Source organism: Micromonospora parva, from assembly GCF_040649675.1.
GTDB lineage: Bacteria > Actinomycetota > Actinomycetes > Mycobacteriales > Micromonosporaceae > Micromonospora > Micromonospora parva.
Window position 1 is genome coordinate 1 of the sequence record NZ_JBEZFX010000009.1, and the last position, 112,898, is coordinate 112,898.

Below are 112,898 nucleotides of genomic sequence, written 5' to 3' on the forward strand. Positions count from 1 at the left end.
CGCAAGCCCCACCCAAGTGGAACCCCAACCGGGGCATTTCCCGCTCTCACACCCGGCGCTTTCAGCACCAGGCACTTTTACTACGTTACCCGCTCATTTCCACCCTGTCAAACCGATATTTCGCGGTTCGCCATGCTTCAACAATATTGCGGATACTCTTACTGCTTCGAGTCCACGATGACGCGCGTCGTTTCCGACGTTCGTTTCTGTCGTGGGAAGCCGCAGACCGGCCGATCACCGCTTCGCGGCTCTCCGCCCGGCTCCTGCCGGCTTCAGAACTCTACCCGGTCGGCTTCGCGTTCGCAACCCCGTATCCGGAGTGTTCCGCACCGCCCGATCCTCAGTCTCGCTCGGCGTTCCCGCCACGAGCCTGGCGCCCGTTCTCGGCCGGTTTGTCCGGCCTCCCCCGTGCAGAGAGAAAGTTACGCGGACGGCCCGGAGAAGGCAAATCAGGGTTCATCACTGGTTCGGGCGAGGCGCGCGGCAGGCTCCTCGGTGCGGCCGAGGACGCGGACCGCCTCGACGTGCCAGAGTGTCAGTCATGGATGAGTCCGGGCACGGTGCCAGGGTGGTCGCCGAGGAGGCACTGCTCGGCCTCATCGGGCCGTTCTGGCAGGTGGTGATCGGTGCGGTCGTGCTGGTCGTACTCGTGCTCTCGGTGGGACGACTGGCCCGCCGGGGCCGGTCCCGGATGACCACGGCGCTGCTGGTCACCGCAGCGGCCATCGCCGGGTTCGCGGTGATCGGCGTCCTGCTGGAGGGCTGAGGCTCAGAGCCGGCGGTTGGCGAGGCTGGGCAGCTCGGCGCGGATCGCGTCGAGCCGGTCGAGGTCCAGGTCGACGACGGAAACGCCCGGTCCGTCCGGCACCTGGCTGATGACCGTCCCCCACGGGTCGACCACCATGCTGCGCCCGAAGCAGGTGCGACCCGGCTCGTGGTCGCCGGTCTGGCCGGCAGCCGCCACGAAACACTGGTTCTCGATCGCCCTGGCCCGCAGCAGAACCTCCCAGTGATCCCGGCCGGTGTGCATCATGAATGCGGCCGGAACCACCAGCAGCTGAGCGCCGCCCTCGGACGCGAGCCGCCGGTACAGCTCCGGGAAGCGCAGGTCGTAACAGATCGACAGGCCGACCCGCAGCCCTTCGACGTCGACCACCACCGGCTGGACCCCGGGCGCGACACTCGCCGACTCCCGGTACGAGACCCGACCGGGGATCTCCACGTCGTAGAGGTGGATCTTGCGGTAGCTCGCGGCCAGGCTGCCGGAACGGTCAAAGACCAGCGACGTGTTCCAGGTGTGCTCCGGGTCCGGGCCGGCCTCGTGGAACGAGCCGGCCACCACCCACATCCCGAGCCGCCGTGCGACCCCGGCGAAGAAGCTGCCCACCTCCCCGTCGACCGGCTCCGGTTCGGGCAGCCCCGCGGCGGGACCCAGGTAGTCGACATACTCCGGGAGGACAGCGAGGTCGGCGCCGCCGGCGGCAGCGCGCTCCAGCAGGGCCTCCGCGGCCGCCAGATTGGCCTTACGGTCGTCCCGGGCGTTCAGCTGGCAGACGGCGACACGCATGTGCAAAGGGTACGGCTGGAAGACCGCTCACGGACAGGGTCACGGCCCGGCCGGCGCGGGTGGTCAGCGGCCGGCGCCCGAACGCGATCACGCCGGCCGTCCCAGAACTCGACGACCGGCGTGATGCGGGGAGGATCAGGCGGACTTCTCTTCGCGATCGCGCCGGGCACGACGGCCGGTGAACTCACGCGGCACGATCGTCGGGTTGACGTTCTCCAGGACGACCTCGCGGGTGATCAGCACGCGGGCGGCGTCCGGGTTGCTCGGCACCTCGTACATCGCGGAGAGCAGGACCTCCTCGATGATCGCCCGCAGGCCACGGGCACCAGTGCCCCGCAGCATCGCCTGATCGGCGATGGCTTCCAGCGCCGGCTCGTCGAACTCCAGCTCGACGCCGTCCAGCTCGAACAGGCGCTGGTACTGCCGGACCAGGGCGTTGCGCGGCTCGGTGAGGATCCGTACGAGGGCGCTGCGGTCCAGGCTGCGAACGTTGGTGATCACCGGCAGCCGGCCGACGAACTCGGGGATCAGCCCGAACTTGAGCATGTCCTCCGGCATGACCTGGCTGAAGATGTCGTCGGTCGACCGCTCGGACACCGACCGGAGCCGGGCGCCGAAGCCCGTGCCACCCTGCCCGGTGCGGGACTCGATGATCTGGTCGAGGCCGGCGAACGCGCCACCGCAGATGAACAGCACGTTGGTGGTGTCGATCTGGATGAACTCCTGGTGCGGGTGCTTACGACCGCCCTGCGGCGGCACGTTGGCCACCGTGCCCTCAAGCATCTTGAGCAGGGCCTGCTGCACGCCCTCGCCGGAGACGTCCCGGGTGATCGAGGGATTTTCCGACTTCCGGGCGATCTTGTCGACCTCGTCGATGTAGATGATCCCGGTTTCGGCGCGCTTGATGTCGTAGTCGGCGGCCTGGATCAGCTTGAGGAGGATGTTCTCCACGTCCTCGCCGACGTAGCCCGCCTCGGTCAGCGCTGTGGCGTCGGCGATGGCGAACGGGACGTTCAACATCCGGGCCAGGGTCTGCGCCAGGTGGGTCTTGCCGCACCCCGTCGGACCGAGCAGCAGGATGTTGGACTTGGCCAGCTCGACGGCGTCACTGCCGGAGCCCGGCGCGCCAGCCGCCTCGGCCTGGATCCGCTTGTAGTGGTTGTAGACCGCGACGGCGAGTGCCTTCTTGGCCTGATCCTGACCCACGACGTAGGTGTCGAGGAACTGGCAGATCTCCATCGGCTTGGGAAGCTCTTCCCACTTCACCTCGCCGGACTCGGCCAGCTCCTCCTCGATGATCTCGTTACAGAGATCGATGCACTCGTCGCAGATGTAGACCCCTGGGCCCGCGATGAGCTTCTTGACCTGCTTCTGCGACTTGCCGCAGAAGGAGCATTTCAGTAGGTCGCCGCCGTCACCGATCCGTGCCACCTACGTTCTCCCTGCACTCATCGGCCGGAGACCCGGCCCTGACCTGCGGACGTTGCGCTCCGCCCGGCTTCGTTCGCGCCGCCGGCCCAACCGGCGAAGCGGTACGGACCCGACGTTACCCGCTGGCGGGGCATTCTCCGACCCCCAAAACGGGTGTGTCAGAGGTCGGCCGGGAACGAAGCCCCGGCCAACCTCTGACCCGGTACAGCTCAGCGAGCGGCGTTGGCCGCCAGCAGACCCTTCTTGCGACTGGTCAGGATCGTGTCGACCAGCCCGTACTCCTTGGACTCCTCGGCCGTCATGATCTTGTCACGGTCGATGTCCTTGCGAACCTGCTCGATCGGGCGGTTGCAGTGGCGGGACAGCATGTCCTCCAGCTGCGTACGCATCCGCAGGATCTCCCGGGCCTGGATCTCGATGTCCGAGCCCTGCCCGTAGCCGCCCTCGGTGGCCGGCTGGTGGATGATGATCCGCGAGTTCGGCAGGGCCATCCGCTTACCCGGAGTGCCCGCCGAGAGCAGCACCGCCGCCGCGCTCGCCGCCTGCCCGAGGCAGACCGTCGAGATGTCCGGACGGACGTACTGCATGGTGTCGTAGATCGCCGTCATGGCGGTGAACGACCCACCCGGCGAGTTGATGTACATGATGATGTCGCGGTCCGGGTCGGTGCCCTCGAGCGTCAGCAGCTGGGCCATCACGTCGTTGGCCGACGCGTCGTCCACCTGGACGCCGAGGAAGATGATCCGGTCCTCGAAGAGCTTGTTGTACGGGTTCGACTCCTTGACCCCGTACGACGTGCGCTCGACGAACGACGGCAGCACGTAGCGGTTGTGCACGGCCGCGAACTGGGGCGGCAGGCTCAGATCGGTCATCGTCAGCTCCTCAGCTCAGGGTCCCGGCGCCATCCGGAACCTGTGCGGCCCCGATGATCACCTTGTCGATGAAGCCGTAGTCCATGGCCTCCTGGGCGGTGAACCAACGGTCCCGGTCCGAGTCGGCCTCGATCTGCGACTGGCTCTGGCCGGTGTGGTGCGCGACCCGCTCCTGGAACATCCGCTTCGTGTAGAGCATCTGCTCCGCCTGGATGGCGATGTCGGACGCCGTGCCGCCCAGACCACCGGACGGCTGGTGCATCATGATCCGTGCGTGGGGCAGGGCGTACCGCTTGCCCTTGGTGCCCGCGCAGAGCAGCAGCTGGCCCATCGAGGCAGCCATGCCCATCGCCACGGTCGACACGTCGTTGTCGATGAACTGCATGGTGTCGTAGATCGCCATGCCGGAGTAGACCGAGCCACCCGGCGAGTTGATCCACAGGTTGATGTCGCGGTCCGGGTCCTCCGCGGCGAGCAGCAGCAGCTGCGCGCAGATGCGGTTGGCGACCTGGTCGGTCACCTCACTGCCCAGGAAGATGATGCGTTCCTTGAGCAACCGGTTGTAGACCGAGTCGTCGAGGTTGCCAATGGAGTCGCCACCGCGCGCGTCAATCGCCCGGAGCGACTTCTTGGGGATGTGCATGTCGGTCATGGCAGCCCTTCGCTCTCCGTACCGTCTTTCCCGACACTAACCGCTGTGCGGGGCGGCAGAGTCCCGGTCGGGGCAGTGTTCGCTCTCAGCGCAGCTGTGTCGGGCGTACCCGCGGCGCGGGCTTCCGGGCGTACCCGGCAGCGTTTGCTGCCCCGGCGCACCCGGCAGTGCTTGCTGCCCGGGCGTACCCGGGAAGGGAAACGGCCGCCGTCTGCCGCTGAGCGGCGGACGGCGGCCGCAACCCGACGATCAGTGTTCGTGGTTGTGCTCCGCCTCGTTGGCGGCGCGCAGCGCGTCGAGGGTGATCCCGTTGCCGGCCGAGTCCTTGATCGTGATCCGCTCCATGACAGCCGCGAGCGCCTTGCCCCGCCGCACGTCGCCGAAGACCGCGGCGGCCGCGCCGGAGCGCACCAGCTGGTCGTAGTACTGCTGCGGGGCCATCCCGGCACGCTGCGCCCGGTGCACGATCTCGTGCCCGAACTCGTCGTCGGAGACCTGCACGTCCTCCGCGTCGGCCAGCGTGTCCAGCAGGAGCTGGACCTTGACGCCCTCGGTCGCCGCCTCGGTCAGCTCGGCGTCGATCTGCTCCTCGGTCTTGTCCTCGGCCGCGAGGTACTCCTCCATCGAGGCGCCGATCCGCTCCAGCTGGTCGATCATCGCCTGCTTGCGGCTCGCGACCTCCTCGCGGACGACACCCTCCGGGGCCGGGATCTCGGCGGCCTCGACCAGCTGGGCCAGGGCCTTGTCCCGAGCGGCGTAGATCTGCTCGACCTGCTTGCCCTGGGTGACCCGCGCCCGCAGATCGCCGCGCAGCTCCTCGATCGTGTCGAACTCGCTGGCCATCTGGGCGAACTCGTCGTTCAGCTCGGGCAGCTCCTTCTCCTTGACCGTGCGCACGGTCACCGCCACGTCGGCGTCGCGACCGGCGAAGTCGCCGCCGACCAGCTGGGTGGTGAAGGTGGTGTCCTCGCCGGCGGCCAGGCCGACGACTGCCTCGTCCAGGCCCGGCAGGAGCTGCTTGCTGCCCACCTCGTGGGAGATGTTGCTCGCCTGACCGCCCGGCACGTCCTCGCCGTCGACGGTGGCGTTCAGGTCGATCTGGACGTAGTCACCCTCGGCGGCGGCCCGCTCGACGGTCTTGAGGGTCGCGAAACGCTCCCGCAGGTTCTTCACCTGCTCGTCGATCTCGCTCTCGTCGATCTGCAGCTCGTCGACGGTCACCTCGATGGTGCTCGCGTCCGGGATGGTGATCTCCGGACGGACGTCGACCTCGGCAGTGAAGTTCAGCGAGTCACCGTCGTTGAACTCGGTGATCTCGACCTCCGGGCGCCCCAGCGTCTTCAGGTCGTGCTCGCGCACCGCGGCGAGGATGTTCTCCGGGATGGCCTCCTGGACCGCCTCGTTGAGGACGGTGCCCCGGCCCACCCGCTGGTCGATCACCGCGGTCGGCACCTTGCCCCGGCGGAAGCCCGGAACCTGGACCTGCGAACCGATCTCCCGGTACGCCTTCTTGAGGCTCGGCTCGAGCTCGACGAACGGCACCTCGATGGCGAGCCGCACGCGCGTCGGGCTCAGAGTCTCGACGGTGCTCTTCACAGGCGTACTCCTTGACGGATCTCAGTTGAGTCTGGGCGTGATTCAGCCCATCGAGTGTAGGCGAGCCGGCCTGACGCTCCGGCATCGCCCGGGGACCGCACTGGGCGGCACCCGGGGCGGCCCGGCCGCGGACGACAGTCGGGGTGGCGGGATTTGAACCCACGGCCCCTCGCTCCCAAAGCGAGTGCGCTACCAAGCTGCGCCACACCCCGTGGCGACGTGCAGTCTATGCCGTCGCCACGCCTCAGGTGGTGCCGGGGCGTCCCCCACCCGGACACATCGCCCAAAAATCACCATTCCACCCACCCGGGTGCCACCAAGATCCGATGGACGATCCAAGATCCGCACAACATCACTGATGTAGTGGTCTCCTCGCACGGCGAGGCCACTACATCCCGGATGTTGTGCGGATCTTGGAGGCGTCATGCCGCGGCGTCGGGGACGACGCGGCACCGCGGGGCGGAGGCGCGGTTAGCCGTCGGGCTCCGGCATTGGGTACGCTAGGGGTGCGTCCTGCTTCGGCGGGATGCACGCGGGCGTAGCTCAATGGTAGAGCTTCAGTCTTCCAAACTGACTACGCGAGTTCGATTCTCGTCGCCCGCTCCGAGTGCGAAGGCCCAGGTGGACCGCATGATCGCGGCACCTGGGCCTTTCACATCTCCCCATCGTGGTGCGGCGCGGTTGGCCGAACCGGCGAACGAAATCCTGGGCGACTGTCCCGCCAAGCGGGACCAACTGCCCGCTGGGACGTTTCGGCATAGCTCCGAGTCGCCCGGCTGATCGACGCCGTGACACCGTCGGCGCGGGTGTGTCTACCGGCCCACTTGGCAAGTAATCCGCATCGCCCGTCGTCACGTTCGACGACGAGCGCGTCGCCCGCCGCCGAATACCGACGGAAGACGCGGCCCTTCCCCTGTTCGAAGCCGTACCCGGCCAGTTGCTCCGCCACGCCCCTGACGAAGTCGTTGAACAACGTTCCCAGGGACATTGAGATGGCCCCTCCAGCTGGCCGGGACGGCAACGAGCAGATCAGCCGCGCAGCTTCGACTGCTGCGCGCGGCCGACAGCGCCAGCCGGGGCGCCAGACGTTCGATGTTCGCCTATGCGGCGCCTGTGCAGACGATGGTGGACGGCCGAGACTATAGCGATGTCATCCGTTGGTGCGGGCGCCCCACGCAGGCAGGTCTTCACTGCCGCTCTGCTCATCGTCGTCGGTGTGCTGGTCCTCTTCGTCCCGGCCGGTGACGAGGGCAGCGTTCTCGTACCCATCAGCGAGGGTCACGGGCTGTCCGCCGTGGACGGGGTCGGCGCAGCGCTGCTGGCGGCCGGCGGCACCTGGCTGGAGGTGCTGGTGGTGCGACGCCTGCCGCACCTCGCCCTACCGCCACGGGTGTTGTTCGCACTTGGCCTGCTGGCCGGTCTCGGCGTGGGGCTCCTGGTCGCCTCGGTCTTCTCGGGGTTCTTCTGGTGGTGGGCCGTCGGCGCCACCATGCTCGGCCTCGCCCTGCTCGTCCTCGTCCCCCTTACGGCACGCCGCTGAGAAGGACGCGCAGGTCACCGGCGCGGCGGCCCTGAGACACAGCAGGGCCCAGGTGAACCGATGGATCTCGGCACCTGGACCCACTCGGCAAAACCGAGTTGCCGTGTCACTTCAGGTGGAACCTCTCGTCGACGGCGAGCGCCGCCAACTGCGGTACGGAGAACGGCAGCTCCGTCAACGCGGGCCGGCTCTCGTCAAGCCGTACGCCCTGCGCCACGAACACCACCACGCCGTCCGGATGCCGGTACGCCGACCACTGGTCCAGCCGGTCGTCGCTGCCCGGTCGGACCACCACGCCGACCCGCGCCGCGCCGACGGTCTCGACCTGGCACTCGCCCCGCATGCCCCAGAACGTCTGGGCCAGGTCGCACGGCTCGGTCGGCATCGGATTGCCGGCGTCGTACACCTCGACCACAACGCGCCCGGTGCTGCGGCCCTGCGCGACGGCCACCGAAGTGGAGTAGCTCCACACGTCGGCGCCGTCCACCCTGGCCTCGAACTGCGCCTGGTGGGTCCGCAGCGTCCGCTGCTCGGCGGACTGACCAGATGGGTCGTCGGGCGTGGTGAAACCGGCGGGTACGACAGCGACAGCCTCGCTGAGCAGGTGCGCTCCCTGGTCGTACTTGGAGCCGGCCCGCGCGGTCCGGTCCTCCTGCGGTTGCCCGTTCGGCCCGGTCGGCCACGGCTCCTTGGTGGCCGGAGCAACCAGCGGCCCACCGCCCGCCGGCTCGTAGACGTGACCGTCCGGAGTGGCGACGGCCGCGAAGCCACTGACCGCCAGCACGACGGCCGCCGAGCCGAGCGACGCCCACACCACGCGCCGGCGGACGTGCGCCCGTCGTGCCGCGCCGAGCGCGGCAGTCGTACTCAATGGTGGTGGCGGGGTGATGCCCGCCATCTCGCTACGCAGCCCCTCGCGGAACTGTTCCTCGTTCATCGCTCCCCCATCTCGATCCCGCTGTAGGTGGGTGCCAGGAGGCCGCGCAACGTGTCGAGCCCGCGTGCCGCCTGGCTCTTCACCGTCCCTGGAGAACACTCCAGCAGCGCCGCGACATCCTCGATCGACAGGTCCTCCCAGTACCGCAGGACCAGCACGGTCCGCTGCCGCGGTGCCACCCGGGCCAGCGCCTGGAGCAACACCAGCCGGCTCTCCGGCGAGTCGGACGGGGCCACCTGCTCGGTGTCCTCGCCGCCCACCCGTTCCCGAAGCCACCAACCGCGGCGGCGCTCGTCGAGGAAGGTCCGGACCAGGATCTGACGCACGTAGCTGTCGAGCACCTCGTGCCGGGAGATCCGGTTCCAGACCCGGTAGAGCTTGACGAACGTGGTCTGGACCAGGTCTTCGGCCCGGTGCCAGTCGCCGCATAGCAGGTACGCGGTGCCGCGCATGGCCCCGGACCGTGCCGCGAAGTACTCGGCGAACGCCTCGTCGCGGTCGCTCATTCAGGCCTCCGATCCCCGTTTCGAGTTAGTCACGCGGGGTCCGGCTCGGAGGGTTGCTCCGAAACTCGCGCAGTTGTCAACGGATCAACGGAGCACCGGACGGGGAGGATATCGACCGGCACGAGCCGGCCCAGCGTGCCGGAGCGACTCCCGCGGGCCGCGGCGAGGACGAGCCCACCGCGGCCCCAGGTTGAGCAGTCGCCGATCGAACTGGCCACGAAGACCGACGGTGGGGCTCGTTCACTACCCGGCCCTACGGCGCGCCAGTTCCGACTAGTCGAGGTAGCTCGGACTGTTCGGCGTGTACCAATCCTGACGTCGAAGCCACTTCAGATAGTTGTCGTAGATCTTCAACAGCCCGTCTGTCGATTCACGGGCGGCCAGAAACTGGTCCAGCTGATCAAAGAGAACCCTAGTGATCCGCCGCTCATCATCCGCGGACGGGCCCTCTGACCCGCCGCTGCCGCTCTCTCCGTTGGCGAGGCGCACTACCAACGCGCGCCAGGTGAGATTGGCGCCGTCGCCGACCTGGACCACCAGCCACTCCCGAAACCCCTGGAGAAGGCCGCCCTGCTGCCCGACGTTCACGCCTTCGAGAAACGCGGCGGTCTGCCCGAACGACCCGTCAACGCCAAGCATCCCGGGGCGCCTCCGAAGTAGCTCTAGAGTGCGTTGCAGTTCCACAGCCCGCACCTCAGAATCCGAACTGGATCGTGTCATTGTATTCCCACAAGCCCTTGTACTCATTGATCGGGACGCCATTTCTGCCGCTGAACGCGTCGAAGACTCGGCCGTCCTTGACAACTACGGTGTGGGTATACCATCCGGTATCCTGGCCCCGATACTTGCCGAGGAAAAAGTTTCCATGCCTGATGGTCACGATCTCACCACCGATCTTTTTCTGAACCTGCGCAGCGACGCGCTCGCAACCAGTGCTGCAGGGAATTTCGGTCTCGGGACGCGGCTTCCATTTCGGGCCGAGGTCCGGGGCGCAGCCAGTGTTGTGGACGAGCACCGGGGTTTTGCCGGCGAGCACATAGTACGTGTGAAGATCCGCGACGGTCAGGTTGTAGGCCTGGCCTCGTCCCACCCATTCGAGGGCCGGGCCGTCGACGGCCACGCCCTCGCCGGTAGCGGTGCGCAGAACGTCGCCACGGTCGAGCTCGGCGGCCGGCTGCCACTGCCTGTCGGTGGCGTTCCAGAACGGATGGTCCTCGGTCGTCGCCAGGACCTTGCCGTCGACCGACAGCGCCACCATGTCGTCCTCGTGGACCCACAGGTGACCAACCGTCCGCGGCCCCTGCTCACCGGTGACCGGGTCGGTCGCCAGCACCTCGTCACCGACCTTGATGTCCTTGATCGGCTTCGTGCTGCCGTCCGCCATCAGGACTTCGGTCGCGCCGGCGAAGCTGCACGGGCCGCCCTGCTGCCACACCGGCTTGAGGCCGGTCTGCGTCGGTAGCTGGGCACCGGGGGGCAGCGCCGCGCGTCCCAGGGCCGTCATGCCGACCGGCAGGGCGACTCCGTCGTCGTCGGGCAGGGGCATCATGGTCGCCCAGTAGCCAGGCCACAGGACGTCCTGAATCCACTTGTGGCATGCCTCGTCGTCGATCTCCCCGCAGACCTGCATCGCCAGTTGGAACTCCTGGTGCAGGACCTGACTCGGGTCCCAGCCGGCGGCCATGCCGAGCACTTCCGCCTGGGAGTCGGCCCAGAGCTCGGTGAACCGGTCCAGGTCGATGGTCGGCGGTACGAGGATGACGTGACCCAGGATGTTCGGGTTCTTCTGTTTCATGACGCTGCTGCACTTGATGGGCCAGCAGGTCTTCTTCTTGCTGTTCTTGCGATTGGCCTTCTCGTTGCCGACCTGGTAGTCGGGGCAGCCGCCCACGATCTCGGCACAGTCGGCGGGGATGAGGCCGCTGGGGTCGCTGAAGGTGGTGGGGTTGTTGTTGGAGTAGGCGTAGCCGTGCCACTGCTGCGGATCGCTCAGGTCCTGCAGCGGGTCGACGCTGACGAACCGTCCGATCGTGGGGTCGTACTCCCGTGCCCCGAGGTGGGTCAGGCCGGTGTTGTCGATGGTGCCGCCCACGAAGCCCTTGCTGTTGGGCCAGGCGACACCGGTGCCACGGTCCTTCCCGTACGGCAGTTGCCGCCGGATGCTCGCCTGCTGCGACGTGTCGTTGACGCTGACCTGGGCAGTCCCGTGGTTGTCATTGCTGAGCCAGCTCAGGCCGGCGGTGGTGCGGGAGGCGATGGTGGCGCCCGCGTGGGCGTAGTAGCGGGTGCACGCGGTGGAGGCGGTGCTCTTGGTGTAGCGGATCTCCTGACCCGGGAGGTAGAGAGTGCTACCGGTCGGGTCGCGGCGGATGAGCCGCTTGCCGTCCGCGTCGTAGACGAAGCTGGTCGCCCCGGTGCTGTCGGTGGAGGTCTGCAGGCGACCCTCGACGTCCCAGGTCAGGGTCTGCGTGCCCGAGGAGTCGGTGGGTCGGGTGAGGGTGTTGCCGCTCTTGTCGTACGTGTAGGAGCCGGTACGGGCGCCGGTGGTGCCGGAGAGGGCATGCGGTTGCGGACTGCGCGCCGCCGGGTAGGCGTAGTCGGTGGTCGCGTTCCCGGTACTGGTGTGCTCGGTGTGGGTACGCCGGTTGCCGACGTTGTCGAACGTCCAACTGTGCCAGTACTTCGCCGGGCCGCCCAGGCCGGCGACGGACGGCGCGGTGCCGCAGTCCCCACTGGCCGGGGTCCACGCCTCGGTGAGTCGGCGCAGCTGGTCGTAGCCGAAGCACTGCGTGTCATCGACCGGATCGGGCGTGACGTCCTGGGTCTTGACGATGTTGCCCGTGGGGTCGTACGTGTAGCGCACGTCGGCGACGATGTTCGGCGCCACCGTGTCGCGGTCGGTGCGGATCCCGGTCAGCCGACCGGTCTCCAGTTCGCGGGTGAACGCCTGCCAGACGCGTCCGCCGCTGCCGGTCCAGAAGCGGTACTGGTCCACCTGGCCGAGCGCGTTGTAGTCGGTGCCCTCGACGTACGACTGGTTGCTCGTTCCGTAGATCGTGTCGACTGTGGTGGGCAGCCCGAGGTCGTTGTAGCCGTACGTCAGGGTCTCCGCGGGGAGGCCGCTGTTGGTGGACGGGAAGGTGCTCGACGCCAACGAGCCGTCCCGGTTCCAGTTGCTGGCGAAGGTGTAGGTGCCGGCGATGCCGGTTTCCGAGGCGGGGATGACAACGGAGATGCCGGTGGGCTGGTAGGCGTCCGTGTAACCGGTCGTCTTGACCTGGTACGAGCTCGACCCCACGAACCGGGTGCTCTGGGTGAGCTGGCCCTTGGCGAGGGTGTCGTACACCCACTGGGCCCGCATGGTCCCACCGACCTGGTCGTCGTAGACGGCGCGCTTTCGGTTCAGCGGGTCGTACAGGTACGCGAGTTTCTTCCCTCGACCGTCGGTGGTGGTGGCGGTGCGACCGGCGTTGTCGTACGTGAGGCTGGTGACGCCCGCGTCGGGATCGTCCACCGTCTTCTGCCGGCCGCGGATGTCGTAGGTGTACGTCCAGTCGTTGCCCGCCGGGTCGGCGAAGCTCGTCAGCTGACCCTTGCGGTTGAAGGTGTAGGTGCTGGCGTCCCAACTGCCGGCGGTGCCCGGTGTCGGCACGGCCCCCCGGTACTGCCGCAACTGCACGGTGCGGCCCCGGGCGTCGGTGACGGTCGAGGTGGCGGTGCCGCCCGCCAGCGGGGTGACGTCGGTGCGGTCGCCGGCGTAGTAGGTGCTGGACCTCCACTTCTCGACGTCGTAGGGCTGGAAGACCGTCGCGGTGACCCGCCCGGCACCGTCGTACACGGTCAGGTCCTGGGTGGGGACGAAGGCCCGCTCGGTCGCCGTGACCAGGGTGGTGCCCGGCGCACCGGCTGCGTGGTACGGCGCGAAGGTCTTCACCTGTCGACCGGCGGTGTCGTAGAACACGTCGGTGAGCAGGCGACCGCCGGAGGGCGACGGCGCCTGGGTCTGCCGGTTGCGCAGCAGCCCGTCGTAGAAGGTGTACGCCGTGACGTAGTCGCCCTTCGCGTTCAGTTTCGAGGCGGAGACCACGGTGGCGGCGTCGTTACGGACGTGGTACCCGTAGGTCAGGTCGGCGGTGTCGGTGCCCTTCGTCCTACCCGGCAGCCACACGGCAGTGAGCCGGCCCAGACCGTCGTACGTCACGTCGGTGCGTTTGCCGTTCGCGTCCACCACCGACGTCGCCGTGCCCCAGGCCGGTTCGATCGTGGTGGTCAGCACGTGCTGGAGCGGATTGGTCACCGCGGTCGACGTCACCGGACCCCCGCTGGCCGGGGTGTAGGCGGTCTTCGTCTCGTAGCTCAGCGCGTCCCGTGACGAGGTCATCCGGCCCTGCGCGTCGTACCCGGCCTGGTTCACGGTGGTGAAGGTCGGCGCGCCCGCGTTCCAGGCCTCCATCTCCTCGGTGCGGGTGGTCAGGCCCCTGGTGGCCGCCTCCTCGAAGGCGTTGCCGTCGTACCAGGTCCGGGTCTCACCGATGACGTCGTCCTCGGTCAACGATCCGGGGGTGGCGGCGTCGGCGCACTTCACCGCGTAGCGCTGAACCCGGTGGACCCGGTCCATCAGCCAGTTCGTGGTGTTGCGCGGCGTGTAGTCCGTCTTGGTGCACTGCTCGTCTCCGGCGACCTTGTCGTCGCCGAAGTCATCGACGCTGACGGCCATCCCGTACGCGTCGTAGCTGGTGGTCGTCCGGGTGACCCGTTCACCACGGCCGGCGTCGAGCGTGGTGTACGCGCGGGTGGTGCCCACCCGGAGAATCCGGGCGCTGACGGTGTCCCCGTTGATCGTCCGGCTGGCGGTCGCCGCGGACGCCCACGGATCACTGGTCTGCCGGGACACCACCGGGCCGGTCGGCCCGTTGAACGTCCTGGTCTCCCGAGGCGTACCGGCGTACCAGTCCTCGTCGGCGATCCCGTCGATGGTGACCGACCTGGTGCCGCCGGTCGGCGCGGCGCGGTCGCCGTTCATGCCCCGGAAGTAGCGGGTCTCCGTGTACGACTGTTCGCCCGTGTCGCCGACGGTGACCCCGACCCGGCCGTAGCCACGGAAGTCGGACCAGGTCTTGTGCTTCGGGTCGACGAGCCCGTCGTCGTCGTTGTAGTGCCAGGCCGCGCCGTCGTAGTAGTCGTACTTGTAGGCGACGCGAGGGCTGCCCTGCGGCGGCGCCCCGCCGGTGTTGTCGTTCTCGTAGACGGTCGTCACCACGTACTTGTGGAACCAGTCGGTCACCGGTTTCTGGTAGCCCTCCGGCATCCAGATGACCGGGTAGCACCGTCGGGTGTTCGTGTGGGGTGTCGGCGTCTGACCGGCGACGCAGTCGGGTGCCGAGTAGGTGACGCTCGTGGTGCCGCCCGACTCGGTGCGGATCTTCGCGATCCGCATCCAGTTCATCGCCGCGGCGAAGTCGATCGTGTCCACCCGGTTGGAGAGTTGGACCGGGGTGAACTCGATGTCGGGCACGGTGCTGGTGGCACCGGCCAGACCGGTGTGGGAGATCTTGTCCAGCCACAGACCGGCCCGGGTGCCGTCACCGGGGTCCGGGAAGGTGTGGCCGAATGTCCACCGCTCCACGTTGCGGTAGCCGGTGCCGTTGCGCACCTGGGTGGTCACCGAGGCGAGCCGCTTGGTCGTCCAGAACGTCGGAGAGAAGGTGTCCTCGCAGGAGCTCCCGGTGCACTCGCTGTCCCAGGGGGTGTCCGGCCAGCGCACCTCGTCGTGGGTGGTGCAGCTGCTCAGGCAGCGGTCCGCCTCGGTGAGCTCGACCCGCAGTGGGGCCGGCGTGTTGAGCACCGACTCCACGCCGTCGTCGCGCCGGGTGCCGTAGTCGATCCGGTCCAGCCAGCCGCCCCGGTCGTAGCTGGCGGCGTCGTCGGCGTCCCGGTTGCGACCGTACTTGTTGGTCTCCTTCACGTACCAGTACGACATCGAGTTGCCGTGCAGGTCGACGACGTAGTCGAGGTTCCAGCGCCAGGCCTGCGTGCAGTCCGAATCGGCGTACCTGGTGGCGTGGCAGGGCTCCCCCGTCTCGTTGCCGAACACCGGCATCGTCCACGTCGAGTTGGTCACCGGGTTGCCGGACGTCCAGCCGGGCAGACGGTGGGCGCCGAACCAGTACTGCTTGCCGTCGGTGGTGGTGACCACCCAGTACTCGCCGTCGTTGTCGCCGTTGACCGCGCCGGTCTTGCGCTCGATCCGGGAGCCGTCGTCGTTGCGCAGGTGCCAACGGTCTTCCGACGAGTTGTAGATCAGCTCACCGGAATGGCCGCTGAGCGACAGCGTGGCGTTGTTGGTTTCCCAGCACTGGTCACCGGTCTCCAGCTCGTTGTTGGCGGTGCCGTCCATGTCCTCCGCGCAGGACCGGTAGCGCCGCTCGATGTAACCCCCGAACCCGGCCTCGAAGCCCTCGCCCACCCAGGACGGCTGGTTGTTGGACGCCGCGTGGCGACCGTCGACGGACTGGGACGAGTAGCTCAACTCCAACTGCGGGGCGGGCCCACCGGGGGCCGGCGGCACCCGCATCGGGTACGACCAGGTGAAGGCGCCCGAGTGTCCGCCAGCTGACCAGGTCGACGACGGCTGCAACGGGGTGGCCGAGTAGTCACCGGCGGGCCCGGACGCGGCTGCCGCCGCCGCGACCAGACTGGTGGCCGCGCTCACCTGAACCGTCGCGGTGACCGTCTTCGCGGCGGGATCGTTTCGGGAGGGCAGCGGCGTACCCGCGCACTGCTTCTTCGCTGGGGTACGCAGCGCGCACTCCGGCAGCGCCACCAGCCGCAGCCGGCTCGCCCAGTCGGCGCCGTACGCGCTCGCGAACGAGCGGTAGTCCACTGTGACGTCGACCGGGCCCGCTGCGGTCGCGCCGTCCGCCCGGTTGACCGAGAAGAGGGCACCGCGGACCCCGGCGCGGTCCGTGGTGGCCCGGTCATGGATCTCGACCCGTACCCTGCGCGGTCCCGCCGTCGCCGAGCGGTTCGTGGTGGCGGGGGCGGCCAGCCGTACCGATGAACCGCCGGCCCGGACCTTCTCCCCCGTCGCCGCGGTCGACAGGTCGACCACTGCCGCACCCGCCGCCGGCCAGACCGCCGCCGGCTTGGCGCTCGCCGGCGCCGGCTCGGCGGCCTTGCCGGCCGGGCGGGCCTGCACAGCGGTGACCGGAACCGTTGACACCGCCTTGGGCGCGGGTGGTCGGTGCGCCGCGGCCTGGGCGGCGGGCACCGGCGCGACCAGCAGGTTCGCCACCAGGGCGGTCACGACGACGGCCGCGATGCCCGAGCGGCGGCCGGCACGGCGGCGACTGGCCCGCTGGATGAGAGAGGCGAACGCGGCAACAGGCGCAGGCGAAAACCAACCAGGCATCAGCAACCCCCGTGATCAAGCCCGGATAGTGGGCCAGACATTAGAGATCGAGTAGCGGCACTGTAAAGAGCCGTCACAACTTGCGAGAACAAGCAGGACATCTGACCTAATTGATTGATCGCGACCACGTTCCGTGAGCTTCGCCCCGGCGGGTCCGCGCCACCCCGTCTCTTGACAGTTGTCGATCTGTGCACTGGTGTAAGGACCACGCACATCTACGTCCGTCACAGGAGGGCACATGATCGTCCGACGACGGTGGACAGCTGCCGCCACCACAGCGATCCTGATCAGCGCGGTGCTGTCCCATCCCGGTTCGGCAGCGGCGGCACCCGCTGCCCCGGCCAGCCCGATCACCCTGACCGCCACCGAGACCGCCCTGGTCCGGGTCCAGCTCCGCGATCAGGCCCAACTGGACCGGCTCGTCGCCGCCGGCGCGGACCTGGCCAACCGACCCCGCGCCCGCGACGGGCGGATCCTCGCCGACCTGGTGCTCACCGGTACGCAGCTCGCCGAACTGACCGCGCAGGGCGCGACCGCCGTGCAGGTCGTGCAGCGTGCCGGAGACGGCACCCGGAACTACGCCGACAGCGTCCGCGCGGCTCAGGCCCGCACCGCCGCCGGCCTGCGTACGCCGGCCGCCGGCCAGCGGTCCACCGCCGCCGCCACTGCCGTGGACACCCTCCAGGTGCAGCAGGCGTACTGGTGGACCATCGGAGGGCAGACCTTCCTGCAGGCCCAGGTGGCCACCACCGCCACCGACGACCCGGACGTGGAGATCACGGTCAGCTGGCGGACGGCGGACGGCGCCACCGGGTCGTTCCCGCTGTACCGGTTCGAGGACTCGGGCGAGTACCAGTACCACTACAACCTTCCCCAGCCGGTGCCGAACCGGCCGGTCCAGTTGACCGCCACCTCCAGCCTCGGCGGGGTCAGCCGGGTGGTCACGCCGGCGCTCTGGCCGAACGTCTCCCCGCCCCCGCTGCCGGCCGGCTACCAGAAGGACTTCATCGACGCGTACCTCACGCCGATCGACATCCAGGCGCGGATCAAGCGCCTGGCCCGCCAGTACCGGGACCTGGTGGACGTGATCGACCTGCCGAACAGGACCCAGGGATACCGACGCAACGCCGCCGGCTACCTGGGCGACCCGGCGGTGGCCGCCGTGGTGGTCGAGTCGGTCCGCTTCGGCGACCAGAACATGAACGGCGTACAGGTGCGGACGGTCGACCCGGGCCGGGCGAACCGACCGCTGACCGTCAACTACCGCGACCGCGTCCTCACCGTCTCGCTGGCCACCGACACCGCTGGCAAGACGGTGAGCACCACCGACGAGGTGGCGGCGGCGATCAACGCCCGCCAACCGGAGCGGTTCCGGGCCACCGTCGAGGACGGCTCGGCCGGGCTGCCGATGCCCGTCGCCGGCCCCACCCGACTCGACGACGGCCTCCAGGGCACCGAGGTGCCCGCCCGGCCGTGGACGGTGCAGGCGCTGCGCCTCGGCGTACACCGGGACGGCTCCCGGGTCGGGGTGCTCGCGTACTCCCAGGAACACGCCCGCGAGTGGGCCACCCCACTGGTGACGCTGGAGTTCGCCGAGCGGATGCTGGCCAACGCCCGCACCGACCCGGCCACCCGTGAACTGCTGGAACAGGTCGACATCTTCGTTATCCCGACGGTCAACCCGGACGGCGCGAACTACTCGTTCAACGACTTCAACTTCCAGCGCAAGAACCTGGTCAACCACTGCACCGGGGCGGCCCGCGACCCGAAGAACCGCACCTCGTGGGGCGTCGACATCAACCGCAACTACACCGTCGGGTCGTACTTCGACGGCTACGTGGGCGCCAGCGCGAACTGCCTGTCCGGCAACTACGCGGGCACCGCCGAGCTGTCCGAGGCGGAGAGCAGCAACGTGATCGCGCTCGCCAAGGACCACCCGAACATCAAGTTCGCGATGAACGTGCACTCCTACGGCGGGTACTTCATGTGGCCGCCCGGGGCGTACCGGGCCGATGGGCGGATCACCCTGCCCCGGCCGTCGATCGACGAGTCGACGCTGTTCCTCAACAGCGCCCGGCGGATCGTCGGCGCCATCGCACAGGAGCGCGGCACCGTGACCTGGCCGTCGCAGACCGGACCGGTCGCCGACGTGCTCTACTCCGCCGCCGGCAACTCGGCCGACCAGCTCTACTACGAGCTGGGCATCTTCGCCTGGGACTTCGAGGTCGGCAACGACCGGTGGAACCCGGCGACCAACCAGTGGGAGGGCGTCGGCTTCCAGCCGCCGTTCGACGAGGCGCACGGCGAATCCCAGGAGTACGCCGGCGGACTGGTGGAGATGGTCCGGGTGGCCCGCGACTACGCCGCCGCGGAATCCGCCGGCTGATCCCTCAGCGGGTGCCGCGTCCACTCATTGGGCGCGGCACCCGCTGGGCGGATTCACCCGTTTCCGCCAGATGCCTGGCGGGTAGGGGCCCTGCATGGACACCAACACCACAGCCCACCTGGTGGGCGGCCCCCGAGACGGCAGCACGCACGAGACCGGCGACGAGGCACTCGTCGAGGTGAAGATCGACGGCCTGATGCACCGCTACATCAGGACCACCAAGCAGCACGACGATGGTCGACCGCTCTACAACTACGACGGCGCGGTCGCCCCGGACGGCGGCGAGCCCGGCGTCGAGGACCCGGCCGCCCGGGTCGCGTCGCCCCGAGCCGACGCCGAGGGGCACGGCGGCACCCACTGACCGCCGCACCATCGCGGGCACCCGAGCCCTCGAAGGAGGTACCGGTCGGAGCGGCCGGCCACGGATGAACCGCTACCGGCCGGGTAAGCAGCGACCTTGCCTGGTGGGGAGACGACCGGGTGCACGGGTGGGCGGGCATCGACCGGCCCGCCCGTGCGCGCTCCGGATCAGTTCGAGGAGATCCAGTTCCAGGCCGAGACGACCCACTCGGTCTGCTGGAGCCACGCCACCCCCAGGCCGGCGAGGAAGACCGCCGTCGCCAGGTGGGCACCCCGGGCGCTGCGCCGGACCCGGCCCAGCTGCCGTTCCAGCACCACCCTGCCGACCAGTCGGGACAGGGCGAACAGGCCGACCGCCACCAGCAGGCTGAGCACCAACACCAGCAGCGGGCCGCTCAGGTCACCCTGGCCGGACAGCGCCCAGATCCCCCAACACACGAACGCGAAGAGGCCGGCCGCCGCGCTCCACTCACCGCCGCGCCGCAGTTGCGCCATTCGCGAGCTCAGCGAGCGGCGTGGCACCGGCCCGTCGGGCCAGCCCATGCCGGTCGGCTCCTCGGCGACCACCGGGAACGGCTCCGTCCGCGGGGTGCGCGGCTGACCCACCGGGGCGACCCCCCGACGGAACCCGTCGCGCTGCGGCGGCACCCCGACGCCGGCCTGCGGTGGCACCTCCACGGTCCGCTCCGCCCACGGCTGCGTCTGGTCTGCCATCTCGTCCTCCCCCTGACCGACGGCAACGACACCGCCTGGATTCGAGGGTAGCCAGCCGGCAAATCGGTCGCCGACCCCGGCCGGGACGCGCAGCCCACGACGGTGCCGGATCACACCGGGCAGGGTACGGTCGGCTGATGGGTGACAGCGACCGACGACGGCGACGGCTGCGCCACCCCGCCGACCCCGAGACGGCCCGACCGGGTGCCGACGGCCCGGCCGCCAGCACCGCGGGCGTGCACGACGGTGACGACCCGCCCGCACGACGCAGGGGCGCGGGCGGCGACGAGCGCGACGGCGAGCGAGGGCTGCGCGGGTTGGTCGGTTCCGGCTCGTCCCAGGTGGGGCTGAGCGCCGCGCTACGGGCCCGGGATGCGGCCCGCCCCAACGACGACGACCTGGCCGAGGCGGAGGCCCGCGTGGTGGTGGTCCGCCGCAACTGGGTGCCCCGCGAGGAGCTGCCCCGCTCGCCGCGCTGAGCGCCGCCCGTCAGGGCAGGTCGGGCAGCTTGCGGGTCTGCTCGTACTCGGCCACCTGGGCGATCCGGCGAGCGTGCCGCTCGTTGCCGGAGAACGGCGTGTTCAGGAACGCCTCGACGATGGCGGTCGCCTCGTCCAGCGTGTGCTGGCGGGCACCGACGGCGACCACGTTCGCGTCGTTGTGCTGGCGGGCCAGCTGAGCGGTCTCGACGCTCCAGGCCAGCGCGGCGCGGACGCCGGCGATCTTGTTCGCGGCGATCTGCTCACCGTTGCCGGAGCCACCGATGACCACTCCGAGGCCCGTCTCGTCGGCCACCACCTGGTCGCCGGTGTGCAGGCAGAACGTGGGGTAGTCGTCGTCCGGGTCGTAGGCGTGCGGGCCGACGTCGACCACGTCGTACCCCTGCATGGCCAGGTGGTTGGCCAGGTGCACCTTCAACTCGAAACCGGCGTGATCGGATCCCAGGTAGACGCGCATACCGGGAAGTCTGTCAGGCCGCGCCCGGGGACGTCACAGGGGCGTCCCCGGGCGCGGGTTCGTCACACGGTCGTGCGGACGGCGCTCATCGCGGCAGCTCGGCGACGACCAGACCGCCGCGCGCCTTCGGGGTGAACCAGGTGCTCTTGCGGGGCATCTTCTCCCTGGCCAGGTTGACGGCGACGAAATCCGCCACGGTCACCGGGGCGATCAGGATGGCCAACTCGGCCCGCCCGGCGTCCACCTCACCGGTGAGCCAGCTCGCCGGGTAGTCACCGCCAACGTAGGTGATCCGCTTGTCGCCCGGGTCCAGACCGAGCGCGTCGCGCAGCACCAGACGCTCGACCAGGGCGTGGTCCAGGTTCTCCAGGCGGGCGGAGGCCGTGGCGGGCAGGCGCACCGCGTACCCCTGGCCGTCGAGGCGAAGGTGCACGGTGCCGCCGGTCTCCGGGACCTCGACCGGGCCGTCGATCGGCTCGACCTCGGCGCCCGCGGCCCGCAGCCGGTCGAGCAGCTCGGCGGGGGTGGTGGTCAGCTCGCTGACCAGCCGGTTGTACGGCTGGATGGCCACCGACGCGGGAGTGGTGACCACGGCCAGGAAGCGCGGCAGCCCTCCGGTCTGGGCGGCCAGGCTGCGGTGGTTGCCGTCCGCGACGACCAGGTCGCCGCCACCGGCGAGCGCTGTCAACGTGGTCTGCTCCGGGCCGGGGCCGAGCAGCCAGATCGCGTGCGTGCGCCCCGCCTGGTCGGTGTCCGTCGCGGCGGGCGCACCGGCCGCGTCGGTCGCCGCCGCGAGCGCCGCGTGCAGCTCATCGCCACGCCCGGTCTGCAGCAGGAGTACGGGTGAGAGCAGGTGGCCCAGCGCGTCGGCCAGCGCCACCCGCTCGCGGACCTTGGCGATGAAGACGTCCTCGTTGCGGATGACCAGGCCCGGCTCGTCCGCCCGGGTGGAGATCTGGTCGGTGTCCACCATCGCGAACATCCCGTACGCCGGCTCCTCGCCGGGTGCGCTGATCCGGTAGAGCACCACCACCTGCTCGGCGGGGGTGTAACTGCCGTCGGCCTTGGCTTCGGCGAGGCGGGACACCGCGTCCGGCAGCGCGTCGAGGAACGACTTGCCCAGGCTCTGCGGGGCGCGATGCGGCATCTCGATGCCGAGAGCACTGTGCGGGTTCGACTCGATGATCGCGGTGATTTCCGCGTCGTCGGCGAACTCGTCGTAGTTCTGCGCGCCGGTGCCGCCAGTGGTGACCCAGGCCCGGGTGATCGGATGCACGACCGTCATACCCACTGACGCTACCGGCGACGGTGTCGCCGCCGACGGGGACCCGCAGGGCGTCCACCAGATGAAAGCGCCCGGTCGGTCAGCCGGCGCGGTCGGACGTGCCCCGGCGGTGTCGACCCGCGCTCACCGGCCCACCGTTGCCGCGTCGACCGCTCCCGATCGGCCCGGTGTTCACGGAGCGGCGGGGCGACGTGGGCGGCCCCGGCACGGGACGGTCCGGGGGCGGCGTCGGAACGGGCCTCGGGTTCAGCGGCGGCGTCGGCACCGGACGCGGCGGAGCCGGCGGCGGGGGCGCGGGTTCGGCCGGCGCCGCCCCCGACGGCACCAGCGCCGGCACGTCCGCCGGCACGGCGTCGGCGGGCGACGGGAGCGGGTCGACCACGGCGGGCGGGGTGAGCCGGGACGTCACCGGTACCCGCGCCACGCCCACCACGATGGGCGGCGCGAGCAGATCCACCAGATGGGCGGGAAGATCCGGGCGGACCGTCGGCCAGCGGGAGTCGTCGACGGACCAGTAGTCCGCGCCGGGAGGTTCGATCACCCCCTGCCGGGTCGACTGTTCGTCACCGGACGCGCGGTGCTTGGCCATCGGGAATGCCTCCACGAGCTGCGGCGTGCGGCCCTACGGGTCGCTGCGGCGGACACCGAGGGAAACGACGCCGCCCGCCTCCCGGTGACGCCACGACCGCCCGCCGACCTCGGCACCCGACCCGAAACGCCCCCGTCCACGCAGCTGACGCGGCACGGACGGGGGCGCGGTGGCCGTCGCTCAGTCGAAGATCGGGTCCTGCTCCCGGGTGCGCTTGAGCTCGTAGAAGCCCGGGGTGCCGGCGACCAGCAGCACGCCGTCCCAGAGCCGGCCGGCGGCCTCACCCTTCGGAGCCGGGGTGATCACCGGGCCGAAGAACGCGACAGGAGCGCCGTCCGGGCCGGGCGCGTGCACGACCGGAGTGCCCACGTCCTGTCCGACCGGGCGCATGCCCGCCTCGTGGCTGGCCCGCAGCGCCTCGTCGTAGTCGGTGCTGTCGGCGGCCGCGGCCAGCGCCGGGTCCAGGCCGGCGTCGGTGAGCGCGGCCACGTACAGCTCGGTGTTCCGCTCCTGCTTCTGCAGGTGGATCCGGGTGCCGAGCGCGGTGTAGAGCGGGCGCAGCACCTCGTTGCCGTGGCGCTGCTCGGCGGCGATGCAGACCCGCACCGGGCCCCACGCCGTCTTCAGGAACTCCTTGTACTCCTCGGGCAGTTCCTCGCGGCCGTCGTTGAGCACGGCGAGGCTCATCACGTGGAACCGGATATCCACATCCCGGACCTGCTCGACCTCGAGCAGCCAGCGTGAGGTGATCCATGCCCACGGGCAGGCCGGGTCGAACCACATGTCGGCGGTGACACGTTCGGTCACGGTGAGATCCCTTCACAACGGGTGGCGCCGGGAGTCGGCGTCTCAGAAGAATCTTCACCCCGCAGCACATCGACCGGCACCCGAATGAGAGCGTGACCTCGGCCACCGCGGGCTGCCCGTACATGGAAGACTCGAATCGGGCCGGCCGTCACGAGCGGTAGGCGAACGGGCGCCGCCGGGCGTACGGCGACACGTGGGATGGAGACGAACAGTGCCGGGAGTGCGCAACCTGACGCAGGTCGAGGCGACCGAGCGGGCACGCCTGCTCAACGTGACGGGGTACGACATCAGTCTGGACCTGTCCACCGCCGTGCTGGCGGCCGACGGTCGCACGTTCTCCTCGACGACCGAGGTTCGGTTCCGCTGCTCCGAACCGGGGGCGAGCACGTTCATCGAGTTGGCCGCCGAGTCGGTGCGGTCCGCGACGCTGAACGGCACGCCCGTCGACCTCTCCGACTGGTCCGCCGAGAAGGGCCTGACCCTGTCCGGTTTGGACAGCGACAACGTCCTGGTGGTCGAGGCCGACTTCGGTTACTCCAACAGCGGTCAGGGCCTGCACCGGACGGTCGACCCGGTGGACGGCGAGACGTACCTGTACAGCCAGTTCGAGACGGCCGACGCGCAGCGGGTGTACGCCTGCTTCGACCAGCCCGACCTGAAGAGCGTCTACACCTGGCACGTCACCGTGCCGGCGCACTGGCGGGCGGTGTCCAACATGCCGGTGCAGCGCGAGGAGCCGGCGGGTGAGGCGCTCAAGACGCTGCACTTCGCCGAGTCGCCCCGGATGAGCACCTACATCACGGCGATGTGCGCCGGGCCGTACCACGAGGTGCGCGACGCCCACGACGGCATCGACCTGGGGGTGTTCTGCCGGGCGTCGATGGCGCGATACCTGGACTCCGACGACCTGTTCCTGATCACCAAGCAGGGCTTCGACTTCTTCCACGAGAAGTTCGGGGTGCGCTACCCGCTGCCGAAGTACGACCAGCTCTGGGTGCCCGACTTCAACGCCGGCGCGATGGAGAACTTCGGCTGCGTGACGCACGCCGAGTCGCACTACCTGTTCCGCTCGCAGGTCACCGACTTCGAGTACGAGCAGCGGGCCAACACGATCCTGCACGAACTGGCCCACATGTGGTTCGGTGACCTGGTCACCATGCGCTGGTGGAACGACCTGTGGCTCAACGAGTCGTTCGCCGAGTGGGCCAGCCACTGGTGCAACACCAACGCGACCCGGTTCACCGAGGCGTGGACGACCTTCCTGTCCATCCGGAAGAACTGGGGCTACCGGCAGGACCAGCTCTCCTCCACCCACCCGGTCTACACCGAGATGCCGGACATGGAGGCCGTGGAGGTCAACTTCGACGGCATCACCTACGCCAAGGGCGCGAGCGTGCTCAAGCAGCTCGTCGCCTACGTGGGTGAGGAGCCGTTCGTGGCCGGGCTGCGGGCCTACTTCGGCAAGCACGCCTGGGGCAACGCCACCTTCGACGACCTGCTCACCGAGCTGGAGGCCGCATCCGGTCGGGAGCTGCGCAAGTTCGCCGCGCAGTGGTTGGAGACCGCGCAGGTCAACACGCTGCGGCCGGAGGTGACCATCGGGGCGGACGGCACGTACGAGCAGGTGCTGGTGCGACAGGAGGCGCCGGCGGCGTACCCGACGCTGCGTACACACCGGATCGGCGTGGGCCTGTACGACCTGACCGACGGGCGGCTGGTCCGTCGGGAGCGGTACGAGGTGGACGTGACCGGCGAGCACACGGATCTCGCCCCGCTGCGCGGTGTCCGGGCGGCCGACGTGCTGCTGCTGAACGACGACGACCTCAGCTACACCAAGCTGCGCCTCGACGAGCGTTCGATGGCGACAGTGGTGCAGCACATCGGTGGCTTCGACTCGTCGCTGGCCCGCGCGCTCTGCTGGACCGCCGCGTGGGACATGATCCGCGACGCCGAACTGTCCGCCCGCGACTACGTGGCGCTGACGCTGAGCGGGCTGCCCGCGGAGACCGACATCAACCTGGTCACCGCCACCCTGCGGCAGGCGACCACCGCGCTCACCCTGTACGCCGACCCGGCCTGGGCGCCCACCGGCTGGGCCGACCTGGCCCGTACCGCCCGCGACGCGCTCGCCGCCGCCGAGCCCGGCAGCGGGTTCCAGTTGGCCTGGGCCCGCGCGTTCACCTCGGCGGTCCGCTCCGAGGAGGACCTGGCGACGCTGCGGGGTTGGTTGGACGGCACCGGCGTGCCGGCCGGGCTGACCGTCGACACCGAGCTGCGCTGGTCGGTCCTCGCCGCGCTGGTGGCCAACGGTGCCGCCGGCGCCGCCGAGATCGAGGCGGAGCTGAGCGGCGACCGTACGGCCAGTGGTGAGCGGGAGGCCGCGTACGCGCACGCGTTGATCCCGACGGCGGAGAACAAGGCCGCCGTGTGGGCCCTGCTCACCGGCCCGGACGCGCTGCCCAACTGGCGGCACCGGGCGCTGTTGCAGGGCTTCGCCCACCCGACGCAGGTGGAGCTGGTCACCCCGTACCGCGAGCGGTACTTCGCGGCGGTCGGGCAGGTGTGGGCCACCCGGGACAGCGAGCCGGCGCAGGAGTTCGCCCAGCTGGCGTACCCCACCTACCTGGTGGCGGACGACACGGTGGCGGCCACCGACGCGTGGCTGGCCGGCGACGGGCACCCCGCCCCGCTGCGTCGGCTGGTGGCCGAGGGTCGCGACGGTGTGGTGCGGGCGTTGAAGGCCCGCGCGAAGGACGCACAGAGCGCCTGAGCATCGAGTACGTGGCCCGGGCCGGCGTGGGTGCGAACCGACGCCGGCCCGGGCCATTATGGTTGCGAGAGGAGGTGAACGCGATGGCACAGCCGACCTACGAGTGGCGACCCCCTGCGCGCGCGTGGCGTGAGCAGGACCTGTTCCACCTGCCTGAGGACGGGAACCGCTACGAGATCGTCGACGGGAGCCTGCACGTAACACCTCCAGCCGGTCCCGAGCACCATGAGCTGGCGGACGACATCCGGATGGCGATCCGCCTGGCCGCGCCCACAGGTTGGCGGGTGATCCGGGAGATCGGGGTACGGGTCCCGGGCGGCAATCTCATCCCTGACCTGACGGTGTTGCGGCCAGACGCACCGCGCGAGCGGATGTGGGCCGAGCCGGCGGACATCGGTCTCGTCCTGGAAGTCGAGTCGACAGGAAGTCGTCGCCACGATCGGTTCACCAAGCCCGCCCTCTACGCCGAGGCTGGTATCGCACATTACTGGCGGGTGGAACGGGGCAACTTCGGCCCGGTGGTCTACCGCTACCGGCTCGGCGAGGGCGAGCACTATGAGCTGTTGGGCACCCTGGGTCCGGACGACCCAGTGAACGTGGACGAGCCGTGGCCGATGAAGCTGGACCCGTCTGCCTGGCCGCGCTGAGACAAACACCCGGACAGACCGAAGCCCGGCCCGCTGCACGCGGGGCCGGGCTTCGTCGTCTGTGTAGCTCAGCCCTTGCCGGCGTGGCTGGCGAGCTGGTCGAGGCCGTTGATGATGCCGCCGGCCAGGTCGCCGCCGCTGAACGCGCCGACCATGGAGAGCGCGGCCAGCTTGGCGTACGTGTCGGGGATGCGCTTGCGGGCGTATCGCCCGGTGACGATCTCCAACTGCCGCTGGTTGGGCGACACGGCGATCAGCACCGACTTGTCGGGCTCGGCGAGCTGACGGTGCAGCCGCTGGGCGTGCTCGCGGATCGGCTCGTCGAGACCGCCGACGAAGACCGAGAACACCAGGCCGGTGCCCTTGTCGGCCAGGCGCAACGCCTCGTCGATGCGCAGCAACTGGCGGGTCGAGAACGGCCCGTCCAGCACCTCGGGCGGATTTTCCGACCCGGCCTGCTTCTCACCAACGGTCACTTGCGCCTCCGGTTCCACCGGCCGGCGCCTCGACGCTGGCCTTCTCAAGCTTGTGGCTGGTCAGCGCGGGCGCCTGCGCCCCCGCCGTCAGCGCGGTGCCGGCCGAGTCGGCCAGCTGCTCCGGGCGGCCCAGGAACCAGACCGGAGTGAAGTCGAAGGGCCGGCCCGGCCGGTAGCGCTTGGCGTGACCGCCACCGCCGGTGGCACCCCCACGGCTACCGGCGTACGACAGGCCGGCGATGACCAGCACCGCTGCCAACGGGATGCCGACGAAGACCAGCAACGTCTCGGTAACAGACAATCCCAACGCCCCCAGGCGGAAGAAGGACGACCTTGAAAAACCGGGTCGGATGGACGATCACGCTGCCGACCGCCCGACTCCGTCGCCATTCACGTTAGCGGAGTCGACGGCCCGCCAGATTGCGGGGTGCCGATCCCATCCGTCACTGGAGTTCTCCAGTTGCGCAGCGGTAGCGATAAGCCGCGCGTCGTCGCCGTACCGGCCGGTGAGCAGCACCCCGACGGGCAGTCCGTCGGTGGTGCTGCCCAGCGGCAGGGAGACGGAGGGATCGCCGGTGACGTTGAAGATGGCGCAGTAGGGCGAGAACCGGCGTTGCCGGTCGAAGTCGGCGGCTGGGTCCGCGTCGGCGCTGAACCAGCCGACCGGCGCCTGCGGGGTGGCCAGAGTGGGGCAGAGGAGCAGGTCGCAGCCAGCGGTGCGACGGGTGCCCAGGCGGACCTGCGCCTGCAACTCCCCGAGGGTGGCGGCCAGGGTGCCGGCGGAGAGCTCGGCGCCCCGGGCCCGCAGCAGCCGGGTCAACGGCAGCAGCTCCGCCTCCCGCTGCGGCGGCACCGGGGCGAGCGCCAGCACGTACCAGAGGATCTCGAACAGCGGCCACGCCGCCGGCCCGAGCGGCGGCGGCACCTCGACCACCTCGTGGCCGGCCGCCGTGAGCAACGTGGTGGCCCGGTCCACGGCGGCGACGCAGTCGGGGTGCACCGGCTCGTCGGCGAGCATCGGCGTGGTGAACCGGCCGATCCGCAGCGGGCCGGGCTCGGCCCGGCGCGCGACGGCCAGGTAGCCGCCGGGCGGCGCGACCGGCGGCAGGTAGGGCTCGCCGGGGACCGGGACGGCCATGACGTCGAGCAGCGCGGCGACGTCGGTGACCGTCCGCCCGAGCGGACCGCTGATGGGCAGGCCGAACGCGCCGGAGCCGACCGGCCCGCCGGAGACGAGGCCCCGACTGGGCTTGTAGCCGACCAGGCCGCAGAGCGACGCCGGGATGCGTAGCGACCCGCCGCCGTCGGACCCCTGGGCGACCGGGACCAGCCCGGCCGCGACCGCCGCCGCCGCGCCGCCACTGGACCCACCCGCGGTGTACGCCAGCTGCCACGGGTTGCGGGCCGGTGGCGCGACCCGGCCCTCCGAGTAGAGCGAACAGCCCAGCTCGGAGGTGGTCGTCTTGCCCAGGCTGACCAAACCGGCGGCCTTGATGAACCGGACCACGTCGGCGTCGACCGGCGGGACAAAATCGGCGAACGCCGCCGAGCCGAAGGTGGTGCGCACCCCGGCGGTGAGGGTGAGGTCCTTGATCGCGGTCGGTACGCCGTGCAGCGGGCCGCGCTCCCCGGTCGGCACCGCGTCGGCGGCCCGTGCGGCCTGCCGGGCGAGATCCGGGGTGACGGTGACGAACGCGCCCACCGTGTCGCCGAGCGCCGCCACCCGTCTCAGGCAGTGCTCGACCAGGTCGACGCTGGACAGCTCGCCGCGCGCGATGGCGGCGGCCTGCTCCAACGCGGTCAGGTCGTGCGGTTCGGCCATCCCGCCATCCTGCCGCCCGTCGGCCCTTCGCGCAGCCGACACGCGCTGCCGTCCCTAATCGGACCAACCGGACGGCCCGGGTTGGTCAGCCGTGCAGGAAACGCAGGGCGTTGGCGGATCGGAGCTTGTCGCGCTGGGCGTCGGTGAGGAAGTCGGCCGCGTCGACAACAGCGCCGGCCGGCCGTTCGCCAAGCGGGTACGGGTAGTCGCTGCCGATCAGCACCCGATCCTCCCCCATGGTGTCCACCAACAGCCGCAGCGCGGGCGGCGTGAAGACCACCGAGTCGACGCTGAACCGGTCGACGTAACTGCTGGGCGGGGCGGCGGACGCGCCCCGGACCAGGTCGCCGCGGCGGTGCCAGGCGTTGTCGGCGCGACCCAGCCAGAACGGGAAGCTGCCACCACCGTGCGCGAAGCAGATCCGCAGCGTCTGCGGCACCCGGTCGAAGACCCCGCCGAGGATCATCGCCAGCACCGACAGGTGCGTCTCGGCGGGCATCCCGGTGAGCCACCGGGCCATCCAGCGGTCCAGTCGCGGTCCGCCCGGCATGTCCCACGGGTGGACGAAGACGGGTGCGCCCACCTCGGCGCAGTGCTGCAGGAAGGTGACCACACCGGCGTCGTCCAGGTCGCGGTCGCCGACGTGGTTGCCGATCTCCACGCCCACGTGCCCGGCGGCGAGGCTGCGGTCCAGCTCGGCGCAGGCGGCGTCCGGGTCCTGCAACGGCACCTGGCAGAACGGCACCAGCCGGTCACCGCCGGCCGCGGTGACCTCCAGGGTCAGGTCGTTGAAGATCCGGGCGACCTTGACCGCCTGGTCGGCCGGGCGGTCGTAACTGAAGAAGACCGGGGTCGGCGAGACCACCTGCACGGCCACCCCGTCGGCGTCCATGTCGGCCAGTCGCGTCGAGGCGTCCCAGCACTCCGCGCCGACCGGGCGGAACTCCGTCTCCCCCACCATGATCATGGCGGCGCGCTCGGAGTCCACCCGCAACCACGGCCAGCCGGACCCGCCGCACGCCGCGCCGAGGTCCGGCCACCCCTTCGGTACGACGTGCGTGTGCACGTCGACAACGGCTGCGGGCATCAGCCCTTACCCGGGTGCAGGGTGCCGCAGTTGGCGCAGGTGCGCGCCGCCTCGTCGGCGTAGAACGCCTGGAACACCGGCGGCAGGTCGGCGGCGATGTCGCGGACCTGCAACTCCACCTCGTGCACCTTGTGCCCGCACTCGGGGCAGTACCACTGGAATGTCTCCAGCGTGCCCTCCTCGCGGACCCGCTCGACGACCACGCCGATCGAGCCGGCCTCGGGCCGCTGCGGGGAGTGCGGGGTGTTGCGCGGCAGCATCCACATCTGACCCTCGCGCACGTGCACCGTACGCGGCCCCTCGGGAGTGACCAGGTTGATGTGCATGTTGCCCTTGACCTGGTAGAAGAACTCCTCGTACGGGTCCACGTGGAAGTCGGTGCGCTGATTGGGCCCGCCCACCACCATCACGATGAAGTCGTCCCCGCCGGGGAACATCTCCTTGTTGCCCACCGGGGGCTTCAACAGGTGCTGGTTGTCCGCGATCCAGCCCGGAAAGCTGAACGGCTCGGCGATCTCACTCACGACTGACCTCCCGAGGGAAGAAGGGCCACGGCCTGGATTTCGATCAGCAGGTGCGGGTGCGGCAGCTGGTGCACCGCCACCGTGGTACGGGTCGGCCCGGAGGCGTCGAAGAACTCCGCCCACACCTCGTTGTAACCACCGAAGTCATTCATGTTGACCAGGTACGTCGTCACCTGGACGAGGTCGGTGAGGTCCGCGCCGACCGAGCGCAGCAGATCGCCGATGTTCTCGATCACGGCCCGCGTCTGCACCCGGATGTCGAGGTTCGTGGTGCCGAACTCGTCCACCTCGACGCCCGCGAAGCTGTTGTCCGGCCGCCGGGACGACGTACCGGAGACGAAGACGAACCCACCCGCCACCTTGACGTGCGGAAACGCCCCCCGAGGAACGGCCTTCCCGGCGACGACCCGGGCGGTCACGACGACGCCCGGAGCGACGCCGTGCCGAGCTTCTCGACGACCGCGCGGACATGGGCACCGGGACGCAACGGCACCGCGGCGGTCGCGGCACCGGCCAGGAAGACCCACCCCGACTCCAGCCGCACCCCGTGCCCGCCCGCCAGCCGGATGCCCTCGTCGAGCGCCCGACGCGGGTCACCGAGGATCGCCGCCGTCGAGCCGACCTGCGCCACCCGCCCGTCGACCTCCAGCAGCACGCCGAGGTTGTCCAGCCCCGCCGGCACCGGCGACCACGGTCCGATCACGAAGGCGGCGGCAGAGGTGTTGTCAGCGATCACGTCCGGCAGGGAGAAGCGGAAGTCCGCGTACCGGGAGTCGATCAACTCGATGGCCGGGGCGACAGCGCGGACCGCCGTGGCGAAGTCGCCGACCGGTTCGCCCGGCTCGGGCAGCCGGTCCAGCAGGAACGCCACCTCCGGCTCGACGCGGGGATGGATGTACGCGGCCGGGTCCACGGCGCCGCCGTCGGGCACCCGCATCGCGTTGGTGAGCCGCCCCCAGATCACCTCGTCCACACCGACCTGGGCCATCTTCGCCCTGCTGGTCAGCCCCATCTTCAACCCGACCAACCGTTCACCGGCGTTCAGCCGGCGGTGCAGCAGCGCGGCCTGCACGGCGTACGCGGTGTCCACGTCGAGGCCGGTCTCGGCGGCGAGCTGCGGGATCGGGGTGGCCGTGTCGGCCGCCGTACCCAACTTCTCAGCGATCCCGGCGATGTCCGGTCCGATCATGCTGCGCCACCTTCCGTTCGCGGCTGCGGGGCTCGCAAACCCGGCTCACTCACCGCCGGCTCCTTGCCGGCCAGGTCGAGTGCGACGTCGACGATCATGTCCTCCTGGCCGCCGACCATCCGGCGGCGGCCCAGTTCGACCAGGATCGACCGGACGTCCACGCCGTACTTCGCCGACGCCCGTTCGGCGTGCCGCAGGAAGCTGGAGTAGACCCCCGCGTACCCCAGGGAGAGCGTTTCCCGGTCCACCTGGACCGGCCGGTCCTGCAGCGGGCGGACGATGTCGTCGGCCGCGTCCATCAGCGCGAACACGTCGCAGCCGTGCTTCCAGCCGTGCAGCTCGGCGACCGCGACGAAGACCTCCAGCGGGGCGTTTCCGGCACCCGCGCCCATGCCGGCGAGCGAGGCGTCGACCCGGACGGTCCGGCCGTGCGCCGCGTCGGGGCCGACCGGCGCGGACCCGGTGACCCGCCCGTGCTCGACGGCGAGCACGCTGTTGGCCACCCCGAGCGACAGGTTGTGGTGGGCGTGGATGCCGATCTGCGTGTCCGGGGCGAGGACCTGCCGGTACGCGTCGACCCGCTGCGCCACGTCGGACATCAGCAGCCGCCCGCCGGAGTCGGTGACGTAGACGCAGTGCGCGCCGTACGACTCCATCAGCTTCGCCTGACCGGCCAACCCGGCCGCGTCGTTCATGTGCGACATCATCAGGAACCCGGCCACGTCCATGCCGTTCTCGCGGGCCCAGGAGATGTGCTGGGCGGAGATGTCCGCCTCGGTGCAGTGGGTGGCGACCCGCACGCTGGTCACCCCGAGCGCCTTCGCCGCCTTCAGGTCGGCGATGGTGCCGATGCCCGGCAGCAGCAGGGTGGTCAGTTTCGCGGTGGTCAGCACCTCGGCGGCTGCGGAGATCCACTCGGCGTCGCTGGCCGCGCCGTGACCGTAGTTGACGCTGGAACCGGCGAGCCCGTCACCGTGCGCCACCTCGATGGCGGCCACCCCGGCGGCGTCCAGCGCGGCGGCGATCGTCCGTACCTGGTCGACCGTGTACCGGTGGGCGATGGCGTGCATGCCGTCGCGCAGCGTCACGTCCTGGATGTACAGGTCGGTCATGCCACCGCTCCCGTCGACCGCAGGGCGACCAGCCGCTCCGCCGTACGCAGCGCGGCGGAGGTCATGATGTCCAGGTTGCCGGCGTACGCGGGCAGGTAGTTCCCGGCACCGGAGACCTCCAGGAAGACCGACACCTGCAACGCGGTGAGCTGCCGCCCGAGCGAGGGCAGGTACGTCTCGACCCGGTCGAACTGCACGTCCTGCTTGAGCCGGTAACCGGGCACGTACTCCTGCACCGTCGCCACCATGTCCGCCACCGAGGCCGCGATGGCACCGGTGTCGGCGTCGGCGTCCGGGCAGAGGCAGTAGACGGTGTCCCGCATCAGCAGCGGCGGGTCCGCCGGGTTCAGCACGATGATCGCCTTGCCCCGTTCGGCCCCGCCGACCACCTCGATGGCCCGGGCCGTGGTCTCGGTGAACTCGTCGATGTTGGCGCGGGTGCCCGGCCCCGCGGACTTCGACGCGATCGACGCGACGATCTCGCCGTACGCCACCGGCGTGACCCGACGCACGGCGGCCACGATCGGCACCGTCGCCTGTCCGCCGCAGGTCACCATGTTGACGTTTGGCTCGTGCAGGTGCTCGTCGAGGTTGACCGGCGGCACCACGTACGGGCCGAGCGCGGCCGGGGTCAGGTCGACCACAGTGCGGCCGTGCGCGCGCAGCACCTCGTCGTGACGTCGGTGCGCGCCCGCCGAGGTGGCGTCGAAGACCAGCTCGACGTCGGCGAACTCGGGCATCGCGACCAGCCCGTCCACACCGTCGGCGGTGGTGGCCACGCCGAGCCGGCGGGCCCGCGCCAGACCATCGGAGGCCGGGTCGATGCCGGCCATCGCCACCATCCGCAGACTGTCGCTCAATCGCAACACTTTGATCATCAGGTCGGTGCCGATGTTGCCGGAACCGAGCACCGCCACACCGACGCTCATGCCGAACCCTCCCTGCTGAAAGAGGTACGCACCGAGCCGAGCCCGGAGATGCGGGCCTCGTACGCGGCGCCCGGGGTGACCGGCACCATCGGACCGAGCGCCCCGGAGAGCACCACGTCCCCGGCGCGCAGCGGGTCGCCGGCCCGGGCGAGGGTGCCGGCCAACCACTGCAGGGCGTGCAGCGGGTTGCCCAGGCAGGCCGCGCCCGCACCGACGGAGACCGGCTCACCGGCGTGCTCCAGCACCATTCCGCACAGCCGCAGGTCGACGTCGGCGAGCCGGCGCGGCGTGGTGCCGAGCACGAAGAGCCCGCTGGAGGCGTTGTCGGCGACGGTGTCCACGATGGAGATGTCCCAGGCGGCGATCCGTGAGTCGACGATCTCGATCGCCGGCAGCACGTGGTCGACCGCGCGGATCAGGTCGACTGTGGTGAGCTGCGGGTTCGGGAGATCCTTGTCGAGCACGAAGGCGATCTCCGCCTCGACGCGGGGCTGGAGCAGCCGGTCGATGGGCACCTCGACCCCGTCGCCGACCGCCATCGCGTCGGTCAGCATGCCGAAGTCCGGCTGGAACACCCCGAAGGTCTCCTGCACCGCCCGGGAGGTCAACCCGATCTTCGCGCCGACCCGGCGTTCGCCGCGACCCTGCCAGGCCCGCGCCTGGAGCTGCTGCACCCGGTACGCGGACTCCACGTCGCCCTCCGGCAGCAGCCGGCCCCGCAACGGCGCGCACGGCTTGCCGGTGCTGCGGGCGTCGGCCAACTCCCGGTTGGCGGCCTCGATGTCAGCTTCCATGCCCGCTCCCTCGGTACGGCTCACGACAGGTCCACGCAGACGTTGGTGAGTTCGGAGTAGAAGTTCAGCGAGTGCACGCCGCCCTCACGACCGATCCCGGACGCCTTCACCCCACCGAACGGGGTGCGCAGATCCCGCAGGAACCAGGTGTTCACCCAGACGATGCCGGCGTCGAGCCGGGCGCCGGCCCGGTGCGCCACGCCCACGTCCCGGGTCCACACGGTCGCCGCCAGACCGTACTCGGTGCCGTTGGCGAGGGCGTACGCCTCGTCCTCGGTGTCGAACGGCGCGACGTGCACCACCGGGCCGAAGATCTCCTCCCGGTTGGTACGGGCGTCCGGGGCGAGCCCGGTGAGCACCGTCGGCTGCACGTACGACCCGCCGTCGCGGGCGTCGCCGAAGGTGGGCGTGCCGCCACCGGTGAGCACCTCGGCGCCCTCGGCGCGGGCCAGGTCGTACGCGCCGAGCACCTTCGCCCGGTGCTGGTGGGAGATCAGCGGCATGGTGGCGGTGGCCTCGTCGGTCGGCCAGCCGTACGCCAGCTCGCCGGCCCGCTTGGCCAGCCGGGCGGTGAACTCCTCGAAGACCGGGCGCTGCACGTAGATGCGCTCGGTGCAGAGGCACACCTGCCCGCCGTTGGTGAAGCTGGACCGCACCGAGCCGGCGACCGCGGCGTCCAGGTCGGCGTCGGCGAAGACCAGGCCGGCGTTCTTGCCGCCCAACTCGAAGCTGACCGCCTTCACCCCGTCGGCGGCGGCCCGCATGATCGCGCCGCCGGTGGCCGACTCGCCGGTGAAGGTGATCGCGTCGACCCCCGGGTGGCGGGTGAGATGTTCACCGGCCGAACCCGGCCCGAAGCCGTGCACCAGGTTGAACACCCCGGCCGGCACCCCGGCCGCCGCCATCACCTCGGCGAGCAGCGTCGCCGAGGCGGGAGTCTCCTCGCTGGGCTTGACCACCACCGCGTTGCCGCAGGCCAGCGCCGGAGCCACCTTCCAGGTGAGCAGCAGCAGCGGCAGGTTCCACGGCACGATGACAGCTACCACACCGACCGGCTTGCGCAGCGCGTAGTTGAGCGCCCGGCCGCCGGTCGGGGTGACAGTGGTGAACGACTCGGTGGGTGCGGTCGCCACGATCTCCGCGAACGCCCGGAAGTTCGCCGCACCGCGCGGAATGTCCAACGTGCGGGCCTGGGCGATGGACTTGCCGGTGTCGGCGACCTCGGCGGTGACCAGGTCGTCGAAGCGGCGCTCCAACTCGTCGGCGACGCGGCGCAGCACCTCGGCGCGCTCCCGCTCCCCCATCCGACCCCACGGCCCGCGCAGCGCGGCCCGAGCGGCGGCCACCGCGTCGTCCACGGTGGACTCCGATGCCTCGTCGACCTCGAAGACCTGTTCCCCGGTGACCGGGCTGGCCTTGGCGAACGTCGTCGCGCCGTCGACGAACTCACCGGCGACGAAGTTGCGCAACCGGTGCGGGCCACTCGGCGCGTGGCCGGCCATCAGTCGCGGATCCCAGGTGCCGGTCATGCGCGCCTCCCTCGGCTCAGTGCCGCACCGATCGCGCCGACCAGCAGCAGCGCGGCCCCGCCGACGACCGCCCCGAGCACCCGGTGCTGTCGGCGCACCCGGCGGCGCACCTCGGCGTACGGGGTGGTGGAGAACGACACCAGCTCGTACTGGGAAACGTACCGGCCGGGCAGGGCCCGTTCCAGTGCGTGCTCCACCCGCCTCCGGGCCTGGAAGACCGGGGAGGCGACCTTGTCCCGCATCTCCACGAAGTTGGTGAGCGCCATCGTCGCGATGGCCTCGGCGTTCTCCTGCCGGCGCCGCTGGAACAGCGGCAACGCCGCCAACCAGTCGTCGGCGCACTCGTCCAGGCAGCGGTCCAGCTCCACCACGTCCTCGAACGCGCAGTTGGCGCCCTGGCCGTAGAACGGCACGATGGCGTGCGCCGCGTCGCCGAGCAGGCCGACAGTGCCGCTGACCTGCCAGGGGGTGCAGCGCACCGTGCCGAGCACGCCCACCGGGTTGTGCTGGTAGTCGTCGACCAGGTTCGGGGCCAGCGGGACCACGTCCGGATAGTGCTCGGTGAAGTGCCGTTCGATCTCCGCCGGGCTGGTCAGCGAGGCGAAGCTGCCGGCACCGTCGTTGGGCCAGAACAGCGTGCAGGTGAAGGAGCGGTCCGGGTTCGGCAGGGCGATCATCATCGAGGTGCCGCGCGGCCAGATGTGCAACGCGTCCTCCTCCAGGGCGAAGTCCCCGCCCAGCGGCGGGATCGTCAGCTCCTTGTAGCCGTAGTCGAGGAAGTCCACGCTCTCGTCGAGCAGCCCGTACGCCAGCAGTTGCCCGCGCACCGCGGAGCCGGCGCCGTCGGCACCCAGCACGACCGACGCCTTCGCCGCGACCGGGCCCTGCGGGGTCTCGAAGCTCAGCGCGCCGTCGCCCGGGTCGAGCCCGACCAGCCGGTGGTCGAAGACGACCCGTACCCCGGGCAGCGCGGCGGCCTCGTCCAGCAGGGCGTTGTTCAGCGCACCCCGGCTGATCGAGTTGATCGCCCGGTCGCCGGCCGCGCTGTACGACTGGAACTGCTGCTCGCCCTCGACCGGGTGGATCATCCGGCCGCGCATCGGCAGCGCGTCGGTCATCACCTGCTCGGCCAGCCCGATCCGGCGCAGCGCGTCCAGGCCGCGCTCGGAGAGCGCCAGGTTGATCGAGCGGCCGCGCTCGGCGACGCCGGCGCGCGGGTCGGAGCGACGCTCGTAGAGGGCCACCGGGTAGCCCCGCCGGGCCAGGAAGCAGGCCGCCAGACAGCCGGCCAGGCCGGCACCGATGATCGCGATCTCGTCGCGCCGCGCGGTCATGGGTTCACCCGCCCGACCGTCGCGGCCAGCGCGGACGCGGCCCGCCAACAGTCCAGGTACGTGGAGTACAGCGGCACCGGGGCGAACCGGACGACGTCCGGCTCACGGGCGTCGGCGATGACCCCGTGCTCGTACCGGAGGCGTTTGGTCAGCTCGGCGGCGCTGCCGGAACCGATGCGCACGGAGAGCTGGCAGCCCCGGCGGGCCGGGTCGCGCGGGGTGACCACCCGCAGCGGCCGGTCGACGGTCACCTGGTCGAGCAGCGACTCCAGCCAGCCGGTGAGGCGCTGGCTGCGCGCGCGTAGCGCGGTCATCCCCACCGTGTCGAACAGCTCCAGCGAGGTACGCACCGGACCCATCGCGAAGATCGGCGGGTTGGAGATCTGCCAGGCCTCCACAGTGGCCGGTGGCCGGGACACCGGCGTCATCTCGAACCGGGTCGCCGCCGCGGTGCTCCACCACCCCTCGAAACGGGGCAGGCTGCCGTCGCCGAGGTGCCGCTCGTGCACGAAGACACCGGCCAGGGCACCCGGGCCGGAGTTCAGGTACTTGTAGGAGCACCACGCGGCGAAGTCGACATCCCAGTCGTGCAGGGCCAGCGGCACGTTCCCGACGGCGTGGGCCAGGTCCCAACCGACCACCGCGCCGGCGGCCCGGCCGGCAGCGGTGATCGCCGGGATGTCCAGCAGCTCGCCGGTGAGGTAGTTGACGCCGCCGAGCAGCACCAGCGCCACCCGGTCACCCTCGGCGGCCAGGTAGTCGGTCACATCCTCGGTGCGCAGGGCGTCCTCACCGTCGCGCGGACGCAACCGGACCACTGTGTCGTCCGGGTCCAGGCCGTGGAACCGGGCCTGGCTGCGCACCGCGTAGCTGTCCGAGGGGAAGGCCGCGTCCTCGATGACGATGCGGGTACGCGCGCCGGCCGGGCGGTAGAAACTGACCATCAGCAGGTGCAGGTTGACGGTGAGCGAGTTCATCACCACGGCCTCCGCCGGGCGGGCGCCGACCAGTCGGGCGGCCGGCCCGGTCAACAACTCGTGGTACGGCAGCCAGGCGCGCTCCGCCTCCAGGTGCCCCTCCACGCCGAGCCGCCCCCACGCGTCCAGGTCGGCCAGGAGTTCGTCGCGGGTGGCCCGAGGTTGCAGGCCGAGTGAGTTGCCGGCCAGGTACGCCGACTCGGGGTGCTCGCCCCCGTCGGCCGGCGGCACGTGGAACAGGTGCCGGTGGCCGGGGTCGGCCTCGTCGCGGCGATGCGCTTCTTGTTCTGAGGTGTGCATGTCTCGCTCTCCGGTCACATCGCGGTGCGGGCCGACCACAGCTCCGGGAAGACCACCCGGGCCATGCTGCGTTGCAACCACGCCAGGCCGGCGGAGCCTCCGCTGCCGACCTTGGCGCCCATTGTCCGCTGCACCGCCTTGACGTGATTCCAGCGCCAGTCGCCGAACTCCTCGGCGACCGCGCTCAGCGCCTCACCGAGCAGCCGCAGGTGGTTGTCCGGGCCGGCGTCGTCGTAGATCCGCACCCAGGCCGCCTCGACCGAGGGCTGCGGGTCGTGCTCGACGGCCACGTCCCGGTCGAGCAGGTCGGCGGGGAGGTCGAAGCCGCGGCGGGCGAGCAGGGCGAGCACGTCGTCCCAGAGGCTGGGGGTGGCCAGTGCGGCGCTCAGCGCGGCGTGCACCTCGGCCTGCCGGCGGAACGGGCGGATCAGCGTCGGGTCGCGCAACCCGAGCAGGAACTCCAGCTGCCGGTACATCGCCGACTGGAAGCCGGAGGCTTCGCCGAGCAGGTTGCGGAACCGGTTGAAGTCGGCCGGGCTCATCCAGCGCAGGCCCTGCCAGGCGGCGTTGAGCCCCTCAAGGTGCAGCTTGGCTCGGCCCAGCGGGGCCAACGCCTCCCAGACCTGGTCGGCGCGGATCAGCCGCTGGGTCTCCCGCAACTCGTGGCAGGTCAGCCCGAAGTACAGCTCCATGATCTGGCTGACCATCAGGAAGGACATTTCGCCGGGGTCGTCGCTGAGCGGGTGCTGCATCTTGTGCAGGGCGCTGGCCTGCACGTACGCGTCGTACGGCACCATGTCGGCGAACTCCAACGTCGGCTCGCCACCGGTCCGCTCCGCCTGCGCGGCACGCTGCCCGGGGGTCACCGGCTGCACCGTGGCACGGCGGTTCGTCGCCCGCCGCTCCGTCTGATCCACCATCTCGTCTCCCTCCCCCGGACTAGCCGACGCCATGATCTCGCGGTCGGATCGGCCTGCGGAATGCCGAATCAACGGCTCTCGCCGCCTTCTCCTGGCAAACCAAAGGCAACTAGGCGAAGTCGGTTCACGAAAGTAAGGTCTGAGCGTGGACGACATGGACTGGGCGCTGCTGCGCGAGTTGCAGGCCGACGCGCGGCTCTCCTTCAGCGAGTTGTCCCGGCGGGTGCACCTGTCGCCGCCGTCGGTAGCGGAGCGGGTCCGCCGGCTGGAGGAGTCCGGGGTCATCACCGGCTACCACGCCCATGTCGACCTGACCCGCGCCGGCCGAACAGTGGTCGCGTTGATCCGGATGTCCTGTTACGGAACGCGGTGCATCCTGCACGACCCGGCGGTGGCCGGCTGGCCGGAGATCCTGGAGATCCACCGGATCACCGGGGACGCGTGCAGCGTGCTGAAGGTGGCGGCCGGCTCGATCGGCGCGTTCGAGGGGGTCATCGACCGTCTCGCCCCGTACGGCCAACCGTCGAGCACGATGGTCCTTTCCTCCCCGCTGAACTGGCAGCCCGTGACCCCCCTTGCCAGCCCGAACCCCGCACCCCGCCCCCGCTGACCCCCCGCACCCCGCCCGCCTGCGGGTTTGCGCCTGCGCCAACGGGAAAGCAGCGCGCGTGCCCAGGGGAGGGTTCCGGCGGTCGTCGCCGGTTGGGGGGAAATCATGCAGGGAATCCGCACGATCAACCGCGCGCTCTCGTCGCTACTGACACTGGTGGGGCTGGTCGGGGCGTTCGTCCTGTTGTCGGTCGCACCGGCTCGGGCCGGCGAGAACGTCTTCGTCGAGGTGACACCGAACAGCGCCCAGGCCGGTAGCCGGGTCAGCATCAAGGCAAGCTGCGACAACGACAACAACAACCGCCAGTCCAATGTGCACTCCGACGCGTTCGGGAACGTGATGCTCAAACCGGACAGGGGTTTCCTGACCGGACAGGTGACCATTCCGCGTGACAAGCCGGCCGGTGACTACCCGGTCGACCTGCGCTGCGAAAACGGCCAGACCTCGTCGACCACGCTGACAGTGCTGAACATGGCCTCGCCCAGCAAGGGGCCGGCGACCGGTGGCGGCGGTATGGCCGGCGGTCGCGGCACCGGCTCGTTGCTGGTGCTCGGTGGCGTCGCGTTGGTGGCCACCGCGATCGGGCTCGGGATGGCCGGCGGCCGGCGTCGATCGGGAGCCGGCTCCTGAGCCGGATCACCAATGACCCGCAGATCCGCGCGTGCGCGGCGGGACCGCCGCGCCCGCCTCCGGGCCGGGCCGGCGCTGCGCGCGTCCGGCCGGCTGGTGGCGCGCGTCTCCGGGCGGCTGCGCCGGGTCGCCGGGCAGGCGGTGTCGGCAAGTGTCGCCACCATCGATCCGGCCGCCCGCCCGCTGCCGCCACGGCGTCCGGCCGGGCCGCCGTCGGTCCGACACCGTTTCGCTACGAGCCCCGGGTTGCCGGTGCTGGCCATCGGCGCGCTGATGGTGCTGATCGTGGCGATGCTCGGCGTCGAGCAGGTGACCGGGATGAGCCTGCTGCCGGACCGGCTCAGCGCCGGCCTGCGACCGCCGCCGAAGAAGTTCCCGGTGCTGCCGGCCAGCCAGCCGACCAGCCTCGCCATCGAGGAGATCGGCGTGCGGGCGCCGGTGCACGCCGTGGGCATCGCCCCGGACGGCACGATCGCCGTGCCGGACGCGGGCCGCGCCCAGGAGGCCGGGTGGTACGACCAGGGGCCCACCCCGGGCCAGTACGGTCCCGCCGTGATCGTCGGGCACGTCGACACCACCAGCGGCCCGGCGGTCTTCCACAAACTCCGCGAGCTGCGCTCCGGTGACGAGATCGAGGTCACCCGCACCGATCAGCGGGTGGCGGTCTTCGAGGTCAACTCGGTGGAGAAGTTCGACAAGGGCCGGCTGCCGGTGGACGAGGTGTACGGGGACTTCAGCCGCCCGAGCCTGCGACTGATCACCTGTGGCGGGCAGTGGGTCGGCGGCGAGACCGGCTACGCGGACAACGTGGTGGTCTTCGCCTCGCTGGTCAAGGCGCGTTCCGGCGGCTGAGCAGCGTCGAGGTAGTCGGCCAGCCGGGCGGCAGCGGTGAGCATGGCCCGGCCCCGCTCGGTGAGCCGCTGCCGCCACTGACCCAGCGACGCGGCGAGCGGTTCCGCGCCGCCCGCGTCGCGCACCCGACGCAGCACGTCGGCGATGTGGTCGAGCCGGTACCCGCCCCGGCGCAGCAGGTGGGCCAGTTCGGCGTCGCGGACGTCGTCAGCCGAGTAGACGCGGTAGCCGGTCGCCGGGTCACGCACCGGCCGCAGAATCCCGGCCCGCTCCCACTTGCGTAGCGTGGCCGGTCGTACACCGAGCCGGTGGGCCAGCACGCTGATCGGCACGGCTCTGCGACTCTGCGGCTGCGGCGGCGCCCCGGTGAGCGTCGCCACCGCCGCCTCGACCGCGTCCAGGGTTTCCCGATCGCGCTGGAGCAGGGCATGACCCTGGTCGACGACGCGCAGCGCCGTGTCGATCTCACCCCGGTTGACGGCCCGCATGATCTCGCCGCTGGCCGGATAGCCGTGGCCCACGATCAACGCGAGGTAGGCGCTCAGGGCCTTGGCGTGCAGCTCGGTGAAGCGACGGTAGCCGTTCGGGGTGCGCTGGGCCGGCGGCAGGACGCCGTCGCGTTCGTAGTTGCGCACGGCCTGCGCGGAGAGGCCGTGCGCACGCGCGAGATCCACCGGTCGGCGTACACCCGGGTTTGAGGGTTTTGTGGCTGTCACCGCGCTCCGCCGCTCGTAGGTCTCAAACGCTGGTTCAACGATACGGTTCATGGAATGGCATCTTTTCTCGACCTGCTGGCGGCATCCCCGGACCTTCTCGCGCTCGGTGAACCGACGCACGGTGAATCCGCCTTCCTGCAGCTGCGCAACGAGGCCTTCCTGTCGCTGGCGGAGCACGGATACCGCTCGATCGCCCTGGAGAGCGACCGGGCGGCCGGGCTGATCGCCGACGAGTTCGTGCGGGGCGTCGCCGACGTGACGCTCGACCGTGCGCTCGCCGAAGGGTTCAGCCACGGGTTCGGCGCGTACCCGGCCAACCGCGACCTGCTGCTGCGGATGCGGGAGTGGAACGCCGGACGGCCGGACGCGGAGCGATTGACGTTCCACGGCTTCGACGCCCCGGTCGAGCTGGACAGCGCGCCGAGCCCACGCCACCACCTCCGCCAGGTCTGCCACTTCCTGGGCGTGGACCGGTCCGCCGAGATCGACGACCTGATCGGGGACGAGGCGCGGTGGAGTGACCCGGCCGCGATCTGGGAGCCGGGCCGGTCGGTCGGGCGTTCGGCGGACGCGCAGCGTCTGCGGGTGATCGCCGACGACCTGCTGACCGAGCTGTACCTGCGGGCACCGGGCAGGTCCGAGGGCTGGTCGGCGGCGTTCGTGCACGCCACGGCCGCAGTGGAGTTGCTGCGCTACCACGCCGCAGCCGCCACCTCGGTGGCGCAGGAGGAACGTTTCAACCGCCTGGCCGCGGTCCGGGACGCGCTCATGGCCGAGAACCTGCTCGCGATCCGGGCCGTCGAGGCCCATCGCGGACCCACGGTGGTCTTCGCGCACAACGCGCACCTGCAACGCCACCAGAGCACGATGATGCTCGCCGACAGGCAGCTGACCTGGGCCGGCGCCGGTGCGATCGTCGCGGCGCTGCTGGGTGACCGGTACGCGGTGATCGCCGGCAGCCTCGGCGCGAGCCCGGCGCTCGGCATCGGAGCGCCCGCCGGTTCGACCTACGAGGGCAGGCTCCAGCAGCAGGCCGGCCTGCCCCGGTACCTGCCGGCGGCCGACATCGCGCCGGCCGAGCGGCGGACGCACGACTACCGCTACTTCCCGCTGGATCAGGCCACGATCGACCACGCCGACCTGGTCCTGCACATCCCGACCGGTGTCGACGCGGCGGTGCTCGCCGATCGGATCCTCGCACTGCCCGACGTCGAGCAGGTGGTGGCGAGCGAGGAGAACGGATCACCCGAGGCGGCGTGGGGCGACCGGTTCTTCCACGTGGGCCCGGACCGCCGCCAGCCGTTCGCCACCATCGTCGAGCACGACGTGCCCGGCTTCGACGAGGCCGCACAGCTCGACCGCCCCGGCGTCTTCCGCCTCAACCTGGACCTCGGCCGGGCCGAGTTCGAGCGGCTGTTCGGCTTCCCGCCCAAGGAGTTCGAGGAGCACCGGCACGAGTTCGACTTCGCCCGGCTGGACACCCTCGCGCCGCACCCGGGCTACGCCCTGTACGGGTTCGCCAGCGTCGTCATGCCCGGCCCGCACCTGCTGCCCGAGGTCGACCGGCTGCTCGCGGTCGCGCACCGCCGGGCTGTCGACCGCCACGAACGCGCGACCCGCCGAGCACCCCACCCGCAGTCCGGAGCCTGACCACGCCCCTCGACGTCAGGCGGCGGCCTCGGGCTCCCGCAGGTCCAACCAGTCGGCCCAGCGGGGGTCGGGGGCGCGGTGCCCGAGGACCCGCCAGGCGGTGCCCTTCGGGGCGGCCGGCAACGCGTGTAACCGCCACCCCATCTCGGCCGGGGTCTTGTCGCCCTTGGTGTGGTTGCACCTGGCGCACGCGGCGACGACGTTCTCCCAGGCGTGCCGGCCGCCCCGGCTGCGCGGGAAGACGTGGTCGATGGTCTCGGCCGGGCCCCGGCAGTAGGCGCACCGCCACCCGTCCCGGGCGAAGATCGCCCGCCGGGACAGCCCGACATGCGTTCGGTACGGCACCCGGACGAAGCGCGTCAGCCGGACCACCGACGGCACCGGGAGCGCGTCCCGGGCGCTGTGCAGGATGCCGTCACCATCGGCGACGCAGACCGCCTTGGCGGAGAGGACGAGGATCGCGGCACGACGCACCGACACGACACACAGCGGCTCGTAGGTGGCGTTGAGGACCAACGCGCCGGAGCCCACCGTGGGTCGTATGTCAGGCATCGCGCTCACCCTCCCGGTTCAGCGGCTGCTGGGGACCGCCGTCGACCGGGGCCGGGCACAACGGCCCACACGGTCGACGCCGGGCCGATCACCGACGTCCGTTGCGCCAATAGTCCCTGATCGGACCCCGGATTGCACGTACTAATCTCTCTTCTGGTAAGCGGATCACCCCTGCCGGGTCGGGTAGCTGCGGCAGTGGCCATCGACACCTATGGTCACGGGCATGATCGACAGACTTTCCGCCGCCACCGTGCGCCACCGGCACGTCGTCCTGGCGCTCGGGCTTGTCCTTGCCTGCGTGAACGCCGCCGCCCCGGGTTCCACCGTGGGGACCCGCGTCCTGCTGTTGCTGTCCCTGGCGGCGCTGGTCCTGTCGGTGTTCCTCATGGGGGTCCGTCCGGCCTACTTCGTGGTGCGGCCGCAGGTTCCCGCCTTCGCCACCCCTGGTCCGGCCTGGATGGTGTTCTTCGCCCTGGGCTACCTCGGGCCCGCGTCGCTCTGCCTCGGCGCGCTGATCCGCTCGACCAGCGAGGGCACTCTGTCGACGTTCGACCTGGTTTTCAATCTTCTCTGGTTGCTCCTGGCCGCGTTGGTGATCACGCGGGCGTGGCGGGGTCACGGGGTACGCCTGCATCCGTCCGGGGTACGGCAGACCTGGCCGCTGGGCTCGCTCACCGTGCCGTGGGAGGCAATGCTGGCGCCGCAGGTTCCCCCGGCGACCGACAGTCGTCCGTGGCTCCCGATGCGGATCACGGCACCCGAACTGGTTCGGGGGCGCGGCATCCCGCGCAGCCGGCGGGCGTTGCGGACGGACGTCGTCGATCCGGGATTCCTCGCCTCTGCCATCGGGCACTACGTCGCGCACCCCGAACACCGGGCGGCGATCGGCAGTCACGCCGAGTACGAACGGCTGCGCGCCGAGTTGCCCGCGAGAGGGTGAGCAACGACCGGCAGGCAAGCCTGCCGGTGGAATCACCGGCCGGTGGGTCGGCGGCGGACGCCCGGTCTCCTTACGGTACGAAGACAGGGTGAGTGCCGCCAGCGTGACGCCCCTAGCCCTGTCCGACGCCGTCTCGGTGAGCTGCCAGGGCAGCACCTCCTGCGAGTGGATCTACCGGATCACCGGGTCCGGCTGGTTCGCCGAGGGCAGCTACTGGATCCTGCTCAAACCGCTTCGGGTGCTGCTGATCCTGGCGCTGGCGATGGTGGCCCGGTGGGCGCTGCACCGGACGATCAACCGGTTGGTGCGGACGACCACCGACGGCGCGGTGCCGACGATGCTGCGGCCGCTGCGCGAGCGGGTGCCCACCGCCGCGGCCGACCCGGCCGAGTTCGTCCCCGAGCGACGACGGCAGCGGGCCGAGGCGATCGGGTCGGTGCTGCGCAGCCTGACCACCGCGTTCGTCTTCGGCATCGCGCTGCTGATGATCCTTCGCGAGTTCAGCTTCGACCTGGCTCCGCTGCTGGCCAGCGCGGGGATCGCCGGCGTCGCGCTGGGCTTCGGTGCGCAGAGTCTGGTGAAGGACCTGATAGCCGGCCTCTTCATGCTGATCGAGGACCAGTACGGCGTGGGCGACAACGTCGACCTGGGCGAGGCGATGGGTGTGGTCGAGTCGGTCGGCCTGCGGGTCACCACGGTGCGCGACGGCCGGGGCGTGCTCTGGTACATCCGCAACGGCGAGATCATCCGGGTGGGCAACAAGAGCCAGGGCTGGGCCCTCGTGGTGGTGGACCTGCCGATCGGCTTCAACAGCACCGAGGAGGCCACCGCGGTGCTGCGGACCGCTGCCGCCTCGGTCGCGATGGACCCGGAGCTGTCGCCGGAGATCGTGGAGGCACCCGAGGTGCTGGGGGTCGAACAGGTGACGGTGGACGGCGCGGTGATCCGCACAGTGGTGAAGACGACCGCGGACGGGCAGTTCGCTGTGGGTCGGGAGTTGCGTCGGCGGCTCGCGGAGGCCCTGGAGAACTCGGGGATCACCGCGCAGATCGCGGCGGCCCGCATCTATCCCGGTCTCTCGACCCGCCCGCTGTCCGACGGTGAGACTGGTCAGGGCGGCGCCACCTGACCCGGCGACATCGTCCTGCGATTCAGGGGTCGCGAGCCGGCCGGCCCCTCGGGTATCGTCCGTTCGTTCAGTCGGGGAGGCGACGAACGACCCGTTCGACCTAGCTAGTTGTCAGACGATCGGGCAGAATCCGGAACACGCGTTCCCACCAAAGCGTGATCACATCCTCGCTGATCCGTAGATCTGACGAGAGCTTCCGGCCGTGCTGCCACGAGCGGCCAAGCCGGGGCCGATGGAGGCGACGGTGCCTAACGAGCGACCTTCCGCGGAAGGCCCGGCCACATTTCGCGAAGTGTTCTCCCAGCGCGAGTTCCGGGCTGTGTTCGTGGCCAGCGCGCTCTCCTGGGTCGGCGACTATGTAGCGAAGGCCGCCGTCACCCTGCTCGTCTTCCAGCAGACCCGGTCCGTCGCGCTCTCCGCGGCCGCCTTCGCCGTCAGCTTCCTGCCCTGGCTGCTCGGTGGTCCGGTGCTCGCCGCACTCGCGGAGCGGTACCCGTACCGGCGGGTGATGGTGGCATGCGACCTCATCCGGATGGCGCTGATGCTGCTCATCGCCATTCCGAGCCTGCCGTACCAGGCGGTGCTGGTGCTCATCTTCGCCGCCACCTTGGCCAACCCACCGAGCCAGGCGGCGAAGTCCGCGCTGATTCCGCAGTTGCTCACCGGGGACCGGCTGGTGCTGGGTCTGTCGCTGAACAGCAGCGTCGGGCAGGCCGCCCAGGTGGTGGGGTACGCCTTCGGCGCCGCCCTCGCCGCGATCACCCCGGAGGTGGCGCTGCTGTTCAACGCGGCCACGTTCGGCCTCTCGGCGCTGCTGGTGCGCCTGGGCGTGCGCGACCGCCCGGCGGTGATGAACCCGGCGCACCGCAGTCACCTGCTGCGCGAGACCCGCCAGGGGTTCGGCATCGTGTTCGGCACACCGGTGCTGCGGGCCATCGCGGTGCTGGTGTTCAGCGCGATGCTCTTCTCGATCGTTCCCGAAGGGCTGGCCGCGGCCTGGGCCAACGACGAGAGTCGCGGCGCCGTCAGTGCGGGCACCGCCCAGGCAGCGATCATGATGGCGAACCCGATCGGCTTCATCCTCGGCGGGTTGCTGGTGAGTCGCCTGTTCGGGCCGGCCCGCCGACTGAAGCTGATGCGGCCGCTCGCGGTGCTCGCCCCCCTGATGCTCGTGCCGGCCCTCCTCGACCCCCCGCCGTTGATGGTCGCGCTGCTCGCCGCGCTCTGCGGGTTCGCGGTCGCCGGCATGATGCCGATGGCCAACGGGTTGTTCGTCCAGGCGCTGCCGGACGGGTTCCGGGCCCGCGCCTTCGGCGTGATGGCCACCGGGGTGCAGGTCATCCAGGGTTTCGCGGTGCTGGTCACCGGGGTGCTCGCCGACCGGTTCCCGATCCCGATCGTGGTCGGGGTGTGGAGCGCGGCCGGGGTGGTGCTCATGGCGGTGGCCACGCTGCGCTGGCCGGACCGGCAGACGGTGGACGACGCGATCACCGCCGCTGCGAAGGCCAACGTCGAGCCGCCGGCCGTCGGACCCGACGGCCCTCCCGGTGACCGCTCGCCGGGAGGCGCCACCGCCGACCCGCACGCCGGTGACGGACACCGCCGGCACGCCGTCACCTGACCCGTCGCGCCGAGGTCGACACGAGCGGGTCGGACGCCCGACATCGGGGGGCGTCGACCCGGCGTGATCCGACGCACGCCGTGCGGGTCGGGTCGGCCCGGGGCGCACCTGGCAGGATGGAACTGTGACTTCCGCAGGCGAATCCGACCGTCCCGGTGCGTCGATGACCCTCTTCGAGGCGGTCGGCGGCGAACCCACCTTCCGCAGGCTGGTCGACGAGTTCTACGCCGGTATCGCCACCGATCCCCTGCTGCGCCCCATGTACCCGGAGGAGGACCTGGGCCCGGCCGCGGACCGGATGACCCTGTTCCTGATGCAGTACTGGGGCGGGCCGAACACCTACTCCGCCCAGCGCGGGCACCCGCGGCTGCGGATGCGGCACGCGCCGTTCCGGATCGGCGCGGCCGAACGGGACGCCTGGCTGCGGAACATGCGCCGGGCCGTGGATCGACTCGACCTTGAGCCGGAGATCGCCGGCACCCTCTGGGACTACCTGGAGCGGGCCGCGTACTTCATGGTCAACGTCGAGGACGACCCCGCCCACGGCGTCTGACCCGCCCGGCCCGCCACACCGTCAGAGCAGCGCGCCCTCGTCGTGCAGCCAGTCCACGAAGCTGGTGGCGACCGCCGCGCCACAGTCGAGCATCTCGACCAACAGCGCGTCGTGGGTGCCGGCACCGAGCGGGACCTGAAGCTCCGCGTAGATCGGCAACTGACCGCGCTCGGTCGGGTCACCGATGTACGCCTTGCAGAACCGGCGGGTGTGGTTCCACTCGTTGACCACCCGGTACGCCCGGTCGGCCCAGTCCGGCGGGACCGTGGCGTGCGGACGGGCCCGCATGACGAGGATCTCGTCCTCGGGGCCTTCCAGGGTGACCAGCACCGCGTGCCGCTCCCACATCGCCAGCAGGTTGCCGTCGCCGTCGGCCAGGTAGCGCACGTCCAGTAGATCGAGTGCGTCACAGACCCGGCGCAGGCTCACCGGCTCGACGGTGGCGGGCATCTCGGTCAGCACTGGCCGCTCGTTGGACGGGCAGTCGTCCCCCGGCTGGCGAGGGCTGGGCGGACCAATCCGGACCGCACTGTCGACTGTGATCCCGCTTCGGGTTTCCGGATCGCCGCCGTCGGCGGGACCGGGGCGCCATGACCACCACGGCATCGCTCGCGCACCTCACTCCCCAGCGGATCCAGTCGCCTACGGTGCGTTGGATCCGAGGATGGACGGTACCCGGACAGCCGGGTTGAAGCACCCCCCCAACGACCGCCCCTGACCAGAAGAATGAACCGGGGTCATCCGTTCGGACGAGCGCTCAGGGGTGTCACGGCAAGATCCGTGGCCTTCTGCAACCACGCCGCTCCGTGCGGTCCCACCAGGCCGACCCAACGACCGGCCACCCGCACCTGAACGGTGCCCCCGCCCTCGCCGGCCGACGAGCCGTCGGCGGCGCCGAGGAAGCCCATCCGGACCACCCCCTGCACCAGCCGCTGCGGCACCTCGACCGGCGCGGCGGGCGTCCCGTCCGGGGTGATCAGCACCGCCACGTGGTCGAGCAACGCGTCGCGCAGCGCCCGCTGGCCCACAGCCCGGCCGGCGACACCCTGCTCGCTCGCCGTCCGCAGGGTGCCCGCCGCCGCGTCCGCGATCCGTCGCAGCTCGGCGACGGGCAGCGCCTCCACCTGCTGGCTCCGCGCCGGCGGCAGCGGCCACCGCCACTGGGCGTCCCGCCGGGCCGGCAGGGCCGTACCGCCGCGCTCCAGCTCGGCGAGCAGCTCCGCGGCGGCCACCGTGACGTCCTCAGCGGCGCCGTCGGCCGGCCCGCCGGCAACGGTGCGGACCACCAGAACCTGCCACGGCAGCCGGGCCCACAGCGCGACCCGGCCGGGTGCGCCGGCCGGCCGCAGCCGGACCGGCGCGGCCGGGTCCAGTCGGACCAGCCGGGCCAGGAAGGCGCCCGCGTCGGCCACCCCGGCGACACCGTGCGTCGACGCCGCCACCCGGCCCGGCCCAGCGGTGCCCGGCCGGGTCACCCCACACCGCCCTGCGGTGCGTACGTGAGCAGGAAGTCCCGTTCCTCGGTGGTGATCCGCCGGGGCACCTGACGGGTCAGGTCGAACGGCACCAGCACGGACCGGGCCCGGCTGGCCAGCACGTCGCCGTCGTACAGCTCGTAGGCGACGGTGAACCGGGAGGCCCGGATCTCCTCCACCCACAGCTCGATCCGTACGGTGGGCGCCGCCTCCGCGGTGGCCCGGCCGAGCGCGTAGTCGACCGGGCGCAGGTAGTCGACCTCGTGACGGCGGATCACCACCCCGTCGGCGAACGAGCCGACACCCCAGGCCCGCCCGCCGGCGAACATCAACGCGACCCGCGCCTCCTCGTACAGGGTGAGGAAACGCGAGTTGTTGACGTGGCCGTACGCGTCCAGGTCGGACCAGCGCAGGGTGCAGTGGTAGACGAAGCGATCAGACACCGTCTGCGCCGGTCAGTCGCGGGTCAGCTTGCGGTAGGTCACCCGGTGCGGCCGGGCGGCCTCCGCGCCGAGGCGGTCGATCTTGTTCTTCTCGTACGCCTCGAAGTTGCCCTCGAACCAGAACCACTTCGCCGGGTCCTGGTCGTCGCCCTCCCAGGCCAGGATGTGCGTGGCGACGCGGTCCAGGAACATCCGGTCGTGGGAGATGACCACGGCGCAGCCGGGGAACTCCAGCAGGGCGTTCTCCAGGCTGGAGAGCGTCTCCACGTCCAGGTCGTTGGTCGGCTCGTCGAGCAGGATGACGTTGCCGCCGATCTTCAGGGTCAGCGCCAGGTTCAGCCGGTTGCGCTCGCCGCCGGAGAGCACCTTGGTCGGCTTCTGCTGGTCCGGGCCCTTGAAGCCGAACGCGGCGATGTACGCCCGCGACGGCATCTCGACCTTGCCCACCATCAGGTAGTCCAGTCCGTCGGAGACGACCTCCCAGACGGTCTTGTCGCCGTTGAGGCCCTCCCGGTTCTGGTCGACGTACGACAGGGAGACCGTCTCGCCGACCCGGACCGACCCGCCGGTCGGCTGCTCCAGCCCGACGATGGTCTTGAACAGGGTGGTCTTGCCGACGCCGTTCGGGCCGATGATGCCGACGATGCCGTTGCGGGGCAGCGAGAACGACAGGTTGTCGATCAGCAGCCGGTCACCGAAGCCCTTGCTGAGGTTGTTCGCCTCGATCACCGTGCTGCCCAGGCGCGGGCCCGGCGGGATCTGGATCTCCTCGAAGTCCAGCTTGCGGGTCTTCTCCGCCTCGCTGGCCATCTCGTCGTAGCGGTCCAGGCGGGCCTTGGACTTGGTCTGCCGGGCCTTGGCGTTGGAGCGGACCCAGTCCAGCTCCTCGGTGAGGCGCTTCTTCATCTTGGCGTCGCGGCGACCCTCGACGGCCAGTCGGGCGGCCTTCTTCTCCAGGTAGGTGGAGTAGTTGCCCTCGTACCCGATGGCCCGGCCGCGGTCCAGCTCCAGGATCCAGCCGGCCACGTTGTCGAGGAAGTACCGGTCGTGGGTGATCGCCATGACGGTGCCGGCGTACTTCGCCAGGTGCTGCTCCAGCCAGGAGACGCTCTCCGCGTCCAGGTGGTTGGTGGGCTCGTCGAGCAGCAGCAGGTCGGGCGCCTCCAGCAGCAGCTTGCAGAGCGCGACCCGGCGACGCTCACCGCCGGAGAGCTGGGTCACGTCGGCGTCCGGCGGCGGGCAGCGCAGCGCGTCCATGGCCAGTTCGAGCTTGGAGTCGATGTCCCAGGCGTCGAGGTGATCAAGCTCCTCCTGGAGCTTGCCCATCTCCTCCATCAGCTCGTCGGAGTAGTCGGTCGCCATCTGCTCGGCGATCTTGTTGAACCGCTCCAGCTTGGCCTTGGTCTCGGCGACCGCCTCCTCGACGTTGCCGAGCACGGTCTTGGCCTCGTTGAGCGGGGGCTCCTGGGCGAGCATGCCGACGGTGTAGCCGGGCATCAGCCGGGCCTCGCCGTTGCTCGGCTTGTCCAGCCCTGCCATGATCTTGAGGAGGCTGGACTTACCGGCGCCGTTGGGGCCGAGCACACCGATCTTGGCCCCCGGCAGGAAGCTCAACGTGACGTTGTCGAGCACGACCTTGTCGCCGTGCGCCTTGCGCGCCTTTTCCAGGACGTAGATGTACTGGGCCACGGTGCGGGCTACCTCCGTCGGTTGCTGTCGCTGATCGGCGGCGCGGCGCGGGCTGCGAGGACCGCCCGCCGCCGCCGGCCGGGAGCCGGCCGCGCGCACGCCATCGTCAATCCTGACAGGTACGAGACGCTTCGCCCACATCACCCCGCCCCAGGAGTACGCGGCGAGCCTCTCTGCCGACAGCGGTATTACCAATTAGCGTTCCCGTATGACCAAGAAGATCGCCATCAGCGTGCCCGACGACGTGGCCGACCGGTTGGCCACCGAGCCCAACGTCTCCGCGTTCGTAGCCCGAGCCGTGCGCCGCCAGATGGCCGGCGAAAAAACGCGGGAGGTGCTCGCGCGCGCCGGTTTCGTCATCACCGACGAGGACGTAGCCGAAGCTCATGCGGAGATGGAGCAGCTCAAGGCACGCATCACCCCCGAACTTCGTGAGCAGGCCGCCCGGCTACAGGCAGAGGTCCTCGCGGCACGGGCGAAGGCACGCCGCTGATCGCGTTCGGGTTGGCGCTGGACACGACCGCGCTCCTCTCCTACTCATCCGGCGCCAGGGATGTCGGAAAAAGGATCGCGGAGGCCGCCGACTACAACAGGGATGTTCTTGTGCCCGCACTGTGCCTCGCGGGCGCCCATGAGCGGGCCACGGCCGAGCAGTGGGAGATGCTCGAACTGCTCGGCGCGCTACCGCAGGTGCAGGTCACCGCCGTCGAACCGGAAATGTGCAGCTATCTCGCCGGTTGGTCGCGCCGGATGAACGGCCGGATGGACCTGGCCCAGTTGGCGATGGACGCCGCTGCGCACCCTCTCGTACCGATCATGACGGCTCGGCGGGAGCTGCTCGGCGAGGTGCTGCCCAAGGAGTGGCCGATCATCGACCTCTGACCAGGGCGGCTGTCGAGAAGATCACCTTCAGGGTTCGGTCAGACGGAGGCGGGTAGGAGACTCCGGCACTAGGCACAAGACGCCGCAGCTACGCTCAGTACGCTCATCGCGGTGGACCCGTCAGTACCCGGAGGTGGCCGATCGTGACCGTCCGTAGCTCCTTTGTCGTAGTGGCGAACCGTCTGCCGGTCGACGAGGTGAGCACACCCGAGGGCCGGCAGTGGCGACGTAGCCCTGGCGGGCTGGTCACCGCGCTGCACCCCGTCCTCGCCGAACACAAGGGCACCTGGGTCGGCTGGGCCGGTGGCACCGGCGCGGCCCCCGAGCCGTTCGACCTGGAGGGGATCCGGCTGCACCCGGTCCCGCTCAGCGCCGAGGAGCTGGAGCGCTACTACGAGGGCCAGTCCAACGCGACGATCTGGCCGCTCTACCACGACGCGGTGGAGACACCGGCCTACAAGCGCCGGTGGCGCGAGGCGTACCGCCTGGTCAACGCCCGGTTCGCGGAGGCCGCGGCCGACGTGGCGGCCGAGGGCGCGACGGTCTGGGTGCAGGACTACCAGCTCCAGTTGGTCCCGGCGATGCTCCGTGAGCTGCGCCCGGACCTGCGGATCGGGTTCTTCCTGCACATCCCGTTCCCGCCGATCGAGCTGTTCATGCAGATGCCGTTCCGCACCGAGATCCTGCGCGGCCTGCTCGGCGCCGACCTGGTCGGTTTCCAGCAGCGGCTGGCCGCGCAGAACTTCGTCCGGTTGGCCCGGCACCTGCTCGGGCTGCGCTACGAGGGGCAGATGATCCAGGTTGACGGTCGGCAGGTGAAGGCCGGCGCCTTCCCCATCTCGATCGACACCCAGGAAATGGAGCGGATGGCCGCCGACCCGGCGATCCAGGCCCGGGCCAAGCAGATCCGCGCCGAGCTGGGCGACCCGAAGACGATAATCCTGGGCGTGGACCGACTGGACTACACCAAGGGCATCGAGTTGCGGCTCAAGGCCTTCCGGGAACTGCTGGCTGACGGAAAGTTGACAGTTCCCGACGCGGTCATGGTTCAGGTCGCCACGCCCAGCCGCGAGCGCGTGGAGCACTACCAGGCACTACGGGTCAAGGTGGAGCGCGAGGTCGGCCGGATCAACGGCGAGTTCGGTCGGGTCGGCGTGCCGGCGGTCCATTACCTCCATCAGTCGTACAGTCGCAGTGAGCTGGCGGCGATGTACGTTGCTGCCGACGTGATGATGGTGACCCCGCTGCGAGACGGAATGAACCTCGTGGCGAAGGAATACGTAGCATCACGTGCCGACCAGGGTGGAGCGCTCGTACTCAGTGAGTTCGCCGGTGCCGCCACCGAGCTTCGCCAGGCATTTTTGTGTAACCCGCACGACCCGGACGCGGTCAAGGACGCCCTCCTCCGGGCCGTGCACGTGGAGAAAACCGAGGCACGCCGCCGGATGCGGACAATGCAACGTCACCTGCGTACCCACGACGTGGGCCACTGGGCCAAGTCTTTCCTCTCGGAGCTCGGAGTTCCCGAGGCGGAGGCCGAGTGAACACGTCCGTCAACGATGGGGCGGCAATCGCCACCGGGGTCATGGACCCTGAGCTGCGCGCCGCCATCGGCCGGATCGCCCGGGTCCCCCAGCTCCTGGTCGCCTGCGACTACGACGGCACGCTCGCGCCGATCGTGGAGGATCCGAGCACGGCCGTCCCGCTGCCCGAGTCGGTGGCCGCGGTCCGCGCACTCGCCGCGCTGCCGCAGACCACCGTCGCGGTGGTCTCCGGTCGGGCGCTGCGCGACCTGGCCGCCCTCTCCCGGCTGCCCAGCGAGGTGCACCTCGTCGGCAGCCACGGCTCCGAGTTCGACATCGGCTTCGTCGAGCGGCTCTCGCCCGAGCTGGTCGCCGTTCGCACCCAGGTCCGCAACGCGCTGCGCGAGATCGCCGCCGAGCACCCGGGCATCCGGCTGGAACGCAAACCGGCCAGCGTCGCCATGCACACCCGGGGAATCGACCCGCAGGTCGCGGCCTCGGCCATCGAGGCGGTGCTCAACGGTCCGGCCACGTTCGACGGCGTCACGGTGACCCAGGGCAAGGAGGTCATCGAGCTCTCCGTGGTGGCCACCCACAAGGGCACCGCTGTCGACCAGCTCCGGACCCAGCTCGCCGCCAGCGCGGTGCTGTTCATCGGCGACGACATCACCGACGAGAACGCGTTCGGCAACCTGCACGGCCCCGACCTCGGCATCAAGATCGGCCCCGGTGACACCCAGGCCGGCTACCGGGTGGCCGACCCGCTGGAGGCCGCGCGGGCACTCGCGCTGCTGCTGGAGACCCGCCGGCACTGGCTGTTCGGCGAGCGGGCGGTGCCGATCGAGCGGCACTCCATGCTGGCCAACGGTCGTACCGTCGCGTTGCTCACCCCCGAGGCCAAGGTGAGCTGGCTCTGCCACCCCAAGCCGGACTCGGCGGCGATCTTCGCCGATCTGGTCGGTGGCAGCCCGGCCGGCCACTTCAGCATCGTCCCGGAACGCGGCGGCATCCCGCTGGGTCAGCGCTACCGCTCCGGCACGATGACAGTGGAGACCCGCTGGTCCGGGCTCACCGTCACCGACTGGTTGGACAAGCCGGCCCGGGAGACCACCCCGGACGGCCCGGCGGTCGTCACCGGTGACTCGACCCTGGTCCGGGTGCTGACCGGCGGCGGCAAGGCCCGGGTGGAGTTCGCACCGCGGCCGGAGTTCGGCCAGGTGGCCGTGCAGTTGCAGCCACTCGGCGACGGCCTGCTGGTGCTCGGCTCCAACGAGCCGGTCGCGCTCTACTCCCCCGGCGTGCAGTGGGAGGTCGGCAACGACGGCGGGTACGAGACCGCCAAGGCGATCGTCGACCTCTCCGCGGCCGGCGGACAGGTCGTGCTGGAGCTGCGCTTCGGCACGCACAGCCTGGAACATCACCGGGCGCCGATCCACGAGCGTCAGGCCGCCGCCGAGCAGCCGTGGAAGGACTGGGTGGCCTCGCTGCGGCTGCCCTCCACCGCTCGTGACCTGGTCGCGCGCAGCGCCCTCACCCTGCGCGGGCTCTGCCACGAGGCCACCGGCTCGATCCTGGCCGCGGCGACCACCTCGCTCCCCGAGGAGCTGGGCGGCGTCCGCAACTGGGACTACCGCTACTGCTGGCTGCGCGACGCCGCGCTGACCGCCCGCGCCCTGGTCGACCTGGGCTCCGTCGAGGAGGCCGAGGCGCTGCTGCGCTGGGTGGACGGCTGCATCGAGCGCACCGGCGGGCACCCGGAGCGGCTGCACCCGCTCTACACCATCGACGGTTACGAGCTGGGCGCCGAGGCGGTCATCGACACGCTGCCCGGGTACGCCGGCTCCCGGCCGGTCCGGGTCGGCAACCTCGCCAACCACCAGTTGCAGCTGGACGTCTTCGGCCCGATCGCCGACCTGATCGCGGCCGTCGCCGACGCCCGCGGCTCGGTCCGCGACGACGAGTGGCGGGTCCTGGAGAACATGGTCGAGGCGGTCCGCCGCCGCTGGCACGAGCCCGACCACGGCATCTGGGAGGCCCGGCTGCCACCCCGGCACCACGTGTTCTCCAAGGTGATGTGCTGGATGACCGTCGACCGGGCGCTGCACGTGATGCGCCAGCACGGCGGCGAGGACCGGCCCGAGTGGAAGGACCTGCGGGACCGGATCGGCGCCAACGTGCTGGAGCACGGCTGGCACTCCGACGTCGAGGCGTACAGCGTCGCCTACGGGGACGAGGACATGGACGCCTCGTCGCTCTGGATCGGCCTCTCCGGCCTGCTCCCGGGCGACGACCCGCGCTTCCTGTCCACAGTCCTGCGGATCGAGGCGGACCTGCGCAGCGGCCCGGTCGTCTACCGCTACCACTGGGACGACGGCCTGCCCGGCCGCGAGGGCGGTTTCCACATCTGCACGGCGTGGCTGATCGAGGCGTACCTGCGCACCGGTCGGCGCACCGACGCCGAGGAGCTGTTCGCGCAGATGGTGCTGACCGCCGGCCCGACCGGCCTGCTCCCCGAGCAGTACGACCCGCTGGCCGAGCGCGGCCTGGGCAACCACCCGCAGGCGTACAGCCACCTCGGGCTGATCCGCTGTGCCCTGCTGCTGGACAACATGCTCAAGCAGTAGTCGACCGACAGACCACGACGGGCCGGAGCAGCGCTGCTCCGGCCCGTCGTCTGTGCCGGCACCGCCACGTCGCCGGCCCGCTGTCCTGACCCTCGCCGCACCGGCCATCGCTGGCAATCTTGGACAGTTTCCGTCAGCACGTGACGGAAACTGTCCAAGATCTCGTCCGTGAGCACCCTGGCACGCCCGACCGGTGTCGTCGGCGCGGTCGGAACGGACCCTCAGCCGTCGAGCGTGCCCACCACGTCTCCCACCACGACGACGGCGGGCGGGCGCAGGTCGGCGGCGAGCAGGTCGGCGGCCACCTCGCCCAGCGTGGACCGCAGGACGCGTTGGGTGCCGGTGGTGGCTTCCTGGACGACGGCGGCCGGCGTCTGCGGCGGCCGACCGTGGGCGATCAGGGTGGCAGTGATGGCGGCGAGGTTCTTCAGCCCCATCAGGATCACCAGGGTGCCGTGCAGACCGGCGAGGGCGTCCCAGCGCACCAGCGAGGCCGGCGAGTCGGGTGCCAGGTGCCCGGAGACCACTGTGAACTCGTGCGCCACCCCCCGATGGGTGACCGGAATCCCGGCCGCCGCCGGGGCGGCGATCGAACTGGTCACCCCGGGGACCACTGTCACCGGCACACCGGCCGCCGCGCAGGCCAGCAACTCCTCACCACCGCGCCCGAAGACGTACGGGTCGCCGCCCTTGAGCCGGACCACGACGGCGCCGGCCAGGGCCCGGTCGACCAGGATCTGGTTGATCTCCTCCTGGGCCCGGGACGGGCCGTAGGGGATCTTCGAGGCGTCCACCAGCTCGACGTCCGGGCGCAGCTCGTCCAGGAGCAGGCCGGGCACCAGGCGGTCGGCGACCACCACGTCCGCCTCGGTGAGCAGCCGCCAGCCCTTGACCGTGATCAGCTCGGGATCACCAGGCCCCGCCCCGACCAGCGCCACCCGCCCGGCCCGCCGCCCACCGCCCGCACCGCCCGCACTGCCCGCACTGCCCGCACCGCCCGCGCCGACCACGTCGGTCCCACCTGTCGCACCGGCCGAAGAGCCGGGCCGGCCCCGCGTCGAAGCGGTCCCGTCCGATCCCAGGCGGACCGCGAGCAGGTCGCGGATCGCGTCACGGACGGTCATCGCCCGTCGGGGGTCGCCGCCGCCGAGCACCGCCACGGTGACCGGGCCGTGCCGGGTCACCGCCGGGGTCCAGGCGGTGGCGGCCGTGCGGTCGTCGGCCCGGACGCAGAAGATCCGCCGCTCGGCGGCGACGGCGCTCACCGAGGCCGCCGCCATCGGGTCGTCGATGGCGACCTGGACCAGCCAGGCGCCGTCCAGGTCCTCCGGTTCGAACCGGCGCGGCACCCAGTGCAGTCGCCCCGCGTCGACCTGGGCGCGCAGCGCCGGGGTCAGTTCCGGGGCCACCAGCAGGACGTCCGCACCGGCGTCCAGCAGCGCGGGCACCCGCCGGGTGGCGACCGTGCCGCCGCCCACCACCACCACCCGTCGCCCGTGCAGGCGCAGCCCGAGCGGGTACGGGTTGGCGGTCATGCCGCACCGCCGGGGCGGACGGCTCGTTGGTCGCGCGCTGTCACTTCTCGGCCACCCCGGCGGAGTCGAAGGTGGCCACCTCGTGCAGCACCCGGACCGCGCCGGTGACCACTGGCAGCGCCAGCAGCGCGCCGGTGCCCTCGCCGAGGCGCAGCCCCAGGTCGATCAGCGGGTCGAGCCCGAGGTGGCGCAGCGCCACTGTGGCACCGGGCTCGGCCGAGCGGTGGCCGGCGACCATCGCGCAGACCGCAGCCGGGGCGAACGCGGCGGCGGCGAGGGCGGCCGAGACCCCGATCACGCCGTCCAGCAGCACCGGCGTGCGGCGCGCCGCGGCACCCAGGATCAGCCCGGCCAGGGCGGCGTGCTCCAGGCCACCGACGGCGGCCAGCACCCCCAGCGGGTCGGCCGGGTCGGGGGTGTGCCGGGCCAGCGCGGCCCGCACCACCGCCACCTTGTGGGCGTACGTCGGGTCGTCGACGCCGGTGCCCCGACCGGTGGCGTCGAGCGCGTCGACGCCGGTGAACGCGGCGATCAGCGCGGCGGCCGGGGTGGTGTTGCCGATGCCCATGTCTCCGGTGAGCAGGATGCCGGCACCGGCGTCGATCAGCTCGTCGGCGATGCGGATGCCGGTCTGTACCGCCGCCAGCGCCTCGTCCCGGGTCAGCGCGGTGGTCACAGTGAAATCGCTGGTGCCCCGGCGGACCGACGCGACGACCAGCCGGGGCACTGCCGGGTCGAGCACTGCCGGACCGGTGACCGCTGGGTCGAGCACCGCCGGGTCGGAACCGGCCGGCGCGGCGGCCGGGTCGGTGGCCAGCGGGGTGGCCACGCCGACGTCGACGACGGTGACCGAGGCACCAGCCTGCCGGGCGAACGCGTTGACCACCGCACCGCCGGCCAGGAAGTTGCCGATCATCTGCGCGGTGACCTCCTGCGGCCAGGGGCTGACCCCCTGGGCGTGCACCCCGTGGTCGCCGGCGAAGATCGCCACCGCGGCCGGCTCGGGCAGCGGCGGTGGGCACGCCCCGGCCAGACCGGCGAGGCGTACCGAAAGCTCCTCCAGCGCGCCCAGCGAGCCCACCGGCTTGGTCAGTCGTCCGTGCAGCTCCCGGGCGGCGGCCATGGCCGCCTCGTCCGCCGGACGGATCGCCGCGATCGTGGTCTCCAGCATCATGCCTCCATGGTCTCGCGCAGCACGTCGATGAACGCGTCGGTGGTGTTTCGGTCACGTACCGCCACCCGCAGCCAGTCCGGGCCGAGGCCGGGGAACGTGTCGCCCCGGCGCACCGCCCAGCCGCGCTCGCGCAGGGCCGCCCGGATCCGGGTGGCGCCCGGCAGGTGCAGCAGCACGAAGGCGCTGGCGGGACGGCCGACGACGCGTACACCGGGCAGGTCGGCCAGTCGCGCGACCAGGTGGTCGCGGTCGGCGGCGAGGTCGGCGGCGATCGCGCGTTCGGCCTGGACCGCGACGACGCTGGCGCAGGCCGACGCGGCCGCCAGCGCGGGCGTGGAGACGGCCCAGAGCGGCTGGACGGCGGCCAGGCGGGACAGCAGTTCCGCTTCGCCGAGCAGGTAGCCGATCCGGAGGCCGGCCAGACCCCACGTCTTGGTGAGGCTGCGCACCACGAGCAACCCGGGCAGGTCGCGGCGTTCGGCCAGCGACTCCGGCTCGCCGGGGTGCCCGGGGGCGGTGGTGGTGTCGGCGAACGCCTCGTCGACCACCAGCACCCGGCCGGGGCGGGCCAGCGCGGCCACCGTCCGGGCGGGGTGCAGCACCGAGGTCGGGTTCGTCGGGTTGCCGATCATCACGAGGTCGGCGTCGGCGGGCACCCGGGACGGGTCGAGCCGGAAGTCGTCGGCGGCGTCGAGCAGCACCCGCTCGACCTGGTGTCCGGCGGCCCGCAACGCGGCCTCCGGCTCGGTGAACTGCGGGTGCACCACCACCGGGCGGCGGACGCCGCGCAGCGCCTGGGCGATCAGCACGAAGCCTTCGGCGGCCCCGGCGGTGAGCAGCACCTCGTTCGGGTGACGGTGGTGTCGGGCGGCGACCGCCGCGCGGGCCGGCACCGGGTCCGGATAGCGGGCCAGGTCGGTGAGGGTCGCGGCGATCGGGTCGGCGAGCCAGGCGGGAGGCCGGGCCCGACGGACGTTGACGGCGAGGTCGATCAGGCCGGCGGTGGCCTCCGCGTCGCCGTGGTGCCCGAGGTCCGGCTCGAACCCGGTAGGTGGGGCGAGCGTGCTCGGCTGATCAGACATGTCCGCGATCCTGCCGGGAAGGTGGCCGGTGGGACAGCCGATCTCGACGTAAGCCGCGTCACCACTCGCCGGTTTAAGAGTTCTTCTCATGTACGAATCGGAAATGTCATAACTTGACCAGGTGAGCAATCGACCCCTTGCCGCCGCTGGTCGTCTCGTCCCTCTCCTGCGTGCCGGGCTGATCGCCGGAATCGTGATCGCCGCCGCCGCGTACCCACTGGTCGCCCTCACCGGGCTCGGCGCGAAGGCCACCGCGCACGCCGTGGACCAGAAGACCCGGGTGCTGAAGACCGCCCTGCCCGCCGAGACCTCGTACCTCTACGCCCCCGACGGCAAGACCGTGCTGACCATGTTCTACGAGGAGTACCGGCAGTACACCAAGCTGTCGGACATGTCGCCGAACATCCAGCAGGCGATCGTCGCGGCCGAGGACTCCCGCTTCTACCAGCACCACGGCGTCGACCCGAAGGGCGTGGCCCGGGCCTTCGTCTCCAACGCCCGCTCCGGCGGCTCCCAGGGCGCCTCGACGCTGACCATGCAGTACGTCCGGATGGCCCTGCGGGACAGCGCGACCACACCCAAGGAGGTCCAGCAGGCCACCCAGCAGACCAGCCTGCGCAAGGTCAAGGAGATGCGGATGGCGCTGGACCTGGAGAAGGAGCTGAGCAAGGAACAGATCATGGAGCGCTACCTGAACTCGGCGTACTTCGGGCACCGCGCGTACGGCATCTACGCGGCCAGCGAGATCTTCTTCTCCAAGACCCCCAAGGACCTCACCCCGGTCGAGGCCGCCACCCTCGCCGGACTGGTCAAGTCCCCGTCCGAGTACGACCCGGCCGACTCCGACCAGAAGGAGGCCACCGGCCGGCGCAACTACGTGCTGGACCGGATGAGCCAACTCGGCTACCTCTCCCCCGACTCGGCCGCCGCCGCCAAGTCCGAGCCGATCCGGCTCAAGCTGACCACCCCACCGCACGACTGCGCCGCGGTGACGGAGAAGTACAACAGCTGGGGCTTCGCCTGCGACTACCTGAAGAACTGGTGGAGCGCGCAGCCCGCGTTCGGCGCGAACCGGCTGGAACGGATGGACAACCTGCGCCGGGGCGGCTACCGGATCGTGCTCAGCCTCGACCCGAAGATCCAGGAGGCGGCGGAGAAGAGCGTCGGCGCCAAGGACGCCACCGGCAGCCCGTTCGCCAACGGCATCGTGGTCTCCGAGCCGGGCACCGGGCGGGTGAAGGCGATGGCTGTCAACCGGACGTACTCGCTGGACCTGGCCGAGAACCCGCAGAGCTCCAACCCCGAGGCCGGGCCGAAGGTGAAGGCCAACTACCCGAACACTGTCGCGCCGCTGCTCGGCGGCGGTGACCTGGCCGGCTACCAGGCCGGGTCGACGTTCAAGATGTTCCCGATGTTGGCCGCGCTGGACTCGGGGATGACCCTCTCCACCTCGTTCAACGCGCCCTACCGCTACAAGTCGTCCGTGTACGACGGCTGGGCGCCCTCCAACGCCAGCGGGGCCATGACCGGTCAGCAGACCATGTGGTCCGGCTTCGGCAAATCGGTCAACACGTACTTCGTGTGGCTGGAGGAGAAGGTCGGCGCGGACCGGGCGGTCCGGTTGGCCGAACAGCTCGGGCTGCGCTGGCGCACCGACGTCGACCGGGAACAGGCGTCCCCGGCCAAGGCGAAGAAGTGGGGCGCGTTCACCCTGGGCGTCTCCGACGCCACCCCACTGGAGATGGCGAACGCCTACGCCGCCATCGCCGCCGACGGCCGCTACTGCGAGGCCATCCCGGTGCAAGCGATCATGAACCGGGACGGCACGCCCGCCACGTACGCCACCCCGGGCGGCCTCCACCGCGAGGTGGCCAAGCCACGGTGCCGGCAGGTCGTCAGCGCGGACGCCGCGCGGGCAGCCACCGACGCGGCCCGCTGCCCCACCGGCGACACCCCGGCGCGCGGCAGCTGCGGCGGCTGGTCCACCGCCGACAGCGTGCGGGGCACCGTCGGACGCCCGGTGGCCGGCAAGACGGGTACGACCGACAGCACCAGATCGGCCTGGTTCGTGGGCTACACCCCGGAGTTGGCGGCGGCGAGCTTCATCTCCGACCCGGACAATCCGTTCAACGCGGTCGGTGACGGGCAGTCCCAGATCCCCATCAAGGCGGTCTCGGAGACCCTGCGCGACGGCCTGAAGGGCAGCCCGACCCGCCAGTTCACCCCACCATCCGACGCCATCGTCGGCTGACCGGCGGGCGGGTCAGCGCAGGTCGGCGCGGGTTAACGGCGACTCAGCGCAGGTCGGCGGCCACGAACGACCACAGCTCCAGATCCACCCGGCCGCCGCTGACGAACCCGGCGTTACGCAGCAGACCCTCGTAGCTGAACCCGGCCTTCTCGGCGACCCGGCGCGAGGCCAGGTTGCCGGGCGCCACCCGCAGCTCGACCCGTTGGAAACCGTGCTCCAGGATCAGCGCGATGGCCACCGCGTCGACCGCCTCGGCGGCGAAGCCGAAGCCCCGCGCGGATGCCGCCATCGCGTAGGAGATCTCGGTGAGGCGGGCACCCCAGTCGGTACGCCGGGTCCACAGCGACCCCACCACCTGGTCGTCCTCGCGCCGCACCACCGCGTAGTGGTCGCCCTCCCCGCTGTCGCGCCGCTGCCGGGCCAGATCGGTGCACCAGGCCAGCCCGTCGATCGGGCCGGAGTCGCCGGGCAGCGGCAGCCAACGCCGGGTCAGCTTGTCGGCGAAGATCTCCCCCGCCGCCGCCGCGTCGGCAGCCGTGAGCTGACGCACCTCGGTACGCGGGGTGGACACGGTCAACGCCGGGAATCGGCGCACCGCCACCTGACCGATCACACCGACACCCCGCCGGCCTGCGCGGCTACCACCTCGCCCGTCGGGTCGGCCGCCGCCGCGGCGACCAGCCGGGTGGCCGTCGCCGGATGGCTGGCCCAGTGCACGGTGAGCTGCGAGGCGTGCACGTTACGCCAGACGAAGCCCTCCGGCGCGCCGCCCTCCCAGCTCCAGGCCGGGCGCTGACCGGCGCGCGGGGTGAGCACCGCACGGTGCGCCTTGTGCCCGACCAGCACCGTGCCGCTGGCCGCGACCACGCTGTCGGTCTGGGCGGTCGCCTCCCGGTAGCCGGCCACCACCCCGTCCCGGCTGACGCCGACCGCGTCCAGGACACCGCACATCGGCAACCCGTCCAACTCCCGGGCCAGCCACAGCAGCCCGGCGCCCTCGGCGATCACCGGACGCCCGGTCCGCGCCAACTCGGCCACCGCGATGCAGAGCCGCCGGTTGGCCGACAACTGCTCGGCGTACGCCTCGGGCAGCGCGCCGCCGACGACCAGCGCGCGGGTGCCGACCGGCAGCGCCTCGTCGCGCAGCGGGTCCAGGACGACGACCTCGGCGCCGGCGGCCCGGAGCAACTCCGCCGTCTCCGGGTGGCTGAAGCTGCCGCCCGGCCCACCGGCCACCGCCACCAGCGGACGGTTCGCCGGGGGTGTGAACGCGCCGATGGCCTCCTCGGGAGACCAGGCGGGTGCCGGTAGCGGCGGGGCGGAGCGGGCCAGCCCGAGCAGCCGTTCCAGGTCGACGGTGGCGGCGACGGCCTCGCCCAGCCGGCGGACCGCCCGGACGGCGTCGGCCGAGTCGTCGACCACCGGCGCCACCCCGTGCCGCCGCGACGGCAGCACCGCCGGCAGGTCCTGGCGCCGCAGCGCGCCGTAGACCGGCACCCCCACGTCGTCCAACGCCTCGCGCAGCATCCCCTCGTGCCGCGACGACGCCACCCGGTTGAGGATCACCCCGCCGAGCCACAACTGCTCGTCGTACGAGCGGAACCCGTGCACCAGGGCGGCCACCGACTGACCCATCGCGGCCACGTCGACAACGAGCACCACCGGGCTGCGCAGCGCGGCGGCCGCGGCGGCGGTGGACTCCTGCTCGGGACGGCCACCGACCGAGTCGTACAACCCCATGCTGCCCTGCACGACGGCGAGCCCGGCACCGGTGGCGCCGTGCGCCACCAGCGGGGCGAGCCGGTCGACGCCGACCAGCCGGGGGTCGATCACCCGACCCGGCCGACCGGAGGCGAGACCGAGGTAGGCGGCGTCGACGTGATCCGGCCCGAGCTTGAACCCGGCGACGTCGACCCCGCGCTCGGCCAGGGCGGCGAGCAGCCCGATCGCCAGCGCGTTCTTACCGTGCCCGGAGGACGGCGCGCTGAGCACCAGGCGCGGCACGACGGTCATCATCGACTCCTCGCGAGCGGCGGCGGGTACGCGACGGGACGACCGGGGCCGATCCGTCGGCGTGACGATACCCGCCCGGCCGCAGGCGCGAGCACCGCCAACCGGGGCGGACGGTCCGGCCCTGGCAGGGGCCCCGGACGACGATCCCGGCCCGGTCCGGCCCGGTCCAGGTCAGTGGCGCCGGTCATACGAGTAGCCTCGGTGCCGTGTACCGGTTCCTGCTGAGCCCACGCTGGCTGGGCGCTCTCGCGCTGACCCTGGTCGCCGCCGCCGTCATGGTGTTCCTGGGCAACTGGCAGCTGGACCGCTACCGGGGGCGCACCGAGGTCAACGAGCGGATCGACGCGGGCCAGCGGATGGCCCCCGCGCCGCTCGCCGACGCGCTGCGCGCCCCCAGCGGCGGCCCCGGGACGGTGGGTCCGGCCCCCGCCGAGGACAAGGTCTGGACCCGGGTCACCGTCACCGGCCGGTACGACCCCGCGAACACCGTGCTGGTCCGCGGCCGCACGGTGGACAGCCGCGTCGGCTTCGAGGTGCTCACCCCGCTGGTGCTCACCGACGGCACGGCGCTGCTGGTGGACCGGGGCTGGATCCCGCCGGCAGCCGGTGGGGCGACCGCCCAGCCGTCGGTGCCGGCCGCGCCGACCGGCGACGTGACGGTGGTCGGACGGGTGCACGAGACCGAGAGCGGCGCCGGCGCGGTGGCCCGACGTGACGGGCTGCTGGAGATCCGTCGGATCGGGGTGTCACGGCTGGCCGGCGAGCTTCCCTACCCGGTCTACGGCGCCTACCTGCTGCTCGACGAGCAGACCCCGGCAGCCGACCCGGTGTTCAAGGCGGTGCCGGTGGGGCACGCCAACAACTGGCAGAACTTCGGCTACGTCGTGCAGTGGTGGCTGTTCGCGGTGATGGCCCTGTTCGGCTACGGCTGGGTGGCCCGTCGTGAGGCCCGCCGGGCCGCCGGCATCGGCGTCACCGAGGCTCCCCTGGACCGGGCCGCCGAGCCTGCGCCGACCGCGTCCGCCTGAGCACTCCCCGTCAGCCGCTCACCCGGCCGGCGTGGATGGCGCGGACCGCGTCGATGGTGTCCGCCTCGGCGGCGGACTTGTCGTCGCGGTAACGCACCACCCGGGCGAACCGCAGCGCCATCCCGCCGGGATAGCGCGAACTCGTCTGCACCCCGTCGAAGGCGATCTCCACCACCTGCTCGGGCCGGACCCGGACGACCCAGTCGCCGCGCTCGACAGCGAGGTCGAGGAACCGCTCGGTCTGCCAGCGCAGCAGCTCGTCGGTGAGCCCCTTGAACGTCTTGCCGAGCATGACGAAGTCGCCGGTGCGCGCGTCACGCGCACCCAGATGCAGGTTGGACAGCCAGCCCTTGCGTCGGCCGCTGCCCCACTCGACGGCGAGGACCACCAGGTCGAGCGTGTGTCGCGGTTTCACCTTGACCCAGGCGGAACCGCGCCGGCCGGCGTCGTAGGGGGCGTCCGGGGCCTTCACCACCACGCCCTCCTGCCCGGCGTCGAGAGCTGCGGCGAACGCGCTGGCGGCCTGCTCCGGATCGTCGACCTCCATGCGGCCGACCAGCAGCGACGAATCCACAGCACCGGCGAGGGCGGCCCACCGCTCCCGGCCGGGGAGGTCGATCAGATCCTCGCCGTCGAGGTGCAGCAGGTCGAAGAAGTACGGGGTGAGCACCGTCGCGCCCGTGCTGGCAGCCGCCGCGAGCACCGCCGGGGCGACCGGGGTGCGCCCGGTGGTGCTGGGGGTGGTGCGTCGGGCGGCCCGGCTCGACGTCTGTTGGAACGGCAGCGGGCGGCCGGTCTCGTCCAGGCCGATCGCTTCGCCGTCGAGGACCATCTCCCGGCCGGGCAGGGCGCGGACCGCGGCGACCACCTCGGGCACCCGGGTGGTGATCTCGTCGAGGCTGCGGGTGAACACCGCGATGTCGGTGCCGGAGCGGTGCACCTGGATGCGGATGCCGTCGAGCTTCACGTCGACCACCGCCGGCGTGCCGGTCGCGGCGAGCGCTTCGTCGACCGAGGGGGCGCTCTGCGCGAGCATCGGCGCCAGCGGTCGGCCGACCCGCAGACCGAACCCGGCCAGCGCGGCGGCCCCGCCGGCCAGCGCGGCCACCGCCACGGCCCGCAGATCACCGGCGAGGAGCAGCGCCCGACGGACCGCTGCCACCGGCACCTCGGCGGCCCGGGCCACCGCGTCCGCGAGGAGCCCGGCCTGGGCGCCTTGACGGAGCTCGCCGCTGAACAGACCGGTGAGCAGGCGCTGCTCGTCGGCCGTCGCCGCCGCGTAGAGGGCGCCGAGCAGCGCCCGACGTCGAGCCTGCGAGCCCGAGCCGTGCACGGCGGCGATCTGCGCGATGGCGGCGTCCACGGCGGCCACCGTCAACGTCGGCTCGGCGGCCGGGGGCGGCAGGTCACGCAGGCTCGCGTAGCCAACCCCGGTCTGCCGTTGGCGCAGCTCACCGGCGAGATAGCCGGCGCCGGGCTCGACCTCGTCGGGATCCAGTCGGCGCAGCGCGTCAGCGAGCAGCTCCACCTTGGCGCGTCGGCCGCTGGTGGCACCGACGGCGGCGGAGGTGGCTGCCAGATCGAGGAACCGCACGCAGCTCATCCTGCCAGGCACCTCCGACACCGCCCGGGCATTGCCGTGCCCGGGCGGTGTCGGAGGTGCCGCCCGCTCACGCGGACGACGGGCGGGCAGCCCTAGGCCGAGACGGGCTCCTCGATGCGTAGCCCCCGGGCCCGGACCTCGCCGGCCACGCGGGAGAGCACCGAGTCGAGGGCGACCAGTGCGGCGGAAAGCTCACCGAGCTGTTCGTTGAGCGTGTCCTCGGACCACGCGGAGACGTCGACATCTCCCAGCGCGCTGACAGCGGCCCCCAACCGGGCCATCACCTCGTTCGTACTCATGTACGAAAGGCTATAACAGACAGCGGGCCGACACGCCGTAAACCCCCAGATCAGACCCAAAGTTCCCGCGCCGTGCCGGAGGCCTACCCGCCCGCTGCCGCCACCTTGCCCAGCAGGAGCGCCTCGGCGAGGCACACCCGGGCGAACTCCCCCAGGTGCAGGCTCTCGTTCGGGCCGTGCGCACGGGCGTGCGGGTCCTCCACACCGGTCACCAGGATCGCCGCCTTCGGGAACATCTCCTGGAAGGTGGCGATGAACGGAATCGAGCCGCCAACGCCGATGTCCACCGGGTCGGTGCCGTCCCAGGCGGCCCGGAAAGCCGACCGGGCGGCGTCGAACATCGGCCCGGACGCGTCGATCACGCACGGGTCACCGTCGTGCTCGAAGGTGACGGTCACCTGCGCACCCCACGGGGCGTGCCGCTCGAGGTGCGCGCGCACCGCCGCGTACGCCCGCTTGCTGTCGTCGCCCGGGGCGAGCCGGATGCTGAGCTTCGCCTTCGCGGACGGGACCAGGGCGTTCGGCGCCTCGCCCGTGGACGGCGCGTCGACACCGAGGATGGCCAGCGCCGGCTTGGTCCAGAGCCGGTCGGTGATCCGGCCGGTGCCGATGAACCCCACGCCGTCGGCCAGCCCCGCCTCGGCCCGGATCCGGTCCTCCGGGTAGTCGACGGTGGCGCCCTCCCGGCCGACCAGCCCTTCCACCGCCACGTCACCGGCGTCGTCGTGCAGCGTCGCCAACAACCGGACCAGCGCGGTGAGCGCGTCCGGCACGGCGCCGCCGAACATGCCGCTGTGCACCGCCTGGTCGAGGGTGCGCACCTCGACGAAGCAGTTGACGATGCCCCGCAACGAGGTGGTCAACGCCGGTACGCCGATGTCCCAGTTACCGGAGTCGGCGATCACGATGACGTCGGAGGCGAGCTTGTCGCGGTGCTCGACCAGCAACTGCTCCAGCGAGTCGGAGCCGTACTCCTCCTCGCCCTCGATGAACAGGACCACGCCGACCGGCAGCGCGTCACCGTACGCGCGCAGCGCCGCGACGTGCGCCATGATGCCGGCCTTGTCGTCGGCCGCGCCCCGGGCGTAGAGCCGGCCGTCCCGCTCCACCGGCTCGAACGGGTCGGACTCCCACAGCGACAGGTCGCCGACCGGCTGGACGTCGTGGTGGGCGTAGAGCAGCACGGTGGGCGCTCCGGGCGGCGCGGCCCGACGGCCGATCACCGCCGGCTGGCCGCCGGATCGCACGATCTCGACGTCCAGGCCGCAACCGCGCAGCAGCTCGGCCACCGCCTCGGCGGAGCGTTCCACGTGCGAGTGGTCGAAGCCCTCGAAGGCGATGCCGGGGATGCGGACGAGGCGCTCCAGGTCGGCCCGGACGCCGGGCATCTCCCGCTCGACGGCGGCTCGCACCTCGGACTCGGACATGATCGGTGAGGTCATGACCGGCATCGTATGCCGGCCTTACCTGGGCGTGCCGGCGGAGCCCGTACCGTCACCGCTGTCCGTGGGGCCGGCGCCGGCCCGCGCGCCGGGAGCGGCCCGCCCGGCGCGGTGGGCGCGGCCCGCCGCCTCGGTGGCCGCGTCCATCCAGGAACGGGCCCGACCGGCGGTGCCGCCCACCCACTCGCCGACGTCGCTCGCACCGTCGCCGAGCCGGCGCAGCAACCCGACCAGCGGGTCGCTGGACCTGCTGAACTCCTCCCGGTACGACTCGGCAGCCGCCTTGATCTCCTCCGTGACGCTGGTCGAGCTGTCGTCCTCGCGGCGTGGGTAGTCCCCGGCCAGCACCCGCCCGTACGCCCCGGAGTCGATCCACTGGCGCAGTTGCGCCGCCCGCGCCACCGGCACCGGGTGGGTGCTCCACGCGATCATCCGGATCTTGTGCAGGCTGTCGCGCAGGTCGCCGCCGCCGGCGTACTCGGCGGCCTGCTCCAGGAAGGCGGTGGTGTCGACCTGGGACAGGTCACCGCCACCGGCCAGCTTCATCAACAGCCGCAACGCGGCGGCCGGGTCCTGCCCGGCGAGCAGACCCGCCCGGTCGGCGGACAGCTCCGCCTTGCGCCACCACTCCAGCATCGCCGCGATGATGGCCCGCAGCGCGATCGCGCCGACCGGCAACCAGCTCAGGTTGGCAGCCCAGCGGGTGAGGATCATGAGCATCGTCTTGTAGACCGCGTGCCCGCTGCCCACATGCCCCAACTCGTGGCCGAGCAGACAGCGCAGCTCGTCCTCGTCGAGTTGTTGCACGCAGGCCGAGTTCACCACGATGAACGGCCGCTCCAGCCCGACCGCCTCGGCGCCCAACCAGGGCGACTGGGTCACGTACAGCTCGGGCAGCTCGGCCACGTCGAGCGCCGCCGCGGCCTCGGTGTAGCGCTGCCACACCGCCGGGTACTGCCGGTGGTCGACCCGGATGCCGGAGGCCAGCACGGACAGCCGGAAACCCCGCTCGTTCCACATGCCGAAGAACGACCGCACCACGTCGTCGAAACCGCGCAGCTCCCGCAGCGCGACCAGGGCACCCCGGTCGGCGGGATGCTCCCAGGCCCGTGAGCTGATGCCGGTGAGGGTGATCCGACGCCGCGCTGGCGCGTCCGCTGCCGTCATGGTGGCTCCCCGTTCGCCGTAGCTCCCCGCATCGTGCCGTAGTCGGTGGCCGACGTCCATGCCCCGCTCAGCGCAGCCGCACGTAGTACCGGTCCGCGTCGTGCGGCAGGCTGGGCGCACCGTCGACCACCAGGTCGGCGTGGGTCGCGGTCTCGTCGACGGCGAAGTGCGCCCGCTCCCCGTCGTGCCAGCGGCGCAGCTCGGGCAGGATCTCCGGCCCGTCCCGGGCGACCGCGCGTGCCAGCCGCAGCGACGCGGGTGCGGTGACGAACACGGCCAGCGTCAGCTCCGGCCGGACGACCGCGCGGGCGGCGCTGACCCCCTCGACCAGCAGCACCGGAGCCGCCGGCACCGGCACCGGCCGGGGCAGGAAACGGTGCCGGACCCAGCTGTACCGCCGGTAGGCACCCGGCGTCCCGGCGCGCAGCGGGGCGAGCACCCACTCGTCGAGCCGGGGCCAGAAGGTGACCTGGTCGTCCCACCCGTCGAGCAGGTCGTCGGTGTGCACCACCGGCGGTCGGCCGCCGAGCGGCCCCGCCAGGGCATCCGCGAGCTGCGCGGCGAACCGGCTCTTGCCCGCGCCGCTCGGCCCGTCGACGGCGACCAGCCGGGTCCGCCCCAACCGCGCCGGGCCCGCGAGCACCCGACGAGCCAGTTCGGCGTACGCCTCGACAACCGCCACGGTCAGGCCGGCAGTCTCCGGGTTCAGCACAACCTCGCGTGGTGCATGACCGAAGTATGCCGTCGCCGCCGGCGGGCAGGGCGACCGACTCCGGTTCGGTGCGGTCGCGGTGTCCCTGCCGAAGGGGCACCGCGCGGCCGTGTCGATCATGCTGGCTGAGGGGCCAGGGTGGGCCACCGTGCCCCGTCCGGCTGGTCGCCCTGGCCGGCCACCGTCACGTCCGGGGGAATTGGGGCGACGACGGGTGACGGGCGGCCCGTTCGCCGCCCGGGGTGCCACCGAATCGGGATGATCGGGTGGTGCTCCGAGACGTGATGAGCCCCGGCATAGACGCCCTGCTCGAACAGGCCCGCGCCGGGCTGCACCGACTGACTCCGCAGCAGACCGTCGAGGCGGTCCGCGGCGGCGCGCTGCTGGTCGACACCCGTACCGACCTGCAACGCCGCGAACAGGGCGACCTGCCGGGCGCGGTCGTCATCGACCGGACCGTACTGGAGTGGCGCCTCGATCCGGCCAGCGCCTGGCGGATCCCGGAGGCCACCGGGTACGACCGGGAGATCGTGCTGGTGTGCCGGCAGGGCTACAGCTCCAGCCTGGCCGCCGCCAGTCTGCAGACCCTCGGGCTGCGCCGGGCCACCGACATGATCGGCGGTGTGGACGCCTGGCTCGCCGCGGGCCTGCCCACCACCGACCGCCCCGCCGACGTCCGCCCCTGACTCCCACCACCGGGCGCCCACCACCGGCGGGCAGCCCGGCTCACGATCGCGCTCGATCCACGAAACAGGCCCCTCCTCGCGCGGAGAGGCCCCTGGAACAACGATCGAGCACGATCATGGGCGGTCCCCACCTGCACTGTCCCCAGGGGACGGTGTCCCAGTCAGGAGGGTGGCGCGCCGGGTGGGATGAAGGGGAGGCCGGCGGGTGGGCCGGCTTCGATGAGACGCCAGAGGGCATCGGTGTCCAGGTGTTCCTCGACCAGGTCGCCGAGCAGATCAAGCGAGCGTTCCCGGGCGGCGGCGAAGCTGGTGGCCGGTGCGACCCGGAACCCGCTGCGGCCGGCCAGGCGAGCCGCCTCGGTGAGGAACCACCGGCGGAAGCCGTCGGACTCGAACGCCCCGTGCCAGTGCGTGCCGTGTACCGCGCCGAGCACGGCCCCCTCTCCGACACCGTCGTCGCCGGTCAGCAGCGGCGGCAGGCCGGGGTCGGCCTGGGACACGTACCCGTGGTGGATCTCGTAGCCGTGCACCGGAAGGCCACCGTGGCCGGTGCCCACCGACTGCCGCACGGTCTTGCGCGGATCGAAGGTGATCTCGATGGGCAGCAGACCGAGCCCCGGCACGCTGCCCTGCCGACTCTCCACCGGGTCGTGGATGGCGCGGCCGAGCATCTGGAAGCCGCCGCAGAGGCCGAGCAGAGGTTTGCCGGCCGCCACATGGGTGGCGACCGCGTCGGCGAGGCCGGTCTCGCGCAGCCAGGCGAGGTCGGCGACGGTGGACTTGGAGCCGGGCAGGACGACCAGGTCGGCGGCGGCCAGCTCGGCCGGTTCGATGGTGAGGCGTACCCGGACACCCGGCTCGGTGGCGAGCGCCTCCACGTCGGTGGCATTGCTGACCCGGGGCAGGCGAACGACGGCCACGTCCAGCCATTCGGTGCCGTGCGGGGCGGCGGGGCGCCCGAGCACCCGGCCGTAGGCGAGAGAGTCCTCCGCGTCGAGCCACAGGTCCAGCGCCCAGGGCAGCACCCCGTACGTGGGACGGCCGGTGACCTGACGCAGCATGTCCAGACCCGGCTGGAGCAGTCCGCGGTCACCCCGGAACTTGTTGATCACGAAGCCGGCGATCAGCGCCTGGTCGGCCGGGTCGAGCAGGGCCACGGTGCCGAACATCGAGGCGAACACACCGCCCCGGTCGATGTCGCCGACGACGATGGTGGGCAGGTTGGCGTGCCGGGCCAGCCCCATGTTGACGTAGTCACCGGCCCGCAGGTTGATCTCGGCGGGGCTGCCGGCGCCCTCGCAGATCACCACGTCGTACGTCTCGCGCAGCTCGGCGAGCGCGGCGTACGCGGTCTCGGCGAGCCGGGGGCGCAACTGCCGGAAGGTGCCGGCGGTGATCGTGTCGACCGCCTCGCCCAGCAGCACCACCTGACTGGCCAGGTCACTGCCCGGCTTGAGCAGCACCGGGTTGAACCGCAGGTCGGGTGCGAGCCCGCACGCGGCGGCCTGCATGGCCTGGGCGCGCCCGATCTCGCCGCCGCGCCCGTCCGGCCCGACGACCACGGCCGAGTTGTTCGACATGTTCTGCGCCTTGTACGGCGCCACCTTCACGCCCTGGCGGTGCAGCCAGCGACAGATGCCGGCGGTGAGCACGCTCTTGCCCGCGTCGGACGTCGTGCCGGCCACCAGCAGCCCGCCACTCACCGCCCGTTCCCCCGCCGCACCCCGACACCCGCGTCCACTCCGCCGGCCCGCCCGCGCCCGCCGGCCCCGACGGCCAACCCGCGCCGCCCGACCAGTCCGCGCGTGCCGACCCCGGCTGCCAGCCCGGTCCCGCCGGCCCGCACGCGCCCGCCGGCCACGGCGGCCAACCCGCGCCGGCCCACGGCGCCGATCAGCCGGCCGAGGGTCACCGGGTACGCGGCGGCCAGCCCCACCGCGGCCAGCCCCACCGCGCCGGAGATCCGGGCGGCCCGCTTGAGGTGCCGCGCCTCCGGGCGGGGACCGTCGCCGAGGAACGGCCGCACCTCGGAGCGCCCGAAGTAGACGTTGCGGCCGCCGAGGCGGACCCCGAGCGCACCGGCCATCGCCGCCTCGCACTGGCCGGCGTTGGGGCTCGGGTGGTCGTTGCGGTCGCGCAGCCACACCTGCCAGGCGCGCTGCCGGTCCCCGTGCGCGACCGGCGCGACGGCGACGGTGAGCAGCCCGGTCAGCCGGGACGGTACGAGGTTGAGCGCGTCGTCCAGCCGAGCGGCCGGGGTGCCGAACCGCGCGTAGCGCGCCGACCGGTGCCCGACCATCGCGTCGAGGGTGTTCGCCGCGCGGTAGCCCAGCAGCCCGGGCAGGCCGGCGACCGCACCCCAGAGCAGCGGAGCGACGACCGCGTCGGAGGTGTTCTCGGCGACCGACTCGACTGTGGCACGGGCCAGCTCCGACTCGCCAAGCGTCGACGGGTCCCGCCCGCAGAGGTTGCCGAGGCGTCGCCGGGCAGCGGGCAGGTCGCCGTCACGCAGCGTCCGGCCCATGACAGTCGCCTCGTGCCGTAACGTGCGGCCGCCCAGCACGCTCCACGTGCCGGCCGCCACGAGCACCGCCCGGGTCACCGGCCGGTGCCGGGTAGCCGCCGCGGCGGCCGCTCCGAGCAGCACCGGCCCTCCGACGGCCAGCGCGGTGAAGGCCGTACCCGCCGTTCGGTCCGGGCGGTAGAGGCGGCGCTCCAGCGCCCCGGCGGCCTGCCCGAAGCCGGCCACCGGGTGCCACCGGCGGGGGTCGCCGAGCAGCCTGTCCAGCGCGTAACCGGCCAGCAGCCCCACCGCGTTCGCCATCGGCGCTGTCCGTCGCACCCGCACCACCTCCGGCCGGCCAGCCTAGACGAGCACCCCGGGAACCAGCCCAACACACGGTGCCGCAGCCGCGACGAGAACCCCTGGAGCGAACAGTCGGGCCGCCCCGCCGACGCCCGTCACGCGGGGTGACGACGCTGCAGGCGCCGCCACCCCGCCCCCGTTCGTGCCGCCCGGATCGGTCAGGCCGGCTGCGGGATCCGGCCCCGACCGCGCCGCCCGCGACCGAGTTGCGTCGGCTCGGGCTGCCCCTCGTCGGGCACCGCCCCCAACTCGAGGTCCAGGTCACCGTCGGCGTTGTCGTCGTTCGCCTCGGGCGGAGCTGTCAGCTCGTCGATGCCCAGTGCGGCATCGACCTGCTCGACCTGCCCGCCGCTCGGGGAATCGTCCTCCGGGTCGCTGCCGAACGGGCTGGTGCCGAACGGACTGCCTCCGAACGGGCTGGTGCGCAGCTCGGCGTAGTCAGGCAGCTCGAAGTCGTCGTCCAGCGGCCGGTCGTCGGGCAGTGCGGGGGCCTGCCCGGCCGGCACCGACTCGGTGGGCTCGCCGTGCACCCGGCTCTCGGCCTCCGCGTCCTCCACGGTGCTGGTCGTCACGCTCGGCCGGTTGCGCAGGAACCGGGCCCGGCCGCGGGACAGATCGTGGCCGACGGCGACCGCCTCCAACTCGTAGAGCGTGCGGTGGTTGCCGGCGTCGTCGGTCCAGTCGCGGGTGTAGAGCCGCCCACAGACCACCACCGGATCGCCGACCATGACAGAGGCCGCCACCCCCTCGGCGAGCTTGCGCCAACAGTTGACGCGGACGCGGAGCGAATTGCCGTCCACCCACCGGCCACTGTCCCGGTCGAGCCGGCGGGCGGTGGAGGCGACCTTGAAGTTGGCCACCAGGGTGTTGCTCTGGGTCGTACGCCGCCACTCGGGCGTGGTCAGCACGTTGCCGACGATTGTCACGTAAGTGTCGAACATCGTCCCTCCAGGGGGATCGGGGCCTGCCAACGCGAGTCGACTCGCCACCGAGCCTCGACACCGAGGCCGCCCACCGCCACCGCCCACCGCCGGCCTGTGGATGACGAACCCACCTGTGGACAACGCCCTGATCACGCCCGGGTGTGGTACGCCCGACCCGCCCGACCCGCCGTCAACGGTTTCCCGGGCCGCTCGAACTGGGTAAGGACTTGATCAACGCACCACCGACAGTTGCACGTCGACGAGAGGTCAGCGCCATGACGATCACTACCATCGGTTCCGCGAACGCTTCCGAGGCGCGGCGATGAGCGCCGTGGCGAACCCGGCCACCGTGGCTGAGTGCCTGCGGGTGGGCGCCGGGTTCTCGCAGGGCGACCGGAACTGGATCGCCGAGCAGTTCGCCACCCTCGACGCCCGGCTCGCCAGCTTCCACGCCGACGCCACCGAGCTGGAGGTGTCGGTGAAGGACCGGGAGGCACGCGGGCAGAAGGTCACGCTCGAGTGCTGGATCGCCGGCCGGCAGAAGATCGTCACCACCTCCGCGGAGGAGGACCTGCACGCAGCCCTCAACGACGTCCGCGACGACCTGCGCCGCCGTCTCAACGACGCCAAGACCCGCCAGGAGCCCCGGCACAACAAGCACCTGCGCGACCTCCCCCAGCCGCAGGCCGAGTCCGACGACGAGGCCCCCCGCGCCGACGCGGAAACGGCCTGACCCACGCCTCACCCCCGCGATCTTGCACTTTCATCGCCCGAATAGCGGCTATGTCCCCCATATGTCGGGACAGAAAGTGCAAGATCGCGGGGACGAACCCGCCGGGCGGGCGGACCGAGCGGGCGTGGGCTACCGCTGGGTAGGTCGGCGGCGTAGCGTCGCGTTCGTGGAACCGGACGTGTTGGGGCCGCCGTACGAGCGGCAGACGATCGACCTGGGCGCCGACGACGAAGGCCCCGTTGTCGCGACGCTGGTCCGGAGGCGGGCCGAACGCCCCACCGGGCGGGCCGTGCTCTACGTGCACGGCTTCGTCGACTACTTCTTCCAGACCCACCTGGCCGACTTCTTCGCCGAGCGAGGGTGGGACTTCTACGCCCTCGACCTGCGCAAATACGGTCGCAGTCTGCTCCCGGGCCAGACCCCGAACTTCTGCCACGACATCAGCGACTACTTCCCCGAGCTGGATGCCGCCGCTGAGATCATCCGCAAGGACGACGGGCACGAGACCCTGCTGGCGATGGGCCACTCCACCGGCGGCCTGATCATCTCGCTGTGGGCGGACTCCCGCCGCGACACCGGCATCGTCGACGGCCTGGTGCTCAACAGCCCCTTCTTCGACCTCAACGCCCCCTGGGCGATCCGTCGACCCCTCGCGGCCGCCGCGTCCCGGCTGGGCCGCAGAGCGCCGCACCGCATCCTGCCGTTCGGGCTGGGCACGGTGTACGGCGAGAGCATCCACTCCGACCACCGCGGCGAGTGGACCTACGACCTGGCGTGGAAGCCGCTGGCCGGGTTCCCGGTCCGGGCCGGCTGGCTGAACGCGATCCGCACCGGGCAGCGTCGACTCCGTGCCGGGCTGGACATTCAGGTGCCGGTGCTGCTGGCCTGTTCGACCCGGTCCTTCCGGGGCACCAAGTGGCACGCCAACGCGACAATGGCCGACGCCGTACTGGACGTCGACCACATGGTCCGTTACGCGCCCCGCCTCGGTCGCCACGTCACACTGGCCCGCTTCGACGGCGGGCTGCACGACCTCACGCTCTCCGGCCCCGCCGTACGGAAGAAGGTCTTCGACGAGGTGGGCCGCTGGGCCGAGGCGTTCCTCGCCGCCGGCCCCACCGCCCCGGCCGACGCTGACCCGACCAGTTCACCGACAGCCGACGCGGCGACGGCGACAACGCCCGGCAGTTGACAGGCCGGGATGGCGTCGCCGCTCAGACGTCACCGGACAGCGGGGGCAGTCCGACATCGCCGGACGGCGCCCCGGCTCAGACGTCGCCGGGCGTCGCCGGGAGGACGGCACGGATCCGGTCGAAGGTCGCCACCGGGTGCGCGCCGACGCCGGGCAGGACCAGACCCAGGCAGTACGGTGCGACGTCGCCGGTGTCGCCGGCCTGGACGATGAAGACCGGCGCCCCGACGTACCCCGGCGGCAGCTCCGTGGTGATCAGCACGGCGTCCCCGTCGCGGACCACCCGCTCGATCGCGACCTCCAGCGGGCGCGACCCGTCTTCGCGTACCCCATGGGCCAGCACGAAAGCGGAACCGGCGTCGGCGCCGAGGCGGGCGACCACCTCGGGCCCGGCGGCGATCCCCGCCGGCACCGGCTGGACGCGCCACCGCCAGCCGCCGTCACCGGCGTACCGGTGCAGGCCGGCCGTCGGCAACACCGCCACCCCGTCGCCCCCGAAGCGGGCCCAACCAGGCACGATCTCCGCCTCGGACACGACCTCCGGGGCCACCCCCGCCGGTTCGGTGACGCTCGACCGCAGGCCCAACTCACCCCCGGAAGCGCCCACCAGGTCGGCCGCCGTCAACAACGACTCCCCCACCGGGTCGTCGCCGCTGCGAAAGAAGAACGCGGTACCGAAACCGCCCGATGACCGGTACGGCAGGATGGCGCGACCGACGACCTGGCACAGCTCGTAGGCGACGTCGCTTTCGGCGTCGGAATCCAGCAACACCAGCCAAAGGTACGGTCCGGGGCCGGGCCGGTCCGCGGTAACCCGGATGCCCGCTCCGAGCCGGACGTGAGACTCTGCTCGGCAACGTGGACGCGGGCACCCTTTCCGCCGTCGGGCAGTGGGACGGCGGTACCCTCTGGGCGCGACATCCACGCCACACGCGCCCGTAGCTCAGCGGATAGAGCAGGGGACTTCTAATCCCAAGGCCGCAGGTTCGAATCCTGCCGGGCGCACCTACCTCACCGCAGGTCAAGGGGCTTCCGCTCCCCAACGAAGCCCTTCTACAGACGACAGACGGTCCCTGCCCTGAGGGGAGGGACCGTATGGCGTTCGGCTTCACCTTGCGGCAGGCCAGCACGGACGGGTGTGCTCAGCCCTGCTGGTGGCGCTCGTTGCGTCGAAGGGCCTCTTCGAGTTGGTCCTCAAGAATAATGATCCGACAGGCCGAGGCGATGTCGGTGCCCTGGTCGCACATCTCGCGGGCGCGCGCGGCGAGGCGTATTTGGTAGCGAGAGTAGCGGCGATGCCCGCCACCGGAGCGCTGCGGGTCGATCAGTTTCGCGTCGCCCAGTCGGCGTAGGAAGTCCTGCGAGCAGCCGATGATCTCGGCGGCACGGCCCATCGTGTAGGCGGGGTAGTCCTCATCGTCGAGCATGTCGTCGGGTTGAGCCATGAAACCTCCATCACGAGGGCCCCGGTGCTCGGAAGCACCGGGGCCCAAGGGTTGTGGGTCAGGAACACCATCTACCGACAGAACGTCGGCTTGTCTTGTCCGCACCGGCCGTCAGGGACGGCTTCGGGTGCGAGGATCGCATAAGCGTGACCGGAGACCACCTCTCGTTCGAGGGAAACTGCGGTGTCCGCGCCCAGCCCACAGATGCAACTGGTAGCGGGCGATCCAACGGTGTAATGCCCTCCCTTGCCTCTGATTCCTCTGCCTTACTCCGTGCTGTCTCGTCAGTGCCCGAGCCCCACGCGACTTCATGGCCCCGACACATACGACGAACTCTCCTTGCCTCGGGTGAAGCCCTGAACAAGCGTCGGCCTCACCCGCTGTCACACACGTACTACCGAACTACGGCAAATGTCTGCCGCCGAGCTGAGCAGGACTTGCACGTTCCCTGTCCCGACTCCTTCGCCCTCGTGGGGGGCGGCAACGTCAGCGTCTTTGTTTACTCCGTCTTCGACCTCAGGGACGTTAGTCGGGACCGGCAAGGATGTCTAGCGTTTCGAGCATAGATTTTCTCTGAGGGCGGAGATAGGACGACGTATACGGGAAGCGCGGTGGGCAAGCGGTACCGACGGGAGGATCCCCGCCCTGAGCCGACCGCCGCCGCACCTCAGGTTCGGTGCCCGGCAGGTGTCTACGGGTTGACCGGTCCACGGCGTTAATAGGGCGTGACGTTCGAGGAGTACGCGTTCACCCGCACGTCGGCCCTGGTGCGGCTCGCCCGGTTGCTGACCGGTGACGAGTACCGGGCCGAGGACCTGGTGCAGGAGGTCCTGGCCCAGGCGTACGCGAGGTGGGGGCGGATCGGCCGGACGGATCGTCCTGACGCCTACGTCCGCCGGATGCTGGTCAACGCCCACAGATCCTGGTGGCGTCGGCGCAGCAGCCGGGAGATCACCGTCGCCGCCGTACTCGATCAGGCCGGTGACGTGGACGAGGCGGCCGGGGTCGCTGAGCGCGACGCGCTGTGGCGGTTGGTCTGTGCGCTGCCGGCGCGTCAGCGCACGGTGATCGTCCTGCGCTACTACGAGGATCTTGATGACGCGTCGATCGCGGAGATCCTCGACTGTTCGACCGGGACGGTACGCACCCACGCGAAGCGGGCGCTGACGGCGCTGCGTCAACGACAGGCTGCGGCATCCCCCGCACGGGCAGGAGAGTTCTGATGTTCAGCGACCTCGATGAGCAGCTCGCCAGCACGCTGAAGCATCGTGCCGGTGGCGATGTCGACCCGACACCATTCGTGCAGCACGCCCGGATTCGCGGCCGGCGGTTGAGGCTGCGGCGACGGGCACTGATCGCCGGCGGCGTGGCGGCGGCGTGCGCTGCTCTCACCTCGGTGGTTCTGGTGCTCCCGGGCGGCCGGACCACCGACGACCCGATCGTGCCGGCCTCGGCACTGATGTTGCCGGAGGCACGAGGCGCTGCGACCGTACGGCCGGAGGAGGTGGGTGCCGATCCCGCGACCGTGCACTTCTCGCCCGGCGCCCTGGTGAGCGGTGCGGAGTACGCGACGTGGCGTGCCGGGCGCGGCATCGAGAGCGTCGAGTTCCGGGGCCGCAGTGGGCAGGCCCGGTTCGTGTTGGCCCGCACCGAAGTGTTGCTGGACGAGCTTCAGCAGACGTTGTCGTCGGCGGGACGACCGCAGCCACGCTCCGATGTACGAGTCGGTGACCGCCCGGGTGTCGCCTGGTTCGACCCGTCCGGTGACCGGCAGTTGTGGTTCGTTCGCTGGCAACCCGTCGACGGGCTCTGGGCCCAACTGGACACGTACGCGCCCACCCGGGACGAGGCGACGGGCACGGCGGGCCGGGTCCGGTTCGATGGCGCGCACCGTTGTGTGGTGCCGTTCCGCCTGGAGTCGGTGCCACCCGGCGGACGGCTGCTCGAATGCTCGGTCACGTTCGGCCGCTCGGCGCGGGGGACGTTCGTCGAGGGCGCTCTCGTGGTCGGTGACGCATCCGGTCGCTGGCTGACCGTTCGGGCGCAACCCGCCCCGGCCGGCGGGGCCCGGGCCGGGGATCTCACCGCCGGCCCCTACCGGGCCCGCCGGCAGGGCAGTGACGTGTTGGAGATGACCGTCGAGCCGTTCGTCGTGGAGGCGTTCCGCAAGGGGTGGGGGGACGGCTACACCGAGGCGGAGGGCTTGACGATCCTCGGCGGGTACCGGCCGGCCGCCGACCCCGACCGCCCGGATACCTGGTGACCGGGCGGCCGGATCAGACCGGTCCGAGCAGGTTGACCAGCGTGTCGTCGCCCTGGCCGAGCTGGGCTGCACCGATCGGTGGCGTGACGAGGAACCGTCGGCAGCCGTCGAGTTCCACGTACCAGTCGGGGCGTTCCCCGTCGAGCGGTCGCAGCACCGCGAAGCGGGTCGCCGGGGTGGCGCAGTCGACCACCGCCCGGCGGTTGTTCAGCGCCCGGAGCACACCCGCCTGGCGCTCGGTTGGCAGTGGCCCGCCGTACACGAAATCGCCGGCCGGCTTTTCGCCCTCCTGGAGCGACTCGGGCACCTGGTAGACGCAGAGGCGCAGCGGCCCGGCGGCCGGTCGGGCGACCGGCCCGGCCGGCCCGGGGCGACGGCTCCTGGTTTCCACCCACACCATGTCCGTCCACTGCTGGGCGCATCCGGCGGCCTCGGCCGCCGCGGATTCGACCTGCCCGATGGTACGGGTGTCCACAGTGCTCCACTGCGGCCCGGCCAGGGCCGCGATGACCTCGCGGCGCGGCTTGCCGCAGGCGTCGGTCGGGATCTGGGGGCGCAGCCAACGCCCCCGGTCGTCCAGCAGGGCCAGCCACGGCGGGACGACCATGTCGAGGGTGCAGGCGACCTTCCCGCCGGTCGGCTCGCTGGGCAGGCGCAGCGCGGCGAGCAGTGGTGCGATCTCCTCGGCGCGCCGCTCGGTGGCCATCTGCTGCTGGCCGCCCCGGCGGCCCGGCCGGGTCTCCCGCCCGCAGATCACGGCCGCTACCGGAGTGAACGTGGGGTCGATCCGACCGGTCGTCGGTTGTTTGGAGGCTGGTGGCGACGTCTGCGTGCCCGGCAACGTGATTGTCTCGCCGGCTCGGGGGGCATCCTTGGCGCAGGAGGTCCACTTGTCGACGATCTGGGCCGGGGCGGGCTCGGCAGCCTCGCCCGGCCCGTTCTCCGTGCCACCGCAGCCGCTCAGTGCCATGCCGAGCAGTGCCACCGCCAGTACCGTCCGGGACGAGCGCATCCGGCTCACCATCCTTTCACCCGAGGATGAGACGGACGGCAGGTGTGCTCGGTTCCGACCGGTCGCGGCACCCGTGCGACCACCCCCAGCCGCGCGGGCACAGAGTGACACATTAGCGACACTCCGTACACTAGGGGTCATCAGATGTCAGCCGACATGCTATTGTCCAATGTCTATCTGCTTCGTGTGGACCCGGACCGGGTCGTTGTCGGAAGGGCACTTCCCGATGCCGGCCGTTGCCACTCCAGCCGTGCCGCCGCCCACGTTGGACAATCCGGCCGGCGGGGCCCTGGGCCTCATCTTCACCACGTTGCCGGCGTTGCTGCGGCTGACCTGCGGGCTGTTCGGCGCTGCGGTGGCCGTGTCCGTGCAGACCCCGCCGGTCGAGCAGGCGGTGCTGCTGCCCGCTGTCGGCGTGCTGACCGGCTGGTCCCTCTGGTACGCCCACCGCGCGTTGCGCCACGGCATCGGTCCCGCTCTCGTCGCCGGTGACGTCGCGGTCACCGCGTCGGCCTGCCTCCTCATGCCTGTGCTGGTGGCACCCGAGGTGTTGCCCGGCGAGGGCAGTTGGATCGCCGTGCTGGCCAGCACCACGGTGATCAACACACAGGCCACCGCCCTGGCGCGCTGGTCGATCCCCGCCGGGCTGCTCGTGATCGTCACCTACGTGACCGGCGCGCAGGCGGCCGGCAACCCCACCGAGGCACGGGCGCACGCGGCCACGCTGCTGGCGCAGACCGCCTGCACGGCGATGATGGCGGGGGTCATGCGGCGACGCATCGGCCGGGCGGACCGCGCCTTCGCCGCACACCAGCGGCTGACCCGGGAGGCGTTGGTCGCCCGCGCCGCCCGCGAGGCCGAACGCCAGCAGAACCGCGACCTGCACGACACCGTGCTGGGAACGTTGACCATGGTGGGGCTGGGCGCGGTGGCCGGTCCCTCGACCGTCTTCCGGGACCGGTGCGCGGCCGACCTGCGTACCCTCGTCTCGCTCAGCGACGTCGGCCCGGTGGCCGGCGACGGCCCGGTCCCGCTCGACGGACGGTTGCGGTCGGTGGTCGAACGGCTGCCCGAGCTCGCGGTACGGCTGGACCTGACGTCCTGCGCCGTCCCGGTCGGGGTGGCCGACGCGATCAGCGAGAGCGCCTACGCGGCGCTGTCCAACGTGGTCCGCCACGCCCCCGGCGCCGAGGCCACGCTGCGTCTGGTCCGCGACGCGATCGGCGTCGTGGTCGAGGTCGCCGACGACGGTCCCGGCTTCGACCTGGCCACTGTCCCACCGCACCGGTACGGGCTGCGCGAGTCCATCCGCGGCCGGATGGCCACCGTCGGTGGGCGTGCCGAGGTGCACTCGGCGGTCGGGATGGGCACCCGGATTCGACTGGAGTGGCCCGGTGTCGGCTGACCTGAACGCCCCTGCGCACCTCACCGACGCTCCCGAGGCACCGATCTGGGCCGGCGTTCCGACGCCCCGGGAGCCGGTCTCCCCCGAGGCGCTCGCCGCGCCGGCCGCCGTCGCGCACGCCTCCGACCGGGGCGCCCGGATCGCCGCCGTCGTCATCGCACTGGCCTGGCACGTCGCGATCGCGCTGCCGGCGGTGCTGGCCGCCCGCGCGGAGTTCGCCGCGCCAGCAGTGGTGCTCGGCGCCTGGATACTGGTCGCCGTGACCGGCGCGGTCGCCGGGGTACGGCTGCTGCTGGGCTCGCCGCTGCCGCCGTGGCCGCTGGCCGTGTTGCTGCTGGTCGTCGACGCGGCCGTCTTCGCCGCGGCCGGGGATCGGCAGTTGTTCACGGCCGCCAACTGGGTGTGGGGCACGCTCGGCTGGTTCTTCGTGCTGGCGGTGTGGGGCCAGCGCGTGGTGGGGCTGATCGCGCTGCTGAGCACGCACGCCCTGATCGCCCTGGTGGCCGTGCTGGGGCACGGCGCCGACCCGGCCGACGTGGCCCGCTACGTGATGTACGTCTACGGCACGTTCTCGCTGCCGGTGGCGGTCTTCGTGGGCAGCGCCGTCATCGTCGGCCTGGCTCGGGAGCGGGCCGGCGTCTCGGCCGCCGGTCACGCGATGGCCGCCGAGCGGGATGCCGCCGAGCGTGGCCGCCAGGAACGCCGCGACCGGCTCACCCTGGTCAGCTCGGCGGCCGGGCGGGTCCTCGGTGACCTCGCCGCCGGGCAGGCCGACCCGGGCGACCCGGAGGTGCAGCGCCGGTGCATGTTGGCCGCCGCACGGCTACGCCGGCTGATCGCCGAGTCCGACGATGTGCCCGACCCGTTGCTGCACGAGTTGCGCGCCGCCGCCGACCTGGCGGAACGCAGCGGCCTGCCGATCGACCTGGTCACCATCGGCACCCCGCCGCCGCTGCCGGTGGAGATCCGCCGCCGGCTGGCCGACCCGCTCACCGGCACCCTCGCCGACGCCCGGGGATGGGCGCGGCTGACAGTGGTCTCCGGCCCGGACGAGGTGGTGGTCAGCCTGGTCACGCCGGACCGGGAAGGCCCGGAGGCGACCGGCCCACCGCCCGGGGAGCGTGACGACGGGCCGGTGCAGTACCTCTACGAACGGGACGGGAACATCAGATGGGCGCAGACCCGATGGCGGCGGTGAGCGGCGATCAGCCGGTCGGGGTGGCGATCGTCGACGACCACCCGGTGGTGGTCGAGGGAGTCCGCGCCTGGCTCGCCACCGAGCCGCGCCTCACGGTGCTCGCCACCGGCGACGACCCGGACGAGGTGCTGCGGGCCGCCCCGGACGCCGCCGTCGTCCTGCTCGACCTGCGGTTGCACGGGCGGATGGCGTTGGACAAGTTGGCCGAGCTGAGCGCCGCCGGGCGGCGGGTGGTGGTCTATTCGGAGCACACCGACCCGCAGACGATGCTGGCCGCGCTGGACGCCGGGGCGGTGGCGTTCCTGGCCAAGCACGAGGGCCGGGAACACTGCGTGGAGACGGTGCTGGCCGCCGCGAGCGACCGCCCGTACGTGCCGCCGGCGCTGGCCGGTGCGATGGTCGGCGACCCGCGACCGGACCGGCCGATGCTGTCCGACAAGGAGCGTGAGGCGCTGCTGCTCTGGTTCCAGTCGATGTCGAAGGCGTCGGTGGCTCGGCGGATGCAGATCAGCGAGCACACAGTGAAGCAGTACGTCGACCGTGCGCGGATCAAGTACACCCGGGCGGGGCGGCCAGCCGCCACAAAGGCGGCACTACTCGCCCGTGCGATCGAGGACGGTCTCGTCCGCCCGGAGGAGATCGGCATCTACCGGTCACAGGCGACGCACGACCGGCCGACCCCCTAACAGGCGTCATGACAGGGGCGCTGTTGTCCGCGAGGCTTCTCTTCACAGCCAGCTGACCGGAAGGTCGTGACGATGCACTCCGATGCGTCCCCGTTCTTCATCGGTCCCCACCGGTTCGACGCCCCGGACGACGACGTGGGCCCGACCCTGGACCGCCGCTACCACCTGCGACCGAGGCCCGGTGAACGATTGCTCGGGCGACATCGGCTGCTGGTCGCGGGCTACCTGCTCGGGCCGAGCGAGATACGACGCCGCTGGGAGCTTCCCGAGCCGGTCGAGGTGACCGTCACCGACCAGCGGATCTGCTGGGTGGGCAGCGGCTCGCAGCTGTCGCTCGTCGCCGACGGCACGCACCGCGCCCGGCCGCCCGCTCGGCTCAACGGCCTGATGAGCGGGCAGATCCGTTGGCAGTGGCCGTCCCGGTTGGAGTTGTCGGCGACCACCCCTGACGCACCGCTGCAACTGCTGATCGTCTGCGACGCGCTGCGCACCATCCAGCAACCGGCGTTGGCGCTCAGCGGAGCCGCCGCCGAGGTCGTGGCGCTGGCCCGGCAGGTCCGCCGGGCGGTGGCCCTGTTCCGGCTCAACCGTCCGCAGCTGGTCGACCTCTCGGCCCAGGAACGCGACGTGCTGCTCCTGCGGGCCGGCCCCGGTCTGCTCGCCGGCGACACCCGGATCACGCTGCCCGGCTCGTTGCCGGTGGAGTTCCACTCCCGGGACGACTACTACCGGTCAAGACCGGAGCCGACCTCGTGGGGCGGGCTCGCAGGCGGCGCAGCATCCGGGCATCGGTGAAGCCGACGGCCCGCGCGGCGGCTTCCACGGTGCTGCCGTGCCCGATCAGGTGCTCGGCCCGTTCCACCCGGAGCAGCTGCTGATAGCCCAGCGGGGTGAGGCCGGTGCTCGCCCGGAACAGCCGGGTCAGTGTTCGTTCGGCAACGCCGCCGGCGGCGGCAAGCTCGGCCAGCGGCAGGGGCTCGGCGTACCGACTGTCGATCAGATCCTGCACCCGGTGCACCGAGTCGGACAGGTGGGAACGGTGCCGCATCAGGGCGCTGGCCTGTGGCTCGTGCCCGTTGCGGCGGGCGTAGACGACCAGCGTACGGGCGATCTTCGCGGCGGTCGCCGGGCCGTGCCGGGTCGCCACCAGGTGCAGCGCCACGTCGATGCCACTGGCGATGCCCGCCGAGGTGACCACCCGGTCGTCCACCACGTACAGCACGTCGCGGACGACCTGGGCCGCCGGGTGCCGGCGCGCCAGGTCGTCCTGCACCTCGTGGTGGGTGGTGCAGCGGCGGCCGTCGAGCAGCCCGGCCCGGCCGAGCGCGTACGCCCCGGCGCAGACGCTGGCCACCGTGCCGCCGGCCGCGTGGTGCGCGGCGAGCCGCCGCAGGTCGCCGGGAGACACCGGCCCCTGCGGCCCGTGCGCCGCCGGCCGCCAGCCCGGCACTATCACCAGGTCGTCCGGGGCCAGTTCGGGCCACCGGGTGTCGGCGACCAGCGGTACGCCCTGCACAGTCGGCACCTGTTCGCGTTCGGCGACGTAGTGCAGCTGGTAGTCGTACCCCAGGTCGGCGGCGCTGGAGAAGACCTGGGCCGGCCCGGCGAGGTCCAGCAGGTGCAGCTGTGGGACCAGCAGGAAGACGACCCGGGTCACCAGGTCAGCCCCCGCTGCCGACGACTGTCGCGCCGACCAGTTCGTCAACGGTTCGGATGGTCGCGAAGCGGCCGGCGAGCGCGTACTCGGTGCGGGTCACGATCTCCTCGTTGGTCAGGGTGCGCGGGTCGGCGAGGATCTCCGCGACGGTGGCGGTGTCCGGCAGGGCCCGGTGCGGGATGGGGAAGGTCAGCGTGGCGTCGGTGACGAAGGTCATCCGGTAGCCGAGGTCGGCGCCGACCCGGGTGGTGGTCTCCACGCACTGCTCGGTGCGGATGCCGCAGACGGTGATGTCGGTGATGCCCGCCTGGGTGAGCAGCTGCTGGAGGTTCGTGGTGGTGAACGCGTTGTGCGCCGTCTTGACCAGTGTCTGCTCACCCTCGGCGGGGACCAGCCCGTCGATCAGCCGCACGTACCCGAGGGCGGGGTCGAACAACCCGCCCGTGCCGGGTTCCGAGTGCAGGACCCAGACCACCAGGTCGCCGCGCTGCCGGGCGGCAGCCACCAGCCGGTCGACCTGGCGGATCATGTCGGGGTTGGAGCCGTACGCCCAGATCGGGCGCTGACGGAAGGACTCCTGTACGTCGATCACGACGAGTGCTGCTCTGTTCATGACCTCGATACTGGTCCGACGGCGTTCACACCGGCAGACACCATCCTGCCCGGGTGCGGAACGATCCGGCCAACCTGGCGTCAGACGCTGGGGGTGCGCTCTTCGGCGGCGGCGTCCAGCGCGGCGGCCGCCTCCGGCGTGGGCGCGCTGCCGCCCAGGTGCGCGGGCTGCCACCAGGTGTCATCCGGGCCGGCCGGAGTGTCCGGGTAGTCCCGCTGCGCCCGGTCGACGAGGGCGCTGAGCCGGGTGGTCAGCTCGGCGGCCAGCACGTTCGGGTCGGGGAAGTCCGCCGGGTTGATGGGCTCGCCGATCAGGATGGTGATCGGCGTGTGCCGGCGGGTCAGGGTGCGCGGGCGGCCCTTGGTCCAGAGGCGCTGGGTGCCCCACAACGCGACGGGCAGCACCGGCACCTTCGCCGAGCGGGCCATCCGGACCGTGCCGCTCTTGAGTTCCTTGACGGTGAACGACCGGCTGATCGTCGCCTCGGGGAAGACACCGACGACCTCGCCCTGCTTGAGCGCGCTCACGGCGGCGCGGAACGAGGCCGCGCCGGCCTGCCGGTCCACCGGGATGTGCCGCATGCCGCGCATGAGCGGGCCGGAGATCCGGTGGTTGAAGACCGACTCCTTGGCCATGAACCGAACCAGCCGACCCGACGCGTTAGCGCCCAGACCGGCGAAGATGAAGTCGAGGTAGCTCACGTGGTTGCTGGCCAGCACCGCCCCACCAGTGCGGGGTACGTGGTGGGCGCCCTCGATGGTGATCTTCAGGTCGAGGACCCGGAACAGCGTCTTGGCGGCGGCGATAACGGGCGGGTACACGAGCTCCGGCATTCGCAGAATCTACCCTGACCGGCTGGAGATCGGCTGGGTGGCGAACCGGCGGCGGCACGGGTGGTGCGCGCCACCGCCGGTTCGGCTGTCGAGCCGGTCAGTCGGTGAGGGCGTTCAGGTCCAGTCGACCCCGGGCGAACGCGTCCACCCGACCCCACCGACCCGGGATGTCCAACACCTCGATGCGGCCCATTCCGACCGGCAGCCGGGGCGCGACCGCCAGGTGACCCTCGTGCGGCTCCAGACCGAGCATGGTGCGCAGCAACAACAGCGGTGCGCCCGTCGACCACGCCTGCGGGCTGCACGCCGTCGGGTACTCCACCGGGAACTTGGTCAGCTCCCGCGGGTAGCCGCCGAATGCCTCCGGCAACCGGCCGTCGAAGTACGTTGCCGCGTCCAGGATGCCGTTGGCGATGGTCGCGGCCTCCTCGGCGAAGCCGTAGCGGCGCAGACCCCAGGCGATGAACGAGTTGTCGAACGGCCAGATCGTGCCGTTGTGGTAGCCGATGGGGTTGTACCGCGCCTCCCCCTCGGCGAGCGTCCGCACCCCCCAGCCGGAGAACAGCCGCGGCCCGACCAGGTGTGCGGCGAGCTTCTCCGCCCGCTCGGGCTCGACGATCCCACTCCACAGCAGGTGGCCGATGTTGGAGCTGAGGATGTCGCACTGGCGGCCGTCCGGGTCCAGGGCCAGGGCGAAGTACTCGCCGTCGTCGACCCACCAGTCCCGGTTGAACCGCTCCTTGAGCTGCGCCGCCTCCCGCTCCAGCTGGTCGGCGAACTCCGGGTCACCCCAGAATTCGCGAGCCAACCGGGCCGCCCGGACCTTCGCGTCGTACGCGTACCCCTGCACCTCGCAGGTTGCCCGTGGGAACGGCGGCAGCGTGCCGTCGGAGTAGGAGATCGAGTCCCAGGAGTCCTTCCAGCACTGGTTCTCCAGGCCGGTGTCGGTGTTGCGGCGCTCGTACCAGATGTAGCCGTTGCCGACGAGGTCGGCGTAGTTGTCGATCCACCTCAGCGCCGCCCGGGACTCCTGCTCCAGCTCCTTGACCAGCTCGACGTCCCCGCTCCACCGCTCGTACTCGTCGAGCAGCACGATGAACAGCGGCGTCGCGTCCACCGAGCCGTAGTACGGAGAGTGGGGCTGCTCCTCGAAGGCGGCGGTTTCGCCGTAGCGCATCTCGTGCAGGATGCGCCCCGGGTCCTCGTCCCGGAAGTCGTCGAACCGGCTGCCCTGCAGGGACGCCAGGATGCGTAGCGTCGTCTTCGACAGCTGCGGGGTGAACGGCAGCGTCTGCAGGCAGGTGAGGATGCTGTCCCGGCCGAACATGGTCATGAACCAGGGCAGACCGGCGGCCGGCAGGGTGGCGCCGCCCAGTGACAACGGCGGGAAACGCAGCGCGGCCAGGTCGATCAGGCTGCGCCGGTACGTGCTGGCCACCCGGCCGTGCTCACTGTTGACCTTGGGCGCGTCGGCGATCCACTGCTCCAGGTCGTGCTGGAGGGCGAGCCGCTCGGTGCCATGCTTGCGCAGCCCCAGACGAAGGTCCCGGCCGGTGGGCCCGACCGCGTTGGTCTCGACGTCGATCGAGGCTTCCCACTGCTCGTTCGGCTCCAGGTGCACGGTGTACGCGAAACCCTTGCTGTCGTACCGGGCCGACATCGACGACGAGATCACCGTCTCCCGCCGGAAGTTCCCCCGCCGGTAGCCCAGCCGCAGCCGATCCGGCTCCACCTCGGTGTAGATCTCGCCCTTCTTGTTCAGGATCTCGTCCTTGACCTGGAACAGGTCGGCGAAGTCCGACGCCGCGTCCATCCGGACTTCCAGGTCGACCGGCTTCTCGTCGTGGTTGAGAATGGTCAGTTGCTCCCGGAAGCTGCCGCCCACCGCCCGCTCCCGGATGATCGACAACTTCGCGTCCACGTAGTGCGTGGCCATCCCGGGGACCAGGAAGAAGCGCGACTCGAAATACTGCAGGTCGTCGAAGGAGAGCGAGTTGAGTCGCTCACCGTTGACGGTCAGCACCCAGGTCGACAGGAACCGGGTGTCGATGGAGAAGAGCCCGGTGGGCTCGCTCGGCGTCGCCTCGATGTCACCGGTGTCCTCGCAGACGACGAACGTGTTGCCGTCCAGGATCCGGATCGTGTTGCTCTGCCCCATCAGTGCACCTCCCCGGCGAAACGTCGACGTGGCCCACGGGCGTCCGGTGACCCCGGGAAGATCCGCTCCACCTGTACGACCAGCCGAAGGTCGCCCGACGCCGTCATGTCGCCGCGCAGCAGCGCGGCCAGGCCGTGCTCGCGCCCCGAGGCGATGTCGTCGAAGAGGATCGGGCTAGCGCCGATCACCGTGTCGGCCTCCTGGTCCTCCTGGCTGACGTTCAGCCGGCCGTGATCGATCCGCAGCAGCCAGTGCCGGGTCTGCGCCCCCTCGTGCAGGTCGATCCGCAGCGTCCCGGAGGTCTTGGCCAGCAGGGGTTCGTACCCCCGCCGGTCCAGGTCCTCGAAGAACCTCGTGGTCGCGTCCACCATCGGGTCCACTCCTCCCAGTTGCCGGGCCGGGGATCCCACCCACCGCGCTCGCGTCGCGCGGACGGCCGGCGTTGCACGTCCCCGCACGGGTCCCCGCCCTCCCCCACGCCCAACCTCACCCAATTCAGGTGACCCCCACCCCCTTGCTTCGGTGATCAAGAAGTTTGCGTCACCACCGTGGGCGTGTCGTGACGCAAACTTCTTGATCACGCGGGGAGGGGTGGGGGTGGGGGTGGGGACAGGACGCGCGCCGGCTCTCCCCTTGGGGAGGGCCGGCGCGCGTCTGGCGCGGCGGACGGTCAGTTGTTCGGGTCGTCGGCGCTGATGTCGGCCAGGACCGACTGCGGTTCACGCTCGACCGCGAGGTCACCCATCGAGACCAGGCCAACCAGGCGTCCGTCGTCAATCACCGGCAACCGGCGTACGGCGTACGTCCGCATCAGGTCAGCGGCGGCCACGGCATCGTCGTACTGACTCACCGTGATCACGTCGCGAGTGGTGATCTGATTCAACCGGGTCGAGCCCGGATCCATGTTCTCCGCGACACCTCGGACCGTGATGTCCCGGTCCGTGACGATGCCGACCACACTGTCGCCGTCGGTCACCACCACGTCTCCGATCGCGCTGTCACGCATCTCCTGCGCGGCCGCGATGAGCGTGTCGTTGCCGTCCATCGTCACCAACCGGGTCGTCATGAACTCTCCGACCGTTGTCATGGTGCTCCCCTCTCGGTGTCGGCACGGCCCGTCTACCCGCCGTCCGGCACCGGGTAACGCCCGGCCGCCGGTGGCTACCGGCGCTGCCGCACACGCCGCACCTCGGACCCGCCACCCGCCGACCCGCCCGGGGGGGCAGCGCACCCCGGGGTGGCCGCCTACGGTGGGCTGATGGCGGCGGACGAGTCGGAGCTGCGGGAGCTGGTAGCCGGCAACCGGTGGTTGACCCGGGCGCTGACAGTGGTGCGCGACTCGGGGCTGCCGGACGCCTGGATCGGCGCGGGCGTCCTGCGCGACCTGGTCTGGGGCGAGCGGTACGGACACGGGTTCGACCCGGCGACGGTCCGGGACGTGGACGTGGTCTTCTTCGACCCGACCCGGCTGACCCGCGAGGACGACGACCGGGCCACCGCCCGGCTGACGGCGGCGTGGCCGCAACCGCCGTGGGAGGCGCGCAACCAGGCGGCGGTGCACACCTGGTACGCGGCGAAGTTCGGCGGCGAACCGATCACCCCGTACCGCGATGTGACCGAGGCGGTCGCCACCTGGCCGGAGTACGCGACAGCGGTGGCCGTCCGCCTGGACTCGGCCGACCGGCTGGAGGTCTGTGCGCCGTACGGCCTCGCGGACCTCTTGCGTGGGGTGTGGCGACGCAACCCGGCCCGGGTGGGTGTGGCATTGTCCCGGCGACGGCTGGCCCGGCACCGACCGGCGCAGCGTTGGCCCGGCGTGACCGTGATCGAACCGGGCTGACCGGTCGGGGTCAGCCCCTCGGCGGCATCCCGTAGAGCCGCTCCACGTGCAGCCGCAGCACGATCCGCCCCTCGTCGACCATGGCCTGGCGGTATTCGTCCCAATCGGGGTGTTCGCCGCTCAGCGCCCGGTAGAGCACCACCAACTCCTCGACCGTGTCGTCGCCAAGCTCGGCGGACGGCGGGGTCAGCTCGGCGCGACCCTCGACCACCGCGTACGCCCAGCCGTCCTGACTGCTGACGTGGAGGCTGGCCCGGGGGTCGCGGCGCAGGTTGGCGGTCTTCGCCCGAGAGTCGGTGACCGAGACCCGGATCAGGCCGGCGTCCCGGTCGAAGGAGTAGAGCACCGTGGACAGCTGCGGGCGACCGTCCCGCTTGATGGTGGCGAGCACGCCCATCGAGTGGCCGGCCACCAGGTCGGTCAACGCCTGCTGGGTGCGGTCGTCGGGCATGGTGTCCTCCAGGTTGGACGATCGTCTCCGACCCATCCAAGCACGACCCGCCGGCCCTCGCGGGCGACCACCCGGTGCTGGCCCTCGTCCAGAGCGACCGAGGTCGAGCGCACGCACCGACAGTGCGACCACCCGGAACGGCAGCGAGCCCTCGCCGACGGGCGGCGAGGGCTCGGTGCTTGTTGGATGTCGAGGGCCTGTGGTGTGGCGACCGGTGCCGGTCAGCGGCGCTCGGCGGCGACCAGCTCGGCGAGCTGCACCGCGTTGAGCGCGGCGCCCTTGCGCAGGTTGTCGTTGGAGCAGAACAGGGCCAGCCCGTGCTCCACCGTCTCGTCGGCGCGGATCCGGCCCACGTAGGTCGGGTCCTGGCCGGCGGCCTGCAACGGCGTCGGGACGTCGGTCAACGCCACCCCCGGCGCGTCGGCCAGCAGCTCGTGGGCGCGCTGCGGGGTGAGCGGCCGGGCGAACCGGGCGTTGATCTGGAGCGAGTGCCCGGTGAAGACGGGGACCCGGACGCAGGTGCCGGAGACCCTCAGGTCGGGGATCTCCAGGATCTTGCGGCTCTCGTTGCGGAGCTTCTGCTCCTCGTCGGTCTCGAACGAGCCGTCGTCGACGATCGAGCCGGCGAGCGGGAGCACGTTGAAGGCGATCGGCTGGGCGAACGAACGCGGCGCGGGGAACTCCACGGCCGACCCGTCGAAGGCCAGCCCGGTGGCGTGCTCGGCCACCTTGCGGACCTGCTCGTCCAGCTCGGCGACGCCGGCCAGCCCGGCACCGGAGACCGCCTGGTACGTCGACACGACCAGGCCGACCAGGCCGGCTTCGGCGTGCAGCGGGCGCAGCACCGGCATCGCGGCCATCGTGGTGCAGTTGGGGTTGGCGATGATGCCCTTCGGCCGGTCCAGGGCGGCGTGCGGGTTGACCTCGGCGACCACCAGCGGCACCTGCGGGTCCATCCGGAACGCCGAGGAGTTGTCGATCACGACGGCGCCGGCCTCGGCGACCCGGGGGGCCAACTCCCGGGCGGTGCCCTTACCGGCCGAGAAGAGCACGATGTCCAGCCCGGAGTAGTCGGCGCTGGCCGCGTCCTCGACGATCACCTCGCCGTCGCGCCACGGCAGCGTACGCCCGGCTGACCGCGCCGAGGCGAACAACCGCACCTGCTCCGCCGGGAACTCCCGCTCCGCCAGCACCTGCCGCATCACGCCACCGACCTGGCCGGTGGCTCCCACAATGCCGATCCTCATGCCCGCGAGGCTACCGACCCGACCCCCGGAACCGGGACCCCTTTCCCACCCCCCGGGTCCCGCATCACACCCACCCACCCACTCCCCCAACCCGCACCCTCACCCCCGTCGACCATGAAGTTGTTGCCGCGACACGCCGTCGGAGGTGGCAACAACTTCATGATCAACAGGAGCGGAGGGGCCGGAGGCCGGGAGCAGGGGTGGGTGGGGTTAGGGGAGGAGGTCGCCCAGGGCGGTGGCCTGGAGGTCGTCGCGGATGGCTGCGGCGTCGCCCTCGATGACCAGGGTCAGGGCCTCCGGGTGCAGGTGGGTGGCCGCCGCCGCGGAGACCTGCTCCACGTCGGCGGAGAGCAGCGCCTCCCGCAATCGCGCGTGGTAGTCGTCCGGCAGGTCGTGCACCACCAGGGTGGTCAGCGCGGAGGCGATCGCCCGAGGGCTCTGCAACTCGACCGAGAGCTGCCCGGCCCGCCACGAGCGGGCCACCTCCAGCTCGTCCTCCGTCACCCCGCTGGCCTGGGTACGGGTGATCTCGCCCACCGCCTCGACCACTGCCGGCGCGGTGACCGCCGTCTGCACCCCGGAGCTGACCGCGAACCGACCGAACCGGCGCGACGCGGCGAAGTCAGCCCGGATGCCGTAGGTGTAGCCGCGGACCTCACGCAGCAGGTGGTTGAGCCGGGACGTGAACGCACCGCCGAGCACCGTGCCGGCGAGCGTCATCGGCACGTGGTCGGGGTGCGCCCGGTGTGGTGCCGGGTGGCCCAGCCGCAGCGTCGACTGCACCGACCCGGGTCGGTCCACCAGGATGATCCGCCGACCGTTGTGCGTCGGCACCTCAAGGGGGCCGCCGCGCTCGGCGGGGCCACCACCGGTGCCGGCGAACGCCGCGGCGGCCAGCGCGTCCAGGTCGATCCGGTCCAGGTCACCGGCGACGATCAGGGTGCCGGGGCGCAGGAACCACTCGGAGTGGAAGACAGTGACGTCCTCCACGTCCAACCCGGCGACCGACTCCGGGTCGCCGTGCATCGGCCGCCCCCAGCGGTTCTGCGCGCCGAACAGGTCGGCCCGCAGCGCGGCGTCGGCGCGCGGGCCGGGGTTGGCCCAGTCCATGCGGAGTGCTGTCGCCTCGTCGTCGCGGACCCGGCGTACGTCGGCGGGGTCCAGCCTGGGCGTGCGGACCGCCTCGGCCAGCAACTCCACTGCCGCGTTCAGCCGGTCCACCGGGATCACCACGCTGGCCTGGAACGAGTCCCAGTCCAGGCCGGTCGACAAGGCGGTGCCGAGCCCTTCGACGGCGAGGGCGTACGCGGCGGCGTCCCGCTGCGCGGTCCCCTCCTCCAACGCCTTGGCCAGCACACCGGACAGGCCCTCCTTGCCGACCGGCTCCTGGCCCGCGCCCACGTCGAGCAGCAGCAGGGCCACGGCGAGGTTCTGCCCCGGCAGGTGCGCGGCGACGACCTGACCACCGGCCACGGCGCGGCGGACCACCGGCGGGAACCGGTACGGGCGGGCGGCACCCGGGCCGGGACGGTCGGCGATCAGCGTCATGAGGTCTCCTCGGGCAGGTAGGTCAAGGTCACCCGGTCGGTGGCGAGCACGTCGGCGGCGGCCTCGGCGATCTGCTCGGCGGTGACCGCGAGCAGCGCCGGCAGGTGGTCGGCGACGCGGGCCGGGTCACCGAACTGCGTGGCGTACCGGCCGAGCAGGTCGGCGCGGCCGTCGACGGTGGACAGCTGACGCCACCAGCCGGTGCTGAGCAACGCCTTGGCCCGGTCCAGTTCGGCGGCCGTGACCGGCACGGTGGCCAGCTCGTCGACGACCTCGGCCAGCCCTTCGGCCAGCCGCTCGGCGCTCACTCCGGGGCGGGCGGTGGCGGTGGCGATCAGTGGTGCCGGGCCGTGCGCGAGGTCCACCCCGTACGCCCCGACCAGGTCCGGCTGCGCGATCCGCTCGCCGTCGGCGAGGCGCTGGTAGAGCCGGCTGCCCCGGCCGCTGCCGAGGACCGTGGCGAGCACGGTGATCACGTCGTACCCCGGGCTGCCGAACGGGTAGCTGCGGTGGGCGATGTACACCCGCGGCGCCGGCACGTCGGCGCTGACCGACTCGACGGCCGTCTGCCCGGTGGCGGGGACGCTGCGGCCGTCCGGTGCGGGCGGGATGTCGTCGCGGGCGGGCAGCGCGCCGAAGTACTTGTCGGCGAGCGCGAACACGTCGGTGGCGGTGGCGTCGCCGACCACGGTGAGCACCGCGTTGTTCGGCGCGTAGTAAGTCTGATGGAACGCCTGGAAGGTGGCGAGGTCGGCGGCGTTCAGGTCGGCCATCGAGCCGATCGTGGCGTGGTGGTAGGGGTGCCCCGGCGGGTAGAGCATCGGCAGCAGTCGCAACCAGGCGTCCCCGTACGGCACGTTCTCGTAGCGCTGCCGGCGCTCGTTCTTCACCACGTCCCGCTGGTTGTCCAGCGTCTCCTGGGTGAGGGCGGGGACCAGCCCGCCCATCCGGTCGGCTTCCAACCAGAGCGCCAGCTCCAGGTGCTCGGCCGGGACCGTCTCGAAGTAGTTGGTCCGGTCCGGGTTGGTGGTGGCGTTGAGTGAGCCGCCGGAGCCCTGGATCAGCTTCATGTGCTCGGTCTTCGCCACGTTCACCGAGCCTTCGAACATCAGGTGCTCGAAGAGGTGGGCGAAACCGGTCTGCCCGGCCGGCTCGTGCCGGGAGCCGACGTCGTACCAGAGGTTGACGGCCACGGCGGGCGCGGTGCGATCCTCACTCACCACCACGCGCAGGCCGTTGTCCAGTCGGGACGTCTGAATGGGCCAGGGGTAACCGCTGTCGGGCATGCCCCGACGCTATCCGATCTCGGGGGCGGAAAGGTGACGCGCTGTCGGTCGGCGAGCCGACCGGGGCGGCATCGGTGCGGCCGCGCGGGGTACCGGAGGGGAATGACCGTCACCCCGCCCCCGTCCCGGGCCGCCACCGCCGTCGAACGCGCCAGCACCGCACTCGGCCGGCTGCGCCGCGGCCGGCTGCTGCATCCGGCCGGTCGCTCGTTCGTCGGCGAGACGGTGATCTGGGGTACGCCGGGACCCCCCACCGGGGTCGCTCTGCTCGACGACCCCGGCCGGTACCGGACCACCGTCCGGCTCTCCAAGGGCACGCCCACGCCGGGCAGTTGGCCCGACGTGCTGGGCCTCGCGGTGCGCCTGCACCGCGACGACGGCCCGCCGTTCGACCTGTTGGTCAGCTCCAGCGGCGCGGCCCCGGTGCTGCGGAACCTGCCGCTGCCCCGCCGCCGCTTCACCGGCACGTACAGCACGATCACGTGGTTCCGCGCGGGTCGACGCCGCCTCTGGCTGGCCGCGTTGGCCGACCCGGACGCGGCCGACCTGGGCCGCAGCCTGGCCACGGTGGCCGCCGCGACGCGGACGGACACCCCGCGCCTGGTGCTCGCGGTCGCGTCGGCGGTGGGGCCGTGGCGGCTGGTCGGGCAGGTCAGCCTCGGTGCCCAGCTCAGCGCCGAGCAGGACGCGGCGCTCGCGTTCGACCCGACGCGCAACCTGCCAGCCGAACTGCGGCTGGCAGGTCCGCTGGCCTGGCTGCGCGACCAGACCTACCGGGGGTCGCGCCGGGCGCGCGGGGCTACCGCTCAGTCCGGCGGTTCGACAGCGACAACGGTCTGATCCGAGGTACGACGTTCCAGCACCGTGTCCGGGGCGGCGTTCTGGTCCGCCGTGCGGATGTCCGACTCGGTGAGGATGGCTTCCGCCTGCGCCTCCGGGTCGTCGCTGCCCACCGCCGTCTCCTCGGGCAGGAGGTGGTGTGCCCGGGACTCCACCCGGTCCTGATCGCTCTGTTCGTGTGTCATGGGACCCCTGTTACCCCGACCGCATCCCTGGCACGCGATGTTCGCTCCGCATCTTGGGACGACGGGCCGGGTGACCGCGTCCGGTCGGGTACGCTGGCCCGGTGACGCGTTCCTATCGATGGTTTAGGCAGCCGGCTCGCACGCCGGTGACTTCACCATGAACTGACGTCACCACGGACCGAGCCGGCTGGGCAGGAGCTGTCGTTCCTGCCCTTTTGCGTACGAGCAGCCGGCTCGTCCCGGGCACCGGCCCCGGGCACGGTCGGCGGAAGGATGCCCACCGTGACGACCCCGGAGACCGATCGGGTCAGCGATCAGCGGATCGACCGTGTCGTGCCGCTGACCACGCCCGCCCTGCTGCACCACGAGTTACCCCTTGATCCCCCGCTCGCGTCGGCCGTACTGAACGGCCGCCGTGCGGTGGGGCGCGTGCTGGACCGCGAGGACGACCGCCTGCTGGTGGTGGTCGGTCCCTGCTCGGTGCATGACCCGGCCGCCGCCCTCGACTACGCGCAGCGGCTGCGGACGGCGGCCGACCGGCTGGCCGACGACCTGCTGATCGTCATGCGGGTCTACTTCGAGAAGCCACGCTCCACGGTCGGCTGGAAGGGCCTGATCAACGACCCGGGGCTGGACGGCAGCGGGGACGTCAACACCGGGCTGCGGTTGGCGCGGGCGCTCCTGCTCGACGTGCTGCGTCTCGGCCTGCCGGTGGGTTGCGAGTTCCTCGACCCGATCACCCCGCAGTACATCGCGGACACGGTGGCCTGGGGCGCGATCGGCGCCCGTACCGTGGAGAGCCAGGTGCACCGGCAGCTGGCTTCCGGTCTGTCCATGCCGATCGGCATGAAGAACCGCCCGGACGGCAGCATCGGCACGGCGGTGGACGCGATCCGCGCCGCCGGGGTTCCGCACGTCTTCCCCGGCATCGACTTCTCCGGCACCCCGGCGATCATGCACACCCGGGGCAACACCGACGGGCACCTGGTGCTGCGCGGCGGGGGCGGCCGGCCGAACTACGACGCCGCGTCGGTCGCCGGGGCGCTCGATCTGCTCCGCGCCGCCGACCTGCCGGAGCGGCTGGTGATCGACGCCAGTCACGCCAACAGCGGCAAGGATCACCGCAACCAGCCGCTGGTGGCCGCGGACGTGGCAGCGCAACTCGCCGCCGGCCAGCGTGGGATCACCGGCGTGATGCTGGAGTCGTTCCTGCTGCCCGGCCGACAGGAGCTCGACCCGACCCGGCAGCTGGAGTACGGCCGGTCGGTCACCGACGCCTGCCTCGGCTGGGACGACACCGCCGAGGTGCTCGACCACCTCGCCTCGGCCGTGCGGGCCCGGCGGGCCACAGTGCCGACGACGGTGTGACCGCCGACACCGGGCCGCACGGAACACGAGCGGGGGTCGGCTCGTTGACTGGGGTGTCGGTGTGCCCAGTGTCCCCGGGCCTCACCTAAATAGCCTTCGCGGAATACCGTCCGGCTGGAGCCGCGTAGCGCCACTCGCCGAGAGGCGACCTGCACACCGACACCAGCGCCGCCCCCGGCCCACAAGGCCGGGGGCGGCGCTGTCGGTTGCCCCTCGAACCCGTCCGGGGGCGACGGCCGGCCCGGTGGCGTGACGTTTGACCGATTCCGCCCGGGGTAGCTGATCGACGTGACCGACGACGCATCAGTGGCCGGCGAGCCGGACACCCGGGCCCTCGACGACCTGCTCGACGACCTCTACCGGGGGCAGGAACGGGTCACCCAGGCGGACATCTACCGCAAGGCGGTGGCCGCCGAACTCCCGCCGGACCTGCTCGCCCGGATCGACGCGCTGCCCGAGGGCGAGTACGCGGTGGACGAGGCCAGCGACCTGCTGGGTGGTTCCATCGGCTGAGCGCCTGTGCCAGCTCCGCCGCGTGAGCGACAGCAGAAGGGACACCACATGACGCACCACGACGAGGACCACGACGAGAAGGTGCCGGCGCTGGGTCAGCCGCCGAAGGGCACTGACACCACGCCCGAGCCGGACTTCGCCAACGAGCACGACCGCACGGCGGTGGACCGGGACATCATCACCGGGGCGGACGAGCACGAACGGGAGCCGGAGTCGCCGCACGGTTGGTCCGGCATGCAGCGCTGAGGGGTACGAGAAAGGGGGCCGGTTTCCGCCGGCCCCCTTTCTCGTGCGTGCTGATCAGTCGTCGTCGTGCCCGCCCTCGGCGGCCTGCTGGGCCGTCGCGTACGCCATCTGGAGGAAGTCGGACGCGGCGACCGCGGTCAGCGCGGTGGCCACCAGGCGGGTGAGCCGGGGCGCGAGGACCAGGCCACCGGTCAGCCCGGTGGCCACCCAGACGGCCAGGCAGAACGGGCAGCTCAGCAACTCGCCGATGGCGTGCCGGGTCGGGCTGCCCGAGTCGCGGACCTGTTCCATCACCTCGCCGCTGCCGATCGGGCGGTCATAGCGGGTGAACGGCGCCCGCAGCGGGCTCGTCACCGCGTCCTTGGACAGCAGCCGGCTCAGCTTGTGCGTGGCGATGGAGAGCAGCACCACGTCGGACGGCGCGGGGCGCTCCGGCACCGGCCGACCGGTCGCCTTGACCAGGCCGGCGAGCGCACCGGTCACCCCGGCGTAGGCGCCCATCGCCACCAGGTAGCCGCCGAGCGGCCGGTGTTCGTGCGGCGCGTACGCCCGGCGCAGCCGGGCCGCCTTCTGTCGCAGGCCAGTGTCGCTCACCCGATCTCCTCACGTGTCGTGGTGGTGGCGGGAGCGGCGTCCCGCTGTGGCCGGCTCAGCCGGCCTGGAGGTTGTCGGCGACCTCGCGTGCCAGGTTGGTGAGCGCCTGGTCGGCCAGTTGGTCCGGCCCGGGCCCGCCCGACCCGTCGGCCAGGTCCAGCTCGATCCGGGCGCCACCGGAATCCGCCGGCTCGACCCGGATCTCGGCGGACCAGTCGTCGGTGTCGCCCCACCGGGCACGCAGCTCGTCGCCGTTGATTTCCGCGGCAGGGCTGCCGTCGCCGCGCAGTGGCTCCGGCAGCCAGGCCGAGGCACGGTCGGGGTCGGTGGCCGTGCTGAAGACCACCTCGGGTGGCGCGGACATGCCGCGTACGGCGCGCGCCGGCATCAGGCGTCCCGCAGGCGGCTGGGATCGACCTCGCGACCCGGGTGGCGGGCCAGGTACTCGGTCTCCAGCTCCGCCGTGCGTCGCAGGTGGTTGGCGAGTGCGGAGTCGGCAGCGTGCCGCAGGGTGTCCAGGCGGGTGCGGTGCAGACTGTGCATCTCGCGGATCAGGTCCTCGTCGGTCAGCTCCGTCGGGTCGATGCCGAGCAGCTCGCCGTCGAGACCGGGAGCGCCGGCCGGGTCGGCCAGCTCATCGCCGCCCCACTCGGGCACCCGCTGCTCCGGGCTCACATCCGCGCCATCACTGGACGCGAAGCCGTCCTCACGTACCGATCCGGTCATGATCGCCCCCCTTGATCTCGTTTGGGCTGGCGTCTAGACGATTGCCCAGGCGTGGTGATGCCAAACCACGCCGACGAGGCGACAACTACGACACGGTGTCGGAGACCGGCGGCGTCCCCGGTACCCTCGATGCCATGAGGCGGCTCTGGACTCCGGCGTGGATCGCGCGCCACGTGGCCATGGTCGTGCTGGTCGTGGGCTTCCTCGGGCTGGGTTGGTGGCAGATCAGCCGGGCCGCCGCCGGCAACAGCCTGAGCTGGGGGTACGCGGTCGAGTGGCCGATCTTCGCCGGTTTCGTGGTCTACGTCTGGTGGCGTGAGGTGAAGTTGGCCCGCCGCAGGATGGCGGAGGCCGACGCACCGCCCGCGGACCCGGCCGTCGAGCCGGCGCCGGCGGTCACCACCGGGTCCCGACCGGCGGTACGCCGACCGGTGCGGGTGTCCCGGGTGCCGGCCACCGGTGACGTCGGCGAGGACACCGACCTGGCCGCCTACAACCACTACCTGTCATGGTTGAACGCCAATCCGGGCGCCCGGCCCGGTGACTATCCCGGCTGAGCCGGGCTCGGAAGGACGGACAAAGGTGGGCGCTGCCCTTACCCGGTACCGCGTGATCGCCTGGATCGTGGGCGTGGTGCTGATCCTGCTGGTCGTGATCGGCATGCCGCTGAAGTACGCGTTCGACAACCCGGTCGTCGTGGAGACGGTGGGGCCGGCGCACGGCTTCCTCTACATGATCTACCTGGTGGCCGCGTTCGACCTGAGCCGGCGGGCCGACTGGCCGTTGAAGCGGATGCTCCTGGTGATGCTGGCCGGCACCGTGCCGTTCGTCTCGTTCTACGCCGAGCGCCGGGTCAGCGGGTGGCTGGCCCGACCGGTGCAGCGCACCCCGGAGACGGTCGCCAGCTGACGCAGACGGTCGGCGACTGACGCACCGTCGGTCAGCGGGCGCGCCGGGCGATCAGCCACCCCGCCACCGCCAGGGCAGCGCCGATGACGGCCAGGGCGATCGCGTCGGTCAGCAGACCCACCAGGATCAGCACCGCCCCGCCGACAGACACGGCGAACGCCGCGGGGTTGCGGGCGGCTGGCGGTCGCCAGCCGCCCTGCCTGGTCTTTCGCGCCATTGGTGTGTCCTCTCTCGGCGATCCCCGAACCTGGCTCAGGCCCAGCTGTCCTTGTCCTTCACCACCACGAACAGCAGACCGGCGCCGATGATGGTCAGCACCGCGCCGATCGGGATCAGCGTCCACGACATCAGGAACGACAGCGAACCGTTCGTGTGGCCGTTCTCGGCCACGAACAGTTCCGGATCGGCGGGGTCGACCCGGATCGTCACCTGCGGCCCCGGCGTGCTGTGACAACCCGTCAGACCGGCGCACGGGATCCACTTCTCGTACTGCACCCCGTCGAACAGATAGTTGATCTCGATGCGGTCGATGCCGCTGCCTCGGCCGCCGCCACCGGAGCGGTCAGAGATGGTGGCAGTGATCGGCACGCCATCGCTCTGCAACCGGTCAGCCTCGGCCGAGACGTGCCACCGATAACCGAGCGAACCGCCGAGCAGGGCGACGCCTGCCAGCAAGAAGGCGGCGGCCATCAGGCCGACCTTGAATCGGACGCGCCCGGCGCCGCTGCCGCGCGCGCCAACGCCGACCCGCTGCTTTCCCATCCACGCCTCCCCATCGAGGGACTCACGATAGCCCGGTCGGGGCCGCCACGACCCCGACCGGTTGCCAGCTACTGACCGCGGTTCACCATTTCAGCGGATCGGTGAACGGAATGTCCTGTTGCCAGGGTGCGATGCCGCCGGGTGCCGACACCCCCCACCAACCGAGTTGTCCGGCAGTGCGGCCTCCGCCCGCCAGCATCGCTCCGCCGTCCCAGGTGCCGCCCGGTTTGAACTGCTGCCGCCAGGTCAGGCTGTAGTCCTGGGTCGGGTTGCGGGCGCTGCGTGGAGCATGGACTGTCGCCCCGGAACGGGTTGTCTTGAACAGCCGCACGCCTGGGATCTTGGACGAGGCATAGTCGATCGCCATACCGGTGAACATCCGTTCGACGTTGTCCTGGGTCCAACCGCTCTTCGAGGACTGGACGTCGAGCATCCGGCCGCCGAGGGCGACCCCGAGGCCGACGGCACCGGCGACCGCGCAGACCCCGGCGGTGGCGACGATGCAGACACCCACGCCGAGCGTTCCGACGGTGCCGGTGACCCAGTCGCGGTTACCGCGCCACCACTTCTTGGCGCCCTCACCGCCGCTGAACAGGCACTTGAAGTCGCGGAACTTGCACGTCGGGCCGTCCAGCTCACCCTCGGGCTTCGCCGGCACCGGCACTGTCGGGCAGGCCGGCGTCGTCGGGATCTGCACCCGGGGTTTCGGGCTGCTGGCCGGGCCAGCCACCGGTCCGGAGAAGTTGAGCGCCACCCGCCAGACGTGCACCACCACGCGGGCCACCAGCCATACGCCGGGCAGGCCGGCGTACTGCATCGGGATCCAGTACGCCGTGCCGCCGACCCCGCCCAGGCACTGCGACCCGCCATATCGGCAGAACAGGTAGTAGTCGGCCCGGAAGTGGTAGCGGTAACCACCCTTGGTGCTGGTCCACCGGTCACTGCCGACGTACATCCAACTGCCGCCGGGCTCCCGTCCGCTCGGGTCGGAGTGGGTGATGGGGCTGTTGCCCGAATAGGCGTAGCCGTTCATCTGCTCCGGAGCGTCCTCGTTGAACACCGGGTCGATGCTGACGAAGCGGCCGATCACCGGGTCGTACTCGCGCGCGCCCAGGTGGACGAGGCCGGTGTTGTCGACCGTCCCACCCACGAAACCCTTGCTGTTCGGCCAGGCCGGTTGGCCGCCGCGCGGAGTGCCGTAGGGGGTCTGCCGGCGTACGGTGACCTGCTGGTCGCTCTCTCGCACCGAGACCTGGGCGGTGCCCTGGTGGTCGCTCGCCAGCCACACCAGGCCGGCAGTGGTACGTGAGGCGACCGCCTGGCCGGCGAAGGTGTAGTAGCGGGTGCAGGTCTTGCTCTGGTCGGAGTTCCGGTACCGCAACTCCTGGCCGGCGAGGTACAACGTCTTGCCGGTCGGGTCCTTGCGGATCAGTCTGTTGCCGTCCGCGTCGTAGATGTAGCTGGTGGTTCCGGTGCTGTCGGTGCTGGTGGCGAGCATCCCCTCCGGGTCCCAGGTCAGGGTCTGTTTTCCCGCGGTCGGCGTCGGCCGCGTCAGGGTGTTGCCCGCCTCGTCGTACGTGTACGCGGCCGTCTCGGTGACGACACCGTTGACAGTGGTGCTGGTGCCGTTCAGCGCGTGCGGCAGCGACGATCCGCCCGCCGGATACCCGTACGTGTAGCTGGTCGTCCGCTCACCGGAGGGCGCGGCACGGTCGATCTCCGTCATGCGACGCCCCGCCGGGTCGATGTCCCACTTCAGCCAGTACTTCGCGGGGCCACCCAGCGTGGCCACTGTCGGTGCCGCGTCGCAGTCGCCGTTCGACGGGGTCCACGCCTCAGTCAACTGCCCCCGGAAGTCGTGGCTGAAGCACTGGTTGTCCGCCCCGCCGACCGCGGCGAGGTCGGACATCTTCTTGATGTTGCCGACCTCGTCGTAGCTGTAACGGACGTCGGTGATGGTGTGCGGCGCGACCGAGTCCCGGTCAGTGCGACTACCGGTCAGCCGGCCGGTCTCGAGTTCGTAGGAGAAGGAACGGAAGAACCGCGACCCGGTCTCCGAGTAGAGGCCGGTGTACATCTCGTACTGGTCGACCTTGCCGAGAGCGTTGTAGTCCGTGTCCGCCACGTAGCTGGACTGCGGTTGCGCGCCGTAGAGCGTGGTCATCTGCTTCGGCAGACCGTTGACCGGGTCGTAGTGGTTGAACACCGTCTCGATTGGAAGGTCGCCGGTCTGCGGGTAGGCCGAGGACGCGACGCTGCCGTCCACGTTGTAGGTGTAGGCGAAGTTGTAGGTGCCGTCGAGCCCCGTCTCCGAACTGGGGATGATCACTTGCGTTCCGGTGGGTTGGTACGCGTCCGTGTAACCGGTGATCTTCACCTGGTACGGCGCGGAACCGACCATCCGCGTGCTCTGGGAGAGCTGCCCCTTGGCGAGGGTGTCGTAGACCCACGCCGCCCGCTGCGGCCCACCGACCTGGTCCTCGTAGGTGGCCCGCTTACGACCCAGCGGGTCGTAGACGTGCACGAGCTTCTTGCTGCGGGCGTCGGTGCTGGAGGTGACCCGGTCGGCGTTGTCGTAGGTCATGGTCGTCGAGCCCTTGTCCGGGTCGTTCCGACTCACCTGGCGACCGCGTGCGTCGTACCCGAACGTCCAGTGGTTGCCGGCCGGGTCGGTCACCCGGTCCAACTGACCCTTGGCGTCGTACCGGTACCACGTCGACTCGTAACTGCCGGTGGGCGTGGCGCCGTGGAACTGCCGCAGCTCCACGGTGCGGCCCAACGCGTCGCCGACCTTGGAGGTGACCGTTCCGCCGGACGGCGGGGTGACGTCGACGCGGTCACCGGCGTAGTAGGTGCGGGTGCGGTAGCGCTCGACACCGTACGGCTGGAAGATCGATGCGGTAGGTCGGCCGGCGCCGTCGTACTCGGTGCGCATCTGACTCGGCACGAACGCCTTCTCGGTGGCGGTGACCAGGGTGGTGCCCGGTGTGCCCGACGCGTGGTAGGCGCTGTACGACGTCGCCTCCCTGCCGGCGGTGTCGTAGAACGTGTCGGTCAGCAGCCGCCCCCCTGACGGCGAGGCCGCCTGGGTCTGTCGTTTGCGCAACAGCCCGTCGTACAGCTCGTAGGCGGTGACCTGGTTACCGGCGGGGTTGAGCGCACGGGTCGTGATCACGGACGGGGCATCGGCCCGGATCAGGTACTCGTAGCTGGTGTTCGCCGACTGCGTCGCCTTGTCCCGGCCCGGCTTCCAGACGCCGGTGAGACGACCGAGTCCGTCGTAACCGAGTTGGGTCACCTTGCCGTTCGCGTCGGTGATTCTGGTGGCCAGCCCCCACCCCGGCTCCTGTTCGCTGGTCGTGGTGTGACTGAGCGGGTTGGTCACCACCGTCTTGGTCAGCGGACCACCGCTCGCCGGGGTGTAGGTGGTGGTGGAGCGGAAGTCCATCGCGTCCCAGGTCTCGGTGACCCGGCCGTACGCGTCGAACGCCGCCCGGGACACCGTCACGAATGACGGGACGCCAGCGGTCCAGGCCGACATCTCCTCGTTCCGGCTGACCTCACCCCGCGTCGGCGCGACTCCGTGGGCGTTGCCGTCGTACGAGATCCGATCAACCGAGATGACCTTGTCCGCGGTGAGGGTGGTCGGGTTGGTGGCGTCGGCGCAGCTGACCGCGTAGGTGGACCGGGTGTGCGGCTGACCGATCAGCCAGTTCGTGGTGTTGTTCGCGTACTCGGTCTTCACACACTGCTCGTCGCCGGTCTTGGCGGTGTCACCCCGGTCGTCCACCCGGGTGGGCAGGCCGTCGCCGTCGAAGGTGGTGTACTGCGAGGTGACCCGCTCGCCGCGTCCGGCGTCCAGGGTCACCCGGTTGTGCTTCCCGGAGACGTCGACGAATCGCGCCTCGACAAGGTCGCCGTTGATGGTTCGGGAGGCGGTGGCGGCGGACTGCCACGGCTCGCTGACCTCCCGGGAGATCACCGGGCCGCCGGGACCGTTGTGCGTAATCTTCTCCCGCTCCATGCCGGCGTAGGCGTCCTCGTCGTTCACCGTCGGCACGCCTGTTCCGGTCACCGGCACGTTGCGGGTCCCGGACGGCTGCTTGTCGCCGTGCATGCCGCGGAAGTACTTCGTCTCGACGTAGGTCTGCTCGCCCGGGTCACCGACGGTGACACCGACCTTCTCGTAGCCCCGCCACACCGACCAGGTCTTGTCCTTCTTCCCGATCAGTCCGTCGTCATCGGCGTAGTGCCACGCCGGATCGCCGAGGTAGCTGTACTTGTAGGCGGTTCGCGGGCTGCCGTTCGGTGGTACGCCACCGGTGTGGTCGATCTCGTAGATGGTGGTCACCACGTACTTGTGGAACCAGTCGGTGACCGGGTTGGGGTACCCCTCCGGTGTCCAGCGGACCGGGTAGCAGCGCAACGTGTTGTTGTGCGCGGCACTGGGCATCCGGGATCCGATGACGCAGTCCGGATCGGAGTACGTGACGTTCACAGTGCCACCGCTCTCACTGCGGATCGCCGCGAGACGCATCCAGTTCATCGCGGCCGAGTGGTCGATGGTGTCCACCCGGTTGCTGAGCTGCGTCTCGGTGAATTCGATGTCCGGTATTGAGGTGGTGGTGCCGACCAGTCCCTGATGGGAGATCTTCTTCAGGAACAGGCCCGCCCTGGTGCCGTCACCGGGGTCCGGGAAGGTGTGGGTGAGCGTCCATCGCTCCACGTTGCGGTAGGCGCTGCCATCGCGGACCTGGGTGGTCACCGCCGACAGTCGCTTCTTCGACCAGAAGGTGGGCGCGCCGATCAGGCAGGAGTCGCCGGTGCACTCCTGGTCCCAGGGAGTGTCGGGCCAGTGGGCGGCGTCGTGCTGGGAACAGTCGTTCAGGCAGCGGTCCGCCGTGGTGAGCTCCACCCGCATCGGCGCGGCCACGCCACGGTAGAGCGAATCGGTGCGGACACCGCCGACCTCGGTGCGGTTGTCGGTGCCGTACTCGATCCGGGTCAGGTAGCCGCCCCGGGTGTAGGAGGCGACGTCGTCAGCGCTGTTGTTGCGGGCGTAGCCGTTGGACTCCTTCGCGTACCAGAGCGACATGGTGTTGCCGTGCGGATCGACGACGTAGTCGAGGTTCCACCGCCACGCCTGCATGCAGTCCGAGGCGGCGAAGCTGGAGCCCCGGCAGGGCTCGTTGGGGTCGTTACCGAAGACCGGGACCGTCCAGGTGGAGTTGGTCACCGCCTTGTCGCTGGTCCAGCCGGCCAGCTTGTGCCGACCGAACCAGTACTGGGTGCCGTTGGTGGTGGTGACCTTCCAGTACTCACCGTCGTTGTCACCGTTGCCGTACGACGTTCCACCGACGATGCGCTCGGCCCGGGTGCCGTCGTCGCGGCGCGGGTGCCAGTACCCGTCGGTGGCGTTGTAGATCAGCTCACCGCCGGAGCCGCCCAACGACAGCGTCGCGTTGTTGGTCTCCCAGCACAGGTCACCGGTCTTGGTGGCGTTGTTGTTGCTGTCGCCGTCCATGTCCTGACCGCAGGAACGGTAGCGCCGTTCGATGAAGTCACCGGGGACGAACTCGAACCCCTCGCCCACCCAGGACGGCTGGTTGTTGGAGGCGGCGTGCCGGCCGTCGACGCTCTGCGCGGAGTAGGACAGCTTCATCTCCGGCGTCGGGCCGTTCAGGCCCGGGGGGTTGCGCATCGGGTACGACCAGGTGAAGTCACCGGAACTGCTACCTGCCGACCAGGTCGCCGACGGGGACAGACTCGTGGCACCGTAGTCGCCGGCCGCACCGGAGGGACCGGCGGTCAGGGCGAACAGACTTCCCTGCGCGGCCAGGTCGAGGCCGCCCTTCTCGGTCAGCCGAGGCTCGACCGGCACGGCGGCCGTCGCTGTCCGCGCGGCGAGGTCGTTGCGAGTCGGCAGAACTGTGCCGGCGCACTCCGGGCGCTCCGGGCTGCCGAGCGCACAGGCGGGCAGGGAGACCAGGCGAAGTCTGCTCGCCCAGTCGGCACCGTACGCGGTGGCGAATGCCCGGTAGTCGACGCCGAGTTCGACGGTGCCCCGACCGGTGGCGCCGTCGGCCCGGGCGACCCGGATCAGGACGCCGCGGATCCGGGCCTGCTCGGCGGCCCGCTGGTCGAGCACGCTGACCCGGACCCGGCTCGGCACCGAGCTGGCACCGCGCGCGGTGGCCTCGGGACGGTTCACCCGCACCGGCAGCGTGCCGGCTCGGGCTGGCGAGGCCATCCGGCCCTGCGCCGGTGCCGCGGGCAGGTCGACCTCGGCGGTGCCCGCCGACGGCCACCGGGGGGCCGGTTGCGCGGACGCCTCAGGCACCGCCGCCGTGGCCGGCGCCTTGCCGGCGGGTGCGCTACGCACCGGTACCGCCTTGACCTTCGCCGCCTTCGGTGCGGTGAAGGGTTCCGGTGCCGCTGCCCGGGCCGGTGGGACGAACAACGTCGTGGCAGTTAGCGCCGCCACCAGAAGCATCACGAAGAATGCCCAGGTTCGGCTGGTTGTGGACGACGACACGGGCCCGTGTGTGGGCAGGCTCGACTGCACCGGGTTACCTCCGGAAGGGTCCGAGGAGCTACGGCAGTTGCGGGAACCGGCTGTGGTCAGGAAGCGGGTGGGTTGATCCGTAGGCCAAGGCCGGCACGGAGTACCGGTTGCCGGTGTGTGTACTGAAGAGCTGCTGTGCCGTCGGCACCCTCGATGCCGATCGTCGCCGCGCCACCGCGCTCCAGGAACGTCCCGTCGAGGTCGGCGTACGCGAAGCTGTATCCGCCCGCCTCGTCGAAGATCAGCTGGAAGGTGACCCGACTGTTGGGGTCCTCGTAGGAGTGCACGTTGCGCCACTCGATGACGAACTGCCGGTTGGGTGCCGCACCGCGCAGCGCGGTCCGGACGCTGGCCGAGGAGTCGACCACCCAGTCATGCCAGAACGGGTAGATGCCGCTTGCTGGGCTACCCGCCGACGGGATCGGATAGGGGTACGGGAACGGCTCCTCCGGGTTGGCGAAGCTGACCAGCCCGTTGGTGTCCACCCAGGCCGAGCTGACCGACTGCCCGTACAGCGTGACGGGGAAGGGCAGGTCGACCCGGGTGTCCCGGTCGTCACCGCTCAGGGACAGGACCGTGCCGTCCGCGGGGGTGTAGGTGATCGGTTGTTCGGCGATGGTGTAGCCGGCGCCGGCCGGAGTCGCCGCCGTCGGGAAGTTGACGACCCGATCGGCACCGGCGCTCACCGTGGCGTGCTGCACCGAGGAACCGTTGCAGGTACCGGTGGCGCTGGTGGCGATCACCGCGTACGAGCCGCTGGGGACGCTCGTGACCTGGTAGCTGCCCGTCGCCGAGGTGACGGCGGTCTTTCCGGCGACCGCCACTGTCACGCCGGCCACCGGAGTTCCCTGACAGCTGACCGTGCCGGACACCGTGCCCTGCCCGGGTGGGCTGGGCCGGAAGGTGACGCCCTGGCCGCTGGTGAGCCGGGCCTCCCGGTGCAGGTACTGGAAGGCCGTGTTGCCGGCGGCGTTCTCGATGCCGATGGTCGCCTGACCGCCGCGCTCCCTTGCGTCAGCGGGGTCGATGTCCGCGTAGGCCAGCGAGATGTCACCGTTCTCGTTGAAGATGACCTCGAACGACGCGCGGTACGCCTTGTTGCCGGAGCGGTACACGTTGCGCCATTCGACCACCCACTGCCGGTTGGGGGCCGTGCCGCTGACCTTCGTGGCGATCGCGCTGGATGCGTCGACTCCCCAGTCGTCGTAGAACGCGTACACGGCGTTGTCGATCGTCCCGCCCGGCTCGTCGTACGGCAGGGGGGTTGGCATCGGCTTGTCGGTGTCGATGCCGTCGAGGCTGCTGAAACTGATCAGGCCGTTGGCGCTGATCCAGGCGGAGGTGTGCGTCTCCCCGTAGAGGGCGATCGGGAAGGGCGCGGTCTTCTGCCAGACCTTGTCGTCACCGCGCCACGTCTCCACCACGTCGCCCGGGATGAAGGTGACCGGTCCGGTGGTGCAGGAGTAGCCGAACTCGTCACCGTTGGACATCACCGAGAGATCGAGGTCCTGGGTGCCACTACCGGGATGGTTGACGAACTGACGGGCGTACTGCCCGACGCACCGGTTGTCGGTGCCGACCGCGGCCACCACCTGCTCGCCGATGGGCACGTTGGCGAACTGGTAACCACCGTCGGCCGCGGTGACCGTCGTGCGCCCGCCCGGGTCGAGGGTGACGGTGGCGCCGGCGATCGGCTCCCCCGTTCCGGCCGTCGTCAGGGTGCCGCTGATCGAACCCGGCGGCGCCGGGGTGAAGGTGATGGACCCGTTGCTGACGGCCGCCGGCTCCATGAAGGAGTAGACCTCCGCGACCGAGCCGGAGGCGCTCTCGATGCCGATGGTGGCGCTCGAGCCCTTCTGGACGATGTTGGTGAGAGTGCCGTAGTGGAAGCCGATCCGTCCGTCCTCGTGCAGCGTCGCCTCGAAGCTGACGT

General features: G+C 71.5%; 104 protein-coding genes, 3 tRNA genes and 1 pseudogene (1 of these 108 running past the window's edge). 39 read left to right on the forward strand and 69 right to left on the reverse strand.

Features of this window, described 5'->3' with window-relative positions:
• The first annotated feature begins 541 nt into the window (after positions 1-541).
• Positions 542-766: a hypothetical protein gene (locus AB0C03_RS22405; protein ID WP_030333540.1), complete on the forward strand. Its 225-nt coding sequence runs from the start codon at positions 542-544 to the stop codon at positions 764-766.
• Between the two features lie 3 nt (positions 767-769).
• Here the strand turns inward: AB0C03_RS22405 and AB0C03_RS22410 are convergent, their stop codons facing one another.
• From AB0C03_RS22410 to AB0C03_RS22435, 6 genes are all read right to left on the reverse strand, one after another.
• Entirely contained in the window at positions 770-1,567 is a 798-nt protein-coding gene (locus tag AB0C03_RS22410) for a carbon-nitrogen hydrolase family protein (protein WP_357638709.1), read from the reverse strand.
• Between the two features lie 135 nt (positions 1,568-1,702).
• On the reverse strand, positions 1,703-2,998 hold the full coding sequence (clpX, locus tag AB0C03_RS22415) for an ATP-dependent Clp protease ATP-binding subunit ClpX (protein ID WP_030333537.1): 1,296 nt from the start codon (positions 2,996-2,998) through the stop codon (positions 1,703-1,705).
• A gap of 209 nt (positions 2,999-3,207) precedes the next feature.
• The gene (locus AB0C03_RS22420) at positions 3,208-3,870 is read right to left on the reverse strand and encodes an ATP-dependent Clp protease proteolytic subunit (protein ID WP_030333536.1); all 663 of its coding nucleotides are present in this window, start codon (positions 3,868-3,870) and stop codon (positions 3,208-3,210) included.
• A 10-nt stretch (positions 3,871-3,880) separates the two neighbouring features.
• Positions 3,881-4,522 carry an ATP-dependent Clp protease proteolytic subunit gene (locus tag AB0C03_RS22425; protein ID WP_007464111.1) on the reverse strand — a complete coding sequence of 214 codons (642 nt, stop codon included), beginning with the start codon at positions 4,520-4,522 and terminating at the stop codon, positions 3,881-3,883.
• A 249-nt stretch (positions 4,523-4,771) separates the two neighbouring features.
• On the reverse strand, positions 4,772-6,118 hold the full coding sequence (gene tig / locus AB0C03_RS22430; protein ID WP_030333534.1) for a trigger factor: 1,347 nt from the start codon (positions 6,116-6,118) through the stop codon (positions 4,772-4,774).
• A 138-nt stretch (positions 6,119-6,256) separates the two neighbouring features.
• Positions 6,257-6,330, reverse strand: a tRNA-Pro gene (locus tag AB0C03_RS22435).
• Positions 6,331-6,650: 320 nt separating this feature from the next.
• Here AB0C03_RS22435 and AB0C03_RS22440 point away from each other — a divergent pair.
• Positions 6,651-6,721 (forward strand) — tRNA-Gly (locus AB0C03_RS22440).
• A gap of 544 nt (positions 6,722-7,265) precedes the next feature.
• The gene (locus AB0C03_RS22445) at positions 7,266-7,658 is read left to right on the forward strand and encodes a hypothetical protein (protein WP_030333533.1); all 393 of its coding nucleotides are present in this window, start codon (positions 7,266-7,268) and stop codon (positions 7,656-7,658) included.
• 106 nt (positions 7,659-7,764) lie between these two features.
• Here AB0C03_RS22445 and AB0C03_RS22450 read toward each other — a convergent pair whose 3' ends face one another.
• The 4 genes from AB0C03_RS22450 to AB0C03_RS22465 all read right to left on the reverse strand — a co-directional run bounded on the left by AB0C03_RS22450 (position 7,765) and on the right by AB0C03_RS22465 (position 16,512).
• Positions 7,765-8,595 (reverse strand): hypothetical protein, encoded by an 831-nt coding sequence (locus tag AB0C03_RS22450; RefSeq protein ID WP_030333532.1) that lies wholly within the window; start codon positions 8,593-8,595, stop codon positions 7,765-7,767.
• The gene (locus AB0C03_RS22455; protein WP_030333531.1) at positions 8,592-9,101 is read right to left on the reverse strand and encodes a SigE family RNA polymerase sigma factor; all 510 of its coding nucleotides are present in this window, start codon (positions 9,099-9,101) and stop codon (positions 8,592-8,594) included. The genes AB0C03_RS22450 and AB0C03_RS22455 overlap by 4 nt, the downstream gene beginning before the upstream one ends.
• A gap of 273 nt (positions 9,102-9,374) precedes the next feature.
• Positions 9,375-9,785 carry a hypothetical protein gene (locus AB0C03_RS22460; protein ID WP_167337308.1) on the reverse strand — a complete coding sequence of 137 codons (411 nt, stop codon included), beginning with the start codon at positions 9,783-9,785 and terminating at the stop codon, positions 9,375-9,377.
• A gap of 10 nt (positions 9,786-9,795) precedes the next feature.
• Positions 9,796-16,512 carry a polymorphic toxin-type HINT domain-containing protein gene (locus AB0C03_RS22465; RefSeq protein ID WP_357638712.1) on the reverse strand — a complete coding sequence of 2,239 codons (6,717 nt, stop codon included), beginning with the start codon at positions 16,510-16,512 and terminating at the stop codon, positions 9,796-9,798.
• Between the two features lie 238 nt (positions 16,513-16,750).
• On the opposite strand from AB0C03_RS22465, the gene AB0C03_RS22470 reads away from it, so the two are divergent.
• Positions 16,751-18,898 (forward strand): M14 family zinc carboxypeptidase, encoded by a 2,148-nt coding sequence (locus AB0C03_RS22470; RefSeq protein ID WP_210866034.1) that lies wholly within the window; start codon positions 16,751-16,753, stop codon positions 18,896-18,898.
• Positions 18,899-18,992: 94 nt separating this feature from the next.
• The gene (locus AB0C03_RS22475; RefSeq protein WP_030333524.1) at positions 18,993-19,259 is read left to right on the forward strand and encodes a hypothetical protein; all 267 of its coding nucleotides are present in this window, start codon (positions 18,993-18,995) and stop codon (positions 19,257-19,259) included.
• Between the two features lie 167 nt (positions 19,260-19,426).
• Here the strand turns inward: AB0C03_RS22475 and AB0C03_RS22480 are convergent, their stop codons facing one another.
• The gene (locus AB0C03_RS22480; protein ID WP_030333522.1) at positions 19,427-19,972 is read right to left on the reverse strand and encodes a hypothetical protein; all 546 of its coding nucleotides are present in this window, start codon (positions 19,970-19,972) and stop codon (positions 19,427-19,429) included.
• Between the two features lie 137 nt (positions 19,973-20,109).
• Here AB0C03_RS22480 and AB0C03_RS22485 point away from each other — a divergent pair, with 137 nt between their 5' ends.
• Positions 20,110-20,451 carry a hypothetical protein gene (locus AB0C03_RS22485; RefSeq protein ID WP_030333520.1) on the forward strand — a complete coding sequence of 114 codons (342 nt, stop codon included), beginning with the start codon at positions 20,110-20,112 and terminating at the stop codon, positions 20,449-20,451.
• A gap of 10 nt (positions 20,452-20,461) precedes the next feature.
• Here the strand turns inward: AB0C03_RS22485 and AB0C03_RS22490 are convergent, their stop codons facing one another.
• The 4 genes from AB0C03_RS22490 to AB0C03_RS22505 form a co-directional block, all read right to left on the reverse strand.
• Positions 20,462-20,929 (reverse strand): ribose-5-phosphate isomerase, encoded by a 468-nt coding sequence (locus AB0C03_RS22490; RefSeq protein WP_030333518.1) that lies wholly within the window; start codon positions 20,927-20,929, stop codon positions 20,462-20,464.
• An 85-nt stretch (positions 20,930-21,014) separates the two neighbouring features.
• The gene (locus tag AB0C03_RS22495) at positions 21,015-22,214 is read right to left on the reverse strand and encodes a DUF1015 family protein (protein ID WP_030333516.1); all 1,200 of its coding nucleotides are present in this window, start codon (positions 22,212-22,214) and stop codon (positions 21,015-21,017) included.
• Between the two features lie 79 nt (positions 22,215-22,293).
• Complete coding sequence (locus AB0C03_RS22500; RefSeq protein ID WP_051708588.1) at positions 22,294-22,803, reverse strand: hypothetical protein; 510 nt, start codon at positions 22,801-22,803, stop codon at positions 22,294-22,296.
• Positions 22,804-22,983: 180 nt separating this feature from the next.
• On the reverse strand, positions 22,984-23,610 hold the full coding sequence (locus AB0C03_RS22505; RefSeq protein ID WP_030333513.1) for a mycothiol-dependent nitroreductase Rv2466c family protein: 627 nt from the start codon (positions 23,608-23,610) through the stop codon (positions 22,984-22,986).
• Between the two features lie 220 nt (positions 23,611-23,830).
• On the opposite strand from AB0C03_RS22505, the gene pepN reads away from it, so the two are divergent.
• Positions 23,831-26,380, forward strand: coding sequence for an aminopeptidase N (pepN, locus tag AB0C03_RS22510; protein ID WP_030333511.1), 2,550 nt, complete (start codon positions 23,831-23,833; stop codon positions 26,378-26,380).
• An 83-nt stretch (positions 26,381-26,463) separates the two neighbouring features.
• Entirely contained in the window at positions 26,464-27,027 is a 564-nt protein-coding gene (locus AB0C03_RS22515; RefSeq protein ID WP_030333509.1) for a Uma2 family endonuclease, read from the forward strand.
• Positions 27,028-27,095: 68 nt separating this feature from the next.
• Here the strand turns inward: AB0C03_RS22515 and AB0C03_RS22520 are convergent, their stop codons facing one another.
• The 14 genes from AB0C03_RS22520 to AB0C03_RS22585 all read right to left on the reverse strand — a co-directional run bounded on the left by AB0C03_RS22520 (position 27,096) and on the right by AB0C03_RS22585 (position 40,017).
• Complete coding sequence (locus AB0C03_RS22520) at positions 27,096-27,503, reverse strand: DUF5130 family protein (RefSeq protein ID WP_030333506.1); 408 nt, start codon at positions 27,501-27,503, stop codon at positions 27,096-27,098.
• Complete coding sequence (gene ctaJ / locus AB0C03_RS22525) at positions 27,490-27,804, reverse strand: aa3-type cytochrome oxidase subunit CtaJ (protein WP_435823380.1); 315 nt, start codon at positions 27,802-27,804, stop codon at positions 27,490-27,492. The genes AB0C03_RS22520 and ctaJ overlap by 14 nt, the downstream gene beginning before the upstream one ends.
• A gap of 57 nt (positions 27,805-27,861) precedes the next feature.
• Positions 27,862-29,325 carry an amidase gene (locus AB0C03_RS22530; protein WP_030333503.1) on the reverse strand — a complete coding sequence of 488 codons (1,464 nt, stop codon included), beginning with the start codon at positions 29,323-29,325 and terminating at the stop codon, positions 27,862-27,864.
• Positions 29,326-29,410: 85 nt separating this feature from the next.
• Positions 29,411-30,412 (reverse strand): amidohydrolase family protein, encoded by a 1,002-nt coding sequence (locus AB0C03_RS22535; RefSeq protein ID WP_030333501.1) that lies wholly within the window; start codon positions 30,410-30,412, stop codon positions 29,411-29,413.
• A complete protein-coding gene (locus AB0C03_RS22540; protein WP_030333499.1) occupies positions 30,412-30,936 on the reverse strand; it encodes a 3-hydroxyanthranilate 3,4-dioxygenase in 525 nt (174 codons plus the stop codon). The genes AB0C03_RS22535 and AB0C03_RS22540 overlap by 1 nt, the downstream gene beginning before the upstream one ends.
• Entirely contained in the window at positions 30,933-31,355 is a 423-nt protein-coding gene (locus tag AB0C03_RS22545; RefSeq protein WP_030333497.1) for a RidA family protein, read from the reverse strand. Before AB0C03_RS22545 ends, AB0C03_RS22540 begins: the two co-directional genes overlap by 4 nt.
• On the reverse strand, positions 31,352-32,125 hold the full coding sequence (locus tag AB0C03_RS22550; RefSeq protein WP_030333495.1) for a 2-keto-4-pentenoate hydratase: 774 nt from the start codon (positions 32,123-32,125) through the stop codon (positions 31,352-31,354). The genes AB0C03_RS22545 and AB0C03_RS22550 overlap by 4 nt, the downstream gene beginning before the upstream one ends.
• The gene (dmpG, locus tag AB0C03_RS22555; protein ID WP_051708587.1) at positions 32,122-33,237 is read right to left on the reverse strand and encodes a 4-hydroxy-2-oxovalerate aldolase; all 1,116 of its coding nucleotides are present in this window, start codon (positions 33,235-33,237) and stop codon (positions 32,122-32,124) included. Before dmpG ends, AB0C03_RS22550 begins: the two co-directional genes overlap by 4 nt.
• The gene (locus tag AB0C03_RS22560; protein ID WP_030333491.1) at positions 33,234-34,166 is read right to left on the reverse strand and encodes an acetaldehyde dehydrogenase (acetylating); all 933 of its coding nucleotides are present in this window, start codon (positions 34,164-34,166) and stop codon (positions 33,234-33,236) included. Before AB0C03_RS22560 ends, dmpG begins: the two co-directional genes overlap by 4 nt.
• Positions 34,163-34,960: a 2-keto-4-pentenoate hydratase gene (locus AB0C03_RS22565; protein ID WP_030333489.1), complete on the reverse strand. Its 798-nt coding sequence runs from the start codon at positions 34,958-34,960 to the stop codon at positions 34,163-34,165. Before AB0C03_RS22565 ends, AB0C03_RS22560 begins: the two co-directional genes overlap by 4 nt.
• 20 nt (positions 34,961-34,980) lie before the next feature.
• Positions 34,981-36,462 carry a 2-hydroxymuconic semialdehyde dehydrogenase gene (locus tag AB0C03_RS22570; RefSeq protein ID WP_357638917.1) on the reverse strand — a complete coding sequence of 494 codons (1,482 nt, stop codon included), beginning with the start codon at positions 36,460-36,462 and terminating at the stop codon, positions 34,981-34,983.
• Positions 36,463-36,485: 23 nt separating this feature from the next.
• Positions 36,486-37,823 carry an FAD-dependent oxidoreductase gene (locus tag AB0C03_RS22575; RefSeq protein WP_357638718.1) on the reverse strand — a complete coding sequence of 446 codons (1,338 nt, stop codon included), beginning with the start codon at positions 37,821-37,823 and terminating at the stop codon, positions 36,486-36,488.
• Positions 37,820-39,100: a kynureninase gene (gene kynU, locus AB0C03_RS22580; protein ID WP_357638720.1), complete on the reverse strand. Its 1,281-nt coding sequence runs from the start codon at positions 39,098-39,100 to the stop codon at positions 37,820-37,822. Before kynU ends, AB0C03_RS22575 begins: the two co-directional genes overlap by 4 nt.
• 14 nt (positions 39,101-39,114) lie before the next feature.
• Positions 39,115-40,017, reverse strand: a complete 903-nt coding sequence (locus AB0C03_RS22585) for a tryptophan 2,3-dioxygenase (RefSeq protein WP_030333482.1) — start codon at positions 40,015-40,017, stop codon at positions 39,115-39,117.
• Positions 40,018-40,165: 148 nt separating this feature from the next.
• Between AB0C03_RS22585 and AB0C03_RS22590 the strand changes: the two genes are divergently transcribed.
• The 3 genes from AB0C03_RS22590 to AB0C03_RS22600 all read left to right on the forward strand — a co-directional run bounded on the left by AB0C03_RS22590 (position 40,166) and on the right by AB0C03_RS22600 (position 42,112).
• Positions 40,166-40,630 (forward strand): Lrp/AsnC family transcriptional regulator, encoded by a 465-nt coding sequence (locus AB0C03_RS22590; RefSeq protein WP_030333480.1) that lies wholly within the window; start codon positions 40,166-40,168, stop codon positions 40,628-40,630.
• A gap of 105 nt (positions 40,631-40,735) precedes the next feature.
• A complete protein-coding gene (locus AB0C03_RS22595) occupies positions 40,736-41,260 on the forward strand; it encodes a hypothetical protein (RefSeq protein ID WP_210866023.1) in 525 nt (174 codons plus the stop codon).
• A 12-nt stretch (positions 41,261-41,272) separates the two neighbouring features.
• Positions 41,273-42,112, forward strand: a complete 840-nt coding sequence (locus tag AB0C03_RS22600) for a class F sortase (RefSeq protein WP_210866022.1) — start codon at positions 41,273-41,275, stop codon at positions 42,110-42,112.
• Here AB0C03_RS22600 and AB0C03_RS22605 read toward each other — a convergent pair.
• Positions 42,055-42,786, reverse strand: a complete 732-nt coding sequence (locus AB0C03_RS22605) for a TioE family transcriptional regulator (protein ID WP_307857854.1) — start codon at positions 42,784-42,786, stop codon at positions 42,055-42,057. The genes AB0C03_RS22600 and AB0C03_RS22605 overlap by 58 nt on opposite strands.
• A gap of 96 nt (positions 42,787-42,882) precedes the next feature.
• On the opposite strand from AB0C03_RS22605, the gene AB0C03_RS22610 reads away from it, so the two are divergent.
• Positions 42,883-44,478, forward strand: coding sequence for a DUF6194 family protein (locus tag AB0C03_RS22610; protein WP_357638722.1), 1,596 nt, complete (start codon positions 42,883-42,885; stop codon positions 44,476-44,478).
• A 15-nt stretch (positions 44,479-44,493) separates the two neighbouring features.
• On the opposite strand, the gene AB0C03_RS22615 is transcribed toward AB0C03_RS22610, so the two are convergent.
• Positions 44,494-45,030, reverse strand: a complete 537-nt coding sequence (locus tag AB0C03_RS22615) for an HNH endonuclease (protein ID WP_030333470.1) — start codon at positions 45,028-45,030, stop codon at positions 44,494-44,496.
• Positions 45,031-45,253: 223 nt separating this feature from the next.
• Between AB0C03_RS22615 and AB0C03_RS22620 the strand changes: the two genes are divergently transcribed.
• From AB0C03_RS22620 to AB0C03_RS22635, 4 genes are all read left to right on the forward strand, one after another.
• Positions 45,254-45,970, forward strand: coding sequence for a hypothetical protein (locus AB0C03_RS22620; protein WP_210860633.1), 717 nt, complete (start codon positions 45,254-45,256; stop codon positions 45,968-45,970).
• Between the two features lie 136 nt (positions 45,971-46,106).
• On the forward strand, positions 46,107-47,099 hold the full coding sequence (locus tag AB0C03_RS22625; protein WP_483414219.1) for a mechanosensitive ion channel family protein: 993 nt from the start codon (positions 46,107-46,109) through the stop codon (positions 47,097-47,099).
• Positions 47,100-47,331: 232 nt separating this feature from the next.
• Positions 47,332-48,720 (forward strand): MFS transporter, encoded by a 1,389-nt coding sequence (locus AB0C03_RS22630; RefSeq protein ID WP_051708604.1) that lies wholly within the window; start codon positions 47,332-47,334, stop codon positions 48,718-48,720.
• Positions 48,721-48,883: 163 nt separating this feature from the next.
• Positions 48,884-49,273: a globin gene (locus tag AB0C03_RS22635; protein ID WP_081883881.1), complete on the forward strand. Its 390-nt coding sequence runs from the start codon at positions 48,884-48,886 to the stop codon at positions 49,271-49,273.
• Positions 49,274-49,294: 21 nt separating this feature from the next.
• Here AB0C03_RS22635 and AB0C03_RS22640 read toward each other — a convergent pair whose 3' ends face one another.
• The 4 genes from AB0C03_RS22640 to ettA form a co-directional block, all read right to left on the reverse strand.
• Positions 49,295-49,879 carry a type III secretion system chaperone family protein gene (locus AB0C03_RS22640; RefSeq protein WP_030333460.1) on the reverse strand — a complete coding sequence of 195 codons (585 nt, stop codon included), beginning with the start codon at positions 49,877-49,879 and terminating at the stop codon, positions 49,295-49,297.
• A 131-nt stretch (positions 49,880-50,010) separates the two neighbouring features.
• On the reverse strand, positions 50,011-50,748 hold the full coding sequence (locus tag AB0C03_RS22645) for a DUF8185 domain-containing protein (protein WP_030333458.1): 738 nt from the start codon (positions 50,746-50,748) through the stop codon (positions 50,011-50,013).
• Positions 50,745-51,191: an acyl-CoA thioesterase gene (locus AB0C03_RS22650; protein WP_030333456.1), complete on the reverse strand. Its 447-nt coding sequence runs from the start codon at positions 51,189-51,191 to the stop codon at positions 50,745-50,747. Before AB0C03_RS22650 ends, AB0C03_RS22645 begins: the two co-directional genes overlap by 4 nt.
• A 12-nt stretch (positions 51,192-51,203) precedes the next feature.
• On the reverse strand, positions 51,204-52,880 hold the full coding sequence (gene ettA, locus AB0C03_RS22655) for an energy-dependent translational throttle protein EttA (RefSeq protein WP_030333455.1): 1,677 nt from the start codon (positions 52,878-52,880) through the stop codon (positions 51,204-51,206).
• A gap of 208 nt (positions 52,881-53,088) precedes the next feature.
• On the opposite strand from ettA, the gene AB0C03_RS22660 reads away from it, so the two are divergent.
• The 4 genes from AB0C03_RS22660 to otsB all read left to right on the forward strand — a co-directional run bounded on the left by AB0C03_RS22660 (position 53,089) and on the right by otsB (position 57,909).
• Positions 53,089-53,373, forward strand: coding sequence for a hypothetical protein (locus AB0C03_RS22660; RefSeq protein WP_156057614.1), 285 nt, complete (start codon positions 53,089-53,091; stop codon positions 53,371-53,373).
• Positions 53,374-53,483: 110 nt separating this feature from the next.
• Complete coding sequence (locus tag AB0C03_RS22665) at positions 53,484-53,762, forward strand: hypothetical protein (RefSeq protein WP_357638726.1); 279 nt, start codon at positions 53,484-53,486, stop codon at positions 53,760-53,762.
• 143 nt (positions 53,763-53,905) lie between these two features.
• A complete protein-coding gene (locus AB0C03_RS22670) occupies positions 53,906-55,306 on the forward strand; it encodes an alpha,alpha-trehalose-phosphate synthase (UDP-forming) (protein ID WP_030333449.1) in 1,401 nt (466 codons plus the stop codon).
• 41 nt (positions 55,307-55,347) lie between these two features.
• Positions 55,348-57,909 carry a trehalose-phosphatase gene (otsB, locus tag AB0C03_RS22675; protein WP_357638920.1) on the forward strand — a complete coding sequence of 854 codons (2,562 nt, stop codon included), beginning with the start codon at positions 55,348-55,350 and terminating at the stop codon, positions 57,907-57,909.
• A gap of 221 nt (positions 57,910-58,130) precedes the next feature.
• Here the strand turns inward: otsB and cobA are convergent, their stop codons facing one another.
• The 3 genes from cobA to cobC are packed head-to-tail and all read right to left on the reverse strand — an operon-like array spanning position 58,131 to position 61,700.
• Complete coding sequence (gene cobA / locus AB0C03_RS22680; RefSeq protein WP_357638728.1) at positions 58,131-59,444, reverse strand: uroporphyrinogen-III C-methyltransferase; 1,314 nt, start codon at positions 59,442-59,444, stop codon at positions 58,131-58,133.
• Between the two features lie 40 nt (positions 59,445-59,484).
• The gene (gene cobT, locus AB0C03_RS22685) at positions 59,485-60,615 is read right to left on the reverse strand and encodes a nicotinate-nucleotide--dimethylbenzimidazole phosphoribosyltransferase (protein WP_030333444.1); all 1,131 of its coding nucleotides are present in this window, start codon (positions 60,613-60,615) and stop codon (positions 59,485-59,487) included.
• Entirely contained in the window at positions 60,615-61,700 is a 1,086-nt protein-coding gene (gene cobC, locus AB0C03_RS22690; protein WP_357638730.1) for an Rv2231c family histidinol phosphate aminotransferase CobC, read from the reverse strand. Before cobC ends, cobT begins: the two co-directional genes overlap by 1 nt.
• A 121-nt stretch (positions 61,701-61,821) precedes the next feature.
• Between cobC and AB0C03_RS22695 the strand changes: the two genes are divergently transcribed.
• A complete protein-coding gene (locus AB0C03_RS22695; protein ID WP_030333439.1) occupies positions 61,822-63,951 on the forward strand; it encodes a transglycosylase domain-containing protein in 2,130 nt (709 codons plus the stop codon).
• Between the two features lie 43 nt (positions 63,952-63,994).
• On the opposite strand, the gene AB0C03_RS22700 is transcribed toward AB0C03_RS22695, so the two are convergent.
• Positions 63,995-64,564 carry a GNAT family N-acetyltransferase gene (locus AB0C03_RS22700; protein WP_357638731.1) on the reverse strand — a complete coding sequence of 190 codons (570 nt, stop codon included), beginning with the start codon at positions 64,562-64,564 and terminating at the stop codon, positions 63,995-63,997.
• On the reverse strand, positions 64,561-65,964 hold the full coding sequence (locus tag AB0C03_RS22705; protein WP_357638733.1) for a cobyrinic acid a,c-diamide synthase CobB: 1,404 nt from the start codon (positions 65,962-65,964) through the stop codon (positions 64,561-64,563). Before AB0C03_RS22705 ends, AB0C03_RS22700 begins: the two co-directional genes overlap by 4 nt.
• Positions 65,965-66,170: 206 nt before the next feature.
• On the opposite strand from AB0C03_RS22705, the gene AB0C03_RS22710 reads away from it, so the two are divergent.
• Complete coding sequence (locus AB0C03_RS22710; protein ID WP_030333433.1) at positions 66,171-66,992, forward strand: SURF1 family cytochrome oxidase biogenesis protein; 822 nt, start codon at positions 66,171-66,173, stop codon at positions 66,990-66,992.
• Between the two features lie 10 nt (positions 66,993-67,002).
• Here AB0C03_RS22710 and AB0C03_RS22715 read toward each other — a convergent pair whose 3' ends face one another.
• The 5 genes from AB0C03_RS22715 to AB0C03_RS22735 form a co-directional block, all read right to left on the reverse strand.
• On the reverse strand, positions 67,003-68,595 hold the full coding sequence (locus AB0C03_RS22715) for an ATP-dependent DNA ligase (protein WP_357638735.1): 1,593 nt from the start codon (positions 68,593-68,595) through the stop codon (positions 67,003-67,005).
• A 92-nt stretch (positions 68,596-68,687) separates the two neighbouring features.
• Positions 68,688-68,894 carry a hypothetical protein gene (locus AB0C03_RS22720; protein ID WP_030333429.1) on the reverse strand — a complete coding sequence of 69 codons (207 nt, stop codon included), beginning with the start codon at positions 68,892-68,894 and terminating at the stop codon, positions 68,688-68,690.
• An 83-nt stretch (positions 68,895-68,977) separates the two neighbouring features.
• On the reverse strand, positions 68,978-70,321 hold the full coding sequence (locus tag AB0C03_RS22725; RefSeq protein WP_030333427.1) for a dipeptidase: 1,344 nt from the start codon (positions 70,319-70,321) through the stop codon (positions 68,978-68,980).
• Between the two features lie 36 nt (positions 70,322-70,357).
• The gene (locus tag AB0C03_RS22730; RefSeq protein ID WP_357638737.1) at positions 70,358-71,503 is read right to left on the reverse strand and encodes a M48 family metallopeptidase; all 1,146 of its coding nucleotides are present in this window, start codon (positions 71,501-71,503) and stop codon (positions 70,358-70,360) included.
• Positions 71,504-71,570: 67 nt separating this feature from the next.
• Positions 71,571-72,215 (reverse strand): uridine kinase family protein, encoded by a 645-nt coding sequence (locus AB0C03_RS22735; RefSeq protein WP_357638739.1) that lies wholly within the window; start codon positions 72,213-72,215, stop codon positions 71,571-71,573.
• Between the two features lie 284 nt (positions 72,216-72,499).
• Between AB0C03_RS22735 and AB0C03_RS22740 the strand changes: the two genes are divergently transcribed.
• Positions 72,500-72,901, forward strand: coding sequence for a rhodanese-like domain-containing protein (locus tag AB0C03_RS22740; protein WP_030333422.1), 402 nt, complete (start codon positions 72,500-72,502; stop codon positions 72,899-72,901).
• Between the two features lie 161 nt (positions 72,902-73,062).
• Here the strand turns inward: AB0C03_RS22740 and AB0C03_RS22745 are convergent, their stop codons facing one another.
• The 3 genes and pseudogenes from AB0C03_RS22745 to AB0C03_RS22755 all read right to left on the reverse strand — a co-directional run bounded on the left by AB0C03_RS22745 (position 73,063) and on the right by AB0C03_RS22755 (position 76,708).
• Positions 73,063-74,604, reverse strand: coding sequence for a cobyric acid synthase (locus AB0C03_RS22745; protein WP_030333420.1), 1,542 nt, complete (start codon positions 74,602-74,604; stop codon positions 73,063-73,065).
• A 137-nt stretch (positions 74,605-74,741) separates the two neighbouring features.
• A pseudogene (locus AB0C03_RS22750) lies at positions 74,742-75,725 on the reverse strand (cobalamin biosynthesis protein); the annotation flags it as partial.
• 200 nt (positions 75,726-75,925) lie between these two features.
• The gene (locus AB0C03_RS22755) at positions 75,926-76,708 is read right to left on the reverse strand and encodes a single-stranded DNA-binding protein (RefSeq protein ID WP_030333417.1); all 783 of its coding nucleotides are present in this window, start codon (positions 76,706-76,708) and stop codon (positions 75,926-75,928) included.
• Positions 76,709-77,012: 304 nt separating this feature from the next.
• On the opposite strand from AB0C03_RS22755, the gene AB0C03_RS22760 reads away from it, so the two are divergent.
• Together AB0C03_RS22760 and AB0C03_RS22765 are read left to right on the forward strand one after the other, a co-directional pair.
• The gene (locus tag AB0C03_RS22760) at positions 77,013-77,423 is read left to right on the forward strand and encodes an HPF/RaiA family ribosome-associated protein (protein WP_030333415.1); all 411 of its coding nucleotides are present in this window, start codon (positions 77,013-77,015) and stop codon (positions 77,421-77,423) included.
• Positions 77,424-77,589: 166 nt separating this feature from the next.
• Positions 77,590-78,615, forward strand: a complete 1,026-nt coding sequence (locus tag AB0C03_RS22765; protein ID WP_030333413.1) for an alpha/beta hydrolase — start codon at positions 77,590-77,592, stop codon at positions 78,613-78,615.
• Between the two features lie 76 nt (positions 78,616-78,691).
• On the opposite strand, the gene AB0C03_RS22770 is transcribed toward AB0C03_RS22765, so the two are convergent.
• Positions 78,692-79,387, reverse strand: coding sequence for a hypothetical protein (locus AB0C03_RS22770; protein WP_357638742.1), 696 nt, complete (start codon positions 79,385-79,387; stop codon positions 78,692-78,694).
• Positions 79,388-79,547: 160 nt separating this feature from the next.
• Here AB0C03_RS22770 and AB0C03_RS22775 point away from each other — a divergent pair.
• Positions 79,548-79,620 (forward strand) — tRNA-Arg (locus AB0C03_RS22775).
• Between the two features lie 137 nt (positions 79,621-79,757).
• Here AB0C03_RS22775 and AB0C03_RS22780 read toward each other — a convergent pair.
• Positions 79,758-80,060, reverse strand: coding sequence for a MerR family transcriptional regulator (locus AB0C03_RS22780; protein WP_030333387.1), 303 nt, complete (start codon positions 80,058-80,060; stop codon positions 79,758-79,760).
• A gap of 725 nt (positions 80,061-80,785) precedes the next feature.
• Between AB0C03_RS22780 and AB0C03_RS22785 the strand changes: the two genes are divergently transcribed.
• Together AB0C03_RS22785 and AB0C03_RS22790 are read left to right on the forward strand one after the other, a co-directional pair.
• Positions 80,786-81,283 (forward strand): SigE family RNA polymerase sigma factor, encoded by a 498-nt coding sequence (locus AB0C03_RS22785; RefSeq protein WP_210866005.1) that lies wholly within the window; start codon positions 80,786-80,788, stop codon positions 81,281-81,283.
• Positions 81,283-82,323, forward strand: coding sequence for a hypothetical protein (locus tag AB0C03_RS22790; protein ID WP_357638745.1), 1,041 nt, complete (start codon positions 81,283-81,285; stop codon positions 82,321-82,323). Before AB0C03_RS22785 ends, AB0C03_RS22790 begins: the two co-directional genes overlap by 1 nt.
• Positions 82,324-82,336: 13 nt before the next feature.
• Here AB0C03_RS22790 and AB0C03_RS22795 read toward each other — a convergent pair whose 3' ends face one another.
• Positions 82,337-83,335 (reverse strand): hypothetical protein, encoded by a 999-nt coding sequence (locus AB0C03_RS22795; protein ID WP_357638747.1) that lies wholly within the window; start codon positions 83,333-83,335, stop codon positions 82,337-82,339.
• 226 nt (positions 83,336-83,561) lie between these two features.
• Between AB0C03_RS22795 and AB0C03_RS22800 the strand changes: the two genes are divergently transcribed.
• From AB0C03_RS22800 to AB0C03_RS22815, 4 genes are all read left to right on the forward strand, one after another.
• Positions 83,562-84,740, forward strand: coding sequence for a sensor histidine kinase (locus tag AB0C03_RS22800; RefSeq protein WP_357638923.1), 1,179 nt, complete (start codon positions 83,562-83,564; stop codon positions 84,738-84,740).
• Between the two features lie 43 nt (positions 84,741-84,783).
• On the forward strand, positions 84,784-85,938 hold the full coding sequence (locus AB0C03_RS22805) for a hypothetical protein (protein ID WP_030333378.1): 1,155 nt from the start codon (positions 84,784-84,786) through the stop codon (positions 85,936-85,938).
• Complete coding sequence (locus AB0C03_RS22810) at positions 85,911-86,624, forward strand: response regulator transcription factor (RefSeq protein ID WP_285794438.1); 714 nt, start codon at positions 85,911-85,913, stop codon at positions 86,622-86,624. The genes AB0C03_RS22805 and AB0C03_RS22810 overlap by 28 nt, the downstream gene beginning before the upstream one ends.
• Positions 86,625-86,696: 72 nt before the next feature.
• Entirely contained in the window at positions 86,697-87,419 is a 723-nt protein-coding gene (locus tag AB0C03_RS22815; RefSeq protein WP_357638749.1) for a hypothetical protein, read from the forward strand.
• Here the strand turns inward: AB0C03_RS22815 and AB0C03_RS22820 are convergent.
• The 6 genes from AB0C03_RS22820 to AB0C03_RS22845 form a co-directional block, all read right to left on the reverse strand.
• A complete protein-coding gene (locus AB0C03_RS22820; RefSeq protein WP_081883878.1) occupies positions 87,301-88,281 on the reverse strand; it encodes a GlxA family transcriptional regulator in 981 nt (326 codons plus the stop codon). The genes AB0C03_RS22815 and AB0C03_RS22820 overlap by 119 nt on opposite strands.
• Positions 88,282-88,285: 4 nt before the next feature.
• Positions 88,286-88,894: an isochorismatase family protein gene (locus AB0C03_RS22825; RefSeq protein WP_357638751.1), complete on the reverse strand. Its 609-nt coding sequence runs from the start codon at positions 88,892-88,894 to the stop codon at positions 88,286-88,288.
• An 80-nt stretch (positions 88,895-88,974) separates the two neighbouring features.
• Complete coding sequence (locus tag AB0C03_RS22830; RefSeq protein ID WP_357638753.1) at positions 88,975-89,727, reverse strand: lysophospholipid acyltransferase family protein; 753 nt, start codon at positions 89,725-89,727, stop codon at positions 88,975-88,977.
• Positions 89,728-89,824: 97 nt separating this feature from the next.
• Positions 89,825-91,885: an amylo-alpha-1,6-glucosidase gene (locus AB0C03_RS22835; RefSeq protein WP_357638755.1), complete on the reverse strand. Its 2,061-nt coding sequence runs from the start codon at positions 91,883-91,885 to the stop codon at positions 89,825-89,827.
• Positions 91,885-92,256, reverse strand: coding sequence for an SCP2 sterol-binding domain-containing protein (locus AB0C03_RS22840; protein ID WP_210858850.1), 372 nt, complete (start codon positions 92,254-92,256; stop codon positions 91,885-91,887). The genes AB0C03_RS22835 and AB0C03_RS22840 overlap by 1 nt, the downstream gene beginning before the upstream one ends.
• A 299-nt stretch (positions 92,257-92,555) precedes the next feature.
• The gene (locus tag AB0C03_RS22845) at positions 92,556-92,972 is read right to left on the reverse strand and encodes a CBS domain-containing protein (RefSeq protein ID WP_030333361.1); all 417 of its coding nucleotides are present in this window, start codon (positions 92,970-92,972) and stop codon (positions 92,556-92,558) included.
• A gap of 171 nt (positions 92,973-93,143) precedes the next feature.
• On the opposite strand from AB0C03_RS22845, the gene AB0C03_RS22850 reads away from it, so the two are divergent.
• Positions 93,144-93,725, forward strand: a complete 582-nt coding sequence (locus AB0C03_RS22850) for a nucleotidyltransferase family protein (RefSeq protein WP_357638757.1) — start codon at positions 93,144-93,146, stop codon at positions 93,723-93,725.
• Positions 93,726-93,735: 10 nt separating this feature from the next.
• Here AB0C03_RS22850 and AB0C03_RS22855 read toward each other — a convergent pair whose 3' ends face one another.
• From AB0C03_RS22855 to AB0C03_RS22870, 4 genes are all read right to left on the reverse strand, one after another.
• A complete protein-coding gene (locus AB0C03_RS22855) occupies positions 93,736-94,176 on the reverse strand; it encodes a PPOX class F420-dependent oxidoreductase (RefSeq protein ID WP_030333358.1) in 441 nt (146 codons plus the stop codon).
• Positions 94,177-94,397: 221 nt separating this feature from the next.
• Positions 94,398-95,423, reverse strand: a complete 1,026-nt coding sequence (locus tag AB0C03_RS22860; protein ID WP_030333356.1) for an aspartate-semialdehyde dehydrogenase — start codon at positions 95,421-95,423, stop codon at positions 94,398-94,400.
• Positions 95,424-95,633: 210 nt separating this feature from the next.
• Positions 95,634-96,971 carry a M16 family metallopeptidase gene (locus AB0C03_RS22865; protein WP_210865995.1) on the reverse strand — a complete coding sequence of 446 codons (1,338 nt, stop codon included), beginning with the start codon at positions 96,969-96,971 and terminating at the stop codon, positions 95,634-95,636.
• Entirely contained in the window at positions 96,968-98,257 is a 1,290-nt protein-coding gene (locus AB0C03_RS22870) for a M16 family metallopeptidase (protein ID WP_030333351.1), read from the reverse strand. The genes AB0C03_RS22865 and AB0C03_RS22870 overlap by 4 nt, the downstream gene beginning before the upstream one ends.
• A 102-nt stretch (positions 98,258-98,359) precedes the next feature.
• On the opposite strand from AB0C03_RS22870, the gene AB0C03_RS22875 reads away from it, so the two are divergent.
• A complete protein-coding gene (locus tag AB0C03_RS22875) occupies positions 98,360-99,097 on the forward strand; it encodes a phosphodiesterase (RefSeq protein ID WP_357638761.1) in 738 nt (245 codons plus the stop codon).
• Here the strand turns inward: AB0C03_RS22875 and AB0C03_RS22880 are convergent.
• On the reverse strand, positions 99,064-99,282 hold the full coding sequence (locus AB0C03_RS22880; protein WP_030333347.1) for a hypothetical protein: 219 nt from the start codon (positions 99,280-99,282) through the stop codon (positions 99,064-99,066). The two genes, AB0C03_RS22875 and AB0C03_RS22880, sit on opposite strands and share 34 nt — an antisense overlap.
• 273 nt (positions 99,283-99,555) lie before the next feature.
• Here AB0C03_RS22880 and AB0C03_RS22885 point away from each other — a divergent pair, with 273 nt between their 5' ends.
• The 3 genes from AB0C03_RS22885 (at position 99,556) to AB0C03_RS22895 (ending at position 101,409) form a co-directional block, all read left to right on the forward strand.
• Positions 99,556-100,650, forward strand: a complete 1,095-nt coding sequence (locus AB0C03_RS22885; protein WP_279519314.1) for a 3-deoxy-7-phosphoheptulonate synthase — start codon at positions 99,556-99,558, stop codon at positions 100,648-100,650.
• A gap of 279 nt (positions 100,651-100,929) precedes the next feature.
• Positions 100,930-101,163 (forward strand): hypothetical protein, encoded by a 234-nt coding sequence (locus AB0C03_RS22890; RefSeq protein ID WP_247680815.1) that lies wholly within the window; start codon positions 100,930-100,932, stop codon positions 101,161-101,163.
• Between the two features lie 48 nt (positions 101,164-101,211).
• Positions 101,212-101,409, forward strand: a complete 198-nt coding sequence (locus AB0C03_RS22895; RefSeq protein ID WP_030333341.1) for a hypothetical protein — start codon at positions 101,212-101,214, stop codon at positions 101,407-101,409.
• Positions 101,410-101,463: 54 nt separating this feature from the next.
• Here the strand turns inward: AB0C03_RS22895 and AB0C03_RS22900 are convergent, their stop codons facing one another.
• Genes AB0C03_RS22900 through AB0C03_RS22910 form a run of 3 tightly spaced genes read right to left on the reverse strand, consistent with a single transcriptional unit; the run spans position 101,464 to position 102,732 of the window.
• Positions 101,464-102,003, reverse strand: a complete 540-nt coding sequence (locus AB0C03_RS22900; RefSeq protein WP_030333340.1) for a DUF1360 domain-containing protein — start codon at positions 102,001-102,003, stop codon at positions 101,464-101,466.
• Positions 102,004-102,058: 55 nt separating this feature from the next.
• Positions 102,059-102,391 (reverse strand): SRPBCC family protein, encoded by a 333-nt coding sequence (locus AB0C03_RS22905; protein ID WP_030333338.1) that lies wholly within the window; start codon positions 102,389-102,391, stop codon positions 102,059-102,061.
• Positions 102,391-102,732, reverse strand: coding sequence for a DUF6158 family protein (locus AB0C03_RS22910; RefSeq protein ID WP_030333336.1), 342 nt, complete (start codon positions 102,730-102,732; stop codon positions 102,391-102,393). The genes AB0C03_RS22905 and AB0C03_RS22910 overlap by 1 nt, the downstream gene beginning before the upstream one ends.
• 131 nt (positions 102,733-102,863) lie before the next feature.
• Here AB0C03_RS22910 and AB0C03_RS22915 point away from each other — a divergent pair, with 131 nt between their 5' ends.
• Together AB0C03_RS22915 and AB0C03_RS22920 are read left to right on the forward strand one after the other, a co-directional pair.
• Positions 102,864-103,286, forward strand: coding sequence for a hypothetical protein (locus AB0C03_RS22915; protein WP_210865994.1), 423 nt, complete (start codon positions 102,864-102,866; stop codon positions 103,284-103,286).
• A gap of 25 nt (positions 103,287-103,311) precedes the next feature.
• The gene (locus AB0C03_RS22920) at positions 103,312-103,638 is read left to right on the forward strand and encodes a DUF3817 domain-containing protein (protein ID WP_030333332.1); all 327 of its coding nucleotides are present in this window, start codon (positions 103,312-103,314) and stop codon (positions 103,636-103,638) included.
• A gap of 31 nt (positions 103,639-103,669) precedes the next feature.
• Here AB0C03_RS22920 and AB0C03_RS22925 read toward each other — a convergent pair whose 3' ends face one another.
• The 4 genes from AB0C03_RS22925 to AB0C03_RS22940 form a co-directional block, all read right to left on the reverse strand.
• Entirely contained in the window at positions 103,670-103,855 is a 186-nt protein-coding gene (locus AB0C03_RS22925) for a hypothetical protein (protein WP_030333329.1), read from the reverse strand.
• Positions 103,856-103,890: 35 nt separating this feature from the next.
• Complete coding sequence (locus tag AB0C03_RS22930) at positions 103,891-104,400, reverse strand: DUF3592 domain-containing protein (RefSeq protein ID WP_030333328.1); 510 nt, start codon at positions 104,398-104,400, stop codon at positions 103,891-103,893.
• Positions 104,401-104,482: 82 nt separating this feature from the next.
• Entirely contained in the window at positions 104,483-110,782 is a 6,300-nt protein-coding gene (locus AB0C03_RS22935; RefSeq protein WP_357638766.1) for an RHS repeat-associated core domain-containing protein, read from the reverse strand.
• 239 nt (positions 110,783-111,021) lie between these two features.
• Positions 111,022-112,898, reverse strand: the end of a protein-coding gene (locus tag AB0C03_RS22940) for a carboxypeptidase regulatory-like domain-containing protein (protein WP_357638767.1). The gene runs 4,513 nt beyond the window's last position; 1,877 of the gene's 6,390 nt are visible here — the last part of the coding sequence; its start codon lies off the right edge, out of view — the gene reads right to left on this strand; its stop codon occupies positions 111,022-111,024.

Excerpts from the sequence above, each read along its gene's own strand:
- AB0C03_RS22740 (WP_030333422.1), top strand. The coding sequence starts at position 72,500 with ATGAGCCCCGGCATAGACGCCCTGCTCGAACAGGCCCGCGCCGGGCTG.
- AB0C03_RS22535 (WP_030333501.1), bottom strand. The coding sequence starts at position 30,412 with ATGCCCGCAGCCGTTGTCGACGTGCACACGCACGTCGTACCGAAGGGG.
- AB0C03_RS22800 (WP_357638923.1), top strand. The coding sequence starts at position 83,562 with ATGCCGGCCGTTGCCACTCCAGCCGTGCCGCCGCCCACGTTGGACAAT.
- AB0C03_RS22885 (WP_279519314.1), top strand. The coding sequence starts at position 99,556 with ATGCCCACCGTGACGACCCCGGAGACCGATCGGGTCAGCGATCAGCGG.
- AB0C03_RS22930 (WP_030333328.1), bottom strand. The coding sequence starts at position 104,400 with ATGGGAAAGCAGCGGGTCGGCGTTGGCGCGCGCGGCAGCGGCGCCGGG.
- AB0C03_RS22620 (WP_210860633.1), top strand. The coding sequence starts at position 45,254 with ATGATCGACAGACTTTCCGCCGCCACCGTGCGCCACCGGCACGTCGTC.
- AB0C03_RS22895 (WP_030333341.1), top strand. The coding sequence starts at position 101,212 with ATGACGCACCACGACGAGGACCACGACGAGAAGGTGCCGGCGCTGGGT.
- AB0C03_RS22600 (WP_210866022.1), top strand. The coding sequence starts at position 41,273 with ATGACCCGCAGATCCGCGCGTGCGCGGCGGGACCGCCGCGCCCGCCTC.
- AB0C03_RS22445 (WP_030333533.1), top strand. The coding sequence starts at position 7,266 with ATGTCATCCGTTGGTGCGGGCGCCCCACGCAGGCAGGTCTTCACTGCC.
- AB0C03_RS22455 (WP_030333531.1), bottom strand. The coding sequence starts at position 9,101 with ATGAGCGACCGCGACGAGGCGTTCGCCGAGTACTTCGCGGCACGGTCC.
- AB0C03_RS22565 (WP_030333489.1), bottom strand. The coding sequence starts at position 34,960 with ATGGAAGCTGACATCGAGGCCGCCAACCGGGAGTTGGCCGACGCCCGC.
- AB0C03_RS22490 (WP_030333518.1), bottom strand. The coding sequence starts at position 20,929 with ATGCGCGTCTACCTGGGATCCGATCACGCCGGTTTCGAGTTGAAGGTG.
- AB0C03_RS22715 (WP_357638735.1), bottom strand. The coding sequence starts at position 68,595 with ATGAGCTGCGTGCGGTTCCTCGATCTGGCAGCCACCTCCGCCGCCGTC.
- AB0C03_RS22870 (WP_030333351.1), bottom strand. The coding sequence starts at position 98,257 with ATGCCCGACAGCGGTTACCCCTGGCCCATTCAGACGTCCCGACTGGAC.
- AB0C03_RS22405 (WP_030333540.1), top strand. The coding sequence starts at position 542 with ATGGATGAGTCCGGGCACGGTGCCAGGGTGGTCGCCGAGGAGGCACTG.
- AB0C03_RS22840 (WP_210858850.1), bottom strand. The coding sequence starts at position 92,256 with ATGGTGGACGCGACCACGAGGTTCTTCGAGGACCTGGACCGGCGGGGG.
- AB0C03_RS22575 (WP_357638718.1), bottom strand. The coding sequence starts at position 37,823 with ATGACCGCGCGGCGCGACGAGATCGCGATCATCGGTGCCGGCCTGGCC.
- AB0C03_RS22815 (WP_357638749.1), top strand. The coding sequence starts at position 86,697 with ATGCACTCCGATGCGTCCCCGTTCTTCATCGGTCCCCACCGGTTCGAC.
- AB0C03_RS22905 (WP_030333338.1), bottom strand. The coding sequence starts at position 102,391 with ATGCCGGCGCGCGCCGTACGCGGCATGTCCGCGCCACCCGAGGTGGTC.
- AB0C03_RS22515 (WP_030333509.1), top strand. The coding sequence starts at position 26,464 with ATGGCACAGCCGACCTACGAGTGGCGACCCCCTGCGCGCGCGTGGCGT.
- AB0C03_RS22860 (WP_030333356.1), bottom strand. The coding sequence starts at position 95,423 with ATGAGGATCGGCATTGTGGGAGCCACCGGCCAGGTCGGTGGCGTGATG.
- AB0C03_RS22615 (WP_030333470.1), bottom strand. The coding sequence starts at position 45,030 with ATGCCTGACATACGACCCACGGTGGGCTCCGGCGCGTTGGTCCTCAAC.
- AB0C03_RS22725 (WP_030333427.1), bottom strand. The coding sequence starts at position 70,321 with ATGTCCGAGTCCGAGGTGCGAGCCGCCGTCGAGCGGGAGATGCCCGGC.
- AB0C03_RS22560 (WP_030333491.1), bottom strand. The coding sequence starts at position 34,166 with ATGAGCGTCGGTGTGGCGGTGCTCGGTTCCGGCAACATCGGCACCGAC.
- AB0C03_RS22865 (WP_210865995.1), bottom strand. The coding sequence starts at position 96,971 with ATGACGCTGATCGCCGACCGTCCCGGCCCGGGTGCCGCCCGCCCGTAC.
- cobA (WP_357638728.1), bottom strand. The coding sequence starts at position 59,444 with ATGACCGCCAACCCGTACCCGCTCGGGCTGCGCCTGCACGGGCGACGG.
- AB0C03_RS22630 (WP_051708604.1), top strand. The coding sequence starts at position 47,332 with ATGGAGGCGACGGTGCCTAACGAGCGACCTTCCGCGGAAGGCCCGGCC.
- AB0C03_RS22495 (WP_030333516.1), bottom strand. The coding sequence starts at position 22,214 with ATGACGGTCGTGCATCCGATCACCCGGGCCTGGGTCACCACTGGCGGC.
- AB0C03_RS22500 (WP_051708588.1), bottom strand. The coding sequence starts at position 22,803 with ATGGCCAAGCACCGCGCGTCCGGTGACGAACAGTCGACCCGGCAGGGG.
- AB0C03_RS22825 (WP_357638751.1), bottom strand. The coding sequence starts at position 88,894 with ATGAACAGAGCAGCACTCGTCGTGATCGACGTACAGGAGTCCTTCCGT.
- AB0C03_RS22450 (WP_030333532.1), bottom strand. The coding sequence starts at position 8,595 with ATGAACGAGGAACAGTTCCGCGAGGGGCTGCGTAGCGAGATGGCGGGC.
- AB0C03_RS22420 (WP_030333536.1), bottom strand. The coding sequence starts at position 3,870 with ATGACCGATCTGAGCCTGCCGCCCCAGTTCGCGGCCGTGCACAACCGC.
- otsB (WP_357638920.1), top strand. The coding sequence starts at position 55,348 with ATGGACCCTGAGCTGCGCGCCGCCATCGGCCGGATCGCCCGGGTCCCC.
- AB0C03_RS22850 (WP_357638757.1), top strand. The coding sequence starts at position 93,144 with ATGGCGGCGGACGAGTCGGAGCTGCGGGAGCTGGTAGCCGGCAACCGG.
- AB0C03_RS22780 (WP_030333387.1), bottom strand. The coding sequence starts at position 80,060 with ATGGCTCAACCCGACGACATGCTCGACGATGAGGACTACCCCGCCTAC.
- dmpG (WP_051708587.1), bottom strand. The coding sequence starts at position 33,237 with ATGACCGACCTGTACATCCAGGACGTGACGCTGCGCGACGGCATGCAC.
- AB0C03_RS22810 (WP_285794438.1), top strand. The coding sequence starts at position 85,911 with ATGGGCGCAGACCCGATGGCGGCGGTGAGCGGCGATCAGCCGGTCGGG.
- AB0C03_RS22410 (WP_357638709.1), bottom strand. The coding sequence starts at position 1,567 with ATGCGTGTCGCCGTCTGCCAGCTGAACGCCCGGGACGACCGTAAGGCC.
- AB0C03_RS22470 (WP_210866034.1), top strand. The coding sequence starts at position 16,751 with ATGATCGTCCGACGACGGTGGACAGCTGCCGCCACCACAGCGATCCTG.
- AB0C03_RS22480 (WP_030333522.1), bottom strand. The coding sequence starts at position 19,972 with ATGGCAGACCAGACGCAGCCGTGGGCGGAGCGGACCGTGGAGGTGCCA.
- AB0C03_RS22475 (WP_030333524.1), top strand. The coding sequence starts at position 18,993 with ATGGACACCAACACCACAGCCCACCTGGTGGGCGGCCCCCGAGACGGC.
- cobT (WP_030333444.1), bottom strand. The coding sequence starts at position 60,615 with ATGCTGGAGACCACGATCGCGGCGATCCGTCCGGCGGACGAGGCGGCC.
- AB0C03_RS22875 (WP_357638761.1), top strand. The coding sequence starts at position 98,360 with ATGACCGTCACCCCGCCCCCGTCCCGGGCCGCCACCGCCGTCGAACGC.
- AB0C03_RS22925 (WP_030333329.1), bottom strand. The coding sequence starts at position 103,855 with ATGGCGCGAAAGACCAGGCAGGGCGGCTGGCGACCGCCAGCCGCCCGC.
- AB0C03_RS22485 (WP_030333520.1), top strand. The coding sequence starts at position 20,110 with ATGGGTGACAGCGACCGACGACGGCGACGGCTGCGCCACCCCGCCGAC.
- AB0C03_RS22660 (WP_156057614.1), top strand. The coding sequence starts at position 53,089 with ATGACCAAGAAGATCGCCATCAGCGTGCCCGACGACGTGGCCGACCGG.
- AB0C03_RS22465 (WP_357638712.1), bottom strand. The coding sequence starts at position 16,512 with ATGCCTGGTTGGTTTTCGCCTGCGCCTGTTGCCGCGTTCGCCTCTCTC.
- AB0C03_RS22610 (WP_357638722.1), top strand. The coding sequence starts at position 42,883 with ATGGCATCTTTTCTCGACCTGCTGGCGGCATCCCCGGACCTTCTCGCG.
- AB0C03_RS22830 (WP_357638753.1), bottom strand. The coding sequence starts at position 89,727 with ATGCCGGAGCTCGTGTACCCGCCCGTTATCGCCGCCGCCAAGACGCTG.
- AB0C03_RS22855 (WP_030333358.1), bottom strand. The coding sequence starts at position 94,176 with ATGCCCGACGACCGCACCCAGCAGGCGTTGACCGACCTGGTGGCCGGC.
- AB0C03_RS22635 (WP_081883881.1), top strand. The coding sequence starts at position 48,884 with ATGACCCTCTTCGAGGCGGTCGGCGGCGAACCCACCTTCCGCAGGCTG.
- kynU (WP_357638720.1), bottom strand. The coding sequence starts at position 39,100 with ATGCACACCTCAGAACAAGAAGCGCATCGCCGCGACGAGGCCGACCCC.
- AB0C03_RS22835 (WP_357638755.1), bottom strand. The coding sequence starts at position 91,885 with ATGGGGCAGAGCAACACGATCCGGATCCTGGACGGCAACACGTTCGTC.
- AB0C03_RS22595 (WP_210866023.1), top strand. The coding sequence starts at position 40,736 with ATGCAGGGAATCCGCACGATCAACCGCGCGCTCTCGTCGCTACTGACA.
- AB0C03_RS22720 (WP_030333429.1), bottom strand. The coding sequence starts at position 68,894 with ATGAGTACGAACGAGGTGATGGCCCGGTTGGGGGCCGCTGTCAGCGCG.
- AB0C03_RS22705 (WP_357638733.1), bottom strand. The coding sequence starts at position 65,964 with ATGACCGTCGTGCCGCGCCTGGTGCTCAGCGCGCCGTCCTCCGGGCAC.
- AB0C03_RS22790 (WP_357638745.1), top strand. The coding sequence starts at position 81,283 with ATGTTCAGCGACCTCGATGAGCAGCTCGCCAGCACGCTGAAGCATCGT.
- AB0C03_RS22570 (WP_357638917.1), bottom strand. The coding sequence starts at position 36,462 with ATGGCCGGCCACGCGCCGAGTGGCCCGCACCGGTTGCGCAACTTCGTC.
- AB0C03_RS22755 (WP_030333417.1), bottom strand. The coding sequence starts at position 76,708 with ATGTTCGACACTTACGTGACAATCGTCGGCAACGTGCTGACCACGCCC.
- AB0C03_RS22795 (WP_357638747.1), bottom strand. The coding sequence starts at position 83,335 with ATGCGCTCGTCCCGGACGGTACTGGCGGTGGCACTGCTCGGCATGGCA.
- AB0C03_RS22845 (WP_030333361.1), bottom strand. The coding sequence starts at position 92,972 with ATGACAACGGTCGGAGAGTTCATGACGACCCGGTTGGTGACGATGGAC.
- AB0C03_RS22915 (WP_210865994.1), top strand. The coding sequence starts at position 102,864 with ATGAGGCGGCTCTGGACTCCGGCGTGGATCGCGCGCCACGTGGCCATG.
- AB0C03_RS22550 (WP_030333495.1), bottom strand. The coding sequence starts at position 32,125 with ATGATCGGACCGGACATCGCCGGGATCGCTGAGAAGTTGGGTACGGCG.
- AB0C03_RS22530 (WP_030333503.1), bottom strand. The coding sequence starts at position 29,325 with ATGGCCGAACCGCACGACCTGACCGCGTTGGAGCAGGCCGCCGCCATC.
- AB0C03_RS22425 (WP_007464111.1), bottom strand. The coding sequence starts at position 4,522 with ATGACCGACATGCACATCCCCAAGAAGTCGCTCCGGGCGATTGACGCG.
- AB0C03_RS22640 (WP_030333460.1), bottom strand. The coding sequence starts at position 49,879 with ATGCCGTGGTGGTCATGGCGCCCCGGTCCCGCCGACGGCGGCGATCCG.
- AB0C03_RS22730 (WP_357638737.1), bottom strand. The coding sequence starts at position 71,503 with ATGACGGCAGCGGACGCGCCAGCGCGGCGTCGGATCACCCTCACCGGC.
- AB0C03_RS22760 (WP_030333415.1), top strand. The coding sequence starts at position 77,013 with ATGAGCGCCGTGGCGAACCCGGCCACCGTGGCTGAGTGCCTGCGGGTG.
- cobC (WP_357638730.1), bottom strand. The coding sequence starts at position 61,700 with ATGTCTGATCAGCCGAGCACGCTCGCCCCACCTACCGGGTTCGAGCCG.
- AB0C03_RS22880 (WP_030333347.1), bottom strand. The coding sequence starts at position 99,282 with ATGACACACGAACAGAGCGATCAGGACCGGGTGGAGTCCCGGGCACAC.